Origin of the sequence: Shewanella sp. SW32 (assembly GCF_025653365.1) — a bacterium.
Classification (GTDB): Bacteria; Pseudomonadota; Gammaproteobacteria; order Enterobacterales; family Shewanellaceae; genus Shewanella; species Shewanella oncorhynchi.
Window position 1 is genome coordinate 57,672 of the sequence record NZ_JAKKSJ010000004.1, and the last position, 115,343, is coordinate 173,014.

Annotated in this window: 89 protein-coding genes, 2 pseudogenes and 1 riboswitch (2 of these 92 cut by a window edge); of the genes and pseudogenes, 63 read left to right on the plus strand and 28 right to left on the minus strand. The window is 45.0% G+C overall.

The features are described 5' to 3' along the window. The 3 genes and pseudogenes from L5M28_RS03220 to L5M28_RS03230 all read right to left on the minus strand — a co-directional run. A protein-coding gene (locus tag L5M28_RS03220) for a carboxymuconolactone decarboxylase family protein (RefSeq protein WP_263202447.1) crosses the window boundary here: on the minus strand, positions 1-344 show its 5' portion. Its footprint begins 106 nt before the window's first position; 344 of the gene's 450 nt are visible here — the first part of the coding sequence; it begins with the start codon at positions 342-344; its stop codon lies off the left edge, out of view. Positions 345-387: 43 nt separating this feature from the next. After that, positions 388-1,296 carry a helix-turn-helix domain-containing protein gene (locus L5M28_RS03225; protein WP_263202448.1) on the minus strand — a complete coding sequence of 303 codons (909 nt, stop codon included), beginning with the start codon at positions 1,294-1,296 and terminating at the stop codon, positions 388-390. A gap of 416 nt (positions 1,297-1,712) precedes the next feature. Further along, positions 1,713-3,845 (minus strand): annotated as a pseudogene (locus L5M28_RS03230) (glycoside hydrolase family 97 protein). Between the two features lie 267 nt (positions 3,846-4,112). Here L5M28_RS03230 and L5M28_RS03235 point away from each other — a divergent pair. The 3 genes from L5M28_RS03235 to L5M28_RS03245 all read left to right on the plus strand — a co-directional run bounded on the left by L5M28_RS03235 (position 4,113) and on the right by L5M28_RS03245 (position 6,472). Beyond that, entirely contained in the window at positions 4,113-4,916 is an 804-nt protein-coding gene (locus tag L5M28_RS03235) for a tRNA (adenine(22)-N(1))-methyltransferase TrmK (protein ID WP_263202450.1), read from the plus strand. A 271-nt stretch (positions 4,917-5,187) separates the two neighbouring features. After that, positions 5,188-5,718, plus strand: coding sequence for an NUDIX hydrolase (locus tag L5M28_RS03240; RefSeq protein WP_263202451.1), 531 nt, complete (start codon positions 5,188-5,190; stop codon positions 5,716-5,718). 190 nt (positions 5,719-5,908) lie between these two features. Then, the gene (locus tag L5M28_RS03245; RefSeq protein WP_411569166.1) at positions 5,909-6,472 is read left to right on the plus strand and encodes a tRNA-uridine aminocarboxypropyltransferase; all 564 of its coding nucleotides are present in this window, start codon (positions 5,909-5,911) and stop codon (positions 6,470-6,472) included. 162 nt (positions 6,473-6,634) lie between these two features. On the opposite strand, the gene trhA is transcribed toward L5M28_RS03245, so the two are convergent. Then, entirely contained in the window at positions 6,635-7,318 is a 684-nt protein-coding gene (gene trhA, locus L5M28_RS03250) for a PAQR family membrane homeostasis protein TrhA (protein ID WP_212600966.1), read from the minus strand. A gap of 494 nt (positions 7,319-7,812) precedes the next feature. Here trhA and L5M28_RS03255 point away from each other — a divergent pair, with 494 nt between their 5' ends. The 9 genes from L5M28_RS03255 (at position 7,813) to L5M28_RS03295 (ending at position 19,235) form a co-directional block, all read left to right on the plus strand. Beyond that, complete coding sequence (locus L5M28_RS03255) at positions 7,813-9,183, plus strand: hypothetical protein (RefSeq protein ID WP_263202455.1); 1,371 nt, start codon at positions 7,813-7,815, stop codon at positions 9,181-9,183. A gap of 167 nt (positions 9,184-9,350) precedes the next feature. Continuing rightward, a riboswitch (TPP riboswitch) is annotated at positions 9,351-9,449 on the plus strand. A 201-nt stretch (positions 9,450-9,650) separates the two neighbouring features. Beyond that, positions 9,651-11,774, plus strand: coding sequence for a phosphomethylpyrimidine synthase ThiC (gene thiC / locus L5M28_RS03260; protein ID WP_263202456.1), 2,124 nt, complete (start codon positions 9,651-9,653; stop codon positions 11,772-11,774). A gap of 2 nt (positions 11,775-11,776) precedes the next feature. Beyond that, complete coding sequence (locus tag L5M28_RS03265) at positions 11,777-13,687, plus strand: bifunctional hydroxymethylpyrimidine kinase/phosphomethylpyrimidine kinase (protein ID WP_263202458.1); 1,911 nt, start codon at positions 11,777-11,779, stop codon at positions 13,685-13,687. After that, a complete protein-coding gene (locus tag L5M28_RS03270) occupies positions 13,680-14,582 on the plus strand; it encodes a HesA/MoeB/ThiF family protein (protein WP_263197590.1) in 903 nt (300 codons plus the stop codon). Before L5M28_RS03265 ends, L5M28_RS03270 begins: the two co-directional genes overlap by 8 nt. Position 14,583: 1 nt before the next feature. Beyond that, positions 14,584-14,787 (plus strand): sulfur carrier protein ThiS, encoded by a 204-nt coding sequence (thiS, locus tag L5M28_RS03275; protein WP_014610604.1) that lies wholly within the window; start codon positions 14,584-14,586, stop codon positions 14,785-14,787. Position 14,788: 1 nt separating this feature from the next. Continuing rightward, entirely contained in the window at positions 14,789-15,553 is a 765-nt protein-coding gene (locus tag L5M28_RS03280; RefSeq protein ID WP_263197592.1) for a thiazole synthase, read from the plus strand. Next, positions 15,550-16,665, plus strand: a complete 1,116-nt coding sequence (gene thiH / locus L5M28_RS03285) for a 2-iminoacetate synthase ThiH (RefSeq protein WP_263197593.1) — start codon at positions 15,550-15,552, stop codon at positions 16,663-16,665. The genes L5M28_RS03280 and thiH overlap by 4 nt, the downstream gene beginning before the upstream one ends. A 102-nt stretch (positions 16,666-16,767) precedes the next feature. Continuing rightward, complete coding sequence (locus L5M28_RS03290; RefSeq protein WP_105252574.1) at positions 16,768-17,031, plus strand: chemotaxis protein; 264 nt, start codon at positions 16,768-16,770, stop codon at positions 17,029-17,031. A gap of 5 nt (positions 17,032-17,036) precedes the next feature. After that, positions 17,037-19,235 carry a putative metalloprotease CJM1_0395 family protein gene (locus tag L5M28_RS03295; protein ID WP_263202460.1) on the plus strand — a complete coding sequence of 733 codons (2,199 nt, stop codon included), beginning with the start codon at positions 17,037-17,039 and terminating at the stop codon, positions 19,233-19,235. A gap of 147 nt (positions 19,236-19,382) precedes the next feature. Here the strand turns inward: L5M28_RS03295 and L5M28_RS03300 are convergent, their stop codons facing one another. From L5M28_RS03300 to cmoA, 4 genes are all read right to left on the minus strand, one after another. Then, positions 19,383-20,291: a LysR family transcriptional regulator gene (locus L5M28_RS03300; protein WP_113940376.1), complete on the minus strand. Its 909-nt coding sequence runs from the start codon at positions 20,289-20,291 to the stop codon at positions 19,383-19,385. A 203-nt stretch (positions 20,292-20,494) separates the two neighbouring features. After that, positions 20,495-22,354 carry a M3 family metallopeptidase gene (locus tag L5M28_RS03305; protein ID WP_263202462.1) on the minus strand — a complete coding sequence of 620 codons (1,860 nt, stop codon included), beginning with the start codon at positions 22,352-22,354 and terminating at the stop codon, positions 20,495-20,497. Positions 22,355-22,685: 331 nt separating this feature from the next. Beyond that, positions 22,686-23,678 (minus strand): tRNA 5-methoxyuridine(34)/uridine 5-oxyacetic acid(34) synthase CmoB, encoded by a 993-nt coding sequence (cmoB, locus tag L5M28_RS03310; protein WP_263186399.1) that lies wholly within the window; start codon positions 23,676-23,678, stop codon positions 22,686-22,688. Beyond that, positions 23,675-24,406 carry a carboxy-S-adenosyl-L-methionine synthase CmoA gene (cmoA, locus tag L5M28_RS03315; RefSeq protein WP_263202463.1) on the minus strand — a complete coding sequence of 244 codons (732 nt, stop codon included), beginning with the start codon at positions 24,404-24,406 and terminating at the stop codon, positions 23,675-23,677. The genes cmoB and cmoA overlap by 4 nt, the downstream gene beginning before the upstream one ends. A gap of 150 nt (positions 24,407-24,556) precedes the next feature. On the opposite strand from cmoA, the gene L5M28_RS03320 reads away from it, so the two are divergent. From L5M28_RS03320 to L5M28_RS03370, 11 genes are all read left to right on the plus strand, one after another. Further along, positions 24,557-27,367: a transporter substrate-binding domain-containing protein gene (locus L5M28_RS03320; protein WP_263202465.1), complete on the plus strand. Its 2,811-nt coding sequence runs from the start codon at positions 24,557-24,559 to the stop codon at positions 27,365-27,367. A gap of 184 nt (positions 27,368-27,551) precedes the next feature. After that, the gene (aspS, locus tag L5M28_RS03325) at positions 27,552-29,330 is read left to right on the plus strand and encodes an aspartate--tRNA ligase (RefSeq protein ID WP_219250844.1); all 1,779 of its coding nucleotides are present in this window, start codon (positions 27,552-27,554) and stop codon (positions 29,328-29,330) included. A 312-nt stretch (positions 29,331-29,642) separates the two neighbouring features. Then, positions 29,643-30,389 carry a YebC/PmpR family DNA-binding transcriptional regulator gene (locus tag L5M28_RS03330; RefSeq protein WP_263199527.1) on the plus strand — a complete coding sequence of 249 codons (747 nt, stop codon included), beginning with the start codon at positions 29,643-29,645 and terminating at the stop codon, positions 30,387-30,389. Positions 30,390-30,492: 103 nt separating this feature from the next. Continuing rightward, positions 30,493-31,014: a crossover junction endodeoxyribonuclease RuvC gene (ruvC, locus tag L5M28_RS03335; RefSeq protein ID WP_006081743.1), complete on the plus strand. Its 522-nt coding sequence runs from the start codon at positions 30,493-30,495 to the stop codon at positions 31,012-31,014. Beyond that, positions 31,011-31,628 (plus strand): Holliday junction branch migration protein RuvA, encoded by a 618-nt coding sequence (gene ruvA, locus L5M28_RS03340; protein ID WP_006081742.1) that lies wholly within the window; start codon positions 31,011-31,013, stop codon positions 31,626-31,628. Before ruvC ends, ruvA begins: the two co-directional genes overlap by 4 nt. Positions 31,629-31,675: 47 nt before the next feature. Further along, positions 31,676-32,680, plus strand: coding sequence for a Holliday junction branch migration DNA helicase RuvB (ruvB, locus tag L5M28_RS03345; RefSeq protein ID WP_028759854.1), 1,005 nt, complete (start codon positions 31,676-31,678; stop codon positions 32,678-32,680). 1,000 nt (positions 32,681-33,680) lie between these two features. Next, entirely contained in the window at positions 33,681-36,245 is a 2,565-nt protein-coding gene (locus L5M28_RS03350; RefSeq protein ID WP_113940382.1) for a TonB-dependent receptor plug domain-containing protein, read from the plus strand. Between the two features lie 224 nt (positions 36,246-36,469). Beyond that, entirely contained in the window at positions 36,470-37,150 is a 681-nt protein-coding gene (locus L5M28_RS03355) for a response regulator transcription factor (RefSeq protein WP_219234122.1), read from the plus strand. A 226-nt stretch (positions 37,151-37,376) separates the two neighbouring features. Continuing rightward, positions 37,377-38,504, plus strand: a complete 1,128-nt coding sequence (locus tag L5M28_RS03360; RefSeq protein WP_263202466.1) for a M14-type cytosolic carboxypeptidase — start codon at positions 37,377-37,379, stop codon at positions 38,502-38,504. Between the two features lie 12 nt (positions 38,505-38,516). Beyond that, complete coding sequence (locus L5M28_RS03365; protein WP_028759858.1) at positions 38,517-38,834, plus strand: hypothetical protein; 318 nt, start codon at positions 38,517-38,519, stop codon at positions 38,832-38,834. Continuing rightward, positions 38,831-39,112: a YeaC family protein gene (locus L5M28_RS03370; protein WP_028759859.1), complete on the plus strand. Its 282-nt coding sequence runs from the start codon at positions 38,831-38,833 to the stop codon at positions 39,110-39,112. The genes L5M28_RS03365 and L5M28_RS03370 overlap by 4 nt, the downstream gene beginning before the upstream one ends. Before the next feature lie 304 nt (positions 39,113-39,416). Here the strand turns inward: L5M28_RS03370 and ansA are convergent, their stop codons facing one another. Then, complete coding sequence (gene ansA, locus L5M28_RS03375) at positions 39,417-40,430, minus strand: asparaginase (RefSeq protein WP_006086774.1); 1,014 nt, start codon at positions 40,428-40,430, stop codon at positions 39,417-39,419. A gap of 137 nt (positions 40,431-40,567) precedes the next feature. Further along, positions 40,568-42,415 (minus strand): signal peptide peptidase SppA, encoded by a 1,848-nt coding sequence (gene sppA / locus L5M28_RS03380; RefSeq protein WP_263197608.1) that lies wholly within the window; start codon positions 42,413-42,415, stop codon positions 40,568-40,570. Positions 42,416-42,580: 165 nt separating this feature from the next. Between sppA and L5M28_RS03385 the strand changes: the two genes are divergently transcribed. Further along, a complete protein-coding gene (locus L5M28_RS03385) occupies positions 42,581-44,599 on the plus strand; it encodes an NADPH-dependent 2,4-dienoyl-CoA reductase (RefSeq protein ID WP_263202467.1) in 2,019 nt (672 codons plus the stop codon). A 327-nt stretch (positions 44,600-44,926) separates the two neighbouring features. Here the strand turns inward: L5M28_RS03385 and yfaE are convergent, their stop codons facing one another. From yfaE to ubiG, 5 genes are all read right to left on the minus strand, one after another. Beyond that, positions 44,927-45,352 (minus strand): class I ribonucleotide reductase maintenance protein YfaE, encoded by a 426-nt coding sequence (yfaE, locus tag L5M28_RS03390; protein ID WP_219252440.1) that lies wholly within the window; start codon positions 45,350-45,352, stop codon positions 44,927-44,929. Between the two features lie 38 nt (positions 45,353-45,390). Continuing rightward, positions 45,391-46,521, minus strand: coding sequence for a class Ia ribonucleoside-diphosphate reductase subunit beta (gene nrdB, locus L5M28_RS03395; RefSeq protein WP_028759863.1), 1,131 nt, complete (start codon positions 46,519-46,521; stop codon positions 45,391-45,393). 84 nt (positions 46,522-46,605) lie between these two features. Then, positions 46,606-48,894, minus strand: coding sequence for a class 1a ribonucleoside-diphosphate reductase subunit alpha (nrdA, locus tag L5M28_RS03400; RefSeq protein ID WP_263197613.1), 2,289 nt, complete (start codon positions 48,892-48,894; stop codon positions 46,606-46,608). Positions 48,895-49,396: 502 nt separating this feature from the next. Next, positions 49,397-50,068, minus strand: coding sequence for an HAD family hydrolase (locus L5M28_RS03405; RefSeq protein WP_263197615.1), 672 nt, complete (start codon positions 50,066-50,068; stop codon positions 49,397-49,399). A 1-nt stretch (position 50,069) separates the two neighbouring features. Beyond that, positions 50,070-50,780, minus strand: a complete 711-nt coding sequence (ubiG, locus tag L5M28_RS03410) for a bifunctional 2-polyprenyl-6-hydroxyphenol methylase/3-demethylubiquinol 3-O-methyltransferase UbiG (protein WP_263197616.1) — start codon at positions 50,778-50,780, stop codon at positions 50,070-50,072. Positions 50,781-51,165: 385 nt separating this feature from the next. Between ubiG and gyrA the strand changes: the two genes are divergently transcribed. From gyrA to L5M28_RS03425, 3 genes are all read left to right on the plus strand, one after another. After that, entirely contained in the window at positions 51,166-53,916 is a 2,751-nt protein-coding gene (gyrA, locus tag L5M28_RS03415) for a DNA gyrase subunit A (protein WP_105253124.1), read from the plus strand. 135 nt (positions 53,917-54,051) lie between these two features. After that, positions 54,052-55,143 (plus strand): 3-phosphoserine/phosphohydroxythreonine transaminase, encoded by a 1,092-nt coding sequence (gene serC / locus L5M28_RS03420; RefSeq protein ID WP_131524063.1) that lies wholly within the window; start codon positions 54,052-54,054, stop codon positions 55,141-55,143. A 343-nt stretch (positions 55,144-55,486) separates the two neighbouring features. After that, positions 55,487-56,407, plus strand: a complete 921-nt coding sequence (locus L5M28_RS03425) for a LysR family transcriptional regulator (RefSeq protein WP_263202471.1) — start codon at positions 55,487-55,489, stop codon at positions 56,405-56,407. Here the strand turns inward: L5M28_RS03425 and L5M28_RS03430 are convergent. The 3 genes from L5M28_RS03430 to L5M28_RS03440 all read right to left on the minus strand — a co-directional run bounded on the left by L5M28_RS03430 (position 56,404) and on the right by L5M28_RS03440 (position 60,411). Further along, positions 56,404-57,264: a YjjW family glycine radical enzyme activase gene (locus L5M28_RS03430; RefSeq protein WP_263198608.1), complete on the minus strand. Its 861-nt coding sequence runs from the start codon at positions 57,262-57,264 to the stop codon at positions 56,404-56,406. The two genes, L5M28_RS03425 and L5M28_RS03430, sit on opposite strands and share 4 nt — an antisense overlap. A gap of 26 nt (positions 57,265-57,290) precedes the next feature. Then, positions 57,291-58,847 carry a YjjI family glycine radical enzyme gene (locus L5M28_RS03435; RefSeq protein WP_263198604.1) on the minus strand — a complete coding sequence of 519 codons (1,557 nt, stop codon included), beginning with the start codon at positions 58,845-58,847 and terminating at the stop codon, positions 57,291-57,293. Positions 58,848-59,220: 373 nt separating this feature from the next. Further along, on the minus strand, positions 59,221-60,411 hold the full coding sequence (locus tag L5M28_RS03440) for an amino acid aminotransferase (protein WP_198573177.1): 1,191 nt from the start codon (positions 60,409-60,411) through the stop codon (positions 59,221-59,223). Between the two features lie 435 nt (positions 60,412-60,846). Between L5M28_RS03440 and aroA the strand changes: the two genes are divergently transcribed. From aroA to L5M28_RS03490, 10 genes and pseudogenes are all read left to right on the plus strand, one after another. Further along, complete coding sequence (gene aroA / locus L5M28_RS03445) at positions 60,847-62,127, plus strand: 3-phosphoshikimate 1-carboxyvinyltransferase (RefSeq protein WP_263198605.1); 1,281 nt, start codon at positions 60,847-60,849, stop codon at positions 62,125-62,127. 186 nt (positions 62,128-62,313) lie between these two features. Beyond that, a complete protein-coding gene (cmk, locus tag L5M28_RS03450; protein ID WP_263198606.1) occupies positions 62,314-63,006 on the plus strand; it encodes a (d)CMP kinase in 693 nt (230 codons plus the stop codon). A gap of 99 nt (positions 63,007-63,105) precedes the next feature. After that, positions 63,106-64,776 (plus strand): annotated as a pseudogene (rpsA, locus tag L5M28_RS03455) (30S ribosomal protein S1); the annotation flags it as partial. 73 nt (positions 64,777-64,849) lie between these two features. Beyond that, positions 64,850-65,137, plus strand: a complete 288-nt coding sequence (gene ihfB, locus L5M28_RS03460) for an integration host factor subunit beta (protein ID WP_006081718.1) — start codon at positions 64,850-64,852, stop codon at positions 65,135-65,137. Positions 65,138-65,259: 122 nt separating this feature from the next. Further along, a complete protein-coding gene (locus L5M28_RS03465) occupies positions 65,260-65,535 on the plus strand; it encodes a LapA family protein (RefSeq protein ID WP_028759876.1) in 276 nt (91 codons plus the stop codon). Between the two features lies 1 nt (position 65,536). Then, positions 65,537-66,697: a lipopolysaccharide assembly protein LapB gene (gene lapB, locus L5M28_RS03470; RefSeq protein ID WP_105252550.1), complete on the plus strand. Its 1,161-nt coding sequence runs from the start codon at positions 65,537-65,539 to the stop codon at positions 66,695-66,697. A gap of 45 nt (positions 66,698-66,742) precedes the next feature. After that, positions 66,743-67,438 carry an orotidine-5'-phosphate decarboxylase gene (gene pyrF / locus L5M28_RS03475; protein WP_263202472.1) on the plus strand — a complete coding sequence of 232 codons (696 nt, stop codon included), beginning with the start codon at positions 66,743-66,745 and terminating at the stop codon, positions 67,436-67,438. Positions 67,439-67,624: 186 nt separating this feature from the next. After that, a complete protein-coding gene (locus L5M28_RS03480; RefSeq protein WP_028759878.1) occupies positions 67,625-68,446 on the plus strand; it encodes an SDR family oxidoreductase in 822 nt (273 codons plus the stop codon). A gap of 70 nt (positions 68,447-68,516) precedes the next feature. Continuing rightward, a complete protein-coding gene (locus L5M28_RS03485; protein WP_263202474.1) occupies positions 68,517-69,059 on the plus strand; it encodes a DUF2058 domain-containing protein in 543 nt (180 codons plus the stop codon). A gap of 229 nt (positions 69,060-69,288) precedes the next feature. After that, positions 69,289-71,046: an acyl-CoA dehydrogenase family protein gene (locus L5M28_RS03490; protein WP_263202476.1), complete on the plus strand. Its 1,758-nt coding sequence runs from the start codon at positions 69,289-69,291 to the stop codon at positions 71,044-71,046. Between the two features lie 101 nt (positions 71,047-71,147). Here L5M28_RS03490 and dacB read toward each other — a convergent pair whose 3' ends face one another. Both dacB and L5M28_RS03500 read right to left on the minus strand, forming a co-directional pair. After that, the gene (dacB, locus tag L5M28_RS03495) at positions 71,148-72,641 is read right to left on the minus strand and encodes a D-alanyl-D-alanine carboxypeptidase/D-alanyl-D-alanine-endopeptidase (protein ID WP_263202477.1); all 1,494 of its coding nucleotides are present in this window, start codon (positions 72,639-72,641) and stop codon (positions 71,148-71,150) included. A 59-nt stretch (positions 72,642-72,700) separates the two neighbouring features. Continuing rightward, positions 72,701-72,877, minus strand: a complete 177-nt coding sequence (locus tag L5M28_RS03500; RefSeq protein ID WP_006081710.1) for a hypothetical protein — start codon at positions 72,875-72,877, stop codon at positions 72,701-72,703. 429 nt (positions 72,878-73,306) lie between these two features. Here L5M28_RS03500 and L5M28_RS03505 point away from each other — a divergent pair, with 429 nt between their 5' ends. Together L5M28_RS03505 and pssA are read left to right on the plus strand one after the other, a co-directional pair. Beyond that, complete coding sequence (locus tag L5M28_RS03505; RefSeq protein ID WP_028759882.1) at positions 73,307-73,639, plus strand: DUF1904 domain-containing protein; 333 nt, start codon at positions 73,307-73,309, stop codon at positions 73,637-73,639. Positions 73,640-73,650: 11 nt separating this feature from the next. Continuing rightward, the gene (gene pssA / locus L5M28_RS03510; protein ID WP_028759883.1) at positions 73,651-74,964 is read left to right on the plus strand and encodes a CDP-diacylglycerol--serine O-phosphatidyltransferase; all 1,314 of its coding nucleotides are present in this window, start codon (positions 73,651-73,653) and stop codon (positions 74,962-74,964) included. Between the two features lie 153 nt (positions 74,965-75,117). Here the strand turns inward: pssA and emrD are convergent, their stop codons facing one another. Together emrD and ampC are read right to left on the minus strand one after the other, a co-directional pair. Next, positions 75,118-76,350 (minus strand): multidrug efflux MFS transporter EmrD, encoded by a 1,233-nt coding sequence (gene emrD / locus L5M28_RS03515; RefSeq protein WP_263202479.1) that lies wholly within the window; start codon positions 76,348-76,350, stop codon positions 75,118-75,120. A gap of 380 nt (positions 76,351-76,730) precedes the next feature. Then, the gene (gene ampC / locus L5M28_RS03520; RefSeq protein WP_263202481.1) at positions 76,731-77,915 is read right to left on the minus strand and encodes a class C beta-lactamase; all 1,185 of its coding nucleotides are present in this window, start codon (positions 77,913-77,915) and stop codon (positions 76,731-76,733) included. A 408-nt stretch (positions 77,916-78,323) separates the two neighbouring features. Between ampC and L5M28_RS03525 the strand changes: the two genes are divergently transcribed. Then, entirely contained in the window at positions 78,324-79,088 is a 765-nt protein-coding gene (locus tag L5M28_RS03525; RefSeq protein WP_028759886.1) for a tRNA-uridine aminocarboxypropyltransferase, read from the plus strand. A 148-nt stretch (positions 79,089-79,236) separates the two neighbouring features. On the opposite strand, the gene L5M28_RS03530 is transcribed toward L5M28_RS03525, so the two are convergent. Together L5M28_RS03530 and L5M28_RS03535 are read right to left on the minus strand one after the other, a co-directional pair. Then, positions 79,237-81,294, minus strand: coding sequence for a PhoX family protein (locus L5M28_RS03530; protein ID WP_263202482.1), 2,058 nt, complete (start codon positions 81,292-81,294; stop codon positions 79,237-79,239). 419 nt (positions 81,295-81,713) lie between these two features. After that, positions 81,714-82,829, minus strand: a complete 1,116-nt coding sequence (locus L5M28_RS03535) for a tyrosine-type recombinase/integrase (protein ID WP_263197427.1) — start codon at positions 82,827-82,829, stop codon at positions 81,714-81,716. A 590-nt stretch (positions 82,830-83,419) separates the two neighbouring features. Here L5M28_RS03535 and L5M28_RS03540 point away from each other — a divergent pair. The 4 genes from L5M28_RS03540 (at position 83,420) to L5M28_RS03555 (ending at position 87,059) form a co-directional block, all read left to right on the plus strand. Continuing rightward, positions 83,420-83,947, plus strand: a complete 528-nt coding sequence (locus L5M28_RS03540; protein WP_263197428.1) for a hypothetical protein — start codon at positions 83,420-83,422, stop codon at positions 83,945-83,947. 168 nt (positions 83,948-84,115) lie between these two features. Then, a complete protein-coding gene (locus tag L5M28_RS03545) occupies positions 84,116-84,454 on the plus strand; it encodes a hypothetical protein (RefSeq protein ID WP_105252539.1) in 339 nt (112 codons plus the stop codon). Between the two features lie 348 nt (positions 84,455-84,802). Beyond that, positions 84,803-86,791, plus strand: a complete 1,989-nt coding sequence (locus L5M28_RS03550; protein WP_263202483.1) for an ATP-dependent DNA helicase RecQ — start codon at positions 84,803-84,805, stop codon at positions 86,789-86,791. Then, positions 86,784-87,059, plus strand: a complete 276-nt coding sequence (locus L5M28_RS03555; RefSeq protein WP_028759892.1) for a hypothetical protein — start codon at positions 86,784-86,786, stop codon at positions 87,057-87,059. The genes L5M28_RS03550 and L5M28_RS03555 overlap by 8 nt, the downstream gene beginning before the upstream one ends. Before the next feature lie 86 nt (positions 87,060-87,145). Here L5M28_RS03555 and eco read toward each other — a convergent pair whose 3' ends face one another. Further along, the gene (eco, locus tag L5M28_RS03560) at positions 87,146-87,697 is read right to left on the minus strand and encodes a serine protease inhibitor ecotin (RefSeq protein WP_263202485.1); all 552 of its coding nucleotides are present in this window, start codon (positions 87,695-87,697) and stop codon (positions 87,146-87,148) included. Positions 87,698-88,338: 641 nt separating this feature from the next. On the opposite strand from eco, the gene L5M28_RS03565 reads away from it, so the two are divergent. The 5 genes from L5M28_RS03565 to L5M28_RS03585 all read left to right on the plus strand — a co-directional run bounded on the left by L5M28_RS03565 (position 88,339) and on the right by L5M28_RS03585 (position 95,455). Continuing rightward, complete coding sequence (locus L5M28_RS03565; RefSeq protein WP_263202487.1) at positions 88,339-89,559, plus strand: cation diffusion facilitator family transporter; 1,221 nt, start codon at positions 88,339-88,341, stop codon at positions 89,557-89,559. Then, positions 89,560-90,039 (plus strand): MarR family winged helix-turn-helix transcriptional regulator, encoded by a 480-nt coding sequence (locus tag L5M28_RS03570; protein WP_028759894.1) that lies wholly within the window; start codon positions 89,560-89,562, stop codon positions 90,037-90,039. It begins immediately after the preceding gene. Between the two features lie 211 nt (positions 90,040-90,250). Next, positions 90,251-92,344 (plus strand): prolyl oligopeptidase family serine peptidase, encoded by a 2,094-nt coding sequence (locus L5M28_RS03575; RefSeq protein WP_263202489.1) that lies wholly within the window; start codon positions 90,251-90,253, stop codon positions 92,342-92,344. A 268-nt stretch (positions 92,345-92,612) separates the two neighbouring features. Further along, positions 92,613-94,238, plus strand: coding sequence for a phosphoethanolamine transferase (locus L5M28_RS03580; RefSeq protein WP_173496895.1), 1,626 nt, complete (start codon positions 92,613-92,615; stop codon positions 94,236-94,238). A gap of 188 nt (positions 94,239-94,426) precedes the next feature. Next, positions 94,427-95,455 carry a GGDEF domain-containing protein gene (locus L5M28_RS03585; protein ID WP_028759897.1) on the plus strand — a complete coding sequence of 343 codons (1,029 nt, stop codon included), beginning with the start codon at positions 94,427-94,429 and terminating at the stop codon, positions 95,453-95,455. A gap of 132 nt (positions 95,456-95,587) precedes the next feature. Here L5M28_RS03585 and L5M28_RS03590 read toward each other — a convergent pair whose 3' ends face one another. Further along, entirely contained in the window at positions 95,588-98,293 is a 2,706-nt protein-coding gene (locus L5M28_RS03590) for an acetate--CoA ligase family protein (protein WP_263202491.1), read from the minus strand. Between the two features lie 276 nt (positions 98,294-98,569). Between L5M28_RS03590 and L5M28_RS03595 the strand changes: the two genes are divergently transcribed. From L5M28_RS03595 to L5M28_RS03640, 10 genes are read left to right on the plus strand one after another with little or no spacing between them, the layout of a single operon-like run. Beyond that, positions 98,570-99,712: a methyl-accepting chemotaxis protein gene (locus tag L5M28_RS03595; RefSeq protein WP_263202493.1), complete on the plus strand. Its 1,143-nt coding sequence runs from the start codon at positions 98,570-98,572 to the stop codon at positions 99,710-99,712. Between the two features lie 13 nt (positions 99,713-99,725). Further along, positions 99,726-100,010, plus strand: a complete 285-nt coding sequence (locus L5M28_RS03600; protein WP_028759900.1) for an STAS domain-containing protein — start codon at positions 99,726-99,728, stop codon at positions 100,008-100,010. Positions 100,011-100,018: 8 nt separating this feature from the next. Then, complete coding sequence (locus tag L5M28_RS03605) at positions 100,019-101,752, plus strand: SpoIIE family protein phosphatase (RefSeq protein ID WP_263202495.1); 1,734 nt, start codon at positions 100,019-100,021, stop codon at positions 101,750-101,752. Positions 101,753-101,755: 3 nt separating this feature from the next. Continuing rightward, a complete protein-coding gene (locus L5M28_RS03610) occupies positions 101,756-102,121 on the plus strand; it encodes a response regulator (RefSeq protein WP_028759902.1) in 366 nt (121 codons plus the stop codon). Positions 102,122-102,138: 17 nt separating this feature from the next. Then, a complete protein-coding gene (locus L5M28_RS03615; protein ID WP_263197439.1) occupies positions 102,139-104,292 on the plus strand; it encodes a chemotaxis protein CheA in 2,154 nt (717 codons plus the stop codon). Between the two features lie 10 nt (positions 104,293-104,302). Continuing rightward, positions 104,303-104,815 (plus strand): chemotaxis protein CheW, encoded by a 513-nt coding sequence (locus L5M28_RS03620; protein ID WP_049821692.1) that lies wholly within the window; start codon positions 104,303-104,305, stop codon positions 104,813-104,815. Positions 104,816-104,820: 5 nt separating this feature from the next. Further along, positions 104,821-106,818 carry a methyl-accepting chemotaxis protein gene (locus L5M28_RS03625; RefSeq protein WP_263197441.1) on the plus strand — a complete coding sequence of 666 codons (1,998 nt, stop codon included), beginning with the start codon at positions 104,821-104,823 and terminating at the stop codon, positions 106,816-106,818. Beyond that, positions 106,819-107,664, plus strand: a complete 846-nt coding sequence (locus L5M28_RS03630) for a CheR family methyltransferase (RefSeq protein WP_028759906.1) — start codon at positions 106,819-106,821, stop codon at positions 107,662-107,664. After that, positions 107,651-108,271: a chemoreceptor glutamine deamidase CheD gene (cheD, locus tag L5M28_RS03635; RefSeq protein ID WP_105252529.1), complete on the plus strand. Its 621-nt coding sequence runs from the start codon at positions 107,651-107,653 to the stop codon at positions 108,269-108,271. Before L5M28_RS03630 ends, cheD begins: the two co-directional genes overlap by 14 nt. A 3-nt stretch (positions 108,272-108,274) precedes the next feature. Further along, the gene (locus tag L5M28_RS03640) at positions 108,275-109,324 is read left to right on the plus strand and encodes a chemotaxis response regulator protein-glutamate methylesterase (RefSeq protein ID WP_263197443.1); all 1,050 of its coding nucleotides are present in this window, start codon (positions 108,275-108,277) and stop codon (positions 109,322-109,324) included. A gap of 114 nt (positions 109,325-109,438) precedes the next feature. Here L5M28_RS03640 and L5M28_RS03645 read toward each other — a convergent pair whose 3' ends face one another. Then, a complete protein-coding gene (locus tag L5M28_RS03645; RefSeq protein ID WP_263197444.1) occupies positions 109,439-111,073 on the minus strand; it encodes a diguanylate cyclase in 1,635 nt (544 codons plus the stop codon). Between the two features lie 391 nt (positions 111,074-111,464). On the opposite strand from L5M28_RS03645, the gene L5M28_RS03650 reads away from it, so the two are divergent. The 4 genes from L5M28_RS03650 (at position 111,465) to L5M28_RS03665 (ending at position 114,554) form a co-directional block, all read left to right on the plus strand. Further along, positions 111,465-112,145 (plus strand): class I SAM-dependent methyltransferase, encoded by a 681-nt coding sequence (locus tag L5M28_RS03650; protein WP_263197445.1) that lies wholly within the window; start codon positions 111,465-111,467, stop codon positions 112,143-112,145. Continuing rightward, positions 112,135-113,196: an HNH endonuclease gene (locus tag L5M28_RS03655; RefSeq protein WP_263197446.1), complete on the plus strand. Its 1,062-nt coding sequence runs from the start codon at positions 112,135-112,137 to the stop codon at positions 113,194-113,196. The genes L5M28_RS03650 and L5M28_RS03655 overlap by 11 nt, the downstream gene beginning before the upstream one ends. 326 nt (positions 113,197-113,522) lie before the next feature. After that, the gene (locus L5M28_RS03660) at positions 113,523-113,951 is read left to right on the plus strand and encodes a hypothetical protein (protein ID WP_113940419.1); all 429 of its coding nucleotides are present in this window, start codon (positions 113,523-113,525) and stop codon (positions 113,949-113,951) included. A gap of 21 nt (positions 113,952-113,972) precedes the next feature. Continuing rightward, positions 113,973-114,554 (plus strand): hypothetical protein, encoded by a 582-nt coding sequence (locus L5M28_RS03665; RefSeq protein ID WP_113940420.1) that lies wholly within the window; start codon positions 113,973-113,975, stop codon positions 114,552-114,554. Between the two features lie 97 nt (positions 114,555-114,651). Here the strand turns inward: L5M28_RS03665 and L5M28_RS03670 are convergent, their stop codons facing one another. Then, positions 114,652-115,343, minus strand: partial view of an ABC-F family ATPase gene (locus L5M28_RS03670; protein ID WP_113940421.1) — the 3' end only. It continues 919 nt past the right edge of the window; only the last 692 of its 1,611 coding nucleotides appear in the window; the start codon falls outside the window, past its right edge; it ends in the stop codon at positions 114,652-114,654.

Sequence of the window (115,343 nt, forward strand, 5' to 3'; positions counted from 1 at the left end):
AGCGCCGCATATTGACTGTCATGCACGGGCGCAGTAGCAACTTGGGTTAAGATTTCTGTCCAGAGCAGCGCTGCACGTTCCCGTTCATTAAAGATTCCATCGACCTCCTGCCAAGCGGCAAGTAAATCTAAACGCAGCTGTTCTTCACCGTCGCTTCTGGCTTCCTCGGCGTGCATTCGCTGACAAAACGCGCAGCCATTGAGTTGCGATGCTCTAAGCTTGACTAAATGCACCAGTAATGGCGAAAAGTGGGAGTCGCCGGCTGCTTCGTCTAAGCTGAGCAGTGCGTTAGCGAGTGTGGGTTGTAGCTGGTAAATTTGCTGGCGTGGTATACGTTCTGACATAAAAGCCTCCTATAAGCTGAGGCTTCAATCTAAGCGGTTAGCGCTATGTAGGATTGGAGATTTGCGACATTTTACGCTTTTTGTATTGTCCTGGAGTTTGCTGTGTCACCCGTACAAAGTGTTGATGTAGATGGGCTTGATCGTAAAATCCGCAATCGAATGCGACCTGCACTAGGCTGAGGTTAGGTGATTGGCTGAGTAAGTTTCGGGCGATTTTGACTCTGTTTAATTGCAGTAACTGCGCGGGTGATAATCCGGTTTCTTGTTTAAATCTTCGTTCAAACTGGCGGCGACTTAGGGGCAGTTGTCTATAGAAATCCTCTAAACTGGCTTGGGTTTGAATAAGCTTTGGTAAACTCGCCTGCACTAAGCTAATCATAGCGCTTTTATGTCGAGATAAGGCCACATCACATTGCCGCTGGTTGAGCTGCAATAACCAGTGCTCAAGTAGAGCGACGCGTTGGGCTGGCAGATTGGTTTCCGCCAGTTGTGATAGCAGTTGATCCAATCCTGTTAGCTGCAATTGCGTCGCATCAATAGTCGTCACTGATGAAGTAGACATAATATCTTGCAGTTCAATGCCGAGTAAATGAAACGCGCCGCCGGGGTGAAAACGAACGGTTATCAGCTCGATTCCTGGTAAAAAGGCGTGGGAATGTCGGCTCTGACCACAGTGAAATAACACTTGAGGTTCTTCGCCTCTTAGCGTTTGAGTAAGCGTTGGCGTTGGGAAATAGAAATGCAGGCTAGTGCCGCCGTCCGGATAAAATGTCTGTTCAATGCTCTGCGGTAAATTAGTCGCAACGCGCAAATGAAAGTAGCGCTGCACCCAAGGGCGAAGTGGCGCTAAGGGTTTAAAATGGCTAAAGCCTAAGTGCGCGAGTTCAGTTTCGAAACGTTTAAAGCTGCGCATTTCTAATAAATTTGCCCGATATCGCAAGCTGAGCACCATAAGCAAGTAAAGGAAGGTCAGATTAATCTAACTGAGCTGAGGCATTTTTGCACCTGTGTTGCTTGTACGCATTTGCCTTGTACTGGCATGGTCTGTCTACAATTATGGTGAGTTTGCGAGGGCATTTATAGCCTGTTTATTCGATTTATACCGATTTGTCGGTCAATGGGCACGAACTGAATTTACGCCAACATCAACTAAGACGCTTCAAGGGGAGATTAACTTTTACGTTTTGTATTGGGATAAACAGGTGCTATCTGGCAATAAAAAGTCACCAAGGACAAGGTACATCCTTGGTGACTTTCTGTTGTTTACTCTGTATTTTTACACTCGCTCAAACACTCAGTTAACGCGCTAACGTTAACATGCTGAATTTAAAGAGTTAAACCTAAAGTGCTGAATTTAAAGTACTAAACCTAAAGCACTTTGAACCTTATTGCCGTGCCGCCACTGCTGGCGAGTGCGAGGTTTAGGCTATCTTTAGCACTTACCTCTTTGGTTTCAATCACATAATCATAGGGATTGGTTTTCCAATCGGCTTTTGCGCCATCGCGCTAAATTTGTGCTTGATAACGTTTATTCGGGGAGAGGAAATCCAGTTTGACCGTGACCTTGCGTGCGGCTTCATCCGTGAGTGCGCCTAAGTACCAATCACCTTGATCCTTCGCTTGGCGAGCAAAGACCACATAGTCACCGACTTCACCGGCCAGCGCGACACTTTGATACCAATCTGTGGGCACATCGCGGATAAATTGGAAGGCATCTAAGTGCTTTTCATAATTGCGCGGCAGATCCGCTGCCATTTGGATTGGACTATAGAGCACAACGTACAAGGCGAGCTGTTTGGTCAACGTGGTCTGCACACGATTTTCTGCATCCAACCCTTTGGGCGCTAAGTCAAAAATCCCCGGAGTAAAGTCCATTGGACCCGCAAGCATGCGGGTAAAGGGTAACATGGCCGTGTGTTCAGGGTTGTTTGGTGGGCTACCCCAAGCATTGTATTCTTGGCCACGGGCACCTTCGCGGGAGATCCAGTTTGGATAGGTTCGGCGCAGGCCTGTGTCTTTAATCGGCTCGTGGGTATTGATACTGATATGGTGTTTCGCAGCCTCGGTGACATTGTGCAAATACTCACCGACCATAAACTGGCCGTCGTGCCACTCGTGACGGGTAATGCCTTTGTCATCTATGCGCTTGATTTGGCCACCATCGGCGACATAGCCCGTCTTGACTTGAGTAACACCATGCTGCTCATACAGGGCGAAGGCATCAGCCATTTGATCGCGATAATGCGTGACTGAACCTGCGGTTTCATGGTGGCCGATTAAACGTACACCTTGCTTTGCTCCGTAGGCTGTGATGGCGGGCAGATCGAAATCAGCATAGGCCTTGGTAAAGCTAAATTGATCGCCGTTGTGGAACCAGTCGCCATCCCAACCTTCATTCCAACCTTCTACCAGTACGCCATCAAACTGATATTGAGCGGCGAAATCCATATAACGTTTTGTTTCACTGGTGGTTGCGCCATGGGTTGGGCCCGAGCCCCAGGTATTTTCGTTTAAGTGCATTCCCCACCAAATACCGACGTATTTCCCTGGTTTTACCCAAGTAACATCGCCGAGTTTATTGGGTTCATTGAGGTTTAGGATAAGGTGCGAATTGAGCAGCCCAGTTGCTTTGTTGGCAATTTGAATGGTGCGCCATGGCGTATAAAAACCCACTTGGGTTTTGACGCGAATACCGTCGGACCAAGGCGTGAGATCCGCCTTAAGTTTGCCATCGCGCTGTTGATCTAAGGTCATGGCGGCAAAGTCCACCAAGGCGGCTTCGTGGATACTTAAGTGCGTACCGTCTGCGAGTTTAAAGGTGAAGGGGGTATGGGTTCTATCGACGTCTTTAAGCGCAGTGGTACGATATAAATATTCGTAGCGATTCCAGCCGCGGGCAGGGATCCACCATGCTGTAGCTTTATCGCTTTTGCCGACATTGAACTCGGTTAACTCGTCTGTGATTGAGAGCGGCGAATTGGCGGGCAGGGCAGCTTGTGGGGCTAAGTGATAGCGAAAGCCAATACCATAGTCAAAGGCTTTAAACTCGACTTCGAGCTGCACCTTGCCGTTGCTTAATACTGCGGTCAGTTGATTGTGCTGATCGCGGATCCATTCCTGCTCGCCCCAAGGTTGTTGCCACTTGTCATCGGCACTTTTTTTCTCGCTGCTGTTAATCTGCAATCCTTGACCGAGTTCACCAAGGGATTGAAAAACTAAGCCTAAGCGGCTCGGTTCTATGACTGTCTTGCCGTGAAAATCGATTTTATATTCGGGGCGGCCAGTATCGTCACTCAAGCTGATTTGAATTTGTTGGTTGGGTGAGCTGACGGTAACGGTTTTGGCAAATACGTTGGCACTAAAGAGGCTAGCCACCGCAAGAGCGATAAGTGTAGGCCACAATAGCGCTTGCGATTGCTTTTGGCGTGATGAGCTCTGGCGAGCGTGACTCTTTGTTAAGTGACGGCCAGTAAACTGAATAGGGTTGGTCTTGATGAACATTCCTTGATCCTTGTTTTTATAATGAATGTGACTCACAGCATACTAGTGGCGATGGCTTTTTAACCGCAACGGCCTGCATACGTATTCACCACATTAAGGCGTGACGTAACAGACGTGACGAGAAGCACTGCGAGGGCACGAACAAAAGATGTGGTTTGCTTTTGACTCGGGTAAACTGCGCGCTTTCTTTTTGCTTAAAAATGCAATTTAGCGTGGGATTTACAGTGGGATTTACAGTATTTGGAGCCGCAGTAGTAAGGTCAAACCGTGAAAATTAACCAACGTTTACAACAGATAAACAGCATGATCAGTGGTCATTACGATCATATTTGGGATTGCTGCTGCGATCATGGTTTACTCGGTATGCTGTTGCTAGAAAGGAGCGCTGCCCGCCATGTACACTTTGTCGATTGTGTGCCTTCGCTGATGCAGGCGCTTGAAGTGCGTTTGCAGCGTTTCTTCCCCGCTGACATATCAGGCCTTAATCCAAACTTAGATCCAGACTTAAACCCAGAAATAGACCCACACTTAAACCTAGACATGGATCCAAATTTAAGTCGTCATACTCAGTGGCAAGTGCATTGCCTTGATGTTGCGGCTTTACCGCTCGCGCAAACCAGTGACAAGGATAAACAGCTGATTATCATCGCTGGCGTGGGCGGTGAACTGCTGGTGGACTTAGTGAAGGCAATTCTAGCCCAATACCCACAGCGGCACCTCGAATTTATTTTGTGTCCCGTGCATCATAATTATTATGTCAGGCAATCACTCACTGCCTTAGGGCTAGGGCTTAAGTCGGAACACTTATTGGAAGAGAATCAACGTTTCTACGAAATCCTCCATGTCAGTACAATCGCGGCTCCAAATGGTCTGCTTATCAGTGCTACGGGTTCGTTAATGTGGCAGACGTTAGATGAAACAAGTTTGCCGCGAGCGCAGCGTTATCTGTCGCAGGTGATTGGTCATTACCTACGCATGCCCACGCATAAGCAAACACCAGAGATTATTGATGCCTATCAGCAGCAATTGGCCCAGCTCTTGAGTGAACATAGTGAGTTTGAATGCGCTTGAGCATTTTTCCGCTTGGGCATTACGCTGAGAACTAAGATGAGCAGCTAAGATGAGGATCAGGCGAAAGAGCTGATGCATCGCGATCTCGTTGTTAATATTATGGGTAAAATAATTTTGGCATAAATCATTAAAAATCAATCTTGTAATCGTTAAAATCTATTAATCACTCGGACTGGACTGAGTGTGATTATTGCCTCTGTGGCAGTTTTTGATCTGCATTTGGCGCATTTTCGTTTATGCTGCGACTCCTTTTCGGCAAATGGCTAAGACTATGCGTTTATTGAGAACCACCCAAGATCCTGCGGTTAACCTACAGACGGCACGCGTTTTTTACCGCAGAGCTGCCCGCGCGATAGTGTTATTGGGTGAAGACATTTTGCTACTTTATACCCAAAAATACCGCGACTACAGCTTACCCGGAGGCGGAATTGACGATGGCGAGAGTCTCGAAGATGGACTGATCCGCGAGCTTCAGGAAGAAACCGGTGCCTTAGACATTCAAGTGTTAGCGCCCTTTGGTCGCTATGAAGAGTTTCGACCTTGGTACCGTGAAGGAGCGAATGTAGTGCACATGGAGTCATTCTGTTATGTGTGCCGTATTGACATCACACTGGGCGAGCGTGGTTTAGGTGAGACTCGATTAGAAGCCCATGAGATAAAAAATGGCATGCGACCTGAATGGCTTAATATTCATCAAGCTATCGCCCATAACGAAGATATTCAGCGCAATCATCCCCATAAAGGCCAATCAATAGAGCGTGAAACTTTTCTGCTAAAACAGATAGTATTGGAATGTTTGTAAGTTTTACCATTTTTAAATCATAACTTTAATCTATGATTTTATTTCACGTCAAACTTAGTTAGCTTGGTTTGTTGGCGATTGAACGCCGTTATTTTAACCTGATCTTTTAAGTGGATATGCTTCGAGTCTGTGTCTGACTCAGTGGATGTTTAAGGCAATTTCTCACTCTTTTGCCGCAGCAAGGAAGATAATGCAGATTATTTTATTGACCCACGAGCGCGAGTTAACCCGCAAAACGAATACTGGCCAACTCGCGTTAGCCGCATTCCCTGAAGAGGTGAAAAGTATCGTCTGGTCGAGAACGGCACCTGATAACGATTTAGTGGCTATGTTGGCATCGCAGCAGGCTAAACTGTTGTTTCCAGCAAGTGATACTGAGCACACTGGGCCCATTGATCATAATGCCTTAGATACGGTTTTAGCTGAGCCAGCGCTCTCGAACGCACAAGCCTTGTTAGTGCCTGCGCAATCTACAGCCATAGCAGCACAACGGATGCCGAACCAAGTGGTGATTTTAGATGCGACTTGGCAGGAGGCGCGTAAGATGCTGCGCCAGAGTCCCTATCTCAAAACAGCCGCACGAGTCAGTTTGCCGCCACTTATGCCTGAATCCGCCTTTATATTGCGGCGTAATCAGCAAGAAGGGGGCTTGTGTACCGCAGAATGTATTATTGCGCTTTGGCGCCAGTGTGGCAGAGCAGAACAAGCGACGCTATTAGCGTCGCTGTTTACTGAATTGAATAACCGTACTTGATTGCAGTGTTTGAGAGAGTGTTCGAGGAAGTGCATGAATAGATAATTAACGACTTTTAGCTTTGACCCATAGATAAATCACTGTCAGCTGAATCACCATCTGTTAAGTCATAGTCATTTAAATCAGAGCCAGTTAAATCACCATCAGTTAAATCATAGTCATTTAAATAACAGTCAGATAAATACACAGAAAGTGGCTCATGGCACCGCCGAGCACAAACAAATGCCAAATGGCATGATTGAATGGAATGCGTTTACCGACGTAGAATACAACCCCTAAGGTGTAAAATAACCCGCCTAAGATCAATAGATTAAAGCCTACCTCTGACATCGCCGCCGTTAAATCGCCCATCACAGTGACACATAGCCAGCCCATAGCGAGATACAAGACTAAGCTTAACTTTTTGAATTTGTGAATAAACAGTGTCTTAAATAGGATCCCACCAATTGCAAGCGACCAAATAGCCGTTAAAATCACTATCGACTGCGTGCCTTGTAAGCTTATCAGCATCAAAGGTGTGTAAGTTCCTGCAATTAAACAGTAAATAGCGCAGTGATCGGCGATCTTCAGTTTATGTTTCCAGCCTGAATGGCTAACGCTGTGATATAACGTCGAGCATAGGAAAAGCACTATGATGCTCGCACCATAAATGGTTACGCCCGTAAGTTGAATTGGCGTTAGGTGATCTTGACCTTTAAGCAGCATGAGCACCAATGCCACAATCCCCGCAATGACACCTAGGCCATGGGATACACTGTTAGCGATCTCTTCTTTGATACTATATGGTCCAGATTTTACCGGGTTTTTAACTGTGTTTGGCTGTTCGGTAACACTTTGACTCGACATGGTAGATACACACTCGTAAACGATAATGACTGAGTCTATCAGTTAGAAAAATAAATCACCATATTTAAGCGTACACTTGTAAGCTTAAATTTATGGTTGGCTTCTATTTTTCATCTTTTAGATTTTTAACGCCGTCTTGCACTCCCATCAGTGCATCGCATTGATGATGCTACTCGCTTCAAGACGTGAGATTTAACATTCAATTTAGCGCGATTATGATCCCAATTCCCAGCCTTATTTGTCTTAACTGGCAAGTGACTTATCAAGCACTGGCGTAAAGTACTGTGCTTGTAGCAGGTTGCATTCGCATTGAACTTTGCTCTGTTTGCCTCCTCTAATCTGCGTTGAGCACTCGTAAGTAAATGCAATCAATAGATAATTCGCTTTCAATATTCACCAACCCGATATTGGATTGATATTGAATTAGAGTGTAATCGTTCCACGTTAAGCATCATTGAAATCAATGGATACTATACAAAACCTAAGGATGGATTTTGCCTTTTCAACATCAACCCAAGGCCGCGCCTTTATTGACAGCATCTCCTACAGCGATAGCGATTGGAGATGATGTCGATAGTGCTTTGCTGATTTCGGTCACATCGCCAGAAGGTGAGACTTTTATCGCCTTTGATCATCAGCTCGGTGAACTGGATGCTGCTCAAACGCCTGTTTTTACCACTAATGCGGAGCCATTAGCGTTCAATAGCGGTGCAGGCTTTTTAGTCACTGAGCATGACACCCAAGCTATAGACCAAGAGCAAGCCCAAGATTTGGTACTGCAAGAAATCCGTGCTGAACATCAAGATCAAGATAAATTGGTTTCTGAATCTGAATCCAAACCTGAACTGTCTAGGACGATACAAACTAGTGCTCAGGGATTGGGGACGGGATCCGTTTTGCGTGCTCGTCAGCCGTATTTCAAAGGATTCAGTTTGTTATTTTTTGTGCTCTTAGTGCATGCGTGTTTATTTTTACTTATCTGCATTTTGTGGCGCCCGCAGTTAAATCCCTTTGGATTGAAGGAAATAGAAAGCCGTGGCCCTAAAGTGACAGCGATCAAGGCTTACTTTATTTATGCTCCCGCGGTAGAGAAAGCCGAAACCTCGGAGTCCAAAACTGAGATCAAGACCGAGGATAAGACTGAAGCGACAAGTTCTGTTACGCCTACAATTGTTCCCACACCTCAAACTCAAGTGAAGCCTCTGCCAATACTTGAAAAGGTCATGCCTGAAACAATAGCACCCGAAAAGGCCGTCTCTGAAAAAGTAGAGTCGGAAAAAGTGAACCCAGATACGGTTAAACCGAACATCACTCAATCGAGCCAATCTCAATCAAAGAAAACTCAATCAATTGCCCCAAGTGATGAACAACCCACTGAAACGATGGCAACAAAACCAACGAATACGTTGGATACCTCAGAATTAAAGCCGCAGCTTGGCGCTAAGAGCTCGCCTGCAGCAGAAGGTGAGAGCACAATAGCGACAAGCTCAAGCATGAGTTTATTCACCCAGCAATATTTTGAACGTCAGCGCGAGCAAGCGCTCGATGCTCTCGTCATTGAACAGGCCGATAAGTTCACCCGGAAATCGAATATGAGTGAAATGAGCCCAGAGATGGAGGTGCTATTTGTCCCTAATGCTGATGATTTCGGTGGCACAACGAGTCTAGATTTACCCTTAGACCCAAATCGTATTGTGCGTAAAGGGGATACTTGTTATCGCGTGGTACAAGTCGGCACTCAAGTTAATCCTAACGCCGAAAATTTAGGTTTTCCCATTAACTGCAGTGGCAAAAAAATCAATCAAGCTATTAATGATGCCATTCAATCTCGATTAAACAAAATGATGCTCAAACCCCATAAATAGTGACTTTCTTTTATGATTTATTTTCATGCTAATTATGAATTTTTTAGTTTAATTTTATTTAATCAATTAAAAACAATGAATTATGAATCTTTATTTTGGATTGGTGGTTAAGGTTTTTAATTGCTTTTTTCCTTGTTTGTTGCTGCCGCTTCTGTCTATACTGCCCACTCATCTTGTCGGAGTGCCTCTTGGCTGAGACCGTTTATTCGGGATCCGTTGAACCTGATCAGGTTAAAACCTGCGAAGGAAACAAGCGTAATAACACACATTAAATCGCTAAAATAGACGGCTTGAACACCTGTTTACTCAGCAGTGTTTTAAGCCTTAATGTTTAGATTTAATCGTTATTGAGCAGGGTAACTCAATTTTTGAAGCCAGTGTTGGCCACAAAAGTTGATTGCCATGTCCAGCTATCAACAACGCAATTCTCCAGACAAGCAACTCCATTTTTTAACGTGAGATTGCTTATGTCCAGTTCAAACCCAAACCCAGCTGTAGCTGCCAATGCGATAGAAATCACAGCACCAGAATCGACAATCCCTAATAAATCGACAGTGCCTAATAAATCGGCTGAGTCTAGTCAATCAATCGTGCCTAAGGCGCCGAGTCGCCGCGAAACCCGTGCGCAGTCCCAAGCCTTTATCGATACGTTAGCGCCACTGCAACATCCTAATTCACAAAAGATTTATCTCGAAGGTTCCAGTGCCGATATTCGCGTTGGCATGCGGCAAATTCTGCAGACTGACACATTTGTCGGCGGTACTGATGATGCGCCTATCATGGAAAAAAATCCGCCAATCCGCGTGTATGATTGCGCCGGACCTTATTCCGATCCTGAGGCCGACATCAATGTGCGTCTAGGCCTTGGTAAATTAAGACAAAACTGGATCCTAGCCCGCAACGACACAGAGCAATTATCCTGCGCGACCTCAGACTTTACCCAACAAAGACTCGCCGACGACGGTTTAGATCATCTGCGTTTTGAGGCAGGCTCGAGTGCCATTGTCCGCCCACGCAGAGCGCTGCAGGGCAAACGAGTCAGTCAATTACACTATGCCCGTCAAGGGATTATCACGCCAGAAATGGAATATGTGGCGATCCGCGAGAACATGGCACTTGCGCAAGTACAGGATGAAATCCTCAATCGTAAAGCCAAGGGCGAAGCCTTTGGTGCCTTAGTCGGCGAACCGATTACCGCCGAATTTGTCCGCGCCGAAGTTGCCCGTGGCCGCGCGATTATTCCGCTGAATATTAACCATCCCGAAGCCGAACCTATGATTATCGGGCGTAACTTTCTGGTGAAAGTGAACGCCAATATCGGTAACTCGGCGGTGACGTCTTCCATCGAGGAAGAAGTGGAAAAGCTCGTCTGGTCTACCCGTTGGGGCGCAGATACGGTAATGGATTTATCCACGGGTCGTTATATTCACGAAACCCGCGAGTGGATCATCCGCAACTCACCAGTGCCCATCGGCACAGTGCCGATTTATCAAGCGCTGGAGAAAGTGAACGGCGTGGCAGAGGATTTAACGTGGGAAGTGTTCCGCGATACCTTGATTGAACAAGCTGAGCAAGGTGTTGATTACTTTACTATTCATGCTGGTGTGCTGCTGCGTTATGTGCCGATGACAGCTAAACGTGTTACTGGGATCGTTTCTCGCGGCGGTTCAATTATGGCCAAATGGTGCCTGAGTCATCACAAGGAAAACTTCCTCTACAGCCATTTTCGTGAGATCTGTGAGCTTTGCGTCGCCTACGATGTATCCCTGTCTTTAGGTGATGGTATGCGTCCAGGCTCAATTGCCGACGCTAATGATGCCGCCCAGTTTGCAGAGCTTGAAACCTTAGGTGAGCTAGTCAAAATCGCGTGGGAATACGACGTACAAACCATTATCGAAGGGCCGGGACATATCCCGATGCAGCTCATTAAAGAGAACATGGACAAGCAGTTAGTTCACTGCGACGAGGCGCCGTTTTACACCCTTGGCCCACAAATCACCGATATTGCACCTGGGTATGATCATTTCACCTCCGGCATAGGCGCGGCCATGATAGCTTGGTACGGCTGCGCCATGTTGTGTTATGTAACACCAAAAGAACACTTAGGATTACCGAATAAACAAGATGTTAAGCAAGGTTTGATTGCTTATAAGATTGCTGCCCACGCCGCCGATGTGGCCAAAGGTCATCCGAGTGCGCAAATTCGTGATAATGCGCTGGCAAAGGCGCGGTTCGAATTCCGCTGGGAAGATCAATATAATTTAGGACTCGATCCTGAAACCGCGCGCGCTTACCACGATGAATCTTTACCGCAGGAATCCGCTAAAGTCGCGCATTTTTGCTCTATGTGCGGCCCTAAATTTTGTTCGATGAAAATCACCCAAGATGTGCGCGCCTATGCCGCAGGTTTAGAGGCGGCACAAGCGAAGGCGGATCAAGTTGAAGCTGCTGACCAAGCCATGCAAGTCACAGTCAAGACGCCGCAGGAGTTGGAAGCGGCAATGGCGCTAAAATCGGCACAATTTGCTGCTTCGGGCGCCGAGATCTATCACGTGAAAGACAAGCTTGTCGCCGAAGCAGAGGAAGCCTAATTATGTCGGGTATTCATGGGGGTAATTCGCCCATGAATACCGCTCGCCCCGCATTTGTTTGGACCATAGCCGGTTCAGACAGCGGCGGCGGTGCCGGTATTCAGGCGGACTTGGCCACGATTCAAGATTTGGGTTGTCACGGTTGCAGCGTGATCACCACAGTGACGGCGCAAAGCTCAGTGGCGGTCACTTTAGTTGAGCCCGTATCAGCGGCGATGTTAATGGCTCAGCTGACGACTCTACTTTCCGACTTGCCACCCAAAGCAATTAAAATCGGCTTACTGGCAGATCAAACTCAAGTGGCATTGCTGGCAGATTGGATCGCGAGTTTTAAAATCCAGTATCCATCTGTGCCTGTGATTGTCGATCCAGTGATGGTCGCCAGTTGTGGCGATGCATTAGCAGTAGATAACTGTCAGGATGTAAAAAGTGCGGCCAAATCAGCCTTAGATTTTAGGCCTTTCAAAGGTTTAATCGAACTTATCACGCCCAATGTGCTTGAACTTAGGCGGTTAACTCACAGCGATGTTTCGACCAAATCGCAGTTCGTTGCTGCAGCACAGGCTTTATCCCAGAGTTTAGATTGCAGTGTGCTCGCTAAAGGGGGCGATGTGAGTGGTAGCACTGATATTCTTGATGATACTCATGCTAAAACTCACGATAACACTCATGCTCAAACTCAGGCTAACGTTAATGTTAGCACTCTCGATAGCAACGGCTGGGATCATGGGCTTGCTGAGGATTATCTGGTTTGCCATCAAGTACGCGCTAGCTCTGAGCTGCATCAAAATGGGCGTTTCTGGTTGGCAAGCCCGCGGGTTAATACTCGTCATAACCATGGTAGCGGCTGTACTTTGTCATCGGCCATTGCCGCCGTGTTAGCGCAGGGTTTTGTATTGCAAGATGCGGTGGTTGTTGCAAAAGCCTATGTGAGTCAAGGCTTAAGCTCGGCGATTGGTTTAGGGCAAGGTCCAGGGCCGTTGGCCCGCACGGGGTGGCCCAATGACTTGTCCCGCTATGCAAAGATAAGGCTGTGTGATGGTATTGACATTGACCAAGACAGCCATGCTGGTCATGACTTACCCGAAGCGGTTCTGGTGAATACAACCTCGACGCCAGCTCAAAATATTTTATCCCACGGTTTTAAAGTGCTCGATGCCGATCTTGGTGTTTATCCCGTGGTGAGTGATTTAACCATGTTGGAGAGTTTGTTAGTTGCCGGCGTTAAAACCGTGCAGTTACGGATAAAAACCGATTCAAGCGAGTCAACTGCTGCAGTGTTAGCCGAATCTGATTCAGGTAAGTCAGCGCTAGGTAGATGTGAGTCAGGCAAATCTAAGTCAGGCGAACCTGAGTTAATTGGCTCTGAATTAGAGGCAAAAATTCAAACGGCTATTGCCTTAGGCAAGCATTTTAATGCGCAGCTTTTTATCAATGATCACTGGCAGTTAGCGATAAAATACCATGCCTTTGGGGTACATTTAGGCCAAGAAGATCTCGCCGTTACCGACTTAGCGGCCATTCAAGCCGCTGGACTCGCGTTAGGTCTATCCAGCCACAGTTATTTCGAGTTGCTATTGGCGCATCAATACTCGCCATCCTACATAGCGCTTGGGCATATATTCCCAACCACGACGAAGCAAATGCCTTCGGCGCCCCAAGGGCTCGCAAAACTTAAGCACTATGTGGCGTTACTCCAAGACCATTATCCCTTGGTCGCCATTGGCGGCATCGACTTAGATAATCTGGCAAAGGTGAAAGCTACTGGGGTAGTCAATATTGCTGTGGTGCGCGCAATAACGAAAGCTAAGGATCCGTTAGCAGCGTTCGCAGAGCTGAGCCAAGCTTGGGAGCAATGTAGCTTGTCTGATGAACTGGCTGTAAAGCATGAGTTGGATGCAAAGCATGAGTGAAAAACCACCGCTTTCTCACGCAGAGGTTCTTTGCGACGGAACACAAAGCGCTCATACACTCAGTGATGCCAATTTCATCCGTTATTCTCGGCAAGTCTTATTGCCAGAGGTCGGTGAGGCAGGGCAATTGCAATTGGTCGACGCCAGCGTTGTTATTGTAGGGCTTGGCGGCTTAGGGCAATTGGCGGCGCAGTATCTGGCTTGTGCTGGCATTGGCAACTTGACCTTAATCGACATGGATAAGGTTGAAGTTTCGAATCTACCAAGACAATTGCTATTCAACGATGCTGATATTGGACTTAATAAGGCGCGAGTTGCCAAGAAAAAACTTAATCATTTAGCGCCGCAGTGCACTGTTACTGCCTATGAAACAGTATTTAGTGCTGAGACATCAGCTCATCACTTCGCTGAGGTTTTACAATTAAAACAACAGGGTAAAAGAGTACTTGTGCTTGACTGCACAGATAATTTTGCGACTCGCCAATCCATTAATCGCTGCTGTATCGAAGCTGCTTTACCTTTAGTCAGTGCATCAATAGCAGCATTTAGCGGTCAATTGTTTGCAGTCGACCAAATGCGGTTCCCCTCTGGTGGTTGTTATCACTGTATTTTCCCCGCACAGACGAGAGTGTCGCAGAGCTGTAGTACCCAAGGCGTACTCGGGCCGAGCGTGGGCGTGATGGCGTCAATGCAATCTTTGGTGGCCATGCAACTCTTGCTGAGTGTGAATAGCGGTGGTGATGAACCGAAAAATGCCTTGTTGGGGCGTTTTTGGCGCTTTGACGCTAAATCGCTTTCATGGACAGCGGCTGCATTAACGCGGGATCCCCATTGTGACGTGTGTTGTCCCAAAGGGGCTTATCTATCATCAAATAAAGATAGTCTTGAGGTTTGATATGATTTTAATTCACATAAACAATATCCCGCAGTCGTTATCTGAACCAACGTCACTCGAGGCTGTGATCCTCGCACAAAATATTGCCCTCGATTCGGTTGCTATCGTATTGAATGCTGAGGTCGTTCCGCGCAATCGCTGGCAATCTATTCTCTGCCAACATGAAGATAAATTAGAACTTTTTTCAGCAGTGGCGGGAGGCTAATATGTTAACGATTGCCGATGTGGAGTTTGAATCACGGTTATTTACCGGAACGGGAAAATTCAGCAATAGCCAAGTGATGCTTGAGGCGATAACGGCTTCAAAATCGCAGTTAGTGACAGTCGCGATGAAAAGAATTGATTTTAAAATGGGGCTTGATGATTTGCTCATGCCGTTACGTCAAGCGGGTGTACAGCTATTGCCTAACACTTCGGGGGCGAGAAACGCCAAGGAAGCGGTGTTTGCGGCTGAGCTTGCCCGTGAAATGCTGGGAACTCATTGGATTAAGCTCGAAATCCATCCAGACCCTAAGTACCTAATGCCCGATGCGATTGAAACCTTAGATGCGGCCAGAATCCTCTGTGAGAAAGGCTTTATCGTGATGCCCTATGTGCATGCCGATCCTGTGCTCTGTCGCCGCTTGGAAGAGGTGGGCTGCGCTGCGGTTATGCCACTGGCGAGTCCGATTGGCAGTAATCAAGGTTTAGTCACTGAAAGCTTTTTAAAAATCATCATAGAGCAGGCGCGGGTGCCAGTGGTGATCGATGCCGGCATTGGCGCACCTTCGCAGGCTGCGCGGGCAATGGAGCTGGGCGCCGATGCGGTGCTCGTCAACACGGCCATCGCCAGCAGCGCGTCGCCGAAAGTGATGGCCGAGTGCTTTAAGGAGGCGGTGCAATGCGGCAGACGGGCCTTTGAAGCAGGGCTTGGCCGAGTACAAACGGGCGCGGTACAGACCAGTCCTCTGACGGGATTTTTAAATCAATGAGTTTTGTAGCGGAATTTACCAACATCCCACGGGATAAACTGTTACTCGATTTGTATTCTTGCACAGCCCAAGATGTCGAGCGGGCGTTAGTGAGTCCAGCAGGGGATTTACGTTGCTTACTGGCCTTGTTATCACCTGCGGCTGAACCTTATATCGAAACCATGGCACAACATTCAGCGGCGCTTACGCGGCAGAGATTTGGCGCGAATCTGGGCATGTATTTACCGCTATACGTCTCAAATCTGTGCGCTAATGAATGTGATTACTGTGGTTTTAGCATGAGTAACAAACTCAAGCGCAAGACCTTGAATGAGCAGGAGTTGATGGCCGAGATGGTCATTATCAAAGATAGGGGGTTCGATTCTATTTTACTGGTGTCGGGTGAGCATGAAACTAAGGTCGGTATCGATTATTTTAAGCAAATGTTGCCATTGGTAAAGCAGCAATTTAGCCATGTGGCGATGGAGGTCCAACCCATGAGTGAGGACCATTATCGCCAGTTAGTCGCGCTAGGTTTAGATGCTGTGATGATTTATCAGGAGACCTATCAGCCCGAGACTTATGCTCGTCACCATTCCCGAGGTAAAAAAATGGATTTTGCCTATCGTTTAGCAACACCGGACAGAGTTGCGGCGGCGGGGGTCGATAAAATTGGTCTTGGGGTGTTACTGGGGCTGGATGATTGGCGTTTAGATGCGTTAATGATGGGATATCATATTGACTATTTAGAGCGTCGCTATTGGCGCACTCGCTTTAGTATTTCGCTGCCAAGGTTAAGGCCTTGTACTGGCGGGATCACCCCAAAAGTTATGCTATCGGATTTAGGTTTAGTACAAATGATTTGTGCATTTAGACTTTTTAATCATCAGCTTGATATCAGTATGTCGACAAGGGAAAGCCCTGAGCTGAGGGATAATCTTTTGCCACTTGGAATTACTCAAATCAGTGCGGGTAGTTCGACACAACCAGGGGGCTATCAAGCACCCGACAGTCAACTCGATCAATTTGAGATAAGCGATGATCGCAGCGTCGAGCAAGTCATCGAACAGATGCAAAGGCAGGGTTTTAATCCCGTATTTAAGGATTGGGAAGCCAATTGGATCACGGGATAAATAAGACCGTAAATAAATGGTGAGAATGCGGATAAAACCTGTACTTTTGCAGGTGATTGGTCAATAATTGACCCATTAATCACAGCGTGCAGGAATACCGTTATGCAAATCCAATCTGCTTATTCATCCGGTCTGCAAGGCTTGCAAAGTGCTCAATCTGGGCTCACTCAAGCAACAATAGATGTGGCTAAACCTACACCGACTCAAAGTGCGGCTCCGGCTGAATCTACAAGAGATGTTGCGCAGCCTGATAAAACCTCGGCGTTACTTACCGCTAATGAGTCATTAAGACAAGGGGAAGCGTCAACAGAAGTGATTGAAACTGATTCTGAAACGATAGGTTCGATCATTAATATTAAGGTGTAAATATCATGTCGGTTGTGGCGCTATCACCTAAGGTTGGAGCGCCATCCTCTTCATTTTCGGCACATGATAAGATGCTAAGCTCGAATCTAAGCCAGAGTCAAGCTAATAGCACTTATCAAGGAGCCAGCGCTCACACTGCAGGCTCCGCAAAAATTGAAGCGAGTGGTGTCCATGAACTACAGGTTACTGGAACTTCATTTGCTCCAGTTCAAGCCACGCCTATTACTTCATTAGCTGCTAACATTTCCCTATCTCTCCACTCACCACCAAATGTGTCTTTTGCTGCTTCTAGTGCTGTTTCATCAACTGCTGCATCTGTACTTCCTGTACTGAATGGTGCAAGCCAAATACTCGAGGTCGCTCCTTTTTCCGTACCAACGCCAAGGAGCAATCCTCAGGTAAATACGTTAAATGATCGAGCTAGCTTACATGCCGATGCGAGTTTTAGTTTGTTAACAGGACCAAGATCCATTTCTGGTGTACGCGGGGGACAGATTGCGGCACCTATTTCTACTCAGGTATTTTCGCCAGTCGCGGGTACGAGTAATAGCGGACTTGGGGTAAATTCCTTGGCTACAATAAGTCCAAATCTCAGTGTAACGAGCAATATTCCCGTTGATATTTTTACGCCTCTGAGTCCATCAATTGGTACGAGTGGTACTGATATTCCTGCTTTCAATCCATCAAGCACGGGTGATGTTTCTCCAATAATGCCTGATTTAGCTACTGTGTTTGGACCACAAACAGTCTTTACTGGAGCTGCGTTAGTTGATCCCACTACGACCGATTCTGCAATCAACAGTTCTGTAAATAAGAGTGCTGTAAATAAGAGTGTAGCAACGAGTGCAGGGCCTGTTGGCCAGTCAAACTCTACGCAAACCGTAGATCAATCCGCTAGCAATGATGTTGCTCAACCGACGGTCTTAGAACAATTTACTCAAGTTTTTGGTGAAGCTCAGGCTAGTCCTGTAGATGTTCCTGCGACAGCGTCTAACCCAGATGATAGTCAACAAGTCTTAGCTGCTGTCTTTGCTCCAAATGATAATCAGCTTGAAAAGCAAGTACAGGAAGAAGAATCGCGGAAACAGCAAATAGCAGCAGCGGAAGAGGCAAAACAGCAATCACTGGTTCAACAGGCTCAAAAACAAGAGATACAAGCCCAAGAAAAAGTGCAGGCTCAACAGCAACAGCAAGTCGATGAACTTAAAACTCGAGATTCAGAGGTTAAAGCCCATGAGCATGCCCACGCAACCGTCGGAGGACAATACGCTCAGAGCCCGAGTTTTAAGTATGAAAAGGGTGCTGATGGCCAACGTTACGCCACCGATGGCGAAGTGCAGATTGATGTCTCTCCAGTGGGAGGCGACCCGCTTGCAACGATAAACAAAATGAAGCAAGTTTATGCCGCAGCAATGGCTCCTGTTGACCCGTCATCAGCGGATATCCGTGTTGCCGCGGAAGCCTTGCAAAAAATGAATGAAGCTAAAGTGATGCTGGCAGAGGAGCGACAAAAACAAATTGTTGACTTGCAAACGGCTCAAACATTAATAGACGCAGATGCACAAATCAAAGAGTTGCCACCGTTAGAAAAACATACACCTGTCGTGACGGGAGACGTTGATGAGTCAGGTAATATTGCTCAGCCCCAAGAGGCGGTATCCACCCCTGCATCTACTGCGCTTGATAAGCTAAAACAAGCGATCGAGGCGCAAACGGCCAATACGAGAGTCATTGATACGGGGTCGAAAACCACTTCTGATATCAGTGACTCAGTCACTACATCGACCACAGTGGAAACGATTGAGCCACCGACCGCAACTTTAGCATTTGGAGATGCTTCAACTTCAGCGGATTTAGCGACGGGTTTTATCTCAAGATCCGATAGTGCTGCAAGCCGTTATTATACTGCGGTTGCACAAGCCAGTGCTGGGCCTTCAGCTCGTGTCGATATGACGTCGCAAGCCAATATTCAGCCTTCTTATCTAGCATCTTCAAATGAGCTGCCTAGCAATTTGCAATCTACGGATGTTTTGTCCGCAAACGATGTAAATGAGCAGTCTTCAAATATCAGTGCTAGCGCGAATACGAATGTGTCTTTGCAGAGCGAGTTATATGTGGGGGATGACCTCTTGCAGGAGACGGGATTTATTCAGCAGCAATATTTGGGTGATCAACAAGCGCGCTATGTCGACTTTAGTGTGTAAGATTAGGCTTTAACTATTCTCATGATTCGCTGTTCATCATCTTTTTCGAAACAACCTCTCAGTACCACTAAGAACTAACCATTTAATCAGCAGTTGGCATTTATCGTTTTGCTCACTCGAATTGATAACTCGTTTGGTATCTTGCTGTTAATGACTATTCGTCGTTTCAATTCCATGCTGTTTTAAAATCAAGGAAGCAAGCAGTTTTGATGCAGGCCCTTGTTGATCTCTATTAGGGATCACTAAGCTCAACATGATGCGACGTTTTTGGCTACCCTCAAGATGTAAACGTACTAGATTACCCGAAGCCAATTCTTCTTGGACTAAGAAAGAGGGGATCCAACAGAAACCAATACCTTGATTTAAAATGACTTTAGCTTCATGGAAGTTAGAGACTGTCCATCGCTGCTCTGCTTTGAGCCAGCCGATATCAATGTTGGATTGCACTCCAGTATCTTTAATCACTAACTGTAAATATTGTGCCAGTAGTTTATCGTCTTCAATTGTGCCTAAATCAGCGAGTGGATGATTTGGATGACAGACGAGGTAGAGTTCTTGTTCACATAAGGGTTCGGATAAATACCCTTTAGGCGGCACCCCTGCACAGATAGCAATATCGACTTTACTCTGCAGAATGAGCTCTTGAGTACCGGTGATCACTGAGTCCAGCATGATGATTCGAGTGCCACGACTGTGGGGCAGAAACGCATTGAGGGCACACACTAAGCTTTCCATCGGATAGATAATTTCACGGGCAATAGTGAGTGTCGGCTCCCACCCTTGTTCAAGATTACTCGCAAGTTGTTCTAACTCGTTGACGGCTTGGGTGACATGCCGTGAGCGGCGCAGCAGCACTTCGCCCTGCGGGGTGAGATAGGCTTTACGGCCTTTGACTTCGAGTAGCTCGATACCTAATTGATGCTGTAATTTGGCAACGGCATGGTTAAGTGACGATTGACTCTTGTTGAGTTTTTCGGCCGCTTGGGCATAGCCGCCAAAATCGACCACCGCTTGCAAAATACGCCATTGTTCTAAGGTAGATTTAGCTCGAGTCATTATAATCTCAAAAAAACGATAGATTGAGGCTTATAGTGGCCACTTCTTACGACTTTTTCAATTAAATATCATAGCGTCAGTCATTCCCACGACATATAGATAGTTATGTCGCGCTAAGTTATTGAGGGGATAGAGAGGTTAATCATGACGATTTTCAGTGTTTGCGCCCGAGCGAGTCACAAACACATCCTAAGCATTCACACTTAAAACGCACAAGAACCTATTGCGTCGAAAGCTTGATTGTTGGAATTGTCAGCATGTTCTGAAGCGGCGCTATTTGAGATCCTTTGGATCAGCGCAGCACTATCAACGGGGGCGCCAATGACCGCTTTTAATTGGTCACTTAAGCTTAAAGCGTCTTCATTGATGACTAATACATTGAATAATTTGAGTTTGTCTTGGCAGTTGAATGTGGATTGATCTATCAGCCTGGCTAGCGATGCTTGCCAGAGTGATTGGTAGTAGAGCGGTCCTTCGTTGGCGATAGCATTGAAGCTATAAGGATAATCTTGTGTTTGTGGCCAGTCTTGACCAAAGCTCGCATTAAACTCCGCACCGAGATCGGGGTAGACTTGTGCACTTGAGTTTTGGTAAAAGTTGACTGCAACCTTAGCGCGAAAGACTTTAAGCTGCTTCGAATAAGCTTTAGCCAGTGTTTCACGCTCCTGTAAATAGGTGTGCTCAAATTGCGGAAATAGTTGATGGCGCAGTACTTCTGCTAACCAGAGGCTCGCCACAAAATAGCTATCTTGACTCTGTCCCATGGCATTGTTGAGGTAGAAATGGCTCGCTTTAGCAAGGGAAGTGACAGCCTCTGCGATGGATTCGGTTAATTGCTCAATGTCTTTGTAGTTACTCAGCTGTGGTTTGAGATCCAACGCTTGTTGTCCAAATTGCTGGCCGAGTACACTTTGACGCAATGTTTGCTGTTGACTACCTTGCTGTGGATTTGGGTTGTACGCCACATAGATTTCACCTAACAATCTTTGCTGGTGGTAGACCCTGATGATATGCGGCCGATTAGTAACGGTTGGTGTTTTCTCGACCTTAGCGGTTTCTATGGTCTCAAAGTGTAAACCAAACACTTGCAGATAAGTAAAGCTGCGACTCAAGACGTCAGAAGTTTGCCATGTCGGCCCCTTGGCTGATGCTTGTTGTGACAGGGTTCGCCCAATATCCCAGGGAGCCACTTGCAGATCTTGGGTTTGGCTATCAAGAAAAGCTTTGACTAATTCAGGGGACGATAACTGCTGCGAACTAAGCACTAATGCGCTGTAATCGGTAAAGCCTGCAGCAGTGGCGGCTTGTTGGCGCTGCTCAGCAATTCGCTGTAATGCCGTTTGATTGGTTTCACTGGCTCTGACTTGGTAGGCCTGCCATACATTTTGGCGACATACGGCGTTTTCCTGCGTCAGTAAGTAACTGGCGATAGTGCCAGAAAAGTCGCTCTGCTTTGAATTGTCGGGCTTCGGCTCGTCACTTTTATCCTCTTTTTTATGCAGATGTTGCTGCTGAGTCACTTCAGGTTGGCATTGGCTGCCATTGAAGGCAAGACTAAATTGTTGACTGCCTAACCCTTGGCCTATGCTGGCTTGTGCAGTATGTAATTTCGCTTTCTCCTCGGCGCTCCAATGTTGTTGTAGCAATTGTTTAAGCTGTTGGCTCAGTAGTATTTGTTCTGCATTGCCTTGGGCTAAGGCGTAGGCTAGTTGGCTCAATTCAGTTTGGCTGAGAAGTTGCGACAGGGTGTCGGCGAGGTGTAACTGGCATTGCAGTAAACCTTCGCGCTCTTCACTCGGTAAGTTAAACCCACGGTAATAGTTGAGTCTGTCGTTGATATTATTAAGCCCTAACATCTGTTGCTCAAAAATAAGCGCGCGCTGGGCCAAGGTTAATTCAGATGCCGTTAAACGCGCATTGGCGAACACAGTCGCAAGATCAATACTTGGCAAACGCAGGCATTGTTCAACTAAAAGGGGAACAGGGCTTGGCGCCGCATAGGCGGCATTCGTAACATAAAGGCTCAAGCCAAACAGGCTAACCAGTAAAGTGGGTTTTAACATGGGTTATGTGTTCTGCATCTGTGATGGAATGAGTTAACTTTGACTTAGTATCCAATTGAGTTAGCTTCAAGTCATTGTTATGCATGAAACCCTGTTCTGTTCTGGATGTCAACGATAAGGGTGGGAGTCGTAAATGTATTGCTATTCAAGGAAGGAGTTACACTGAGCAGCTGAACACTTACATATTCCTGATGAACTAGATGAACTAGATGAACTAGATGAACTAGATGAACTAGATGAATGGTGATCTTTTGGCTTTTGATATCAGCCATTACCAACTCAAACCCTGAGGACGCAATGACTGATATTCGCTTACTTCAGACTGAAAAGGTTAGTTTAAATCCTGATTAGGTTGATTTTTCACTGCGATAATCGTGGCACGTTTGGGCGCAGGATAACCTTCAACCGTTTTGGTGATGTCGTTAGGATCTAGGTATTCAACCAGTGATTCGTTGGGCATCCAGTCGGTACGGCGTTGTTCGGCAAGGGCAGTGACATCGGTATCGACACAACGGATATCAGTGAAATCACACTTCTTTAACCAGAGTATGAGCGCAGCAACAGATGGAATGAACCATACATTATTCATTTTGCCATATCTATCTTGAGGCACGAGTACGGCATTTTCGTCGCCATCTATCACTAAGGTTTCTAGCACGAGCTCACCACCGGTGCGCAATTGATCACGCAGCTGTAACAAGTGATCGATAGGCGAACGTCTGTGATACAAAACACCCATGGAGAAAACCGTATCGAATGCATCGAGCGGTGGCAGCTCTTCAATACCCAATGGTAACAAGTGCACAGGATGATGTATGCCAGCTAAACGTTTGACTGCTTCAAACTGACATAAAAACAACGGCGAAGGGTCGATACCGACGACACGTTTGGCTCCTGAGCCCAACATGCGCCACATGTGATAACCACTGCCACAACCGACATCGAGTACAGTGCGGTTTTTAAGCGGCGAAATATGTTGCTTAACGCGGTCCCATTTCCAGTCACTGCGCCATTCGGTATCGATATGGATGCCATGAATGTGGAAGGGGCCTTTACGCCATGGCATAAAAAGGCGCAGCAGGTTTTCTAGCTTCTCTTTTTCACCAGGGCTGAGTTGCTCGCCGCTACCGACGGTCACGCTATCGATAAAATCTATTTGATCTGGTGCAGGATAGTGCAGCTTGTTGAGCACTTTTTCCCACTTTGGCAGGTTGCCGTGTTTATGATCTCGTTGCCACTTGCCTAAAATGCTCGGCAGGGTTTCGAGCCAGTGCTGTAGATTCGAATCGGCGATTTGTTGGTAAAACGAGCTAAAGCTGATCACTTGATGGCCACCATAGAAGCAAAGTTAAAGCATTGGAACCAGAGACTAAAGTGACTAAAGCCTTGGCTGGTGAGTCGTTGTTGATGCGTGGCTAAGGTGTCGGGCTTCATGACATTTTCCAGCGCACTGCGTTTTTGGCTGATCTCGAGTTCGCTGTAGCCATTAGCGCGTTTAAAGTCTAAATGTTGCTCTTCCAATAGGGTTTGGATCGGGGCATCTTCGAAGCGAATTTTTTCTGATAGTACTAACATCCCGCCGGGATTCAGACCTTGATAAATCTTCGCTATCAGGGTTTCTCTGTCTTCTGGCGGTAAAAATTGCAAGGTAAAGTTGAGTACCACCAATGACGCATTTTGAATATCGATATCGCGAATATCACCGCAAACCAGATCGACATCCGTATCGCTGACATAGGCATTCAGGTTCTCTTGGCAGCGTGCGACCATAGATTCACTGTTATCTATAGCAATAATGCGACATTGGCGGCCTTGGATTTGGCGACGAATACTTAAGGTCGCAGCCCCGAGTGAGCAACCCAAATCGTAAATTTGAGTATTTGGCATGACGAAACGATCTGCAAAATCGCCTATGGTATTGATAATTTGCGCATATCCAGGCACTGAGCGGCGGATCATGTCACTGAATACGCCTGCTACACGGTTATCAAACTGGAAATCGCTAATATGCTCGCTCGCTTGAGCGTAGATAGTGTCTTGAGAAACGTTCATCTGAGATTTTTCATGGGAATTCAACTGTGCATTTTAACGAATCAGAGCGATTAGCAGCAAGTCTCATGCTAGTAATTTGCGATAAATTTTTGTCTAATACTTAATAGATAACAAAATCGTTACATGTACATCAAGTACTAAGGGCTCAACTTGAAGTTTGTGATCCACTTAATTGTGATCTTGTGCAGCTGTTTTTTGGGTATAACGGGGCAGGCAAGTCCGTTGTCCTCTGAGCCATTAATCATCGTTATGGGTGAGGATAGTTTTCCCTATCAATATGTCGACAACGATGGCGAGCCGACTGGATTACTGGTTGATTTATGGAAAGAGTGGGCTAAACAAAGCCATACCCAAGTCGTTTTTGTGGCGCGCCACTGGCACGAGTCCCTTGAACAACTGCGGCAAGGTAAGGCGCAAGTGCATATCGGCATGGGGAAAACCCCAGAGCGAGAGCAAGAGTTCGACTTTGCTGTGCCCATCGCCGATGTCGGTACTTTTTTGTATTTGCATAAATCCCTGCAGGGCAAAAAATCCATCAAAGAACTGATCCCCTTTCAAATTGGTGTGGTAGCGGCTTCATCCCATGAAGCGGAATTACACCGTATCGAATCGCAGCTTGTGTTTAAACGCTACGAAAGTCGTGAGAAATTATTGGCAGGGGTCGCCGCGGGCGAGATCGTAGTCTTTGCGGGGTTAGAAGGCTATTTGAAAGATCCCGACTCATCCCAAGAGATTGCCGCAAACTTTCCTAATACTGCCCGCCTTCAAATTAAGGCGATGCAGTTTGTACCCGCAGTTCAAAAGGGCAATCTTGCATTAGTCGATAAGATCAATAAAGGTTTCACTGCGCTCGATGTGCACTTTATTCAGCAAACGGAGCGACGTTGGCTTGGCTATCAACGTCAACAAGCTGGACTCGTTATTTCGATGCAACTGGGCGTCGAGCCTTTTGTGGACTTAGGGGTCGATGGTTTACCCCATGGTTTGTATGTGGACATGTGGCAGCTTTGGTCTGAGAAAACGGGTATTGCCGTTGATTTTATTTCTGGTGATATGAACTCCAGCGTGGACGATGTTCGTCGCGGTCTCGCCGATGCCCACATAGGTTATCCTGAAAGTGATGATGTTAAAACGGGCCTTACTCAGGCTTGGCATTTATATACGGTGAAGAGTCGACTCTTTCTCTATCAGCAACAGTTAATCGATTTAGACAGCTTAAAAGGTAAACGTATTGGTGTGGTGCCGACAGCGCCTTATTTGGTGGATTTGCGTAAAGCATTACCCCAAGTGTCACTGCGTTATTACGACAGTATGGATGCCATGGTGGCGGGGGCGAGGTCTGGAGAAGTTGTCGGTTTTATCGCCGCGGGTGCATGGACATCCCATTATTTACTGCTCAATAAAGGCTGGTCTGACTTTAGCCAGTATCCTGATCTCGAATTTAGCACCAACATTTATGTGCTGACCCGTAGCGATGATGCTGGCCTTACACAGAGGATAGCCAATGGGTTTAACAGTATTAGTAATCAAGAATTTGCTGAGATTGAACATAAATGGATGCTCAATCCTAAAGATCATGTTTTTACCCAAGCTGAGCGCCATGTCAGCCTAAGCCCCGCAGAACAGGCATATGTGGAAAGTGTAGGCGAACTCAAAGTCGGTTATTTAAAGCAATGGCCACCGATGGAGTTTATGGATGAACAGGGTGAGTTTGCGGGGATCAATAGCGATATCGTCAAATTGCTCAAGGAACAACTCAAACTTAAGCTCACGCCCGTTGCCTTTGATGATTGGCATTCGTTAATCGAGGCGTTGAAAAAGGGCGAGGTGAGTTTAGCCGGCAGTGTCGCGCAAACGGCGGAGCGCCAGCAGCGTTTAGCGTTTAGTGAAGCCTATTGGCCATCGCCGTGGGCCTTAGTGTCGCAACTGGAACAAGTCTCGGTTTTTAATATTGCTCAGCTCGCAGGTCAAAGGGTGGCTGTGGTTGAGGGATATCATTTAGTGGCGCAATTGATGAGTCTGGAGCCTTCGCTCAAGTTAGTCATAGTGCCAAATACGCAGGCCGGATTAGCGGCCGTGACGAATGGCAATGCGGATGTGTTTATCGATAAAGTGGTGACTTTAGCTTCTGAGCTTAAAACCAGCCACTATCCGACACTGAAAATGTCGCTGCTCAGTGATCTCGCTGATCAACACAGTCATATTGGTGTTTATCCTCAATTTGCGCCGCTGGTGCCGCTGATTAATAAAGCTTTGGCTTTGGTTGATGCTCAACATCAGCAAAAAATATATACGCGCTGGGTGTCATTTTCTGTGGCGACAGAGAGTGCTAAATATCTGCAATGGCTGCGTTATATCGTGTTTGGCGTGATAATCTTGTGCTTAGTGATGGTGGCGGTGTTATTAGTGAATCGCCGCTTAAATCGTGAGATCACCCAGCGATTGGTGGCAGAAAAACGTTTGTTGCATGTGGCTAATCATGATGCTTTAACTCAGTTGCCCAATCGTGCCTTACTTGATGACAGACTAACCCAAGCTTTGCTATCTCATCGCAGAGAACAGGCACATTTCGCTTTGTTATTCATCGATCTCGATGGTTTTAAACAAATCAATGACCAACACGGTCATCCTATTGGCGATGAATTACTGGTACTGGTCGCCCAAAAGTTAACCAAGGTTATCCGTGGATCAGATACCGTTGCGCGATTTGGCGGCGATGAGTTTGTTATCCTGCTAAATCGTGTGCAAGATCTCGATGCTGCAACCCAAGTTGCTGATAATATTCTACAGGCACTGTCGAGCCCTTTGCTTATTCAAGGCGTCAGTGTCAGCATAGCCGTCAGTATTGGCGTGGTGATTTACCCCCGCGATGGTGACACAGCGATAGGTTTGTTGAAAAAAGCCGATCAGCTTATGTACCAAGCAAAAAGTAGCGGTGGGCGTTGTTATCGCTCAGCTTGATGTTTTTTTGAACGCTCATGCTCAGATAGTGCGTTCGCCTCTAGTCAAGGGCGTAAAACTGTTTGATACTTCACCGCCTAAGAGTGAAGTACTTTGGTAATCGGTATTATTTGACTATAATGCCGCTTTTATCTCGTTTTGATTATTTCCAAAGCACCGGTTTCCGGATAAAGGATAGAGTTAGATGCGCAGTCATTATTGTGGAGACGTCAATAAGTCTCACGTTGGACAAGAAGTTACCTTGGTAGGTTGGGTTAATCGTAGCCGTGATTTGGGTGGCGTTGTCTTTTTAGATTTAAGAGACAGAGAAGGTCTCATCCAAGTGGTCTATGATCCAGACTTACCTGAGGTGTTCAATGTCGCCAGCACGCTGCGCGCCGAATTTTGCGTTCAGGTCAAAGGCTTAGTTCGTGCCCGTCCTGATAGCCAAGTCAATGGTCAAATGAAGACGGGTGAGATTGAAGTCTTAGGTCAAGCCTTGACGATTATCAATGCTGCCGATCCACTGCCATTGAGCATGGATAACTACCAGAACAACAGCGAAGAGCAACGTCTTAAGTATCGTTACTTAGATTTACGTCGTCCAGAAATGGCGCAGCGATTAATTTTCCGCGCTAAAGTGACCAGTTCTGTGCGTCGTTTCCTCGATTCAAACGGTTTCTTAGACATAGAAACACCGATCCTGACCAAGGCAACCCCAGAAGGAGCCCGCGATTATTTAGTACCAAGCCGTACTTATAAAGGTCAGTTCTTTGCCTTGCCACAATCGCCACAGCTGTTTAAACAGTTACTGATGATGTCAGGCTTTGATCGTTACTACCAAATCGTAAAATGCTTCCGTGATGAAGACTTACGTGCCGACCGTCAGCCAGAATTCACCCAAATCGATATCGAAACGTCTTTCATGAGCTCTGAGCAAGTGATGGCGAAAACCGAAGAGATGATGCGTGGTCTGTTCCTTGAAATGCTGAACGTCGATCTCGGCGAGTTCCCGCGCATGACCTACAACGAAGCGATGCGTCGTTTTGGTTCAGATAAGCCAGATTTACGTAACCCATTAGAGCTGGTGGACATTGCCGATTTACTCAAAGAAGTGGAATTTGCGGTATTCTCTGGTCCTGCGAACGATGAAGAAGGTCGTGTTGCTGCACTGCGTATTCCGGGCGGCGCTGCACTGTCTCGTAAGCAAATCGATGATTACACTAAGTTTGTTGGCATCTATGGCGCCAAAGGCTTAGCGTGGATGAAGATTAATGACCTAAGCCTTGGCTTAGAAGGCATTCAATCACCTGTGCTGAAATTCTTAAACGAAAGCATAGTCAATGAAATCGTGAGCCGCACTGGCGTGCAAACTGGTGACATTATCCTGTTTGGTGCAGATCAGGCGACTGTGGTTGCCGAATCTATGGGCGCACTGCGTCTTAAAGCGGGCGAAGATTTCAGCTTATTGCAAGGTGAATGGCGTCCACTGTGGGTAGTTGACTTCCCAATGTTTGAGAAAATCAACGGCAACTTCCACGCGGTTCACCATCCGTTCACCGCACCGCGCGGCGTAACGGCAGCTGAACTTGAAGCTAACCCAGCAAATCGCGTTTCTGATGCTTACGATATGGTATTAAACGGCTGCGAATTAGGCGGTGGTTCAGTGCGTATCCACAACCAAGAAATGCAGTCTGCGGTATTCCGTATTCTGGGTATTACTGACGATGAAGCTAAAGAGAAATTCGGCTTCCTGTTAGAAGCGCTGCGTTACGGCACACCGCCACATGCAGGTTTAGCGTTTGGTTTAGACCGCATCATCATGCTGATGACGGGCGCAAGCTCAATCCGCGATGTGATGGCGTTCCCTAAAACCACCACTGCCGCTTGTCCGCTGACTAACGCGCCTGGTTTTGCCAATCCGCAGCAATTAGCTGAACTTGGTATTGCCGTGGTTGAGAAAGCTGTTAAAGCGGAAGACTGATCTTTTGTAAAAGGGCTTTGTAAGGCGACTTTTGTAAATCGACCTTATTCAAATCGACATTATATAAATTGTTTTAGTGTAACTCGTTTTTGTGTAAGTCGATTTGGGTTAACCCTTGTCAGTTATTTTGAGTCGTACCGAAAACCGAGGCATGAGCCTCGGTTTGTTTTAGTGAACCGTCATTCCACGCTTATCAATATCTGTTAGTTCAATCCTTTAAGTAAATAGCCGTTATTTAGTCTCATTCCACCTTCGGCTCTTGATAAGCTTTGCGATGGCACCTAGATGATACCTAAGTAGAGGAGACTTCCCATGGCAGGTCACAGTAAATGGGCCAACATTAAGCATCGTAAAGCGGCCCAAGATGCTAAACGCGGTAAACTCTTTACTAAATTCATTCGCGAGTTAACCGTTGCAGCCCGTGAAGGTGGCTCAGATCCCGACTCCAATCCACGATTACGTGTCGCCATCGATAAAGCCCTCGGTGGTAATATGACCCGAGACACGGTTGAGCGTGCGATTAAACGCGGCGCCGGTGAATTAGAAGGCCAGCAACTCGAAACCATTCTCTATGAAGGTTATGGCCCAGGCGGCACCGCTGTGATGGTTGAAACCATGACGGACAATCGTAATCGTACTGTGAGTGGTGTACGTAATGCGTTTAGTAAATCGGGCGGTAACTTAGGCACGGATGGTTCTGTGTCTTATCTGTTCACTAAGCGTGGAGTGTTATCCTATGCGCCGGGAACCGATGAAGATGCATTAATGGAAGCGGCGCTTGAAGCGGGCGCGGAAGATATTGTCAGCTATGATGATGGTGCTGTGGATGTGTTTACCGATCCCGTTGATTTCTATATGGTGAAAGAGGCGCTCGATAAAGCCCATTTTGTGGCGGATAATGCCGAAATCGCGATGATAGCCTCGACGAAAGCTGAGCTTGATCTAGAAACCGCCGAAAAATTTATGCGCCTTATCGACACCCTTGAAGATCACGATGATGTGCAAGAGGTGTATCATAATGCGGAAATCTCCGATGATGTGATGGCAAGCCTAGGCTAGATTGACTGTGAGCTGAATTAGGGCGTCAATTGATGCCAATTTTAGCTCGCAAACGCTAACGTAGGAACAGGGACGCAAATGTAGATCCCCTATAAGGTATTTAATGGCAATTATTTTAGGTGTTGACCCAGGTTCACGGATCACAGGCTACGGCGTGATCCAATGTCAGGGACGGCATCAGATTTACCTCGGCAGTGGTTGTATTCGCACTTCGTCTGAAGAACTGCCTGGCAGGCTCAAGCAAATATTTGATGGGATCACTGAGATTATTCGTCAGTATCAACCGGACGAATTTGCGATTGAGCGCGTATTTATGGCAAAAAATGCCGATTCTGCGCTCAAGTTAGGCCAAGCACGCGGCGCGGCCATTGTTGCTGCCACAGTCGCCAATTTACCTGTGGCCGAATACAGTGCTACTCAAATTAAGAGTGCCGTCGTGGGTACGGGGCGAGCGCAGAAAGCCCAAGTACAACACATGATCCAACAACTACTTAAATTACCCGCAGCCCCACAAGCTGACGCCGCAGATGCACTCGGTGTTGCTGTGTGTCATTATCACACCAGCCAGAGTTTAATTGCATTGAGTGGCCGGGCAACGGCAAGAACATACGGACGGTACAGATGATAGGTCGTTTACGGGGCGTGCTCGTTGAGAAACAAGCACCAGAAATTTTGATCGATGTTAACGGTGTGGGTTACGAGTTGCAGATGCCGCTTACTAGCTTTTATGAGCTGCCTGAAGTTAATCATGAAACTATGGTCTACACCCACTTTGTGGTGCGTGAAGATGCACAGCTTCTCTATGGTTTTATCACTAAGCAGGAAAGGGCGTTATTTCGCTTACTGATCAAGACCAATGGTGTTGGCCCCAAGCTCGCACTGACCATTTTATCAGGCATGACAGCCGGAGAATTTGTGGGCTGCGTTGAGCGCGATGACATAGTGACCTTAGTGAAATTACCTGGTGTTGGTAAGAAGACCGCCGAGCGGTTACTGGTAGAAATGCGCGATAAGCTCAAGAGCTTGATGGAAGCCTCAGCAGGCTCAGAGCGTGAGTTCGTGCTGCAATCCAATTACTCACCCGCACCGACAGTCAATAGCGCCGAAGAAGATGCTATTTCAGCTTTAATTTCGCTGGGTTATAAACCACCGCAGGCGAGCAAATCGGTTTCTGCAGCCTACAAAGAGGGCATGGATTCAGAAACTCTGATCAAAGCCGCCCTTAAATCGATGCTTTAATTGAACAATGATGATAATTAAGATGAAAGCTGCGATAAGGAATAATAATGATTGAGGCAGACAGACTCATCCAGCCGCAGATCCAAGCTCAAGATGAATCCATCGACAGGGCGATGCGCCCTAAAATGCTCGATGAATACACGGGTCAAGATGACACTCGGGCACAGCTTAAGGTGTTTATTCAAGCGGCAAAGAATCGTAATGAAGCCTTAGATCATATGTTGATTTACGGTCCGCCGGGATTGGGTAAAACCACCTTAGCCATGATTGTTGCGAACGAGATGGGGGTGAACATTAAATCCACCTCTGGGCCTGTGCTGGAAAAAGCGGGCGATCTCGCCGCACTTTTGACCAATCTCGAATCCGGTGATGTGTTATTCATCGATGAAATCCACCGATTAAGCCCTGTGGTGGAGGAGATTTTGTATCCAGCGATGGAAGATTACCAGCTGGATATCATGATAGGTGAAGGGCCGGCAGCGCGCTCTATCAAGCTTGATTTACCGCCGTTTACTCTAGTGGGTGCGACAACACGGGCAGGGGCTTTGACTTCACCACTTCGGGCGCGTTTTGGGATCCCGCTACGGCTTGAATTCTATAATATCAAAGATTTAAGCACCATAGTCACGCGTTCGGCGCAGGTGATGGAACTGGATATTGATGCTGAAGGTGCATTTGAAATCGCACGCCGTTCACGTGGTACACCGCGGATAGCTAACCGACTGCTTCGCCGCGTGCGGGATTACGCGCAGGTGAAGCATGATGGCGCTGTCACTAAGTTTGTTGCCGATCATGCACTAGACTTGCTGGATGTCGATAATGAAGGTTTTGATTACATGGACCGCAAGTTACTACTCGCCATTATCGATAAGTTTATGGGTGGCCCAGTTGGACTCGATAACTTAGCCGCAGCCATAGGCGAAGAACGCGAAACCATTGAAGATGTGCTAGAGCCCTTTTTGATCCAGCAAGGTTTTATCCAACGCACGCCCCGCGGCCGTATTGCAACCGCACGAGCATATCAACATTTTGAGTTGATCAAACCCGAGTAATCATCAGCTTGATGATTTATATGATTAAGAGGCGACCTGAGAGTCGCCTTTTTTATGGGAAAAATTTACCTGTGCATACAATTTGGGCGAAGTAAAAGCGATATTTAAACAAATTAAGGGGCGGTAATTGGAGGGAATAATGAGCTTTTATGAGTTGATAGGTATTAATTTCTCATTATTAAATTGTATCAAAACTCCAAAGTATTATGGCAGTTTTCAGCTCGTTATTTAGACATTAATAATAACTTTCATATAGAAATCTATATATTTACAGTTATCTACTAATGCCCTGTATTAATTGAAAAGTGTATCAGCGTGGTGTGTTTATTGAGCTAAGATCTGAGTTCTTCACTATTAAGGTTGATTTTTCTCTGAGATTAATTTAATTCAACAAATTGGATTTAGGCCATTAAATTCTCAAAACAAATAGTCGCTACAGTTACCCTTTCTTAGGTTTTCATACGGAATAACTTGTAATGATATTGTTTTGTTTTTATCGATGGCTTTGTTTTTATGCATAAATAACACAATTGATGCTGATTGTATCTTTTGTTATGTGCTGATTTAGCGAGATTATCTTAATAATTATGGCTATTTCAAATTGCTCACGCCTATAGATATGCAGTTTAAGTGGTAGTTAATCAATACTTCATTCCAATTCAAGGCTCTCGCTGTATCGAATAAGTGTGATACATATCACACTTTTTGGTATTGAATATGTTTCGCAAAAGTAATTTGTTAACAGTGTTAATTACTGGCAAATCATCATAATCAAGGCTTAACCTCTGTATGATTATATATATTAAGTCTTATCGAAAATAAAAATCATAAAATTAAACAAATTAACTCAAATTTGTTAACATAAATTTTTGATTGGTTAAAATTTTGAGCATTGACGGAGTTAAAGTGAATCCTCAGTATCAGGTGCAACACTAGTACAGCAATAACTGTACAAGCTGTAAGCATAAAAATAATAGTAAGATCTAGGGAGGATTCATACATGATCAAAAGAACAAAAGTAGCGTCAGCTATTAACTTAGCTATCGTTGCATCTATCACTACAGGTGCATTTGTTACGTCAAGCGCATTTGCTGCTGAAGAAAAAGCAAAAGTTGAACGTATTGAAGTCACAGGTTCACGCATTCAACGCCAAGACATGGAAACTGCATCTCCAGTGACCGTTATTGATGCTGCTGCGATTAAAGCGGAAGGTTTTACTTCTGTTGACCAAATGTTACAAGTGCAGACTTCCATGGCGGGTGCGGCAGTGGGTTCAAGCACAAACAACGGTGCTGACGGTGTTGCCCAAGTTGACTTACGTGGCATGGGTTCACAACGTACGCTTGTATTACTGAACGGCCGTCGTATGGTGAACTCAGGTTCTGGTGCCAATAGTTCTGTGGATTTGAACTCGATTCCAGTGGCTATGATTGCGCGTGTTGAAATTCTGAAAGACGGTGCCTCAGCGGTTTACGGTTCAGATGCCATTGCTGGTGTAGTGAACATTATCACGAAGAAAGATTTCGAAGGTTTCCAATTAGATTTCAACGGCAGTGGCACTGATAAAGGCGATGGTGAAAGTGGCGATGTCAGTGCTCTATACGGTTTCAATACCGATGGTGGTAACTACACCTTTGGTGCTGCTTTTTCTGACCGTCGTGGTGTTATCCAAGGCGATCGTGATTGGTATGATCCAGCAGAAAACTCAAGTTCAATCATTCCAACTGGTGCTTTGAATGGAAAAGTAGTAGATGCAAATGGTAATTGGGTAAAACAAAGTACATCTTATAATTTCTCACCAGATGTATATTTCCAAACACCAAATGAGCGTCGTAGTTTATTTGCCAATATGACTCAAGAGTTAGGCAATGATGTGGTATTAACTGCAGATGCGATTTACACCAATCGTCGCTCAAACCAGCAATTAGCTGCGCAGCCAGCACAGATTAAGTTGAATGTGTGTGGAGCTCCAGGTCTTAAAGACCCTGCTGCTAACTGTTTAACTCTTGACGATGAAATGATTGCAGCAGGTATTAATCCTGATAAGCGTGGTCAAGTACTTTATAAGAGACGTATGAAAGATGTTGGACCACGTATTTATTCTCAAGATACAGATACATGGAGATTATCTACTGGTTTAGCTGGTTCTTTGGATGTTCATACTGGTATGAATTGGAACATTGATTACACTTTTGGTAAGAATAAAGCAGAAACAGCTGTAGAAAACTCCATCAATGCCAATATTATGGCTGAAGCAATTTATGCAGATCCGAATGCTTGGTTTGCAGGTAATCCTCTAACGTCAGAAATGAAAGATCCTGTTGGCTATACAGAAGCTGCAAATGGTGGTAATGAGCAGCAAACACTTTCGGCAGGGCTAAATGGCGAGTTGTTTGACTTAAGCGCAGGTGCCGTTGGTTTTGCACTCGGTGCTGAATATCGCCGTGAAAGTGGTTTTTATAATCCTGATCCAATTGTAGTTGCGGGTGAAAGTACCGCTGCTCAACAGGACCCTACTGATGGTAACTATAACGTTATTTCTATTTTCCAAGAAGTAAGTGTACCTTTCACTGAGAAATTAACAGGTGAATTTGCGCTACGTTTAGATGATTACTCAACATTTGGTAAAGCGACCACTTGGAAGATTGGTTTAACTTATGCTGCAACGGATGAGTTGATGGTTCGCGGTGTAGCGGCTACTGGCTTCCGTGCTCCAAGTGTTGCTGAATTGTATGGTGGTAACTCAGGTTCTTTTGATTATTTGACTAACCCATGGCTATCAGCGGCTGAACAGCCTGGGCAGATTCTAGTTAACCGTACATCTGATCCAGATTTGAAGCCTGAAGAATCTGAATCATATACAGCAGGCTTAGTATACTCGCCAAGCTACCTTGAAGGTATGTCAGTGACATTAGATTACTGGCGCTTTAAAGTGGCTGATGCAATTGCTCGTTTAGATACGCAAACAGGGTTAGATGCATGTAAGAAGGGTGATGCAAGTGCTTGTAAAACCTTTAATATTACATCTGATGGTGATTTGACAGATTTAACTAATGCACTTACTAACGTAGGTTCGCAAGATACTAGTGGTATTGATTTTAACTTAGCCTATAACTTTGCTGCTTTAGGTTTAGATTGGAAAATCAATAATGATATGACCTATTTACTGAATTTTGAACAAGATAACGAGGATTATACTGGTACGATTGACGGTAACTTCGGAGCTTACTCTAAAATACGTAATAATTTCAGTATTTCAGCGGGTTTAGATGATTGGAGTATAATGTACTTCAACCGTTATATCGCCTCAATGGACGATACTTATACTGTTTACGATGACAATGATGTTCCATCAGGAGCGGTACGCACAGCAGATTCAGTCCTATATCACAACATATCGGGTACATATCATGTTAATGATATGACAACTGTCAGTTTAGGTATTAAAAACTTCACTGATGAAAAACCTTCTTATGTTACTAACGGTAGTGATGCTGGTACAGTTCCTGAAGTTTATGACACTATCGGCCGTACCATTTACGGTGGTGTAACTGTTAAATTCTAAGCTAAGTTCAGACTCTTAGTTTCTAAAAAGCGCCTTAGGGCGCTTTTTTATTGGGAGTTTACGAGATGAGTTTTTGAATCGCTAATCATCAGTTGATTGGTTGTTAATATCGTATTTTGTTCACAGTTTTCAACATCACACTTCTTAACTAATGTAATAGCGCTAGAGTCGTCTCGATTCGCATGGTAATATAAATGATATAGATTCTCGTTTGGGCTTTAAGGATGAGTAAAATACTCTTGATCGATGATGATCCATTGTTTAGCGTGTGGTTAGCTGATGCCTTATGTACGCAAGGGCATGAGGTTAAGTGTGCGGTTAATGGCATCGAGGGTCTGGCATGCATTGAAAGTTTTGCTCCAGACATCATAGTGCTTGATTTAGTGATGCCACAGATGAATGGATTTGAGTTGCTAAAAGCGCGTGAATGTTCAACGCCAGTATTGATGATTTCAGCACGTGACAATGAAGATGATCGCATCACTGGTTATGAATTGGGGGCAGATGATTTTCTGAGTAAGCCGTTTAGCATAAAAGAGATTTTTGTCCGCTTACGAGCCTTAGAGCGGCGTCTCTGTGCCGGTCACTCTCACTCGCCGCAAATGGCGACTGTGGCGGCTAAAGTGATTAACTTCGATGAAATGAGTTATAGGATCACTATTGGTACCCGCTATGTCGATTTGACCCAAACCGAGTTTAAATTATTTAAATATCTTTTTGAAAGAAAAGGCCAAGTCATCACTAAGCAAGAGTTGCAGCGCTCAGTGCTACAGAAAGATTTGGGCCGATTTGACCGCAATCTGGATATGCACATTAGTAACACTCGCCGCAAGTTAGCTAACATCAGCTTGCCGCGTAACTTGATTAATACAGTACGAGGCCAAGGTTATAGTTTTATGGTTTAATATCTTCATTAACTTATAGTGAAAGGCTCTTTTTTTTGTGGATTTTAGGCGTGTTAACTGGTTAATTAAAGGCCGATTGCAAGTGTCTTGACTGAATTTAATGGCTTTCGTTTTCCCCTTGGGATGTTTTGGTTTATTCTATCGGCCATATAATAAAATGTGCCGTGTGATATCTGTCGCACGCCATTAAATTGCCCTTAGTTTTAACAACCTATTAGGAATCATTATGCGGATCAGTGCCAACTTTGATGGCGGAAATATCCAAGTCGTCAATCTTGATAATAAAGACGATATTCAACTTGCTATCCGCCCTGATGCGGGTGGTGAGTTTTATCAATGGTTCAATTTTCGATTTGAAGGTGAAGTGGGTAACCATTACACCTTGAATATTATCAATGCGGGAACCGCTTCTTATACCAAGGGATGGGAAGATTATCAGGCGGTGGCCAGTTATGATCGCCAGCATTGGTTCCGTATTCCGACTCAATATCAAGACGGTAAACTGAGCATTAGCATAGAGTTAGATTGCGATGCCATTCAAATCGCTTACTTTGCACCCTACAGCTATGAGCGTCATTTAGATTTACTCAGCGGCGCCCAGTTACACCCAGATGTCAATTTAGAGCATTTAGGCCTGACCTTAGATGGCCGCGATATTACTCTGATGAAAGTGGGGAATGGCGATCCTTCTAAACGCAATATTTGGATCACCGCCAGACAACATCCGGGTGAAACGATGGCTGAATGGTTAGTTGAAGGCCTAGTGAATCGTTTACTCGATAATGACTGTCCCACGGCAAAGGCGCTGCTTGATAAGGCTAATTTCTATATAGTCTCCAACATGAATCCCGATGGCAGTGTCAGAGGCCACCTGCGTACTAACGCGATTGGGATTAATCTTAACCGCGAGTGGCAAACTCCGAGTTTAGAAAAAAGCCCTGAGGTATATCACGTCGTCAACAAGATGCAGCAAACGGGTGTTGACCTGTTTTATGATGTGCATGGTGATGAAGGCTTACCTTATGTGTTTCTAGCGGGTTGTGAAGGCGTCCCCGCTTATAATGATAAACTCGCGCAGCTGCAAGCGGACTTTAGTCAAGCATTGACCTTAGCCAGTGCCGATTTTCAAACTCAGTTTGGCTATGATAAAGATGAGCCAGGCCAAGCGAATTTGACCGTAGCGTCTAATTGGGTTGCCCAGACCTTCAAGTGTTTATCAAATACCCTTGAGATGCCGTTTAAAGACAATAACAATCTGGCCGATCCTTTTGTGGGTTGGTCACCAGAACGCAGTATTTATTTAGGTGAAGCATCGCTAATTGCCATGCTCGCCGTTGTTGATAAGTTACGTTAGGGCGAGGCTGATATGGCATTAATTGAATGTCCGGTGTGTCGTAAACGTATGTCGAGCAAAGCGCCTTCATGCCCCCATTGCCAAGCAAAAACCGATGGCGACAATGAGTCCTTATCGCGTATTAGCCATATTCAAAAGTCCAGCAGCTTAATGAATCAGAGTTTCGTTGCTATGACCTTGTTTATTGCTGGTGTGGTGATTTGGTTTTGGGGTGGGGAACCCGCCGAAGGTATGCGTGCAAATATCGCCGGAATATGCTTTGTGTTTGGTTTTGTAGGTTATCTCATTACACGAGTCAGAATCGTGTTACATAAGCGGAAAAGTGTATGACTGATATCAATCAAGTGATCGATCAAATGCCCATTGAAGTTTATGAAAGGCTTCGTAGTGCAGCTGAGCTGGGTAAGTGGGAGGATGGCACTGTCTTGAGTGAGACTCAGCGTGAATCGACTCTGCAGGTGGTGATGTTGTATCAAGCGCGTAAGCTTGAGCAAACAGAGCATTTCACTATTGCATCTGACGGTAAAATTAATGAGCTGTCTAAGGCCGAGCTGAAAAAGCAATTCCGCGGTGAGCCGATTGCTGGCTTTAAAGCGCAGGATTTATAATTTCTGACTGGCCGCGCAGATCGGCTTGCAAGGTGTGCTTTATTAGGAATTAGGTGTAAGTCTGAGGTTGGCAAGGGGAGCTAGCATTTTATCTTTTGTTAGTGATATCAAGACTAACATTGATTTGATATTAAATAACTTCAATGCAAATCTTGGTCCGCAAAAGTCTTAAAATAAACACTCATTTAGTGCTGTTAAGTCTGAACTAAAATCTAGTCTGAGTTTAAATCAAAAAAGCCCATCAAATATGGGCTTTTTTGTTGCTAGCGTTTGAGGGCAACAAACAGATTAGAAGACACTATCTTTAATCTATGCTCAATTCACCGACTAAGTTTTGCAACATGGCCGCTTTTATCTCAGCTGGTTGCAAATTTTTAGATAGCAAATAATGCAGTTTTGCTAAGGCTGCTTCTATAGTCATATCGGCGCCACTGATCACGCCTGCTTTGGCTAATGCATTGCCTGTGGCGTAGCCGCCCATATTCACCTTACCTTGGAAACATTGGGTTAGATTCACCAGCACTATGCCACGTTCATCTGCTTGCCTTAAGGTTTTGAGTAAGGCGGCATCCTGCGGCGCGTTACCCACACCAAATGTCAGCAGTATGAGGGCTTTAACTGGCTGTTGCAGAATGTTCTCAAAAATCTGTGTCGATATCCCAGGATACAAGGTCACCACACCGACAGGTTGTGGGCTGATATGAGCGACTTCTAATGGGGTATCGTTGGCGACCGTGATTTTGCCTGCGCGCAGATTGATTTTGATCCCCGCCTCAAGCAGTAGTGGGAAGTTGGGTGAGGCGAAAGCATCGAAACCGTCGGCATGGGCCTTAGTCGAGCGATTGCCCCTAAAGAGTTTGTTATTGAAGAATAAACACACTTCCGCAACTGGATAATTCGCCGCTATGTAGAGTGAATTCAATAAATTGGTTTGGCCGTCTGAGCGTAGCTGGGCGAGGGGAATTTGCGAGCCCGTCACTATCACAGGTTTTGACAAGCCTTGCAGCATAAACGACAGTGCCGAAGCCGTGTACGCCATGGTATCTGTGCCGTGAAGGATCACAAAGCCATCGTACTTATCGTAATTGGCTTGTATATCGTCGGCGATCATCTGCCAATCGGTTGGTGCCATATTGGAAGAGTCGATAAGCGGGCAGTATTCGTGGATGACGAATGTCGGCATTTCTTCATGGTAAAACTCAGGCATAGATTGCACGCACTGAGTCAGGAATCCCGCGACGGGGACAAAGCCGTTATCGGTCTTTTGCATACCGATGGTGCCGCCAGTATAGGCAACATAAATGGAGCGTTTAGTCATTCTTGTCGTTTTCTTAGCTTCAAGTGGCCGAATTATACGATTTTACTGACATAAACCCAATAAAAAAGCCCGGAGATCCGGGCTTTGTCTTTGTCATCATCTTGAAGTTGCGAGCTGCAACCTAGACGCTAGCAGATTTAGTTCATCATATTGCAAGTATCACAGTAGATATAGACGTTATTTGGATCATCAAAAGAGGTTAACGTTTTCAAACTGCTAGTCCACTGTTGTAGCATTTGCTCTAACATCGATGACTGACTTAGTGAGGCGGGCAGGTAGCTCGATACTGAGGCAAACATCTGCTGCATGAATTTTTGTTCGGGTGTCAGCTCTTGTTCGATGACGCGGGTGTCAAATAGCGTCATATCCGCGAGTTTAGCGGCTTTAGCTATGGCTTCATCTACATCACCCAGTTCATCGACTAAGCCAAGCTCAAGAGCTTTTTTACCGCTCCACACACGGCCCTGAGCAATCTTATCGACTTGTTCTATGGTCATCTTACGTTCTTTAGCGACCAGGGAGATAAAGTCCGAATAGCCGCGTTCAATATGACGTTGGATAATCGCTTCAATCTGGGGGGAAAGTGTGCGGGTAACAGATAATCCTGCCCATTCTGAGGTCGATACGCCATCGGTATGCACGCCTATACTGGCCAATGAATCTTCAAAGGTAGTGATCATACCAAAGATCCCAATCGAACCCGTGAGTGTTGTTGGCGTTGCGAAGATATAGTCGGCACTGGCTGAAATCCAGTAACCACCGGATGCGGCTAAACTGCCCATGCTCACAACCACGGGTTTACCCGCTGCTTTAAGTGCCAGTAATTCTTGACGAATCTGCTCAGAGGCAAAGGCGCTACCGCCAGGGCTATCAACACGTAATACTAAGGCTTTAATGTGCTTATCAAAACGTGCCTTACGTAGCAGTTCGGCAGTACTTTCGCCGCCAATTTGGCCCGCAGGTTGAGTGCCGTTCAAAATTGTGCCACTTGCCACAATAATACCAACACTGTCTTGCTCTACAAAGCTGGGTAATGGCGTCACTAAGGTTAAGTAATCATAAAAACTGACTTGCTTGAAACTGTCACCACTGCTGGCTTTTCCTACGGTTTCTAGCATGGTTTTACGAAAATCTTCTGTGGTCGCTAGGTTATCAACCCATTTCATGTTGATTGCCATTGTGGCTGAATCGCCATTGGCTTTATCGAGCTCTGCCAAATAAGTGGTTGCGTCGGGCACCAGAGAATTCGGTTCGATATTACGATTGCCTGCGACAGTTTGTGTGTAGCTTTGCCATACATCGGCTAACAGTGCACTACTGGCTTCCCGCGCAGCATCTGACATATTGTCACGTATGTAGGGTTCAACTGCAGATTTAAAGGTCCCCACGCGGAAAATATGCGCTTTGACTTTGAGTTTTTCTAAGGCCGATTTGAAATATTGGTTGTACATACTCAGGCCATCAAGCGAGACACCGCCTTGGGGATTGAGGTAAATGGTGTCGGCAAAACTGGCGAGGAAATATTGATTTTGCTCGTAGTAGTTGCCGATGGCGATGACTTTTTTACCGCTCTCTTTAAAGCGATTGAGTGCATTTCCGATAGATTGTAGTTTGCTGATCCCAGCACGTTTAAGATCGACCAGATCGAGCACTAGTACGCTAATACGTTGATCTTGCGCTGCACTGTCAATGACATAAAGCACATCGGCGAGTAGGATTTCACCATCGGCGTTGGCATTTTGGCCTTGTTTGAATGCGGCTTCTAAGGGATCGACTTGTTGTTTCTGATCGACAATAGAGCCTGCTAAATTAAGCACCAGTGCCGAATTATCTTCAACTTGGATATCTTCGCTACTGCCAATGGAGATAATGATCGCGGCTAAGAGTCCAAAAAAGATTAGATTGAGGATGAGTTTACGCGTCCCGTTCAGGGTGTGCCAAATAAACAAACATATTCTCTTGAAAAACGATGGGTTAGCGGACATCTGCCACTCCTTTATAAGTCCAATCTGCCAATGCTAACTGAAAATGGCGCTACAGGCTAAACACAATTGTAAAGGATTTTGACTGATGGCCTCGATCCAACGGTTGAGCTTAGATTTGACACAAGGTATGCTGATTTAAATCACTTGTTTTAAAAGGATGTTTGAATGTCGTTTCCCCATTTATTAGAACCCTTAGATCTGGGATTTACCCAGCTCAAAAACCGTGTGCTTATGGGCTCAATGCACACAGGTTTGGAAGAAGAAAAGGGCGGATTTGAGAAACTGGCAGCGTTCTACAAAGAACGCGCTCTGGGCGGTGTAGGTTTGATTGTGACGGGTGGTATTTCCCCCAATCTTCGTGGTCGCCTTACGCCCCATGCCTGTCAGCTGAGTTTTCCTTGGCAAGTGGGTAAGCATCGCGTGGTCACTCAGGCGGTGCATGAGGCTGGCGGTAAGATCTGTATGCAAATTTTGCATGCGGGACGTTATGGTTATCATCCTTTTTCCCAAGCACCAAGCAAGATTAAATCCCCCATTACACCTTTTACGCCGTCTGCTATGTCTAGTCGTCAAGTGCGCTCGACCATTAAAGATTACGCCAGCTCCGCCGCTCTTGCCAAGAAAGCGGGTTACGATGGTGTTGAGGTGATGGGCTCTGAAGGATATTTGATTAATCAGTTTGTCAGTGCGCGCACCAACACTCGCACCGATGAATGGGGCGGTGCGTTTGAAAAACGGGCGCAATTCCCAATTGAGATTGTTAACGCGATACGGGCAAAAGTCGGTAAAGATTTCATCATTATCTTCCGTTTATCTATGCTCGATCTGGTGGATAACGGTTCAACTTGGGATGAAGTGGTGCAGCTCGCTCAGTGGTTAGAGCAAGCTGGCGTGTCCATTCTAAATACGGGCATTGGCTGGCATGAAGCGCGTGTACCGACCATTGCGACAAGCGTGCCCCGTGGCGCCTTTGCGTGGGTGACGGAAAAGCTCAAACAATCTGTTTCCGTTCCCTTAATTGCGACTAACCGCATTAACACCCCTGAGATTGGTGAGCAGATTATCGCCTCAGGTCAAGCTGACATGGTGTCGATGGCGCGGCCTTTCCTTGCTGATCCTGAGTTTGTGAATAAGGCTGCGGCGAACACGCCGGAGCTTATCAACACCTGCATTGGCTGTAACCAAGCTTGTCTTGATCATACTTTTTCCCTCAAGCGCGCAACTTGCTTAGTGAATCCTCGCGCCTGTTATGAGACTGAAATCAACTTCTTACCCACAGCCAATAAAAAGCGTATTGCGGTGATGGGGGCAGGCCCTGCGGGCATGGCGTTTTCTGTCTATGCCGCTATGCGAGGCCATCACGTTGTCTTGTTTGAAGCGAAATCTGAGGTGGGTGGTCAGTTTAATCTCGCCCGTAAAATCCCAGGGAAAGAAGAGTTTAACGAGACTATTCGTTACTTCATAAACCAAATTAAGTTGCATAAGGTGGAGCTGAGATTAAACACTCGCCTCGATGCCAGTGTGTTGGCGACCGAAAAGTTTGATGAAGTGGTAATCGCCTCAGGCGTTGTGCCGCGTGATTTAGTCTTACCCGGTTTTGATGACCCACGGGTGGTCGATTATCAAAAAGTGCTCTTGGGTGAAGTGACTGTCGGTAATACGGTGGCCTTGATTGGCGCCGGCGGTATAGGATTCGATATGGCGCACTTTTTGTGTGAGCGCCAGTCGAGCACCTTGAACCCCGATAAATGGCTACAACAGTGGGGCATAGATAAGACTTACCAGCATGCGGGCGGCCTGACTGAACCTCATTCCGACAATACTGATCATCGTAAGGTGTTTTTACTGCAACGTAAAACGTCGAAGATGGGCAAGGGCTTAGGTAAAACTACCGGCTGGATCCACCGTCTTGTGCTTAAGCAACATGATGTGAAGATGAAAACGGGCGTGAGTTACGATAAGTTTGATGAGGCAGGACTGCATATTCGCGTGGGTGAAACCGCTGAAGTGCTGGCCGTCGATAACGTCGTCTTGTGTGCTGGGCAAGAATCGAATCGCACGTTAGTGGATGAGATGAAAGCGACGGGCCTGCCTGTGCATCTGATTGGTGGCGTAGATGTCGCGGCAGAGCTTGATGCTAAGCGTGCAATCCGCCAAGGCGCTGAACTGGCAATGCGTTTATAGAAAGTCGATAAGCCTTACGTTTTAAACCTTAAGTATTCAATTTTAGATCCTGAAAGCCTGAACCTATGTTCAGGCTTTTTTGTTTTAGTTTGTTTTAGTTTGTTTTAGGTTTTTTAGTGTGAATGCATTGAAAATAGAGAGAAGGGAAAATAGTGGAGTTTAAAACGTTTGGTATCTAATGGCGCGGATTGATTTAGGCTGTATTGAAAGGGGCTGTTTGTCTTAAAGCTACTTTTTGTTTAAAAGCTCATTTTTGTTTTAAAGCGATTTTGGGTTTTAACGCCACATCTTGTTTAAAGCAGCTTATTGAACAATCGAGTCTTGCCGTTATGAGTCTTCAAACACTGCCTGTTTCTGCGTGCGTGTGTCACTTGCTACATTTTGTGTTTGCTTTGACTTTGCCAAACTGGCTTTATTCTGATTCGATTGACACGCATAGGTGACCACAGCTGCACCTTCAGGTGATAGATCTAGCTCTAAATCTTCGGTAGGCACACAGCAGCAGGGCAAACATTCATCATGTTTGAGTTCGGCTAAGGGTTCGTTTAAGTAGCTGACTTTTCCGCTGATGACGCGTGTTTTGCAGGCACCGCAGAAACCGTTGCGACATTCTGAGAAGATTTTGACTTTTTTGGCTTCGAGCGCTTGCAGCAAAGTGCCTTGTTGCTCGGTAAAGAGCAACACAGGTTGACCTTGAAGGCGCACGATTGGCGCCTTCGCAAACAGGTTTTGTGGCCGTTTTTTTGATGTCACTGTTTTAATGCCATTTTGTAACGTCACTTTTAAGTGTCTTATAGATCGAAGTCGAGGAACTCATCACCATCAACCGCGGAGTCGATTTGGCCGACAAGGTATGAAGATACTTCAACTTCCTGTGGTGCAACTTGCACTGCATCGCTTTCTAACCAGTTTTTCATCCAAGGTAATGGATTGGTTATTTCTGGGTATGGTTGCGGTAGATTCACCGACTTCATGCGTTGATTAGTAATAAACTCAACGTATTGGCACAGGATCTGTTCATTCAAACCTATCATAGAGCCGTCTTTGAACAGGTATTTGGCCCATTCTTTTTCTTGCTCTGCGGCTTTGAAGAATAAATCGAAAGCTTCCTGTTGGCATTCTGCAGCAATTTCACCCATTTCTGGATCGTCTTTACCGCCTTGCATGATGCTTAAAATATGCTGAGTGCTGTTTAAGTGTAAGGCTTCATCACGGGCGATTAAGCGAATAATTTTCGCGTTACCTTCCATGAGCTTACGTTCAGCAAAGGCAAATGAGCAGGCAAAGCTAACATAGAAACGAATGGCTTCTAGGGCGTTGACTGACATCATGCACAGGTACAAGGCTTTTTTCAGGGTACGGGTATTGACTATGACTTCTTTGCCATCGATAACATGGGTTCCTGCACCGAGTAAATGGAATATCTGAGTCAATTGGATCAAATGATCGTAATAAGCGGCGATATCGGTCGCACGGCTTAAGATTTCTTTGTTCACAACGATATCGTCGAAGATCACTGAAGGATCGTTAACGATATTACGAATGATGTGGGTGTATGAGCGCGAGTGAATCGTCTCAGAGAAAGACCAAGTCTCAATCCAGGTTTCTAATTCAGGCAGTGACACCAGCGGCAAAAAGGCCACATTGGGCGAGCGGCCTTGAATCGAGTCGAGTAGGGTTTGGTATTTCAGATTCGAAATAAAGATGTGTTTTTCATGATCAGGCAATGCACCGTAGTCAATCTTATCGCGACTGACGTCTACTTCTTCCGGGCGCCAAAAGAAAGATAACTGCTTTTCTATCAGTTTTTCGAACACTTCATATTTTTGTTGATCGTAGCGCGCCACGTTGACCGATTGACCTAAAAACATAGGTTCACGGGTGGCATCGTTGGGTGTTTGACAGAAGGTAGAGTAGGCCATGGTGCTATTTTTCCAATGGATAGGGATCCACTAAATAGGGATCCCTATACTTTTTATTTGTAAGAGCCGCGTTAACGTTAAAGACTAGATTTTACATGCGCCGCCGGCGCAACCGTCATCTTCTTTCTCTAAATTGGTGATGTCATCGTGTGAATCCGACGCACCATCGCGAGTGTTATGGTAGTAAAGCGTTTTAACACCTAACTTGTAAGCATTGAGCAAATCTTTCAGTAGGGTTTGCATTGGCACTTTACGGCCTTCAAAACGTGAAGGATCGTAGTTAGTGTTAGCCGAAATCGCTTGGTCAACGAATTTCTGCATAATACCCACTAGCTGTAAGTAACCGTCGTTGCTTGGCATTTTCCACAGCAATTCATAGCTATCTTTCAGTGTATCGAAATCTGGTACCACTTGTTTTAGCTGACCGTCTTTGCTCGATTTCACGCTGATAAGGCCACGTGGTGGCTCAATACCATTGGTCGCATTGGAGATTTGCGACGAGGTTTCTGATGGCATTAATGCCGACAGCGTTGAGTTACGCAGGCCATATTGCTTGATATCGCTACGCAGTGATTCCCAGTCTAAGTGCAATGGTTCGGCACAAATTTTATCCAAGTCACGTTTGTAGGTATCAATTGGCAAAATACCTTGAGAGTAAGTGGTCTCGTGGAATAACGGACACGCACCTTGCTCTTTGGCTAAGTTCATTGAGGCTTTCAGTAAATAGTACTGAATCGCTTCGAAGGTTCTGTGGGTTAAAGCGTTCGCGCTACCATCAGAATACTTCATGCCGTTTTTCGCTAAATAGTTAGCGAAGTTGATCACGCCTATGCCTAAAGTACGGCGATTCATCGAGGCGATTTGCGCGGCCTTGATAGGGTAATCTTGATAATCCAATAAATTATCCAGTGCGCGTACGGCGAGGTCGGCTAATGGCTCAATATCAGATAACTCTTTGATAGAACCTAAGTTAAGTGCTGACAGCGTACAAAGCGCGATTTCACCTTCTGGATCATCGATGTTGTTCAATGGTTTAGTCGGCAGGGCGATTTCAAGACACAGGTTAGACTGTCTGATCGGCGCGACTTTTGAATCGAACGGGCTGTGAGTGTTGCAGTGATCCACGTTCTGAATGTAGATACGGCCCGTTGAGGCGCGCTCTTGCATCATCAGTGAAAACAGCTCAACTGCTTTTATCGTTTTCTTACGAATGCTGCTGTCTTGCTCATATTGCACATATAAACGTTCGAATTCGTTTTGATCTTCAAAGAAAGCATCGTACAAGCCAGGCACGTCAGATGGGCTAAATAAACTGATGTTTTCGCCTTTGATCAGACGTTGATACATGACTTTGTTCAACTGCACACCGTAGTCTAAATGACGGATACGGTTGTCTTCGACGCCGCGGTTATTTTTCAATACCAGCAGAGATTCGACTTCTAAGTGCCAAATAGGGTAGAACAGGGTCGCAGCACCGCCACGCACGCCGCCTTGAGAACACGACTTCACTGCGGTTTGGAAATACTTATAGAAAGGTAAACAACCTGTGTGGAAGGCTTCACCACCACGGATTGGGCTACCTAAGGCACGAATACGACCGGCGTTAATACCGATACCCGCACGTTGGCTGACGTATTTCACGATAGACGAAGCGGTCGCGTTGATAGAATCTAAGCTGTCACCACATTCGATCAGTACGCAAGAGCTAAACTGACGCGTTGGGGTGCGCACACCGGCCATAATTGGCGTTGGCAGCGACAGTTTAAAAGTTGATACCGCGTCATAGAAATCTTTAACGTATTTCAGGCGCGTCTCTTTTGGATAACGGGCAAACAAGCAAGCTGCGACCAAAATGTAAAGGAACTGCGCGCTCTCATAGATTTCGTGGGTCACACGGTTTTGAACTAAATATTTGCCTTCAAGCTGTTTTACCGCAGCGTAGGAAAAATCCATATCGCGCCAATGGTCGATATAGGTATCCATCACATCCAGCTCTTCGCGGGTGTAATCACTTAAAATGTGTTGATCGTATTTACCCAGCTCAACCAATTTAGTCACGTGAGCATACAATGCGGGCGGCTCGAACTGACCGAAGGCCTTCTTACGCAAATGAAACACCGCTAAACGGGCAGCAAGGAACTGATAGTCCGGTGATTCTGGAGAAATTAAATCCGCCGCAGCCTTGATAATGGTTTCATGGATAGCTTCGGTTGGGATGCCATCGAAAAACTGTAGGTGCGAGCGAAGTTCAACTTCCGAAACAGAAACGTTTTTTAATCCCTTGGCTGCCCAAGTAATTACGCGGTGTATTTTTTCGAGATCGATATTCTCACGATCGCCACAGCGTTTTGTGACTGTCATAGTGCTATTCATTTGGAGATAGGCCTTGGTTCTTATATGTATTTAGGTGAGCAAAATCACCGTACGTATCCTTGTAAAACAATCAATAATCGTCCCTTAAATACAGCTGACTGGTTACAAACGAGTCAATTAAGCGGCGAGCTTCTAGTGTGTCTGATTGTTACCTATACACAAGATATGGTGTTTTAAATTATATGGGATACAAGATAGTGAGGTTTGCCCCTATTTGCAAGTCTGAATTCAGGGGACATCTTGTGGATAACGTGAGGATAAAATTTTGCGTTAGTAACGACTAACCTTGAAGCTCAATTTCAGGTTAGCGTGTCACACTCATGGGGGATTTTTAGGCGATCTTTTCTTTAGATCGCGATCGCTCACGAGTGCCGATCTTTTATCCGCCTGACTTTTTCCGTGGGTCATAAATAGTATGCTGACACACTGATGTTCGTCAGTGAAGTTACGTATTGGATGCCTTAGTCTTGAGCATTGTAGGCGCTGTTTTTGGTTGATGTTGTTAAGCCAATGCTTCGATTAGTGCTTGATGTAGCTCAGTTGGGCTCGCAAAATACGCGTGCGCTGGCCATTGCAACGGCTTGTCGTTCACGCCCAGATAACCCCATAGGGCCACGCCGCCTAACATGCCAGCAGCCTTGGCCGCGAGCAGATCTCGCTCGGCATCCCCAAGATACAAAATGTGCTCAGGTGCGCAGTTTAGTTGCTGTGCACCTAACAACATAGGTGCTGTGTGGGGTTTTGGGTGTTTGGTCGAATCGCCACTGATGATAACGGGCATACGCAAGTGTAAATTCAGTTTTCGCAATAAGGGACGGGTAAACCGGGCTGGCTTGTTGGTGATCACCCCAAACGGCATCTGCGTTAACTCAAGCCAATCGAGTAATGCCGCTATGCCTGTGAATAGCGCACAGTGATCGCCATTTATACGCTGATAGTGGGCGAGTAGCCCTTGCTGAACTTGAGACCGAAGATCTTCTGCCGCATCAGGGATCGCGGCATCGACTAAGGCAAAACTGCCGTGGGATGCGGCGTAGCGCATGGCCGCTAACGGCTGCGCGGCGATGCCGACATCTTGAAGACTTAAATTGAGGGCTTGCACCAGATCCGGCGCGGTATCGGCTAAGGTGCCGTCGAGATCGAACAGTACGCCTTTGATCTGTGCCAGACTCATATTAATCAACCTTACGCGTCGCTATCATGTAATTCACATCAACCTTAGGCGTGTACTTAAAAATGCTCGTCAATGGGTTGTAGCTTACCCCTAAGGCATCGGTACAGATAAGATCGGTATTATCTACTAGCTCAATCAGCTCCGAAGGCTTAATGAATTTTTTATGCTCGTGGGTGCCAACTGGCAGCATTTTTAGCAAATATTCCGCACCTAAAATGGTGTGCACGTAGGATTTAATGTTGCGGTTGATGGTGGAGAAAAACACATGACCACCGGGTTTGACCATGTCACAGCATGCTTTAATCACAGATTGTGGATCGGGTACATGTTCGAGCATTTCCATGCAGGTCACCACATCGTAATAGGCTTGATGATCTTGGCTGTGGGCCTCGGCAGTATTTTTTACATAATTAATGCTCACGCCCGTTTCGAGGGCATGTAGGCGGGCGACTTCTAAGGGCTCATCACCCATATCTAAACCATCAACCTCGGCGCCGATGCGGGCCATGCTTTCAGACAAAATGCCGCCACCACAGCCGACATCGAGCACTTTCTTGCCGAAAATACCGCCAGCGGTTTGATCGATATAGTTTAAGCGCAGCGGGTTTAATAGATGCAGCGGCTTAAATTCGCCGTTGAGATCCCACCAAGTTTCGGCCATACGTTCAAACTTTGCGATTTCCTGTGGGTCTACATTGGTATTCTGATGCATGCTATTACCTGAAGAAGCTGTATTGTGCGGCTATTATAACGACTATGTTTGATAAACAAAGTGCTCGACCGAGCTAAGCCCTTGTGGTTGAGTGAATTTTCAGCAGTTATCTGCTTTTATGTTAATTGTTGTGCTCCGTATCGACCTTTTACTTTATCCCTTTGGCGATTTTTCCTCATCGTAAGCCGTGAATTTCAACGCTTGTTTATCGCACAAACGACCAAATTGACAGTGTTTTCATCTATTAAGCCACCAGACTCTCAATTCGATAATGATAGGTCTGGCGACATTAAATAACTGTGTTAGAATGCCAAATCACGTTTTTGGGCTTGGCAATGATACGGATTATACGTTGTCGGCTATTTTTCAGGGGAACGAGCAGTTTATGACTGATCTGGCATCATCTATTTCGCCAATTAATATCGAAGACGAACTAAAGAATTCGTACCTTGATTACGCCATGAGCGTTATCGTGGGACGTGCATTACCAGACGTGCGCGACGGCTTAAAGCCGGTTCATCGCCGCGTTCTGTTTGCCATGAGTGAATTGAAGAACGATTGGAACAAGCCTTACAAAAAATCTGCCCGTGTGGTCGGTGACGTCATCGGTAAATATCACCCGCATGGTGATTCTGCTGTTTATGACACTATCGTCCGTATGGCCCAGCCATTCTCACTGCGTTACACCTTAGTAGACGGCCAAGGTAACTTCGGTTCGGTCGACGGTGACTCAGCGGCGGCAATGCGTTATACCGAAATCCGTATGGATAAGTTAGCGCACCAATTACTGGCCGATCTTGAAAAAGAGACAGTGGATTTCGTCCCTAACTACGACGGCACAGAACAGATCCCAGCTGTACTACCTACACGCGTACCTAACCTGTTAATTAACGGTTCATCGGGTATTGCCGTGGGTATGGCAACCAACATCCCACCCCACAACTTAACAGAAGTGGTGAAGGGCTGTTTGGCATTGATTGAAGAGCCTTCACTGTCGATTGAACAGTTGATGGAATACATTCCAGGTCCGGATTTCCCCACTGCAGCGATTATCAATGGCCGTAAAGGCATTATTGATGCCTATAAAACTGGCCGGGGCCGCGCGATCATGCGTGCTCTGGCAGATGTGGAAACCGAAGATAATGGCCGTGAGCGCATTATCGTCACTGAAATCCCGTATCAAGTGAACAAAGCCCGTTTAATCGAGAAGATTGCCGAGCTGGTTAAAGATAAAAAGCTTGAAGGGATCAGCGGTCTACGCGACGAGTCTGATAAAGACGGTATGCGTATCGTTATTGAAATTAAGCGCGGTGAAGTGGGCGAGGTTGTACTCAATAACCTTTATGCTCAAACACAAATGCAGTGTTCTTTCGGGATTAACATGGTGGCCCTGACCAATGGTCAGCCTAAACTGTTTAACCTTAAAGAAATGCTCGAATGCTTTATTCTGCATCGCCGTGAAGTGGTGACGCGTCGTACCGTATTTGAACTGCGTAAAGCCCGTGAGCGTGCCCATATTTTGGAAGCGCTGGCGGTTGCACTGGCTAACATTGACCCGATTATTGCACTGATCAAAGCCTCACCCACGCCTGCGGATGCCAAAGTGAAATTGGTTGAGCAAGGTTGGGAATTAGGCCACGTTCAAGGCATGCTGGAAAAAGCGGGCGATGACGCCGCGCGTCCAGAGTGGTTAGAGCCACAATACGGTATTCGTGACGGTCAATACTTCCTGACTGAGCAACAAGCTCAGGCCATTCTGGAACTGCGTTTACACCGTTTGACCGGTCTTGAGCACGATAAGATCATCGCCGAATACGAAGAACTGCTCGAATTTATCGCGGGTCTGCTGTTTATTTTGCGCAGTCCTGAGCGTTTGATGGAAGTGATCAAGGAAGAATTAGTTCAAATCCTTGAAGAATATGGTGATGCGCGCCGTACAGTGATCAATGCCAACGAAGTTGATATGAGTCTTGAAGACTTGATCAACGAAGAAGACGTTGTGGTAACACTGTCGCACTTAGGTTATGCCAAGTATCAACCATTGACCGATTACCAAGCCCAGCGCCGTGGTGGTAAAGGTAAAGCCGCGACGAAAGTGAAAGACGAAGATTTCGTCGAGAAGCTGTTAGTTGCCAATACCCATGACACCATTTTGTGCTTCTCTGATTTTGGTAAGATGTACTGGCTCAAAGTGTATCAACTGCCATTAGCGAGCCGTACGGCCCGTGGTCGTCCAATTGTTAACTTGTTGCCGTTATCCGATGGCGAGCGCATTACTGCGATTCTGCCAGTACGTGAATACGCGGCGGACAAGTACATCATCATGGCGACCTCACACGGTACTGTGAAGAAAACCGCACTAACTGCTTATAGCAATCCACGTGCAAACGGTATTATCGCCGTTAACCTCAAAGACGGTGACCAACTGATCGGTGTCGATATCACTAACGGTGATGACGAAATCATGTTGTTCTCGAACGAAGGTAAAGTGGTTCGCTTTGGTGAGAAAGTTCGTGATTCTGAAACAGGCGAAGTGAAAACCGATCCTGAAACTGGTGAAGAAGTCTTGTCCTTACGTCCTATGGGCCGTACTGCAACAGGCGTTCGTGGTATCCGTTTAGAAGAAGGTCAGAAAGTCGTGTCGCTTATCGTACCCAAAGGCGATGGCGCGATTCTGACTGTGACTGAAAACGGCTACGGTAAACGGACGCAACTGTCTGAATATCCTGCGAAGAGCCGTGCGACTAAAGGTGTGGTTTCAATCAAGGTGAGTGAACGTAACGGCGCTGTTGTTGGGGCTGTTCAAGTCGGTCTTAACGACGAACTGATGCTCATCAGTGATAAAGGTACCTTAGTGCGTACACCTGCGAGCGGCGTGTCTATCATTGGCCGTAACACTCAAGGTGTAACGATTATCCGTACTGCGGGCGACGAGAAAGTGGTCGGCCTACAACGTATCGACGAAATCCAAACTGAAGAAGATGAAGTCGAGCTGGATGAAAACGGTTTACCGATTGTTCCTGTCATTGTCGAAGGCGAATTAGCCGACGAGGCGCTTGAAGAAGCGCTGGATGACGAAGAAGAGTTGGACGAAGATGAAGACGAGCTTGCTGATGATGAGCAAGACGAAGAGTAATTAAGTGTCATATTAACGAGCGTCCAATTGGACGCTCGTTTTTTTAATGGCATTGATGTTGATAGCATTGTTCGTTTTAGAATGGTTTCGTATTTATCAATACCTACATCATGGTTGGGATTAAGGAGAGTGTCAGTGAGCGCGATTTATAATTTCTGTGCTGGACCTGCAATGTTACCCGCAGCGGTAATGAAAAAAGCACAACAGGAATTACTTGATTGGAATGGCCAAGGCGTTTCCGTGATGGAAATCAGCCACCGAAGTAAAGAGTTCATCGCGCTTACACAACAAGCCGAGTCCGATTTACGTGAACTGATGCAGATCCCCACAAATTACCATGTGCTATTTATGCACGGCGGTGGTCGTGGACAGTTCTCCGCTGTTGTGAATAATTTTTTAGGTAATCATGGCCGAGCCCTGTATTTAGTCAGTGGTCAATGGTCATCTGCCGCGTTAGCCGAAGCACAAAAGCTCGTGGGTGAAGCGCAGATTGATAGCTTGAATATTGTTGAAAAACACAATGGACTCAATGCGGTTGTCTTACCTGATTTACATAAAATCGATGCCGATTATCGCTATGTTCACTATTGCCCTAATGAGACAGTAGATGGTATCGAAATTTTTGATGAATTAGACTCACCTTGGCCAATTGTTGCCGATTTATCGTCAACCATTATGTCACGTGAAATCGACGTCAGCCGCTACGGTTTGATTTACGCTGGCGCACAAAAGAACATAGGTCCATCGGGTCTGTCGATAGTGATAGTGCGCGATGACATGTTAAAACTGCCGAGTTTACCGCAGTCGTCCATCATGGACTATCGTTTAGCCGTTGAGCATGATTCTATGTTCAATACACCGCCAACCTTTGCTTGGTATCTCGCCGCTGAAGTCTTTGCTTGGCTTAAGTCCATTGGCGGCATTGCGAGTATTGCAAAAATTAATCAACAAAAAGCGCAGATGTTATATCAATGCATTGATGGTAATGCTTTCTACCGTAATGGGGTTGTTGCAGCGAACCGCTCACAAATGAACGTGACTTTCCAATTAGTCAACGAAGCGCTCGATAGTGAGTTCCTAAAGCAAGCCCAAATAGCTGGGCTCGTTGCCTTAAAGGGTCATCGTATCGTAGGGGGTATGCGTGCTAGCCTCTATAATGCAATGCCACTCGATGGTGTAGTTGCTTTGGTCAAGTTTATGAATGAGTTTGCAAACAAACATAGCTAGGCTTAGCTGTATTGAGTTACTCATTAGCTTGCGACGCTTAGCGTCTAGGCTTTTCTGCCTGAATATCAACGTTATGCTTATTGAATGTTGATCATCAGTTAGCCATCCCAAAAGCGAATGCTCAAATGCATTCGCTTTTTTGTTAGCTTTAATTTATCGACAATGGCGTTAAGCAAGATGACGTTGAGACCAGATGCCTTCAAGAACACTCGCTGTGAGAAAGCCTGTGAGCTGACGCGCATTACTGAGTAAGATGCTGGGTTAGTTGTATGTTATTGTTTATCATAATTAAAAGAACGTATCTTTAGATGCGTATACACGATAAATCAATAGGATGTCACCGATGGATTTGGCCAAGCTTTCGCGGATTAGTATGAAGCATTTGATCACTTTGCATGTGATGCTCGATACCTTGAGCGTAACCGCCAGTGCCGAACGTTTATGTTTAAGTCCCTCATCCGTCAGTAAAACCTTAAGCCAGCTCAGGGACAGTTTAAACGATGAACTGTTCTATCGTAACGGCAACTCACTGGTAGCAACCCCATTGGCAAGACGATTAGGGCCAAGCGTGCAGCAGATGATCAATGATATGAATCAGATCATGAGTCAGGATGCGTTTAACCCTGCACATTTTGAGGGGCGTTTTTCGCTTGCGATGCGCGAAAGCACCTTTGAACTGCTGGCCGCCAAGCTCAGCGCCCATATTCTGAGCTTGGCTCCTAATATCCGCCTCGATATTTACAGCAAAGACAATATTGGTTTTGATGGATTGCTTAAAGGTACATTAGACTTTGTGCTGTTACCCCATGATCTGAGTCAACCTAATCCTCTTCAAGACGATCTGGTGTGGGAAACCTTGTTTAGCGATGAAATGATCTGCCTGATGAATTCGTCCCATCCCTTGGCAAAGCAGCGAAACATCAGCTTTGATGATTACCTAAGTTACCGCCATATTGGCATTACCGATACGGATCTCAGTACGCCTTTTTTTGATATTTTGCTCGCCCAACAATCTAAAAAACGGGCCGTCCCCATTTCGGTCCCAGACTTTGGCAGTGCGGCGTTAATGTGCCATCACAGTGAGTTGCTTTTTACCTGCTCGCGCCGCTGGGCATCCATCGCTAGCCAAGCCAAAGGCTTAACGATTAAATCTTTACCCATAGAATATGGCAAAGTGGCTTACAGCCTAGTTTGGCATAGTCAAAGCATGAAAGATCCCGCACTGCGCTGGCTTTATGAGCAAATTTTGCTTTGCAGTCGTTAAAGGTATATGGAAGGTAACACGAGATTGGTTACGCCTCGCTTTGCAAGCGTTGCGGCTAAGCGTTCAATATCGGCTTGTTTACAGCTTGGCCAATTTAGTGCTTCATCGACAACACCATGATGGTGAAAGGCATTTAACTTAACTCGCGTATCTGGGCCTAGCAGAAGTAAATAGGTCGCTAGCGCTTCTATTTCGTCCTCGTAATCCGTGATGCTCGGAATGTGCAGCAATCTCACCTCATACAGTTTTTGCTGTTTAGCCAATAACTGGATTGATTTAAACACGGCATGGTTATCACGACCAGTAATGTATCTATGGGTATCTTGCTGCCACGCTTTGAGATCCACCATAGCGCCATCTAAAAACGGCAGCAGTTTATGCCATCCCGTTAGACTTAAACTGCCATTGGTGTCGAGCATGCAAGTTAAGTGTGATAACGACTCTGTCGCTTTAATTCCTTTAAACAACGCAAGAATAAATGGCAGTTGCAGACTCGCTTCGCCGCCGCTCACGGTAATACCATTAATAAAGTGACGCTGACTATGGAGAATCGTCAGTATCTCCTCGACTGTGTAACGACTGACCTTAGGGCTCGCTTGTTTCGGGCATACGGCAATACAAGTATCGCATTGGCTACAACGCTCACTATCCCAGTGAATGCGAGGCTTATCATTGAGGTTTATTAATGTCAGCGCATTGTCAGGGCAGGTGGCGACACAATCGCCACAGGCATCGCATAAACCTATGGTATGTGGGTTATGGCAGTTTTTGCATTGATAGTTGCAGCCCTGTAAGAATAACACGAGCCTGCTGCCAGGCCCGTCGACACAGGAAAAGGGCAATAGCTGACTGACTATTGCCTGTTTATTTATGGCCTGTTCATTTAACAACACAGGGGGGAGTGCTCATGGGCGATAACGCGTGCTTGTCGTTGCAATATTCCCGTATTAACCGCAGCTTCTGCGGCTAAGCCTGTGGTATTGAGACGCGAGCCGCACTGTTTAAACGCTTCAATATCTGAGCGTTTTACCATATAGCCAGTCACGCGCATTAAATCGTTAGAGGCGACATTGGCGGTAAACTCCCTAAAACCTAACTCAAGCGCGGCTTTACACAATTGGAACATAGCTTGAGGATTGGATTTCACGGTTTCATCTATGGTCAAAATATCGCTAATCCCCGCCGTATAATACTGATGATGTTGCGCTAGGGCTTGAATATGGGCGATGGGATTCGGTTCAGTGCCATAGGGGATGCGAACGCCAGGAGTCACATCATTGTCGATACTAATACCGCCCTGTGAATGCAGTAGTGCCCGCCCATGGTAACCATGTGTGACGGGTGTGGATTTCACTATGGCATCGAGCGCAGCAGAAATACGATAGCCCAGCTGATTTGCATCTGTCTGATGACCATAGCCAGTGTGTTGATCTCGTTGAGATAACTTCGTTGCATCAGTAGCCGTGAATGTCCGCAGAATATTCACGGCTTCTGCCATGCCGTAAATACCAAACATGGGTGCAAAGCGCGATTCATCAATCAATTGCTCTTTAACTAAAAAACTGTCAAAGAAGTGTGATTCTTGATGCAAAAATGCCGAGCGCGCGTCAATGAGCTCGAAGGTGAGTGAGCAGTAATTTGGCAATACAGTATCAAAAAAATCGTTTATAGAATTGGCCTTTAACGCAACTTCTTTAAGATTAAGTCGAACTAAGGTATTGGCGCCGCCCGCTAACGGCAACGCGTTGTAGCAACTGACAATACCAAAACCGCGCTCATCAAACGCACTGGCATGCAGTGGGTAATTCGCGATATGCGGCTTACTGCACTGAGAAATATTGGTGGTCGCAAGCAACAACAATTCATCTGGCGTGACGGCGGGGTCGTACATAAAAGTCAAATTGGGGGCAACTTGTTTTAACTCGGCATCAATGCGCAGTAGGGTGCGGCAAACGATGTTATCTGTAGGGCCAATATTCACATGCATAAAGGCATCGGGCAGGGTTCTGTCGAGCATGATCCAAAATAGTTTTAATTTACGATAAAGAACTTCTGAATCCATTCCTTCAACGAAAGGCATCAAAATGTCATCCAGCTGACCTAAATACACGGGGATATTGGTCACCGATGGCACGTGATGATACAGAATCGTTAAGGCATTGATGGCTTCATCCAAGTTTTTTGCCGCTGATAACTCTAAGTATTCAGAGCCTTGTTGAAGGTAGCGGGCATAATCTGGCAACACATAGCGTGGTTTAAACGGCGCATGGCCTTCAAACATGTCGCAAATAATACCGTCATTCATCGCGGCTTTTACCTCGGGCGATATCGACATATAGGGCAAACTGGCTTCCGCTTCTAATGCTAAATAGTTGGATTTTTGCTTGGGTGAAAGCTGCGGGTTGGTGACGATTTGCACTAATTTATCTTGTAATAACATGGCTGAACATCCACAAGTTCTATGATGACCACTAATCTACTCAGTGGCGTTGGCTTTAAAAAGTGAAAATAGCCGCAGTCCTGATTAATGAAATGGAAATCCGCCGACCTAGGTCACAATTTGTGGCTTATTGCGATAACGTCGCGATGTCAAAATCGCTAGAATGTGGTTTTACGATTAAAAATAAATGCTTGAACAGTGAGACGTGGCCTTGCTTGTCATATTGGGGATATGAAACAGAGGATAATGAACTGCCAAAACTTATCGGGTGGGATGATTAAAAAATTTAACACTTGAGGCGGTAAATGAACTCTGCTGTATCCCTTTATTGCGGGAATACAGCAGAGTGAGCGGTGCAGATAAACTCAGCGGCTTAAAGCACTTTAGCAATCGATTGAGCTAAGTAATCAACGTTATCTTCACTGATCCCAGCAATACTGATGCGGCTTGAACCTACCATATAGATGCTGAATTCTTTTTGTAGGCGCGCCACTTGCTCTGGAGCCACCCCAAGGAAAGAGAACATACCTTTTTGGCGGGCGATAAAGCTAAAGTCACGGTTTACGCCGTTGGCTTTAAGTTTATTCACTAAAATGGCGCGGTTGCCGTTGATGCGATCGCGCATCACTTTCAGCTCATCAAGCCATTCTTGGGTTAATTCTGCCGATCCTAAAATCGTCTCAACAATCGCGGCACCGTGGGCAGGTGGCATAGAGTAGAGGCAGCGAACCACATAAAGCAGCACAGATTGCGCGATATTGGCGGTATTGGCATCTTTGGCAATCACAGAGCAGGAACCAATACGCTCACGGTACAAACCGAAGTTTTTCGAGCATGAGCTGCACAGGATCATATTATCGACCGCTGCCGCCATATGACGCACGCCGTAGGCATCAATATCCACGCCATCACCAAAGCCTTGGTAGGCCATGTCAATCAGTGGTGTAAAGCCTTGCTCTTTTGTCAGGGCAACCACTTTATCCCATTGCTCTGTGGTTAAATCCATTCCGCTTGGGTTATGGCAACAGGCGTGGAATAACACCACATCATCAGGACTTACTTGCGATAATGCGGCAAGCATCTCATCAAATTTCAATGATTTGCTATCGTAGTCATAGTAAGGATAGGTTTTAACAGTAATGCCAGCCGCTTCGAATAAACCGATATGGTTTGCCCAAGTTGGATCGCTTACCCATAACACAGCATTCGGGTTGCAGCGTTTGATAAAGTCACCCGCCACGCGCAGCGCGCCTGTACCACCGGGTGTCGATACAGTGCGGATACGGTTAGCGATAATGGCACAGTGGCCAGTACCAAAGGCTAATTCCGTCATCAAGGTGTTGAATTGTGGTGAGCCTGTTGGGCCAATATACACTTTAGTGGTTTCGGTATCGAGACGGAATTTCTCGGCTTTTTTCACGCAGCTCAGGATCGGGGTCACGCCTGTAGGGTCTTTATAAACGCCCACACCTAAATCAACTTTTTGCGGGTGGGTGTCTTCGCGGTACTGAGTCAACAAGCCAAGGATGGGATCTGCTGGCATTGCGATGAGTGAGTTAAACATAGCTCCATCTACCTTTCTGGTTATAGTGCAAACGTGATTGTTCGTATCAGATATGCGTTATTTATCGTTTGGAGGCTAGAATAGCGCGGAAAGGTAAAGTAATTAAAGTGAAAACTGTGATTACACGCTAGTTATCTTGGCAAAAAAGCCTGCCAAAAATACGGTTAAATCATAAATTAACCGCTTAAATTTTGCGTTTTTGTTATTTTTACACTGTTCTCAGCAAATAATCTGACCAAAATGTCATTTTTCTCGAAAAAACGGTTGAATCCTTAGCGACAATCGGTAATTTTATAACGACGAAGCACCAACAAGGCCCCAATCTCCTTTTATTTGTAATCTTAACTTGACGCGCTGTAGCGTGAAGTTGCCATTTTGCGTATTCAGTCCGCGTGATCGTGATGATGACGCCCTATAGAGAAAGAAGATTTATTCATGAAGCAATTACGTCTTGAACCTGTTGTGCAAGTCCGCGGTGAAATCAATATTCCGGGCTCAAAAAGTATTTCAAATCGAGCCTTATTATTGGCCACCTTAGCCCAAGGTACGACCACGCTCACCAATCTGCTCGACTCAGATGATATCCGCCACATGTTGGCCTCCCTCAAGCAGTTAGGGATGAACTACCGTTTATCGCAAAACAATACTGTGTGTGAACTCGATGGTTTAGGTGGTGTGATTTCCTCAGCATCCGCGCAGGAATTGTTTTTAGGCAATGCGGGTACCGCAATGCGCCCCTTATGCGCCGCCTTAACCTTAGGCCAAGGTGAATTTACTCTCACGGGCGAACCACGTATGGAAGAGCGTCCGATTGGCGATTTAGTCGATGCCTTAAGGCAACTCGGTGCCAATATTGTTTATCTTAAAAATGACGGTTTCCCGCCACTGACGATTAATGCCACTGGCCTTAATGGCGGTGATGTTGAAATTGCAGGCGATTTATCGAGCCAGTTTTTAACGGCGTTGTTGATGGTTGCGCCGCTTGCTAAGGGCAGCGTCAATATCCATGTCAAAGGCGAGTTAGTCTCTAAGCCTTATATCGATATTACTATCGCCTTGATGGCGCAGTTCGGCGTTAACGTCATTAACCATGACTACGCGCGTTTTGAGATTGTTGCAGGCCAGCGTTATATATCACCGGGTAAAGTACTGGTAGAAGGCGATGCGTCATCGGCATCGTATTTCCTCGCGGCAGGGGCGATTAAGGGCGGCGAAGTCAAAGTCACGGGTGTGGGTCGTTTGAGTATTCAAGGCGATGTAAAATTTGCCGATGTGCTCGAAAAAATGGGCGCAGATATCGAGTGGGGCGATGACTATATTATTGCACGCGGCTCCCAATTAACGGCCGTCGACTTAGACATGAACCACATTCCCGATGCGGCCATGACCATTGCAACCGCAGCCTTATTTGCTAAAGGCACGACGGTTATTCGCAATATCTATAACTGGCGTATTAAAGAAACCGACCGGTTAGCGGCTATGGCAACTGAACTGCGAAAAGTGGGCGCCGAGGTTGAAGAGGGGAATGACTACATTAAAATCACCCCGCCTGCCGTGATTAACACCGCTGAAATTGATACCTACAATGATCACCGCATGGCCATGTGCTTTTCTATGCTGGCATTTGCCGATTGCGGTATCACCATCAATGATCCAGATTGTACTTCTAAAACATTCCCTGACTACTTTAAGCAGTTTGCGAGCCTGCAAGGCTAAGTCTGTTTGTTTCGTTATTGTTACAACCATCAATGTCAAGAATAGCAAGCCGTATTTGTGCGGCTTCTAATCTTCATAAAAAATCCACGGATTTTGTTTGTCTTTTATTGTACAATGCGGCGCGCTCATTTTCGGGGGCTCACTTGATGAACTCACGGATGATGGTTATTTTTTGCGGAGGAATGTATGTCTGAACGGGCTCCTGTAGTCACAATCGACGGCCCAAGTGGTGCTGGCAAAGGTACAATTAGTCAATTATTGGCTCAGCATCTAGGTTGGCAACTACTTGATAGTGGTGCCATTTACCGAGTTCTTGCGCTTGCAGCAATTCATCATAACGTTGAACTGGAAAATGAAGAGTCTATCACGTTGTTAGCGGCACATCTGGATGTGAAGTTTTTAACAGGCAATGATACCGATCCGGTTCAAGTGATATTGGAAGGTGAAGACGTCACCACCGACATTCGCACTCAAGAGTGCTCGAATGCCGCTTCAAAAGTCGCTGCCTTTCCACGGGTGAGAGAAGCCTTATTACGTCGCCAACGGGCCTTTAAAACGGCGCCAGGATTAATTGCCGATGGTCGTGACATGGGAACAGTCGTTTTCCCAAGTGCGCCGGCAAAATTATATTTAACCGCCTCAGCTGAAGAGCGTGCCCAAAGACGCTATAATCAGTTGCAGGACAAGGGCTTCGATGTTAATATCGAGCGCCTTTTAAGTGAAATTATCGAACGTGATGACCGCGATATGAATCGTCCGGTGGCTCCTTTAGTCCCCGCCGAGGACGCGCTCATTATCGATACTAGCGGTAAGGGTATTGATGAAGTGCTAGCGCTTGCGCTTAACTTTATCAACCAAAAATTATCCGGCACTAACTAAGTTAGCCCACCGGATAGGTATTCGTATTAAGGATGATACGGATAATTTGACTGACTCCACGTCTAGGACGGACAGTGGTTTAATAAAGAAAGTAACCTAAACATGACTGAATCTTTTGCTGATCTATTTGAACAATCCCTTCAAACTCTGGAATTCCGTCCAGGCTCTATCGTTCGTGGTACTGTTGTATCAATCAAAAACGGTATGGTACTGGTTGACGCGGGTCTGAAGTCTGAAAGCCCAATCCCAGCTGAACAATTCAAAAACGCTCAAGGCGTTTTAGAAATTCAAGTTGGCGATGAAGTTGACGTAGCTCTTGACTCTGTTGAAGACGGCTTCGGTGAGACTCAACTGTCTCGCGAAAAAGCGAAACGTCATGAAGCTTGGATCGTTCTGGAAAAAGCTTATGAAGATGCTGAAACTGTAATCGGTATCATCAATGGTAAAGTTAAAGGCGGTTTCACTGTTGAATTAAACGGTATCCGTGCCTTCTTACCAGGTTCTCTAGTTGACGTGCGCCCAGTTCGCGACACCGCTCACTTAGAGTACAAAGAATTAGAATTCAAAGTTATCAAGCTAGACCAGAAGCGTAACAACGTTGTTGTTTCTCGTCGTGCAGTTATCGAATCAGAAAGCAGCGCTGAGCGTGATGCACTGTTAGAAAACCTGCAAGAAGGTCAAGCAGTTAAGGGTATCGTTAAGAACCTGACTGACTACGGTGCATTCGTAGATTTAGGTGGTGTTGACGGTCTGCTACATATCACAGATATGGCGTGGAAACGTGTTAAACATCCATCAGAAATCGTCAATGTTGGCGATGAAATCAACGTTAAAGTACTGAAGTACGATCGTGAGCGCACTCGTGTGTCTCTAGGTCTGAAACAACTTGGCGAAGATCCATGGTTAGAAATCAGCAAACGCTACCCAGAAAACACACGTTTAACTGGTCGCGTTACTAACCTAACTGACTACGGTTGCTTCGTAGAAATCGAAGAAGGCGTTGAAGGTCTGGTTCACGTTTCTGAAATGGATTGGACTAACAAGAACATTCACCCATCTAAAGTGGTTAACTTAGGTGATGAAGTTGAAGTTCTGGTTCTGGACATCGATGAAGAGCGTCGTCGTATTTCTCTAGGTCTGAAACAATGTAAGACTAATCCATGGGATGACTTCGCAACTCGTTACAACAAAGGCGACAAGGTTTCTGGTAAGATCAAGTCAATCACTGACTTCGGTATCTTTATCGGTCTTGACGGTGGTATCGATGGTCTAGTTCACCTGTCTGACATTTCTTGGAACGGTACTGGCGAAGACGCAGTTTCTGAATACAAGAAAGGCGATGAAATCCATGCAGTGGTTCTGTCTGTAGATCCAGAGCGTGAGCGCATCAGCTTAGGTGTTAAGCAAACTGAAGATGATCCATTCAACGCATACTTGGCTGACAAGAAGAAAGGTACTATCGTAAACGGTACTGTTTCTGCTGTTGATGCTAAAGGTGTGACTGTTGAACTGGCTGACACTGTTGAAGGTTACATCCGTGTAGCTGACATTTCACGTGAGCGTATCGAAGATGCATCTACTGTCTATAATGTAGGTGATGCAATCGAAGCTAAGTTCATGGGTGTTGACCGTAAGAACCGCTCTATCAGCCTGTCAATCAAAGCGAAAGACGAAGCTGAAGAGAAAGAAGTAATGGCGACTCTGAACAAACAAGATGACGCTGTTATTAGTAATGCAATGGCTGAAGCGTTTAAAGCAGCTCGTAAATAATCGCCTGTTGTTTGGGGAGACATCTCTCCCCATTAGGCGACTGTGTTTGGCTTGATAATAGGGGATAGCTAGGATGACGAAATCTGAACTTATCGAAAAACTCGCCACCAGGCAGTCGCAGCTGTCGGCGAAAGAGGTTGAAGGCGCAATCAAAGAAATGTTGGAGCAAATGGCAACAACATTAGAAAGCGGTGATCGTATTGAGATCCGTGGCTTTGGTAGTTTCTCGCTTCACTATCGTGCACCGCGGACTGGCCGTAATCCAAAGACTGGTTCATCAGTCGATTTGGAAGGTAAATACGTCCCGCACTTTAAGCCAGGCAAAGAACTGCGCGAGCGTGTTGACGCCGTTAATGTGTGATTGACCGCATAGTAAAAAGCCTCCGTTAGGAGGCTTTTTTGTATCTATTGCAAGGCAATGCTGGTCAGCTTAGTAAATTTCTTGGATAATCATTAAATTGAAACGCGTTTAGGGAGTGCAGCGTGAAATCATTTGTAGCAACTGTGCTTGTGGCACTGTTATTTATTCTGGCGTTGATTTTTGGCGCGCGCAACGAACAAGTGGTGACCATCAGCTATTTTGTCGCACAGGGTGAATATCGTTTACCTGTTGTCTTAGCGATTGTCTTTTTTGCTGGTTTTATTTTGAGTTGGTTATTTGCTAGCTACTATATTGTTCGCTTGAAATTAAGTTTAGCGGCAACTAAAAAGAAACTAAATCAAGTGATCGCTAAAATCCCTCAGGATGTAGACGCCTAATATGCTTGAGATCCTCTTTCTGTTGCTTCCCATTGCTGCCGCCTATGGTTGGTATATGGGGCGACGGAGCATAAGGCAGAATCAAAGTAATCAACGTAAACAATTGAGCCGGGATTATTTTACTGGCCTCAATTTCTTACTGTCGAACGAATCGGATAAAGCCGTCGATTTGTTTATCAGTATGCTAGATGTTGACGATGAAACCATCGATACCCATCTGTCACTCGGTTCGCTGTTCCGTAAGCGAGGCGAGGTCGACCGCTCTATTCGTATCCATCAAAATTTAATCGCGCGGCCTACATTAACCAATGAGCAGCGTGACATCGCTATGATGGAGCTGGGTAAAGATTATCTAGCAGCAGGTTTTTACGACAGAGCTGAAGAAATCTTTATTAACTTGGTCAGCCAAGACGATCACAGTGAAGAATCTGAAACACAGCTTATTGCTATTTATCAGGTGATTAAAGAGTGGCAGAAAGCCATTGATATCACTAAGCGTTTGAGTCGTAAGCGTCAGCAAGTTTTAAAGCCGTTAACGGCACATTTCTATTGCCAATTAGCCGATGAAGCCAGTGATGATGCGCAGAAAATTAAACTGCTACAGCAAGCGCTGAAGCAAGATCCTCAATGCGGTCGTGCATTATTGACCCTAGCGAAAAAATTCCTCGATATTCAAGATTATGCCCAGTGTAAGCAAATGCTGCTGCAACTAAAAAAAGCCGATATCGAGCTTTTTGCCGATGCAATCCCCACAGCTAAACAAGTTTATCGCGACACGCAAGATAAAGAAGGCTTCCAAGAGTTACTCGCAGGGGCCATGGCCGATGGTGCGGGTGCATCAGTGGTTGTCGCCTTAGCGCAGCACATGATAAGTCTTGATGAGATTAAAGCGGCAGAGACCATTGTGCTCGATGCGTTATATCGCCATCCGACCATGAAAGGTTTTCAGCACTTGATGCAGATGCATTTGCGCCAAGCCGAAGAAGGGCAAGCTAAGCAAAGTTTAACTATGCTGGAGCAGCTCGTTGAACAACAAATTAAATTCCGTCCGAGTTACCGTTGTAAGGAGTGTGGTTTTCCTTCCCATGCGCTTTACTGGCATTGTCCTTCCTGTAAAAACTGGGGCAGCATTAAACGGATCCGAGGCCTAGACGGCGAATAATCTATTAGAAGAATACACAGTTTGTGTAACCCAGTTGGAGAGATGATGACGATTAAACCTATCCTCGTAGCGCTTGATTACGATAATAAAAACCATGCTTTACAACTGATAGAAAAACTCGATCCCAACATGTGCCGCCTTAAAGTCGGCAAAGAAATGTTTACCTTGTTTGGCCCGCAACTGGTGAAAGATATCCATGATCGTGGTTTTGATTTATTCCTTGATTTGAAATTTCACGATATTCCCAATACTGTCGCCAAAGCCGTGGCCGCAGCCGCAGAGCTGGGCGTATGGATGACGAACGTACATGCCAGTGGTGGCTTAGCCATGATGGAAGCGGCTAAAAAAGCATTACTGCCATACGGCGATAAAGCGCCTATGCTGATCGCGGTCACGGTATTAACCTCGATGAGTGATGACGATCTTAAATTACTCGGCATCAATGTTCCTGCGTTTGAGCATGTGCAACGTTTGGCGAAGCTCACGCAGCAAGCGGGACTCGATGGCGTGGTGTGTTCCGCCCAAGAAGCGACAGCCTTGAAATCACTGTTAGGTCATGATTTCAAGCTCGTGACGCCGGGGATCCGCCCAGTTGGCAGTGATGCTGGCGATCAACACCGCGTGATGACTCCACCTCAAGCGATAGCAGCGGGTTCTGATTACTTAGTGATTGGCCGCCCAATCACCAAAGCTGCCGATCCGTTAGCGGCATTGCAAGCGATTCACCAATCATTGGCATAGACGCCACACTAGCCGTCTAAAGCGCGGTTTGAAAGTCGTTTGACCGTCGTTTAAATAAAAAAGGCTTGGAATCGCTTGTTGGTATCCTTGATATGATTGATAAAAATTGAAATAGTATGTTGAATTACAAAGTAAAATACTTAATCACACCCTGAGTGCATATCTCACTGTTCACGGAGAACGCCCATGTTTAATGCTACGATGTTTAACTATCAAGGTAAAAATGTTGTCGTTGTCGGAGGAACCAGTGGGATAAATCTCGCGATTGCCATTGCGTTCGCACAGGCTGGCGCAAATGTGGCCGTTGCGAGCCGCAGTCAAGATAAAATCGATGCCGCGGTATTGCAGTTGCAACAGGCCAATCCTGACGGTATTCATTTGGGTGTGAGTTTTGATGTGCGCGATCTTAGCGCCCTTGAAGTCGGTTTTGATAAAATCGCTTCTGAGTTTGGTTTTATCGATGTGCTGGTAAGCGGCGCGGCGGGGAATTTCCCTGCCAGCGCCGCAAAGCTTTCGGCCAATGGTTTTAAGTCGGTGATGGACATTGATTTGCTCGGCAGTTTTCAAGTGCTAAAGCAGGCTTATCCTTTGCTGCGTCGCCCCAATGGCAATATTATCCAGATTTCGGCGCCGCAGGCTTCGATCGCTATGCCAATGCAAGTGCATGTGTGTGCGGCTAAAGCGGGTGTTGATATGCTGACGCGAACTTTAGCGTTAGAGTGGGGCTGTGAGGGGCTGAGAATTAATTCGATTATGCCTGGCCCAATCGCCAATACTGAAGGTTTTAATCGCCTTGCACCCAGCGCCGCATTACAGCAAAAGGTTGCCCAATCCGTTCCGCTAAAACGCAACGGCGCAGGTCAGGATATCGCCAATGCCGCGCTATTCTTAGGCTCTGAATTAGCTTCCTATATTACGGGAGTTGTGCTGCCGGTTGATGGCGGTTGGTCACTTGGCGGCGCCAGTATAGCGATGACAGAGCTTGGCGAACTGGCCGCAAAAATGTAGTTTGGTTTTAGATTATTGATATTCAAAATCGAGAACTTTGATTTTATAGAAATTAAGTAGGTAATGATCCATGGCTAATGCATTACAAGAGCAGCTACTCAAAGCAGGGCTTGCCAGTAAACAAAAGGTTCGCGACGTTAAGACTCAAAAACGCCGTGACAAAAAATCACGAGTTGATGATGGCTCAAGTGCTTTTAAGCAAGAAGTGGCAGAGCAAAAACGGTTGCAGGCGCAAAAAGATAAAGCGCTAAATGAGCAACGTTTTGCAGAGGCATCTGAGCGTGGACAGGTGCGCGGTTTAATCACAGAGTTCACTAAGTCTGCGATTAAGATCCCAGCTTATGCTGAAGTGAAATTTAACTATACTCTTGATAATAAAATTTATTCTTTATACATAGATGAAAAACTGCAGGCAGAATTGCTTAAAGGGCAGTTAGGCATAGTGCGTTACGAAGATAAGAGTTACTTAGTACCACATAAGTTAGCCGAGCGAGTTAAACTGCTGGTGCCGCAGTGGTGTGGTTATCTGTGGCAACAGGATGAATCTAAAGCTGTAGTCGTTGGAGATGATCCCTATGCAGATTACGCAATTCCTGATGATTTAATGTGGTAATTGCCACAAGCCTGTGACCTAACGCTAAGACAATCCTGTTGTAAAGCTTATAAAATAGAGACCCTTAAGTTCAAGCTTAAGGGTTTTTTTATGGGTTAAATTTATATTTAGCTCGCACACTCGCATACTTTTATATTATTCACAGCTGTATTTGTAATGAGATTGTTTTCTACAGTGAACTGGTATAAATTAAAACAACTGTTTTAATCCTACGTTTAAGAGTCTACCAATGAATCCTTACCAAGCCCCGTTGACGGATATGCGTTTCCTACTGGAACAGGTATTTGATGCCCCAAACACTTGGGCACAATTGCCTGAGATTGCTGAAATGGTCGATATCGACACGGCCAATGCTATTTTGGAAGAAGCAGCCAAGATCAGCTGTGAGTTGATCCATCCGCTGAACCGGACGGGCGATGAGCAGGGCGTGTTGCATCAAGACAATCAAGTGATTACCCCTGATGGCTATAAAGCCGTTTATGAGCAGTATTCCCAGGGCGGTTGGATTGGTTTGTGTGGCGATCCTGAATTTGGTGGCATGGGGATGCCGAAGATGCTGGGGATCTTAGTCGACGAAATGGCTTACAGTGCTTGTAATGCATTTACACTTTATGGCTCGTTAACCGCGGGGGCGGCTTTATGTATCAATGCCCACGGCAGCGAAGAATTGAAACAAGCTTATTTGCCTAAGTTATATTCCGGCGAATGGGCGGGTGCTATGGATATGACGGAGCCGCAAGCGGGTTCTGATCTACGTAATATCCGTACCCGTGCTTTGCCGCAGGATGATGGCAGTTATGCCATCACGGGCAGCAAGATTTTTATTACAGGTGGCGATCACGATTTAACGGAAAACGTCATCCACTTAGTGCTTGCTAAGCTACCGGATAGTAAAGGGATTTCACTCTTTCTGGTACCTAAGATATCGGTTAATGCCGATGGCAGCTTAGCCAATGCCAATGGTGTATCAGTGGGGTCTATCGAGCATAAGATGGGCCTTAAAGGTTCTGCGACCTGTGTGATGAATTTTGATAATGCCCAAGGTTTCTTGATTGGTGAGCCTAATCGTGGCCTAGTGTGCATGTTCACTATGATGAACTACGAGCGTTTAGCAATTGGTATTCAAGGGCTTGGCAGTGCGCAGGCGGCGTACCAGATGGCGGCCGATTATGCTAAAGAGCGTAATCAAGGCATCGCCGCTGGCGGCTCATCGACGGGCAGTGATTCTGATCCCATTATTGTCCATGGCGATGTGCGCCGTATGTTGTTGACCATTCGTGCGATGACAGAAGCGGGCCGTGCTTTGTCTGTGTTTACAGGACAACAGCTGGATTTAGCAAAATATGCCCAAGATGAGGTTAAGGCTAAAGCGGCGCGTTATGTGGGTTTATTAACGCCAGTGGCGAAAGCATTTTTAACCGATCGGGGTCTAGATGCGACTATCATGGCGCAACAAGTCTTTGGTGGACATGGTTATATTCGTGAAACAGGTATTGAGCAATTAGTTCGTGATACCCGTATCGCTCAGATTTATGAAGGCACCAATGGCATTCAAGCCATCGATTTCCTCGGTCGTAAAGTCACTGGCGATAACTTAGCCGCATTAAATGAATTTGTGGCTGACTTGAAGGCACAAATGCGCGCATTTACTCACGTTGATGCGGTGAAAGTGGCGGCAGTATGTGCACGTTTAGATGCCTTGGTCATCGTTGCCGAGTCAGTTAATGATCGCAAAGTGGCTCAGCCTGCACTTATTAATGCGTGTGCGGTCGACTTTTTAGATGCCTTTGGTTACACCCTGTATGGTTTCTACTGGTTGGCTATGGTCGATAAGGTCGCGGATCATGAAGATAAAGCTTTTGCCGAGCAGAAAGTCTATTTGGCTAAGTTCTATTTTGATAAGTTATTGCCAAAAGCGGATTACCATATCGCTCAAGTCAGAGCTGGTGATGCGACGACTATGGCGATGCCTGCGGAGTTGTTTTAACAAGGCTTCGGTATATTCGTTTAGATAAAAACTGAAAAAGCACTGATGACTCAGTGCTTTTTTGTGCAATTTTTTTACTCTGTAGCAGTTAATTAATGACTCTAGTGAGCCGCAGTATTTACAGTTGCAGTGGTTGATGACGGTTGCAGCACTGAAATCAATTGTTTAAGAAACTCGGCATTGAATGAGGGGTTATGCTGATTTTTCAATTCAGGACTCATGCCATTCTCAAGGATTACAAACAGGGTATCGTTATGCTGGGGCAAACGGATAAAGCCCGCTAAATTAGACACGCCTTGCATCGAGCCTGTTTTTGCAAAAATTTGCTGTTTAAGCGGAGGCTTGTTGTAGCCCATACGATATCTTAAGGTGCCGCTGATCCCCGCCTGTGGCAGACTCGTGATTAACGGACTAAAGCGGCTATCTTGGTGGATTAGCGCCAACACTGCTGCTAACTGCTTGGCATTGAGTAAGTTATAGCGTGACAATCCTGAACCATCCACAATATTGGCGTTACTCAAATCTATGCCTAAATTCGTTAAAATTCGCTGCATGGCAGCGGCACCATTGGTAAAGCTGCCTTGGGTCTTAAAATAACTTTTACCAAGTTGCTTAAAAAGGCTATCGGCAATCAAATTATCTGACTTGAGCAGCATAGTCTCGAGCAGCTCAGGTAAGGGCGCCGAGCTATGGCTGGCAATTAGTTTTGCCTTTTGGGGTAAGTTAGTGCCGAGTTGTACTTTACCCGCAAGAGACATCTCGCCTTTAAGTAGGGAGGTGAGGTTATCTTGGGCAAATTTGAACGGATCGCTGACCGCAATCGCCAGTGGTATCGCCTCACCGCCAGGGTAACAGCCGCGTAAATGGTAGTTATTTTGACCTAATCTGACCATATCAAGTTGGCAAAATTCGCGGCTCGCCTTTTGATCAAACACCGCATCGCTGCTGATTTTAACTCCATAACTCCCCGCGCGCAGACTTACCTGTGAAGGTTTGCTGGTAGAGCTTGGGCTAAACTGACCATAGACGCAGTTCTGATTGATAATATAACTCGACACTGGCGCGGCAAAACAAATGCCCAAATCATCCCAAACCCAACCCGGAGCTTGCATTTGCTCTTGTTTATCGCCGAGCAAATACAGATGTCCATCAATGCGATTAATGCCTTGTTTTACGAGATTGGCAAAAATGGCCTTGAGATCGGCTTGAGTTAGCGTGGGATCGCCACTAAAACGCAGATAAGCACTGCCTGCGATATGGCCCTTGCGTATCGGTGCATCTGTCCATAATTCCGTGACATAACGAAAATCAGGCCCAAGCTGAGCCACAGCACTGACTGCCGTGAGCAGCTTTTGGGTACTGGCTGGAATAAACAAGGTCTCAGCTTGTTGGCTATAGATCACTTGATTGTTCGACATATCCATTGCCAGTAAGGCGATTTGTGAATGTCGAGGGCTGATCTTGCTGATTGCTTGGCTAAGCGAAGTGGTTTGAGCACTTATCGGCCTAGAATCATGTTGCTCTGCATAGGCCATATTATGACTTGCGGCTAGGAGCAGGCCGGCATATAGAGTGGTTTTCAGTAACGTTTCCATGTTAGCTATTGGCCATTTTTATCAAAACATCATTAAGATTAGGTTGGTATTGTGTGCGGTTAATCCTCACTGCTGCCGTCATCCTTTTCCATCAAGCGATATAAACGTAGGGTAACAAACAATACCAGCCCAATAAACAACGGCAGGATGAGTAACCCTAACTGGGTTTTAAAATGGAAAATACCCCAAGCAAACAGCAATGTCAGTGCTAACGTCAGCAGAATTTTTTTGTTCATAGTCTTAATCTTGTATCGTGTGGTCTAATCGCAAATAGGCGGTTTAGTTTACGCTAAATCACTGGATTCGGGGTGAATGAAATGGGTTTGAAGATTATTTTGTGATTTGGCAGACATTTTGGGTGCAGTTTAGTGAAATTTGGACTGATTTGTAGCGTTAAGAATCACCCTATTTAGGGGCAACATATTGTGTGGACGGGCAAATAATGCCGAGAATACTCGCCGTAAAATGCGATTTCAAGCAAGGATAAATGAAGAAGATTTTTAGGTAAATCGGTGCACTGAAGTGGAATAAAATCGCGTGAGGTCAAATTACCAGCAAAACCGTTAGGTTTAACAAGACTTTTGGGAGAAAAGTCTTGCCGAGACGAGGTGAAGTCGGTAATTTCTACCCCTTACGATTTTAGGTTCTTAGGTAACAACTAAACCATGCCACATATTAGTATGCGCGGCTTACCACAAGCGGTCGTTGCAGCGTTCAGCCAAACATTACTGCAGTCATTGGCGGATATATGTAAAGGTAATGCAGAGAGTTTCACATTAGATTGGATCCCAAGCATCAGTTTTCGAAATGGAAAAATTGATCAACGCTTTGTCCAAGTTGAGTTACTCTGGTTCCCTAAGGACCCTGATATCCATCTTAAAGTAGAACAAACGATCAGGTTGGCAGTGACAGAGGCCTATCCAGAGTTAACACATATTGCTGTGATGTTTTTATCACTGAACCCCAGTGCTTCCTATCGGGGTGGTCAGCATGTTTAAAGGAGGATGCCTTGCTAGATAAGCTTGGTGGAATAGCCGTTCAACCCGAGGCTTTAACGTGGTTGCTCACGCCATGCCGTTTCAAGGCAGAATTACTCGCTCGTATTGCGAGCGCCAAGCACAGTATTTATATTGCGGCGCTGTATTTAGAAGATGACGAAGCGGGTCGTGAGATATTACAAGCCCTCATGGATGCCAAAGCAGCAAATCCAACGCTTGATATCAAAGTGTTAGTCGATTTTCACCGTGCGAGACGTGGCTTGATTGGCCATAAAGGTGATAGCGGTAACTATTTGATGTACCGCAGAGTTATGGCTGAAGCCGAACATCCCATCGATATCTTAGGTGTACCCGTCAAATCCCGTGAATTTATGGGTGTGTTGCATCTTAAGGGATTTATTATCGATGATGCCGTGATTTATAGCGGTGCCAGTCTCAATAATATCTATTTGCAACAACACGATAAGTACCGTTTCGATCGTTATCACTTGATTGAGTCTGCCGAATTAGCGCGCAGTATGCGCGCGATGATCCAGAAAAATATCATTTCTGATCCAGCTGTGTGTTCATTAACGCAAGATGCTGAGCAAGAAGTGCTACCACCAAAGACGGATATGCGTAGCTTTAAGCTGAGACTGTCTGACGCTGAGTATCAGTTTAAGGAAACCCGTGATGGCAATCGCATCACGCCGTTACTTGGGCTAGGACGCAAGAAAAACTTGCTCAATAAAGTGGTTGTCGCCTTGGTGGAAGAGTCAAAAGACTCGCTGTTTATTTGCACGCCCTATTTTAATCCGCCGTACATTTTAGTGCGCGCTTTAGCGAAGCATTTACGCAATGGCAAACGCATCGATATCGTTGTGGGCGACAAGACGGCTAACGATTTTTATATTCCGCCTGAGCAGGATTTCTCGACCATAGGTGCCTTGCCCTATATGTATGAGCAATCATTGCGTAAGTTCGCTAAACGCCAACAGTGGGCGATTGATAATGGTCAGTTGAATATCCATCTGTGGAAACACGGCATCAACAGTTATCACCTCAAAGGCATCAGTGCCGACGGTAATAAGCATTTGATCACAGGTTCTAATCTGAATCCAAGAGCTTGGGCGCTGGATCTTGAGAATGGTTTGTTGATCCAAGATGAAATTGGCTGCTGGAAAGCCCAGTTTGAAGCCGAGCAGGCACATATTCTGGAACACACACAGCGGTTATATCACTACAGCCAAGTCGACACCTTACAGAGCTATCCTGCGCCAGTGAAGAAGATCATGACTAGAATTCGTCGCCTTAAAGCTGACTTTTTACTGCGTCGCATTCTGTAACGATTAAAGCTATAGAAGCAATAAATTAATCGATATTTTTGATTTATTACAGTGTCTTATCGGTTTAAAAAGCCCACAACAATGTGGGCTTTTTATTGACTGATGGTAATAGATTTAGCTTAAACCAAGAATTGTCGCTTCAAATCATATGCATTAAATCTGTGGCATTAAATTCTGGTGAGTATCATTTTGATCTTTGGCGTAATACAGAGACAGAATCACTAAAACTACCATTACAGCACTTAATAAACCTATGCTCAACTGGCCGCCCATAGGCACTAAAGACATAGTTAATGCGGCAAGTCCGGCACCAAAATTTTGTAATCCCCCCAGTAATGCGCCCGCAATCCCCGCCTGACGTGGAAATGGCTCTAATGCAGCAGATGTTAGGGTAGGGAACAGCATGCCTGCGCCACTGAAGAATAAAATCGATCCAATAAGTAAACTCCAGCCAACCACTAAATTAAAAAGACCTGGGATCAACATAAATAATGCGCCAGCACCGAGTAACGCAACACCTTGGTAAACAACCCTTTGTGGCTTATTCTGTCGGCCCGCGATGAGAGCCCCCAGTAAGTAGCCAGGAATTGGCGCAACAAAATAGCAACTGACCATAAAAGGCGTCAGTCCGAGATATTGGCCATAGAGTACGCCAGCAATGGCTTCAAACGCCGCAATACCGGCAAAGGTGGCAATCAATGAAAATAAATAAGCGCGAAACGCTCTATGGCGCAGGACATGCTTATAGGATTTGAAAACGGCTTGATGTTCCCGTTGAGCCTTAGGTAAAGACTCTTTAAAGAGGAATATTAACAACAGCCAGACCGCGACACCGAATCCCGCTAATACCCAGTATACGGCTTGCCAGCCAAAATAGGCCGCAGTGGCGCTGCCGATAAATGGTGCAAGCAAAGGCAAAAACACTACAGCCATAGAGACATAGCTATTAAATTTTACCAGTCGGTCACCAAAGTAGTGATCGCGGGGAATGCTACGGCATAAAGCGCCCGCGCTGGCTGTGCCTAATCCTTGGATAAGGCTCGCCATAATTAGTTGGTTAAAGCTTATGGCCTGAGCCGCAAATACAGCGCCTAGAACGAAAATTGCGATACCCACGACGAGTGGCATTTTGCGGCCAACGCGATCAGACACTGGGCCATACACAAATTGAAAGATCCCGTAGGAAAGTAAGTAACAGGCCATCACGGCTTGTAGTTGGCTGGCGTCCACATGGAGCCCGAGTGCGATTTGTGGAAGGGCAGGTACAAAAATCGTCTGCGCCATTTGGCCACAGGCGACCATAAAGACAATCATTAACAGTAGGCTAGACTGACTCGCCGCTGGAGCGACATCGTGATGAATAGGAGAATGTGGCGTGCCTGACATGATATTTCCGAAAAAGGTCACTTAAGGTATTTGCGCGCATCTTACTCCCTAAAAGCGTAACTTCAAGTGTCAATCATATTGATTTAACGAAATAATTTTTAATGCGATGCATAAGTTTTTATCCTGATTTTAAGCTGTAAAGCTAAACTTACGATAGGTTATTTGTCTGTTAACTAGGTCGATGAGTTGCAAATGAATTAACGCAAGGATTAACTCTGTGGTGCATATTTTCTTACAAGCCGCCGATGAGGAAAGGGAGATTGCAAGGAAGCTGTGAGTCAGTAGCAAGGCGTCAGCCATAAATCAGTAGCGACAAGAAAATATCGTTAAGGAAAAGGAGATAGTACCAATATACTTATCTCCTCTATCCTAGTGCATGGTTATTTTTGCAACTTTTCGATCCCAGTTAAAATCTGGTAGCCCACAGTGACCCGTGGCGGAACGGGGATGTTTTTATTACTCAGCAGTACAATGCCGAGTTTTTTGGCCGGAATAAAGGCTGCATAAGCGGCAAAACCACCCGTTGATCCTGTTTTATTAATCCACACATTTTGCTGCGGCGCGAGGGGCGGCACTATGGGTTTAACTGGCGTACTGCCAAATACGACTTCCTGAGTGTGACCCTTAAGTATTTTATCAAGATCAATAGGATATGAGTAATGCTCCCAAATCATATCTTGGGTCATCATGCCCACATCAAAGTATCCCGTGTGGGTCTCATCGAGTGCCGTTTGCAGTGGTTTGGCAATCGGGTGCATTTGCATATTGGCCTCAACAAATTGCAGTAAATCCTTTGCAGAGGTTTTAACGCCATAAGCTTCATCGGCTAATACCCCAGGATTGACCCGCACTGGCATGTCTTGCTTATCATAGCCTTGGGCATAATCGGCCATTTTGTTGCTAGGAACCTTGAGATAGCTGTTTGTCATACCCAATTGTGGAAATAGTGTTTGCTCAAGTACTTGTGTAAACGTTTGCCCTAAACTCTGCGCGGCAATCATGCCAAGCAGCCCAATACTCGGATTGGCGTAATTCCTATGGGTCCCCGCGGCAAATGATGGTTGCCAATGCTTAAGGTAATCCATTAACTCTGCGTTATTAGTGACCTTATCAGGAACTTGCATCGGCAAATCACCCGCTGTGTGGGTGGCTAAATTGATGAGACTAATCTTATCAAAATGGCTGCCTTTTAATGCTGGAACATAATCACTGGCCATATCCGTGAGTGTTAATTTACCTTCGCCCTGTGCATAGTTAGCCAGTGTTGCGGTAAAGGTTTTACTGATAGAGCCAATCTCGAACAGGGTATCTTCAGTCACACTTTGCCCAGAGGTTTTAGAACTGACGCCATATTGGTAAAAATACTGTTTACCTTCTATGGTGATGCCAATTACTGCACCGGGAATAGCATACTCGGCCATCAGTGGTTTAACTGCGGAATCTACAATTGACTGGATGTCTTTGGTATTAAGCGTTTGGGCCGTAGTGACATTAGAAAATAGCGTAGCAGAGAGCAGTACGCCGCTTAATAACGGTATAGAAGCGATCGGGGCTTTTGGGTGCATAATTGACCTTTCATTGAGACTGTATTTGTAGAGTAGATTTTCGCATGATATTAGGGCAATTCCACACGAAGTTAAGTCATTACTGATATTTAGCTTAAATACTCCCCCAATAAGTAAGTTAAACGTTAATTTAGTCGGTTTAGTGTTGCACGCTATTGCATACTAAGTGGTAACACAGATTAATACATTACAGTTGTTTTAAGAGATAATTGCTCTGTGCTCTTAAATTATCTCACTGGCGTTAGGCTGCATATGAAACCATCAACCACTGACACCGGCCTTTTATCACGATAATGTATTACGCGATTGCACCATTGATGGCCAAGGGATAAACTGCGCCACCGCGATAAAAAAGTGCTAAATGATGTGGTCGCGATCCTTAATAAGTTTGATAGAGAATTGGTTTTTATGGCTTTAGCCCCCCATGCAGTGCACCATTTATATCAGTACCGTAAGTCTATTTCGACTAAACCCTTTGGTGCCCGCGGTAAAAAACTGATCCGCTGTCCATTATGCCTCTTAGGTGAGCAGTTCTGTACCTGTGCGCTACGCCGTCAGTTAGATACTCACGCCAGTTTTCTGCTGATTATGTATAACGATGAGGTGTTAAAGCCGACTAATAGCGGACGACTCATCGCGGATCTTATTCCTGATACCCACGCCTATATTTGGTCACGTACAGAACCTGAAGCTGAGTTGCTTGCTTTGCTGAATTCGCCGCAATATCAACCCTATTTAGTGTTTCCTGCCCAGTATGCAGAGCAAGGGCAAACCGTACTGAACCAAGTGCCGATGTCGACATTGGCCGAAGGCAAACGGCCGCTACTTGTTCTGCTTGATGGCAGTTGGCGTGAAGCGATTAAAATGTTCCGTAAGAGTCCTTACTTACACTCGCTGCCGTTACTTTCCTTCGATCCCGACACGCTCGCGACCTATGCATTGCGTAAAGGTAGTCATGATTTTCAACTTGGCACCGCCGAGGTGGCATCATTGGCTTTAGGAGCGATTGGCGAAGCGGCTAATGGCAAAGCCTTAAGTACTTGGTTTGATTTGTTTGTTGAATCTTCCTTACTTGGCCGCAATCGCCGTTGCCGTGAGGACCTTCTGCCAATTACAGATTTTACCGATGCTTTTGAACTGGCCTTTGAACAAGCAAGTCGTAGTAAGAGTTAATCGATGTTGGATTTAATCTATTTTGAAAAAGGCTAGTTAACTATCTTCTTAAATAAAAAATCCCCTACAGTGAGGGGATTTGTTATGTGTAGCAATTAACTTATAGGAACTTCATATTTAAGAAGATACCTCGCACAAGCATAATTGTTTATACCGCGACTTCTTTACCATCTAACTTACGGATAACGACCGTAGCGGCGCGAGGGCGTAATGTCGTGCCCGCAGGCGTTTTTTCAGCGGCATCGGACGAATAAGGCCAATTACCGGGATGCTGAATGTTAGCAAAAACAGAAGTGTAATCAGGGCTAATAGCAAAACCCGTAACCTCACAGTCGTTTGGTCCAACGAAGAAACGCTTTAATTCCATTTGGTTATCAGCCGTTACGCCGAGCTGTTTCTCTTGGCCATCAACAAGCGTTGAAGGCACTATTGCTAGCATCTGATCGTTGGTTTCTTCTGCGACCTCCTTGGCTCCATTGTCGGTTTGAACCCACAAAATACCGCGTTGATCGAAGGCCAAACCGTCTGGGCTGGCAAATTGGTTAAGATCTGTTAAGCCTGATAAGTTTGTCTCTGCGTTACCATCACTTGGTGATCCGAATACGAAGATATCCCATGTAAATTCAGTATCTTTGTCACTTTCATCCCAACGAATAATATGGCCAAAGTGGTTTTTCAATCTTGGGTTCGCTGGATTGGTTTCAGTTCGTTTTGAATTGTTGGTCAAGGTCAAATAAATTGAACCTGTGAAAGGATCGACAGCACACCATTCAGGGCGATCCATAGGTGTTGCACCAACAAGATCCGCTGCGCCTGCGGTGTTCAAAATAATCTCGGCTAAGCTAGCGAAAGTATTGCCTAGGGTTTTTCCGTCCGTAGTCTGGCTATCTAAGGTTAAAGGCAACCAAACACCACCACCATTTGCATTAAACTTAGCTGCATATAAAGTACCTTCATTCATATACTTATCGCCAGTTTGTATGCGATTGCTGCTGTCAGCATCTTTTGCATCCCACGCCGCGGCCGAGACAAATTTATAGAGGTATTCGAATTGTGAATCGTGGCCAGAATAGAACACTACTGGCTTACCTTCAGTTAATTTGCCAAAGGTACAGCCTTCATGGCGGAAACGACCAAGCGCGGTACGTTTTACTGCGCGCGATGTTGGATTGAAAGGGTCAATTTCAACAATATAACCGTGACCATTCGCTTCATTACGATAGTCATCTTGAGCACTTGCACCTTTTGGGGTGACATCAAAACGCGCGAATTCATCGAGACGTTCTTCATCATGACCTGCAAGATCATCCCAGCCATAACGTGTGCTGGTTTTGCTGATCCCAATGCGATTTTGCTCGGCAGTTAACGTACCACGGTTAGCGAAGTAGCCTGGCCAGTTTTCTTCACAGGTCAAATAAGTGCCCCAAGGCGTGTAACCATTGCCGCAGTTATTTAATGTACCGCGAGCCTGACTCCCGTCGGGAGAGTAGCGGGTTTCGAGTAAAGAAGAGTAGGCGAGAGGACCGCTAATATCCATTACAGTCGCACCGGTGAATCGGCGGTTATGGTTATCATTACTAACCACTTCCCATTGATTACTAACCAGTTTTATACGTACAACAGATACGCCATGGGCGTTGATTTCTTTACGTACCTCATCGATAATCGTGCGCAAACCTGAAGTAGGATCAAAAGTTTGTCCTGCAGGATGTAATGCAACTTCATCAATGTATTCATGGTTAATGCAAAGTAAACCGTCATTACCCGAATCATTTAATGGAAAGAAATGCATGCCATCATGGTGCATACCGACTGAGTTCGCTTGGTCATCGGCAGTGTTACTACCATCGCTTTTCCATGGTGCTGCTTTTGCATTTAATGGCGTGCCCCATGGTGCAAGTACCTGCGCTGTATAGCCTTCTGGCACAACGACGGCATCTAAACGAGAACCCGCAACTGACGTAAAGTTTAGCTTGGCGGTACTTTTTGTCGGTGGCAAAGGTGTCACTGGATCAACAGGTTTTGTAACGGGTGTGTCATCTGATCCGCAAGCAGTTAAGCCTACACTGGCAAAAGCTGTCATAGCACTGAGGCCTAAACCACTTTTGACGAAGTTACGGCGAGATAAATGTTTATCCAACACTTGGTTAAATGGCTCGTTATTACTTTTATTATAAAGTGTAGGATCAAAGGTGGCCTTACTCATATATTACTCCGGCTAGTACGATGGATTAAATTTCGTGACTAAGGCTAAAGTATCAATATGACAATAAAGATGATTTTATATTACAATAATACTGCAGTGAGCAATAAACCCGATATGCTATAAAAATGTTAACCAGCAGTTTGCTATGGTCTAAGCTGCTGAGGTCAAAGTACCTCAATTAGGATTTTTATTCTGCTATGATGTCAAATGTTGTGTCACAGATAAAAATATATAATGTGAAGTTATTGCTTTAATTATTTTTAAAATTAAAAATTGGAAATAATTTTAATATAATTACTGAATATCATTTTTATTCATAAACATGATAGATTTATATTTAACGTTAAAATTGCTATTTTATTTTAGGTAAAAGACTAACTGATCCTTATCGAGTCATGATCTAGTTTAGTCTTTGTGTTTTAGTCTCTTGGTTTTAAATAATGGCGAAGTGAGCGCGGATCGGTATGGCCAGTTCTGGCCATAATGTATAAATGATCTTTATCATTTTCATGGAGTTGAGTGACACAACCACTACGCAGACTGTGGGCACCATAAAATTTTGCAGGTAGGCCCGCTTTTGTGCAATATTTTTTAATGATGCGATAAATATCGTCTCCCGTGAGAAAACCACTATTTTTATGTAAACTTGAATTAGCTTCAGAGTGATGTTCTACTATTTGATAAGGGCGTAAATATTTCCCATCACGGGAAAGCGATCTAAATAAATGTCCATCCTCTATATTGGCTAGTGATAACCAATTTTTTACCGCGTTGAGTGCTGCAAAAGGTTCATGATCCGGTAGGTCTTTCCATTCCCGTTGACCTTGCTGATTACTCTTCGAATAAGGTAGGCGAACTTTTAGCTTATTGCGTAAAAAACTGACATATTGAACTTTTATATCTGCAAGTTCAGAACGGCGAAATCCACCTTGTAATCCTAACTGAATAATGGCTTTGTCTCTTGCTCGGGTTAATGGCTGCACTTGTTCATCGATAGCTTGAATGAGCATTTCCACTTCATCATACATAATCGGTTGTTGATCATAATCACTCACATGGCGAGATTGATTTCTGCTCAAGCCACGCATCACTCTGATCACCAGAGGGTGCTCGGTAGGCGAGTGGAATCCTGCTTGAATATGATGGTAGCGAATCGCCGCGAGTCGAGTCGTTAATGTCTGTTTAGAAAGTTGTACTCCAGTACTCTCTTGGATCAATTCTTTTTGATGACCAATAAATGAAATTACGCTTCTTGGATCTGCGGGCAGGGCCTGCAGTTGGTGTTCGGCACAATAACGGCTAAATAGACTAAAGCTCGTATTATAAACACGGCGGGTATTGGCTGAAATTTCATATTCAGTTTCTTCGGCAGCACTTAAATAATCACTTCGAACAGATTGTGGCAGGAAAGTCTCTTCAAAAAAACGTGGCTGTTCAGTACGGTTATTATTGTGATGATCTGATCTAGTCACTCTTTCATTCGATATATTGGTGTTATTTTGAGCATTACTATTTGTCCGGATTATTTTAGACATGCCGTTGAAGTCACCTAATATCGAATTAAGAAGGCGTAATTATACGCAAATCACGCCTACATCTACCAGTGATAATCGTCATTATCACTGGTAGAGTGCTTATTTGTTCAAATAAACTTCTGTTATCGGAATAGGGCGCATTAAATAGCATTTAGTTGTTTTTTTTAGTTTAAAAAATAGCCAAGATAAAGCCGTTTGGACAATAGCGATTAATTATGCGGATATAGAATTAAAAGCAAAAATAGTATGAAATTCGTACTTTCTATATGCGATAGTTTCGAACTTGGTTAGCCACATAATCACAATTTTAAAGAATGGTTTAACCATTTTATTGACTTTGTTGAATGGAATGCCGCTAAACTAGGCTTGTCTATTGGATGAAATTTAAGCTAATAAGTACAACAGCTTGCTAGGTATTTGACCTGATACGAGTTGAGTTATTCTTCCTAAAGTAAAAGGAAAGCACAAGGAATCGATATCAAACACAAAAAATGGTTGAACCATATATTAATACTTGTCGATTTGTACTAGCATGAGGACCGATTTATTTCATCTGCATTAGACACATGCTTAGCTAAAGAAACGTATTTATGGAACCGCAAGCCTGGATATATCAACAAGACAAACCAACAGCAGGGAGAAAATTATTATTGCTTGAGGAAGCAGAATTAATTTTTGCCTTACCCTTAATTTATCGCCTTATCAATCCTGAAGCTGTGGCATCTAAACCGGATTGGTTTTGTGACGCTGAGTTACAAACGGTTTCCTATACTAAGTTGGTAACACAACTAAATGAATTGGTCCGATTACGCAAAAAGGCACAGCGGATCGACAACGAGCTTATTAATGTAAACAAAATGCTCAATCAGTATTTTACTGATTTTGGCTGGCGTATGGTTCGCAAAGAATTATCTCAAATAAAAAAACGGCAAAAAAAGTCTCATATTGAGCTGAGCAGGGATATTATTTTGAGGTTAAAACGTTATATGGAAACTCAAAAGTTAGACAGTTTTGACCAAGCCATTGATACCCTATTGTCAGAGCATAATGAAAATATTTCGCTTAATGTTTTACAACATACTGATGAGGATGTTGTAGACGACATTGTTGATGAATAGAACAAAATAACCGCGGATCTATGTTTTGAAGAATATGATTTTAAAGTTGTTCTATTGCCTAAAATGGATTATCTAATAAGGGTAAGTTAGCCGTGACTTATCTGTGCAGACACGTAAAATTACTGTTAAGATCTTATGTTTACGACTAGATAACGCGGGGCATTAGAGATGAGTTTAAGTATTGCAAACGATAGGAAAATTGCGGTTTTATGCCGAATTGAACCTGGCTGTCTCGGACCTGATGGCGTAGATCATATTGAGGCTTTTTGTGCTTTAGCCCAGAAAGCGATGCAACATTTTGACGTCGATGTCGGCACTTGGGTGTTGATCCCAAGATATGATAAAACCTTAGAAGAGATGCAATATAGTCTTGCAAATAAGCTGCTTTCGCGTGAGCAGGCAACTAAATATTTAGTTTCTATAGGGCGTGACATTGATGGTTTTGAAGAAAGATTTCAGGACAAACTGACGTCGCTGATCAACCTATATCTTGCTAGAAAACCTTAAATGCTCTATTTATCGGAGATGTATTTTTTGCTGAGATTCATCTGACTTCTTGTTTTTTCATAGGAGATATCGGATTTGTATTTTTACAAATCGGTTTTATTTTTATATTTAATTTCTGACTAAAAAATAAAATTAATCCTATATTAATCATTGTCTTGTAACAAAATTCGAACCTATAATTACGCTCCTGATGAGCAGTTAAGTTGGCTTGAAAACTCAGTTGTTGCTAATTAACTCCGTAAAGTACGTCAAAATTTGCTAGACTAGTCGACTCACTTAATGCTGAATCTTTTTCTTGCGGTATGCCTGAATTTTGTGGGTGGTAAGGATAAGTGTAAAGGACGGTTGATGTTCAATCCCATTCCGGAAACCAATCCATACGTTAGTTTGTTGCAGCAGGATTTCGGTTTTTCTGAATTTCGTCCTGGTCAAGCGCAAACGATAACACAACTGTTAGCAGGGAAGTCGAGTTTAGCGATTTTCCCGACAGGTTCTGGTAAATCCCTTTGTTATCAATTTACAGCATTGCAGTTACCCCATTTGAGTTTAGTGATTTCGCCTTTACTCGCCTTGATGAAAGATCAGCTGGAATTTTTGCAATCTAAGGGAATTCATGCGGCCAGCATAGATTCAACCTTAAGCGCTGAGCAGAGTCAGCAAGTGATGACAGATGCGCGCTCTGGCAAACTGAAAGTTTTAATGGTGTCGGTGGAGCGTTTCAAAAATGAACGCTTTAGGCAGTTTATTCAATCGGTTCCGCTGTCTATGTTGGTCGTAGATGAGGCGCATTGTATTTCAGAATGGGGCCACAATTTTCGGCCTGATTATCTTAAATTACCCGATTATCGGCGCGAGCTTGAAATCCCGCTGGTACTGTTACTGACGGCCACCGCGACACGTAAAGTGAAACTGGATATGGCCAAGCGCTTCGATATCGCGCCCGAACACATAGTACAAACGGGATTTTATCGACCCAATTTAGATTTGACTGTTCTGCCCGTGTCGACGCAAGAGAAAAATGCCTTACTGGTTAACCAGATAACATCATTCTCAGGTGCTGGTATTGTGTATGTGACGTTACAGCAAACCGCCGAAACAGTCGCACGACTCTTGAGCCAACAAGGCATAGTCGCCAGTGCCTATCATGCTGGATTTGAAGATGAAAAACGTCAACAAATTCAAAATGATTTTATGCAGGATAAGCTGCAAGTGGTTGTTGCTACCATCGCCTTTGGTATGGGAATAGATAAGAGCAATATCCGTTTTGTGATCCACTATGATTTGCCTAAATCCATTGAAAACTACAGTCAAGAAATCGGCAGAGCAGGGCGTGATGGTGCGTTATCCCATTGTGTGACTTTAGCCAATCTTGACGGACTCAATACCGTTGAAAATTTTGTGTATGGCGATACGCCTGAGCGAGAAGGTATAGCGCAAGTCATTGAAGCTATTCGTCTTGAACAAGATTCTGGTCAGTGGGAATGTCAGCTTAATGGCGTGTCGACGGCGAGTAATATTCGCCAGTTGCCATTAAAAACGTTACTTGTACAGCTAGAAATTCTAGGTGTGGTTAAGCCGTTATTTGCTTACTACGCCGATGTTAATTACAAATTTTTAGTGGATAAACACGCCATTCTGAGCCGATTTAATTCCGAACGGCAGGCGTTTTTGACGCAGATTTTTAATCATACGCAGATGAAGAAAATATGGGGCGCGTTAGATTTTGATGCCTTGTACAATGCGACGGGCCATGAACGCAGTCGCGTGTTGGCCGCGCTGGAATATTTAGCTGAACATCAGTTGATTGAATTAGAAACCAAACGAATTACCGATGTGTATCGGGTGGATGTTGCCGCATTAGCGCGTCCGGAACTCATCGATGAGCTGTACCATTATTTTATTGATAAAGAGCAGAAAGAAATTGCGCGAATAGCGCAGTTAGTCCGCTTTTTTGAACTTGAGACGTGCTTAAGCCACAATTTATCCCGTTATTTTGATGATAATGAGACGCCGGCTATCTGCGGTCATTGCAGTGTCTGCCGCGGTCATTTCGCTAAGTTGAGTTATTCGACGGAACCGACTTGGCCGACAGATCTGCAGATGTTGGCTGATTTACATGAGTTGAAGCATCATTTAACGGCCAAAGGTATTGATGCTTTATCACTTGATACCTATTGTCGTTGCCTAGCTGGTATGTCAGTTCCTTTGGTTAGTCGTTTTCAAGTGCGTAAGTTGAGTGGTTTCGGCCGCTGTGAAAAATTGAGATATGCTGAAATTAAACAGAAAGTTGAGTCACTGTTGTCGCAACTAGATGATAAAAGAGTTGAACATGAATAAGGCCGTAAAAAAGATGTTAGCCACCCATGAACATTTGGTTCACTCTGAAGGTGTGACTGTGGTTTCGCATATGCAAAGGGAAAAGGCGGAGTGGATACAACATACTGTTATGATTGAAGATTGTGACGTGCCGTTTAAGTTTAGACGGGTCAAAAAGTATCGTAATCTGCAAGGGCAAAAGATCAATGTCATCTATTACCCAGAGACAGAAACTGTAGCAGGTTTTGAAATAGAAATTATGCAAGTCGTTAGAATTAAACGATTCTAGTTAATGCGCTTCGAGTCTTTGCTTTTATCAATCAGCAAAGACTCGAAGCGCATTTGATTGATGACGGAAGAATTAAATTCGGCTATTTACTTGGAATATTGATAGGTTGAATCTACTTTCCAAGTTCTGAAACGCAGTTCAGCGCCTTCTGGTAGATAAAACACCTTAGGTAAGCGACTGTCATAGCGCATTTTTAGTTCACCCGGAATACGTACAAAAGCTTCTTTCTTCGCCAATTCGAAACAGGCCATCATAGTGCTCGGGCCTTCAGCGATTTCATCCACTTGATAGTAGTTATAACCCCAACCTTGCACTGTCAGTTCCTTCAATTCCCCGCTTAATCCATGCTTATTGCAATCAACCATTTGAGTCTGACCAATTTGGATTTCGACCATGTAGTCATCTTCGTTTTCTAATTTAGGTAAGCTTAAAATGTGCTGCACCATACCTGCTGCCGGAGCAGGGAACATCTTAGTGGCTTCCTGTGCGCTGTAATCTTTTGGATCGAAACGTTGAATACTGATCATAGGCGCATCTAATCCTGTTGGGTGTGGTGGGCTCACCGCCGCGGCATTGAATGACAATAGTGCAAATGCAAGGGGAACAGTGCTAACGCTAAATAAGGTCTTCAATTTCATTTTATTTCTCCTAATCGAACTGAATTGATGTCGATAAATTTGTCTGTGTTCTGCTCCCTATAAACGCAGCAGAGGTAAAAAAGGGTTAAATTATTCAATAAAAAATCGATTTTTTACCCAAATAATTTTTATCAATCTGAATAATAAGGGTTAATTACACTTTTCAATGACTTATTTTGTTAAGTTCTCTGCTATTTCAATTCTTTGCTGTGGCTGTTTTATGACTCATATCATGCGAAAAATATACGAAATAGCCTAGATAAAAACCTTAAAACTTGGATTTCAACTTGCACTGAAAAGCCACCGCTGTGTCTGTCTATAACTGCGTAAGGCTGTAATAAAGCCAATCTAACTCAGCTATGTGAGCTGTTTTTACTCATAAATCAAGCGCTAATCCATTAAACCTTGCCTGATATTCTTTGCCTAGTCTAGCTGCCTATCTTAATTCACATATCAGTGTCTCGACTGATGGCAGGTGCGCAGATGCATTATGGGGATTCAAATACACGTTTAAAAGTTTGAAAACAGTATATCTTGATAAATAGTTAATTTGATCTTCATATATTTTGATTTTCAAACTATAATTCAAGCGACAAGTTTTTTACCATTAATAGCGATAGAAATGGAGCAGGGGCCATACAATGAAATCAATGACAGCCGAGCAAGCGACAGGGCATCAAGCTACTACGGGAAGAAGCCAAGGGCACTCACTCGCCCAGTGGCAGCACGCCCATGAGTTTTCGAGTCAGAACCGCGATGGCGAGAAGAACACTCGCTATGTACTGTATTTAACCGTGATCACTATGGTGGCTGAAATTGTTGCCGGAACCATTTACGGTTCTATGGCACTGCTCGCCGACGGTTGGCACATGGGAACCCATGCCGCGGCCTTTATGATCACGTTATTCGCCTATTCCTATGCCCGTAAACATGCTAACGATCCTGCATTTGCTTTCGGTACTGGCAAAGTGAGTGTACTTGGCGGTTATACCAGCGCAATAGCGCTAGGACTTGTGGCACTGGTGATGTTAATTGAATCGGGAATGCGACTGATTAACCCTGAGCAAATCCATTTTAACGAAGCCATATTTGTGGCTGTTATAGGTTTGAGCGTGAATGTGCTGAGTGTATTTTTACTCAAGGATCACCATACCCACGACCATGGGCACGCTCATGGTCATAGTCACGATCATGGACATCAAGATGATCATGAAGACGAGCATGCTCATCACAGCTGCGAAGCACACTCCTCTCATGACGATCACGTCCATACGGCTCATTCATATGGTGCGGGTCCACATACACATGATGACTCACATGTACACGATGAAAGTCATCAAGATCATAGCCATTGCCATCATAAACAGGAGCACCATGCTGCTGAGCATGAGAGTCAGAAGGCACACGGTGGTCATGATCACAACCTACGCGCCGCCTATTTTCACGTATTAGCCGATGCGTTAACGTCAGTGCTCGCCATTGCGGCCTTGTTGTTTGGTAAATACATGGGACTGACTTGGCTCGATCCGGTTATGGGTATAGTGGGTGCTGTGATTATTAGCCGTTGGTCATGGGGACTCATTCAGCAAACGAGTCCTATCTTACTTGACGGTGGTGTTAAAGCGTCATTGCAGCGTAAGATCGTGGAAACTCTTGAGGCCGTACCGGATCATCAAGTGGCCGATTTACATCTTTGGCGAGTGAGTGCCGATCACCATGCTATTATGGTGTCTATCGTGTCCCATTCACCGAAAGATGTCAGTTATTTTAATCAGTTACTGTCACAATTTCCTGAATTGGCCCATATCACTATTGAACTCCATACTTGTCGTCAGCGCGAGTGTATGGCTAAGGAAGCCTAAATGACTGTTGAACATCATCATTCATCAAACCTGAATTCAACGACTGCTCATTCAACGGCCGCACATTCAACAGATCATGCATTAAATCATGTGATTATTGAATTTTACGAAAAGCTGTCGTCTTGGGAACACGCCATTGTACGTGACAAAGGTTTTAGCCTATCGCAGGTGCACACCATTGAGTTACTCGGCGTGCACGGCGCTATGAGGATGAAAGAACTGGCGGATAAAATTGGTGTCACAACAGGCACACTAACGGTTCAAATCGACAAAATGGTTGAAGCTGAGTGGGTTGTACGTCGTCCCCATGAAACCGATCGTCGTTCGATTCTGGTGGAGTTAACCGAAAAGGGCCAAACTTTGTTCCTCGAACATGATGCATTACATCTACAACTCACCACAGATCTCACCGCTAAAATGAGCAGTGAGGAACGAATCGTACTGCTCAATTTGTTGTCTCGTATGAATAACGAGTTTTAATTTACCCTATTTCATCCACTAAAAAGCGTCCCTCGTGGACGCTTTTTTATAGCATGACATTTTTAAAAACACGATTCATTCAAGATTAATCATCAGCTATTACAGTACCTTACCTTTTGTTACATTCTTGTTGGATTAATAGTTGAACTGGATATTAATTAAGGTAATGTAAGGGCAGATCTCAAGATGGACTTTGTTTAAAAGGAATAGAATGAATAATAAATTACTGCCTTTGTGCATTGCAGGAGTGCTCGGTATGAGCGGTCAACTTCACGCAGAAGAAGATAAATACATTTGGTTAGAAGATGTTGAAGGCGCAAAGCCGATGGAATGGGTGAAAACCCAAAATGCTGCATCTGCCGCCGAAATTAAAGCGTTTAAAGGTTTTGATACCTTAGTGGCGAACAGTCTCGCCATCCTGAACGATAAAGAACGCATTCCCTACGCGACCCACATTAGCGACAAGTTATACAACTTTTGGAAGGATGACACCCATGTGCGCGGTATTTACCGCCGTACTACCATGGAAGAATATGCTAAACCCGATCCCAAATGGGAGACTGTGCTTGATATCGATGCCTTAGGTAAAGCTGAATCAGTCAATTGGGTATTTAAGGATATTAGCTGTCAGTATCCCGAGAATGAGCGCTGTTTTGTCTCACTTTCCCGCGGCGGTGCCGATGCGGTGGAAGTGCGAGAATTTAATTTAAATACTAAATCCTTTGTTACCACCAAAGATAAGCCATTCTTTTTGAAAGAAGCCAAATCAAGTCTGAGCTGGATAGATAAAGACCACGCCTTTGTTGGCACTGATTTTGGTGATGGTCAAAGCATGACTGACTCAGGTTATCCACGGGAGGTGAAACTCTGGCAACGTGGTACAGCACTCGAGCAAGCGAAACCGATTTTCACTGGTGACAAAACCTCAGTCGCAGTATCAGGCTGGGTTTTATTCGATGATAAAACGCCGCTGAGTTTAGTCACCGAGGCACATACTTTTTATACCGCCAGCCAATATGTCTATCAAGATGGCAAACTCATTGGGTTGCCATTACCTCAAGATGCTGAGATTAAAGGTTATTTTAAAGGTAAGTTATTTATTGAGTTAAAGAGCGATTTAACCAACAAAGACGGTAACTTTAAGCAAGGCGCGGTCGTGTATGCCGATGTGGCGGATCTTATCGCCCAAAAAGCCAAATTCAGTTTATTTGTGAGCCCGACTCAGACCGCATCGATAGCGCAGCTGAGTTTTAGTAAAAGTGCGATTTTCGTGAATTGGCTCGATAACGTGAAAAGCAAATTAGTACGGTATGAGCAAGACGAAAAGGGCGCTTGGCAAAGCACCCAAGTCCCATTCGAAGCGAATGGCGCCTTGACGGTAATGGACGTTGAGCAAGACAGTGATGATTTTTTTGTGAATTACACCAGTTTTCTTGAGCCTTCAAGCCTCTATACGGTTAATGCAAAAACCTTAAATCCGAAGAAAATTAAAGGTATGCCGCAACAGTTTGCTGCGGATAAGTTTAAAACTGAGCAATACTTTGCGACGTCTAAAGATGGCACTAAAGTACCGTACTTTGTGGTGATGGCTAAGGATCTTAAGTTAGATGGCACTAATCCTACGCTACTTTATGGCTATGGTGGGTTTGAAGTCTCACTGCGTCCATCCTATTCGGCCACCATTGGTAAGAACTGGTTAGAGCAAGGCGGCGTATATGTGTTATCTAACATTCGTGGCGGTGGCGAATATGGCCCAGCTTGGCATCAAGCTGCGTTAAAGCAAAATCGACATAAAGCCTATGAGGATTTCGAGGCAATAGCGGAAGATTTGATTGCCCGTAAAATCACGTCAAGTAAACATTTAGGCATCCAAGGTGGCAGCAACGGTGGCCTGTTAATGGGGGCGGCATTTACCCGCAGACCGGATCTGTACAACGCTGTTGTGTGCCAAGTACCTCTGCTTGATATGTTTAGATTCAATAAGTTACTCGCCGGTGCCAGCTGGATGGGCGAATATGGCAATCCGGATATTCCTGAGGAATGGGCTTACATTAAAACGTACTCTCCGTACCATAATCTGCATAAAGACGTGCATTATCCAAAGGTCTTTTTCACCACATCGACCCGTGATGATAGGGTTCACCCAGGTCACGCCCGTAAGATGGTTGCTAAGATGAAAGACATGGGAATTGATGTCTTGTACTACGAAAATATTGAAGGTGGCCACGCCGGCGCTGCAGATAATAATCAAGCCGCGGAACTTAATTCAATGGCGTTTGCCTACTTATTACAGCAATTAAGATAATTACCGCTGGGTTAGCATGAATTGTTAACTCTTCACTGGTAAAACCGAGCAAGACCCTAATAGGTTGGGGAGCAGAAAACGGTCGAACTTATTGAGGTTCGGCCGTTTTTTTAAGTTTATTATTTAATGTTAACAATACCCACAGATAATTTGAGCCATTGCCAAGAGCTTGCTACTATTGCGAAAAAATTTCACTGTCAAAGGCTAAGACTACCTTAAGAATACTAAGTTATTCTCGACAAACAACTAATTTGAGTGAGAGCTATCAGTGTTAGCAAGATTTAAGACTCTATCGGTGAATCGATTCACTTTTATCACAGCGTTATTTTACGTCTGTATTTTCAATATCCCATTGTTTGGCATCATTAAGAAAGGCATTGAAAAACAACCTGATGTCGATCCTATCTTCATCGCTACTGTGCCGTTGTTTTTAACCTTTGCACTCAGTTTTGTATTTTCCTTATTTACGGTGAAGTATCTCGTTAAACCGTTTTTCATCTTACTCACCTTGTTATCATCGAGTGTGTTCTTCGCTGCCTACCAATACAATGTCGTCTTCGATTACGGCATGATAGAAAACACTTTTCAAACCAATCATGCCGAAGCGTTCATGTATGTGAATTTCGCTTCGATAATGAATATGTTACTGACTGGGATTTTACCCGCGTACCTTATCTATAAAGCGGATATTCAGTACAAACCTTTCCTAAAAGAACTACTGCATAAAGTGCTTTTTATGCTAGCGATGTTGGCAGGACTGGGCATTATTGCTTTCTTCTATTTTCAAGATTACGCGGCCTTTGGCCGTAACAACGACGAGCTAAAACGTTATATTGTGCCGACGTATTTTATCGGTGCTGTGTCTAAGTACATCAATGTGCAGTACTTGCAAACGCCAATGGAATATCAGCAACTTGGCCTCGATGCAAAAAATGTCAGTGCCAACTCAAATGGTAAACCGAATTTATTAGTTCTAGTCGTGGGGGAAACCGCGCGTTCAATGAGTTATCAGTATTATGGCTACGACAAGCCAACCAACGCCCATACCCAAGACCAAGGATTAATAGTCTTTAAAGATACCCATTCATGTGGCACGGCAACGGCGGTATCTTTGCCTTGCATGTTTTCTCGCATGGGACGGGAAGATTACGATTCACGCCGTGCCTATGCTCAAGACACCGCCGTTGATGTGTTGGATCATGGCGGTATTAAAGTGCAGTGGTTTGACAATGATTCTGGCTGTAAAGGGGTGTGTGACCAAGTTGAAAACATAACCATTGATTTGAACAGTGATCCTAAGTTGTGCACTGGCCAATATTGTTTCGACCAAGTATTACTGAACAAATTAGATGAAGCCTTAGCCAACGCAGAACGCAAAGATACTGTGATTGTATTGCATGTCATTGGTAGTCATGGCCCGACTTATTTCTTACGTTATCCAGCAGAACACCGTAAGTTCACACCGGATTGTCAGCGCAGTGATATACAAAACTGCAGTGAAGATGAGCTGATGAATACCTATGACAATAGTATTTTGTACACTGACTATATTATTAGCGAAGTGGTTAAAAAGTTAGAAAACCAACAAGATAAATTTGATCCAGCCATGTTGTATCTGAGCGATCATGGTGAGTCATTAGGCGAAAAAGGCATGTATTTACATGGCGCGCCTTACAGTATCGCACCGATTGAGCAGACGAGCATTCCTATGCTTGCTTGGGTGTCAAAAGATTTTAGCCAAGATAATCAATTGGATATGGATTGTTTGGCTGAGCATGCGGCGAAAGGTGGTTTCTCCCATGACAATTTATTCGATAGTCTATTGGGACTAATGAATATCAAAACTGAGGTATATCAGCCTGAATTAGATATCTTTGCTCGCTGCCGCGGTTAATTGTGGACTTAATTGTCGCGAGGTTTAGTTCGTTCTAGTTGGTTCGACACCATGATGAGGAAGAGGATGGCAACATCCTCTTTTCTTTTGCTCCCTGTCATAATAATTGATTTCTCCCATATCCAAATCGAATTAGTTGAGTTAACTTAATGTATACAAAAACATAACAAATCTATGGTTCGCGATTTATGTCTTCTACTGCAGAAAATAAAGAACTTGATTCTGCCGCGCAAATTTTGCGTTTGGCTGTGCCGCAAATGTCTGCCCTCGATATTCCTGTTACTCCTGAAAATTACACTGTTTGGTATGAATATTTTGCAGGTACAAATCTCGATTTAAATCGCGCGATTGATGGTTTTTTGGCGAATTCTGTCTCTTTTACCAAGGAAGTTAATACCAGTCTTTATAAAACCTTTATCCAAGAACAGTCACCAGAAGTAATTGAAAATGTTCAGATTGAAACACAAATCTTGATCAATAGCCTGCTGAATAAAATCAGCCAGTTGAGTCAAGGAACCGCGGCATTTTCTGGCTCATTAGCCGAGTTTGGTTTGCGATTACAGACTAATCCCGATATCAATACCTTGAACGAGCTGGTTGATGGTGTGGTCGATGAGATGCAGATGCTACTTATCAACAACCGTGAGATGGAGCAAAGTCTGTGTACCATGGGTCAAGAAGTACAAAATCTTAAGTCGGAAATGGAAAATCTTAGCCTCGCGGCGATGACAGACCAATTAACGTCTCTGCATAATCGCCGCGCCTATGAATTGAGTATTCAGGATCAAATCTACCGTTCTCAAGATCACCAGACCCGCTGTAGTCTCTTACTGATTGATATCGATAATTTTAAAGCCTTTAACGACACCTATGGTCATTTAACGGGTGATAAAGTATTGGCCTATGTCGCATTAGCCTTAAAGCAATGTGTGCGTGGGGATGACTTTGTTGCGCGTTATGGCGGCGAAGAATTTGTGGTGGTGCTACCTAACACCCATTTTCACGACGCATTGCAAGTGGCTGAAAATCTGCGTGAACGTATTTCTGAGCGGCGCTTAACTGTAGGGAAAGACAAAAAACTTTCCCTTGGCGCGATTACTGTCTCGATTGGGATGGCCTCATTGCAACAGGGGGATGATGCTGAAACGCTGTTTAGTCGCGCCGATAAAGCACTGTACCAAGCTAAGTCTGAAGGCCGTAACTGTGTTAGAGGCTGAGAATGTGGGGGCGAGTGTCGATTTTTCAAGGCGTTAAGTATTAGCTCGGTCGCTATTTCGTTAAATAATCATTTACTTAGGATAACAAAACGCCGCAATGATTTGCGGCGTTTTTGTTCGTCTGGGTAGGTGCTATTGATCACTGGGCGGTTTTAAATCCATGTGCATTTTGATCAAATGCTCCTCCATATCGAAGGTCACTTTAAAACCGAGACTCTTGGCAAGACTGGCCATATTGCGATTCTCAAACATGGTAAAGCCGGTGAGCACGGGCGTGTCGTTGGCCTGATAATATTTGATTAATTTTTCGAGTAACAACTTGCCTAACCCTATACCTTGATGATCGCCACGCACCGCCATGGCAAACTCGGCCTCGGTATTATCAGGGTCGATGGACGCACGCACGGCACCTAAGGTGATGTCATCGCCATCGGGTCCCTTAGCCGTGGCGATAAAGGCCATCTCACGGGCGTAATCGATTTGAGTTAATACCGCCATTTCTTCATGGGTCATTTTCGATCGCACTCCAAAATAACGTTTGTATCTGTCTTCATCGGATAACGAATTATCGAAGGCCAAATGTTTAGGCTCATCTTCGGGTAAAATCGGCCTTAGCATTACCTTAAGGCCATTTTTAAGCTCGGCGAATTCTTCTAATTCCTTCGGATAGGGCATGATGGCCATCCGCGATGAACTGTCGGCATTGGCATCATGCAAACGGATATTCACATCAAGCAGAGTGATATTTTCACCCGCGGCCAGTACTGGGTTTAAATCTAACGAGGCGATTTCAGGGCAATCGATAATAATATGGGATATTTGCGTTAACATCACGCACAGGGCATTCATGTCTAGGCCCAGTGGTAAATGTCTGTCTTTTAACTTATGGGTCTTTAACGCTTGGATCACCATATAACGCGCCAGTGCCATATTCAGGGGTGGCAGGGCAACGGCAGCATCATTGGTGGGGTCCCATTCTGAGCCACCTTCGCCAAGGCAAATCGCCGGACCAAAGACGGGGTCGCTTATCACGGCCACGCGGATTTCCTGCGCGCCAGCGGTCAACGCCATTTTCTGCACTATCATGCCTTCAATAATGGCTTCGGGATTGGCTTGATGCACCCTCTGGGTAATCGCATTCGCGGCGTGGCGGATATCTTCAGCCGAGGTTAAATTGAGCATCACTCCGTGCACATCGGACTTATGCAAGATGTTAGGGGATTGCACTTTTAACGCTAAGGGATAGCCCGCTTCATTCGCAATGGCCACCGCTTCATCGGCATCTTTCACAAACCAAGTGTCTATGGTGTTAAGCCCATAAGCCCGCAAAATAGGGCTGGCCTCATGGGTTTCCAGTACCGATTTTCCTTTAGCTTGAGCCGCTTGTAGTAATTTGCGCGCCGTGAGGCTATCTGTCGGAATATTGTCGGGGATCGATTGCGGCACTTCTTGCAGCAGTTTTTGGTTACGACGGTATTCAACCATGTGCATAAAGGCACCCACAGCACCTTCGGGTGTACGGTAGGTGGATATACCGCCCTTAGTGAAGCGTTTTCGTGCCTGATAAGCCGAGTCTTCACCGCTCCAGTTCGTCAAAATATTGAGGCGATTCTTTTTGGGATGCGCGTGGATCACACTCACCAAAGCATCAGCTATCTCAACACTTTCACCGAGTGCTGAAGGGGAGTGCAAGACCAAAATAGCGTCAAGTTCATTGGAATCCATCAAGATAGTCAAAGCGTTAGCATATCGTGATGCGTTCGCATCACCAATGATATCGATGGGGTTTTGCCTTGACCAAGTATTCGGTAACACAGCTTCTAATTTGGCTATTGTGTCTTCTGATAACTCCGCCAGTTTACCGCCGCGCATAATGAGTTCATCCACAGCTAACACCGCGGGGCCGCCACCATTACTTATAATCCCTAAGCGCTCACCTTGCAGCGGATTGGAATGCGCTAAACTTTCAACCGCGGCAAACAGTTCAATTAAATCGTTAACCCGCAACATACCTGCACGGCGAAACGCCGCTTCATACACTGCATCGTTACCGCCAACACCGCCCGTATGCAATTTTGCGGCGCGGGCACCTTCGGCGCTACGGCCCGATTTAATCACTAGAATTGGTTTATTGCGTGAAGCGGCTCGAGCGGCCGAGAGGAAATGGCGCTTCTCATTCACCGAGTCGATATAAAGCATGATGGCGCTGGTGCGGCTATCGCGGCCGAGGTAATCGAGCAGTTCGTCAAAGTTAATGTCGGTGGCATCACCGAGGGAGATAAAGGAGGAAAAGCCAATACCTTTGTTATTGGCCCAATCGAGTACCGTTGTACAAATAGCTGCCGATTGAGACACAAAGGCTATTTTGCCCGGTAGGGCGCTGGCGTGGGCTAAGCTGGCGTTTAATCCCAATGGGGGTAATAGCATTCCTAAGCTATTTGGCCCCAGAATGCGCATCCCGTAACGCTTAGCATTTTGCATGGCAAGGTCGAGCAGGCTCACGCCATCTTCGTTAAATTCCTGCGCCATCCCTGCTGCCATAATAATGGCCACCTTACAGCCAAATTGCGCAAGGGTTTCAACGATGGCGGGCACACGGCAAGCGCGGGTACAAATAACCGCTAAATCCGGTTTGATGGGTAAGGCTTCAATATTGGGATAGGCGAGCACACCCATCACTGCCCGATACTTAGGGGTGACTGGCATGATAGGCCCAGAAAAACCACTCGATAGTAGGTTTTTCATCAGCACATTACCCGCGCGTTTTTCGGTATTCGAAGCGCCGATAATGGCAACGGAAGTCGGTTTAAATAAGGAGTTTAATGTACGTTGACTCATAAGCGATTCCATCCCAATCCATGACGCTTCCAGTGTAACCTAGGGTATGAGGACTGCACAGTTAAGTTTCGGGTTCCATTAAGACAAGTTTATTAGCAAATCATGAATTTACGGCGATTTACTGAGAATTAGCGCTCAATGCTGAGGATTTATATCGCGATAACTGCATTTTCCGCATTGCGACACGTAACAATGTGAATAATTTCACTTTCGTGTTTGAAAATCACCCAATATGAAACTACTTTTTAATCACTGTACAATTATTGTGAAGTCCATATGACATACAAGGATGGGGTCGTTGCGGTGCTCGCGGCAGGCGTTGGATATTCGCTAAGTTTGATGACACTGTGGGCTATTGGTCCGATTATTTCTGTATTGATGATGTTGCTGTGGCAATTTTATCAGCATAAGCAAATGCAGTCAGTTCAACAGCATGATGATAAGTCCTTCAACAACCAACTTGCCGCGGATTGGCAAGCACATGTCAGTCTGTATCAAGAGTCAATCACGACGCTTAACGGCTGCGAGGCTAACATTGACAGTGTGCTAGCGGTGCAAGGTGACGCAGTCAATTTGCTCGGTGAGTCATTCGATGGTTTAGGGCGGTTAATGACGGAGCAGACAGGATTTATTTCAGCGCTTGTCCAAAGTACGGATGATGCTGAGTTATTCCATTCAGATCAAATGAAGCAATTTGCCAATAATACCTCAATGACGTTAGAGCGTTTTATTCAATCCACCATAGAAATGTCGGCATCAACTATGGAGTTGTTGGAAAAAGTGAATCTCATCTACGAGTCTATGCCTCAAGCAATGAAAGCCTTGCAAGACATAGATCAAATCTCGTCCCAGACTAATTTGCTGGCTTTAAATGCGGCAATTGAAGCGGCGCGGGCGGGTGATGCGGGTAGGGGCTTTGCCGTTGTGGCAGATGAAGTGCGCGCTTTATCCACTCGTAGCGCAGGTTTTAGTGAAAGCATACAAAAACAGCTTAAATCAATTCAAATTCAGATTGAACAATTAACCGTACACGTAAGTAAAGTCGCCGCTCAAGATATGACTTATATTATTGATGCCAAAAAGGATATAGATACTGCACTAAGGCAGATTATCGTTAAAGCAGAGAAGGATTCTCAAGTGATTGAACGTATCGATTCATCGGCACATGAACTAGAACAAGCCATCTCGGATACTATTCGGGGATTGCAGTTCAGTGATATTACTTCCCAAAGCCTGATTTACACAAATCAGTCCCTAAACCATTTAAAAGAATCGCTCAATCGCGTCACCACTATGTCACAACAGGAGTTTGGCATTAAGGGGGATGACATCACAATACAAATGAGTCGCCGACGTCAGGAGACTCATAATCCCGTTTCAAGGGATCAAATTACCTGTGGTGAAATTGAACTCTTTTAATTAGGGATACACAATGTCAAATATTAAAGTTATTTCATTGCCAGAGCGCTTTGACTTTTATTACCACAAGAAATTCACCAGTGATTATCAAGATATTTTAACGCTTCCAGAGGTTAACCATATTATTTTAGATTTTAGTCGAGTGCTTTACCTCGATAGTTCTGCTTTAGGCATGATGGTACTGCTGCATCGTAAGGCGCAGGAGTTACATATTTCTACGTCGGTAAAAGGTGCACATGGTCAGGCGAATGAAATCCTTAGTATTGCCAATATGCAGAAAATCTACATCATAGAGTAACACTCATTATGGTATCGCTTACTCAGCCGGAACATTTTATTTTAGTGATCGATGATGACGCTATTGCGAGTCAAAGGATCAGTGACTTTATTCATAGCAAAGGTTACAACGTTATTGTTTGTAGTGATCTAGAAGAAGGTTTATTTGAAATAACGCAAAATACGGTTGATTTAATTCTGATTAACTATTGGTTAAAGGATGGTACCGCACTGGCGTTACTGGATAAGTTGAATAAGGATAAAAAAGAAACACCTGTTATAGTCATGAGCGAGACAAAAGAAAATCAATCCGTATTAGCCTGTTTTAGAATGGGGGTTTTGGATTTTGTTGTTAAACCGATAAATGTTGAAATATTTTGGTACAAGGTTGAATGTTTACTTACCCGGGTGCAACTTCAGCATAAAGTAGAGCATCAAAGAATTGAACTTGAAAAAATGCTTTATGAAAAGGCCCGAGAAGAACACATGGCCCGGCATTTATTTGAGCACTTAGTCAATATTGATAATACTGACTTTGATTTTGTACATACTTACTGCCAAGCCAGTGCCAATTTTAGCGGTGATATTATCCTCAATGGCATAGCACCTAATGGCAATTTCTTCTTAATTCTCGCCGATTCAACGGGTCATGGCCTGAGTGCAGCCATGCCCATCATGCGTGTTGCCAGTACATTTAGGGCCATGGTTTCAAAGGGATTTTCTTTAGTTACGTTTATTTATGAACTGAATGCTAAGCTCCACCGAGAAAACCCTGAAGACAGATTTGTTGCCTGTATTATTTTAGAAGCCGATTTTAATCGTAATAAATTACACATTTGGAATGGTGGTATGCCCCCCGTGTATATTCAAACGGGGGGAATTGACAGTTTAACAAACCACAATATTAAAGAAACTGACCATTCTCGTTCAGTCAGTAATCAATCCATAGATAAATTTAAATCGACAAATATGGCCCTTGGTATTTTACCTCCGCATAATTTTATAGCGGATATTGTTACGGTTGATTTACCATCCCATGGGCATGCTTGCCTTTTTAGTGATGGTTTAATAGAGCAATATACCCATGACGGCAATCCATTTGGCATTGATAAATTAAAAGATCTATTTATTCATTTGTCCGGTGGTCTAGTCAAATATTTAGAGAACAATATGCATGAGTACTGTTCTGCTGAAAATATTGCCGATGACATCACTATTTGTACGTTAGATTTTGAACGATTAAACACTTGGCATCAAGATCGTGATGTTAGTCGTATTAAAGCCATTATGGATGGTGAGTTCTGCTGGGATGTCAGTATTGCAGGGCCTATGTTACTCAGCGCTGATTATTTAAGTTCATTGAATCAGTTTCTCAGCATATTGGGATTTGCGACTAATTTCTGTCAACGGGTTTTTACTGTTGTCGCAGAGTTATTTAGCAACGCCATTGATCATGGTGTACTAAAATTAGATTCTCGACTAAAAAATGATCCAGAAGGCTTCGAACTGTACCATAGTATTAGGGACAGTTTTGCAGATAGGCTCACGGAAAATGATTGGGTAAAAGTTAGCATCATCTGGCGTTCATCGCAGGATGAATTACATATTAGCGTGGCTGACAGTGGCAAAGGCTTTGAGGGTGATGAAAATTTGATGGCGGACATTCCTCAGTTGTCTGGGCGCGGTCTATCGCTGGTGAAAACATTATCTAAGACATACGAATTAGTACCGCCAGGGAATATAACTAAAGTCATAATGGAATAGCGCATGAGTAAAAGAATATTAATTGTTGATGATTCCGCAGCGATTCGACAAATGGTCGAAGCGACCCTTAAATCGGCTAATTATCAAGTGGTACTGGCCAAAGATGGTCGAGAAGCCCTCGATATCTGTAATGGGCAGAGATTTGATTTCATTCTGACTGACCAAAACATGCCTCGAATGGATGGGCTGACCTTAATTAAATCCTTACGTGCTATGTCGGCATTTATGCGTACGCCGATCATTATGCTCACCACGGAAGCGGGCGATGACATGAAAGCCCAAGGGAAAGCCGCGGGTGCGACGGGATGGATGGTAAAACCCTTTGATCCTCAAAAGTTGTTGGCTATTACGGCTAAAGTGCTGGGTTAACTGCAACGGGGTGCGCTATGTCCATCAATATGGCCGAGTTCCATCAGGTCTTTTTTGAAGAAAGTCATGAACATCTTGAAAATATGGAACAATTGCTATTGGCATTGGACCTTGCTTCTCCCGATCCTGAAGAACTGAACACCATTTTCCGTGCTGCACATTCTATAAAAGGCGGCAGTGGTATTTTTGGTTTTACCGCATTAACCAGTGTCACCCATGTGATGGAAAACCTGCTGGATAAAACGCGTAAGGGTAACTTCCAATTAACGTCATCTATTATCGATTTACTGCTGAGTACTGTGGACACGTTATCCCATATCTTGAGCTTGTACCGCGAAGAAGAGCAGATTGATTGGCAGGAGGTCGAATACAGTAAAAGCCAGTTGGTTGCAGCGTTAAATGGTGAGCCTTTTAGTTCATCAGTTGCGATACGTAACGGCACAGACGTCGCTAGCACTCCCACCATAAATGCAACACTCACCGCAGCAGTGGCGGCAGAAGATCTGGGTTTTGGATTTTTTGAAGATGAAATGGCACGTGATATTGCCATCGAAGGTGAAGACTTTGGATTTTTTGATGAGGCTTATCAAGCGGAAGACATCAGCGCTGACAGTGTGGCAAATAATAAAGAGTGTAATGCTGAGCTGTGTGATGTGACAATTGACGATGATGAGTTAGGCTTTGGTTTTTTTGAAGCATTAACGCCAGAATCCTTCGCCAATGAAATCGAGTTATTAAGTTCAAAACCGCTAGTGCAGAAGGTTTATAAGCCAGCGACCACTCGAGCACATCAAGCCAAGGAAACTGGAAGTAGCCAATCTAAAAACACCCTATTTAAAGCCAACGCGACTGACCCCACCACACCTGATTCAACCGTGCCCACGAGCCCTTCTGTGAAAGCAAGCTCGTCTGCAATACTGAGTTCAAACGCAACATCAAACTCATCCGTTGCCCCAAAGCCCAATACCACAGAGGTGAAAACAGCGACAAAAAAAACAGCCGCGTCGGCTCAGGATGCCACCTTAAGGGTCGAAACCTCCAAAATAGATACTTTGGTTAATCTCGCGGGCGAGCTGGTGATCACTCAGTCCATGTTGACTCTCATTGGTAACGAGATGATGGGCGATTTAGGTGAGCGACTCAAGACCGCACTCAATGAATTGGAACGTAATACCCGTGAGATGCAAGAGGCAGTGATGTCGGTGCGTATGCTGCCGGTATCCTTTGTGTTTAACCGTTTCAACCGTTTAGTAAGGGACCTTTCTGAGCAACTTGGTAAAAACGTCAATCTCGTGATTGAAGGTGGCAACACAGAAATAGACAAGGGCATGATTGAAAAGCTCGTCGATCCGCTGACTCACTTAGTGCGCAATAGTTTAGATCACGGTATCGAAAAACCTGAAAAACGGCTCGCAGCGGGTAAATCTGAAGTGGGTGTGTTATCCCTTAAAGCCAGTCAAAGGGGCGGCAATATCGTTATCGCTGTGCACGATAACGGCGCAGGCTTAAATCGTGAACGCATTATTCAAAAGGCGCGGGAAAACGGTTTGCAAGTGGCTGATAACAGTAGCGACAAGCAAATTTGGCAATTGATTTTTGCCGCAGGATTTTCAACCGCGGAGGAAGTCACTGATGTGTCAGGCCGTGGTGTTGGTATGGATGTGGTGCGCCGTAATATTGAAGCCTTAGGCGGACGCATTGATATTGAGTCCACTGAGGGCCAAGGCTCAACCTTTGAAATCCAGTTGCCACTCACGCTCGCCATTGTCGATGGTATGACGGTTTCTGTGGGAAATCAGATCTACATTTTGCCCTTAGTGCACATCATAGAATCTATTCAGCCGCAAACGGAACAACTTAAATTTCTCGCCAAAGAAAGACTCTTAAAAGTACGTGAAGAGTACTTACCTCTGCTCAATCTTTATCAGCTGATGGAAATTGAGCCCAATGCCCGCTGCCCAGAAGAGGGCATAGTCGTATTGCTCGAAAGCAACCACAAGCGCTTTGGCCTGTGCGTTGATGCCTTAGTTGGCCAGCAGCAAGTGGTGATTAAAAGTCTTGAAAAACATTATCGCAGGATCCCCGGTGTTTCCGGCGCCACCATCATGGGCGATGGCAGCGTCGCGTTGATCCTCGATGTCGAATCACTCGCTCTGCACATTAAAAATTAAGGAAATAGCCATGGAGAGTCGATCAACTATGACCGCCAAAGTGGAATACAACGCCCATGATGAGGTGGAGTTTTTAAGCTTTATGTTAGGCGAAGAGCACTATGCCCTCGATATTATGTCCGTCAAAGAAATCCGCGGCTATGAGTCGGTCACTAAAATCGCCAACGCCCCTAGCTTTATAAAAGGCGTGATTAATCTACGCGGTGACATAGTGCCCATAGTGGATTTGCGGATGAAATTTGCTGTTGGAACCGCCACTTATAACGAGTTCACTATCGTTATTATGCTCAATGTGTTTGAACGTATAGTCGGCATAGTGGTCGATGCCGTCTCCGATGTGATTAAGCTGTCGGCGGAGGAAATCTTACCTGCCCCAGAATTTGGGGTGGCGTTCGATAGCCGCTACCTCAAAGGCTTAGCCACAGTCGAGGATAAGATGATCATTTTAGTAAATATTCAGGCTCTGATCAGCAGTGATGAGCTGGGTCTAATTGATGCAAATAGTCTGACTGATCAGGAGTAACAATAATGAGTATTTTCAATTTTTTTGGCAATGATGAGGCGCGTGAGCAAAGAGATGAAGAGCGTCAGCGCTATTTTCAGTTACTTGATAACAGTGGCAACAGCTTTATGATCGCTGACAGTCAGCGTAATATTATTTATGCGAATAAAGCCGTCGTCCGTTTACTGCAAGAGGCAGAGGACGATATTCGTAAAGAGTTACCTCAGTTCTCAGTTGCCAAACTGATCGGCAGTAATATCGATATTTTCCATAAAAATCCTCCACATCAGCGCAATTTATTAGAACGCCTAACTCAATCCCATACTGCGCAAATCACCATAGGCAAACGTACTTTTAGGTTGATTCTGACGCCGATTATCACGGCTGAAAATAAACATTTAGGTACAGGTGTTGAGTGGATAGATCGCACCGAAAGTATCGAAGCCGAGCGAGCAACCCAGCGCATCCTCGAAGCGCTCAATAATACCAGTACCAACGTCATGATAGCCGATGCTAACCGTACGATCATTTATATGAATCGCTCGGTCGAAACTATGTTGCGCCATTCTGAAAGTGAGATCAGACAAGCCTTACCGCATTTTTCCGTGGATAAAATCCTCGGCAGCTCGATGGATATCTTCCACCGCAATCCTGCCCACCAAGCAAGTTTACTCGATAAATTAGACCGTAAATATGAATCGCTTATTAAGGTCGCGAGTTGCCATTTTCGCTTAACCGCCAGCCCCATTGTGTCTAAAGAAGGTGAGCGCTTAGGCACTGTGGTTGAATGGCTCGACCGCACCATTGAAGTACAAACCGAGCAGGAAATTTCCCGCATAGTCACAGCCGCAGCGGCGGGTGATTTCTCCCAAAGGGCGGAAACAGATGGCAAGCAAGGTTTCTTTTTAATGCTGGCGAACAATTTAAATTCGTTAATTGAAACCTCGGAACGTGGATTGCAAGATGTGGCGCGGGTGCTGATGGCGCTAGCGGATGGCGATTTGACCACTCGCATTTATAACGATTATGAAGGCACCTTTGATGATTTGAAAAATTACTCAAATCAAACTGCTGAAAAGTTATCCTTCATGATCCAAGATATTCAACGAGCCGCGGATACCATCAATACCGCTTCGGCAGAAATAGCTCAAGGTAACGCTGATTTATCCAGCCGCACCGAAGAACAAGCTTCGAGCCTAGAGCAAACCTCGGCCAGCATGGAGGAACTCACAGGTACAGTGAAACTCAATGCAGATAACGCTAGTCAAGCAAATGCCTTAGCCTCTAAAGCGGCTGAAGTCGCGGTGGACGGTGGTGAGCTTATCCAACAAGTCGTACAGACCATGGCATCGATTAATGAATCGGCGCGTAAGATTGCCGACATCATTGGTGTTATCGATGGTATTGCATTCCAAACCAATATCTTAGCGCTTAATGCCGCGGTAGAAGCCGCGCGGGCAGGAGAACAAGGGCGCGGCTTTGCTGTGGTCGCATCAGAAGTGCGCAGCTTAGCCCAACGTTCGGCCAATGCCGCTAAAGATATCAAGGCACTGATCTCGGATTCGGTGTCTAAAATCGAGAGTGGCAACAGCCTTGTCGGTAAGTCCGGCGATACCATGAAGGAAATCGTCATCGCCATTAAACGGGTGAACGACATCATGGCGGAAATCGCCTCAGCCTCTAATGAGCAGGCCATCGGTATCGATGAGATCAGCAAAGCCGTAGTGCAAATGGATGAAATGACGCAACAAAATGCGGCATTGGTTGAAGAAGCGGCCGCCGCAGCGGAAAGCATGCAATCCCAAGCGCAGCAACTCTCAGACAGTGTTGCCAGTTTTCGCGTGGATGACGAAGATGAAGCCCCAAGACGCAGCAACGCGAGATTAGCGGCGCCCAAAGCGAAGGCGATGAAACCCATCAAACAGCAGCTTCAACCTATGGCAAGAGCCAGAGTGACAGAGAAACCTAAAACCAATGCGATGAAGCCCATTAAGCAAGATCAAGATGAATGGGAAGAATTTTAATTGAGTGAAAACAAACCATTGGAACGAGAGTTTGCCTATACCTCGGTGCACTTTAATACCGCGAGGACGACGCTGTACCGCTTAGCGGGGATCAAACTCGCCGATAGCAAGGATGCTATGGTGTATAGCCGTTTAGTGCGGCGGATCAGAACATTGAAATTAGCCGGATTTTCGGCTTATTTTGAGTATCTGCTAAGCCATGAAAACGAACACCAAGAATTTATCAATGCGTTAACCACGAATCAAACGGCATTTTTCAGGGAACCGCATCACTTTGAGGTGTTAAAACAGTATTTAATCGATAACCCTGATACTCGCAGGATCTGGTGTGCGGCCAGTAGCACAGGGGAAGAACCTTACTCGATTGCGATTGTCGTCGCTGAACATTTCAACAGTTTTAAAACGCCTATCGAGATCATTGCTTCCGATATTGACAGCGGCGTGCTTAAAAAGGCTGAAATGGGTATTTATCCCTTAGACAGGATCGATACTGTTAGCGATATCCGCAAGAAACGTTTTTTTCACCGCGGACGCGGTTCACAGTTGGGCAATGTGCGCGTGGTGCCCGAATTAAAGCAGATGCTCAAGTTTACCCGCATTAATTTGCTCGATTCTTTTTGGCCGCTAAAAACGCCAATCGATGTGATTTTTTGCCGTAATGTAATGATTTATTTCGATAAAGAAACGCAGGAAGTCATATTAAAACACATGATGAACTCCCTTAGCGAGGATGGGCTTTATATTGCGGGACATTCGGAAAATTTTAATATGTTCCCGCAAATCATCACTGCCGTTGGTCAAACAACCTATCGGCCAGTGAAGGGGCTTATGAGTGCTAAAACCTAATATCGAATATGCCATTGCGGAGCCGAATCGCTATCACGATCATCATTTTGGTTGCGATGCGGTAAAAATATTACCCGGTGAGTATTTTGCAACCCGTGAAGATACCATGATAGTAACAGTGTTAGGCTCCTGCGTCTCAGTGTGCTTGTATGATCCTAAGCTCAAAATTGGTGGAATGAATCACTTTTTATTGCCAAGTGACAATAGCAATTGTACTGGGGTGCTCGCCGATTCTGCCCGTTACGGCGTGTATGCCATGGAGTTGTTAATCAACGACTTGCTCAAGCTTGGCGCACAGCGTAATTCACTCGAAGCTAAGGTGTTTGGGGGCGGCAATATGTTACGCAGTTTTACTGTGCACAACATTGGTGAGCGTAATGCTGAGTTTGTGATTGAATACCTCAATCTTGAAAATATCCCTATCGTTGCTGCCGATTTACTCGATGTGTATCCGCGCAAAGTGTATTTTTTCCCCCATTCGGGCAAAGTGAAAGTCCGCAAAATTAAATCCATGCATAACAGCACAATTCTTGACAGGGAAAGTGAGTACCGTTTACGGGTTCGTAATTTACCTTCGGGCGGCGACGTTGAACTATTTGGTGATTAAGTTATGACGATCAAAGTGTTAGTTGTTGACGATTCTGCGCTAATGCGCAGCTTGCTCGGTAAAATGATTGAGGCTGACTCTGAACTGTCTCTGGTTGGGCTTGCTGCCGATGCCTACGAGGCCAAGGAGCTGGTGAACCAATTTCGCCCCGATGTGATTACCTTAGACATCGAAATGCCCAAAGTAGATGGTTTAACATTTTTGGACCGCTTGATGAAAGCCAGACCCACTGCAGTAGTGATGATTTCATCGTTAACCGAGCAGGGCGCTGATGCGACATTTAACGCCTTGGCCTTAGGCGCGGTGGATTTTATCCCTAAACCGAAATTAGACTCGCCCCAAGGTATCTATGATTATCAGGATTTGATTTTAGATAAGATCAAATCTGCCGCGAAAGCCAAAATCATCAAGCCGCAGAAATTTGTTGAGCCAGTACGCCCTGTTTCAAGTAAGCGGCCAGTATTGGCCAATACAACCCTGACTCAGCATTTAGTCGCGATAGGCGCATCTACTGGCGGTACTGAAGCCATTCTTTATGTATTACAACATTTACCCGCGGCTATGCCGCCGATAGTGATCACCCAACATATGCCCGCGGGGTTTACCCGCACTTTTGCTGAACGTTTAAACCGACAGTCACGGATCACTGTCAAAGAAGCCGAGCATGGGGAACGACTCTTACCCAGTTATGCCTATGTTGCACCAGGGGATCATCACCTTGAGATCATCAAAGTGGGTGGCAGTTATAAAGTCAAATTAACCCAAGATGAAAAGGTCAGTGGCCACAGACCTTCGGTCGATGTGATGTTTACGGCCTTGGCCCAATGTGCCGCGCCTAATATCAGCGCGATGATTTTAACCGGTATGGGCAAAGATGGCGCCGAAGGCATGGTGGCGCTACACCAAAAAGGCGTCACTACGTTTGCCCAAGATGAACAAAGTTGTGTGGTATTTGGCATGCCACGAGAAGCAATAAAGTGCCGTGCGGTAGATTATGTGGTGGAGTTATCGCAGATGCCGAGCAAGCTCATTAACCATTTAAGCTCACTGTGACCGCCTACGCTGAGTGGGAGTGGGATTAAAAAGTAACGGATAGAGCGTGAGTCTCGCAGGAAGAGCATTACGCCGAACTGATTTGTGCGCTGCAGTGGCTCATTCTGTTTAGGGTTAGTCAGTCGGAGAAACCACGAGCTGATTTCTACCTAAACGCTTAGCTTCGTAAAGGTTTTTATCTGCCAGTAACAGGCAATCTTGAAATTCCTCACATTGATCCGAAAAGGCTAAACCGCCGCTGAGCGTCACCTTAAATTCGACGCCATCTTCAACAAATACGATATGGCTAAAGCTTTCACGGATCGCATTCAACTTGGCAATCGCCAGTGGTTTTTGCATATCTGGCAGCACTAACATAAATTCTTCACCACCGTAGCGGCCGGTAAAGTCAGTTTGACGTAAGGATTGTTGTAACAGATGGGCAAATGCCAACAACACCTTATCACCACCGGAATGACCATAAGTATCGTTGACCTTTTTGAAGTGATCTAAATCGAACATAGCGATACAAACTTGAGAGTTAATCCGTTTCGCTACGTTAAAACAGCGTCTCGCAGCCACCAGAATTTGGGTATGATTTAGCAGCCCAGTTAAGCTGTCGCGACTAGCCGAACTGCGAATATCATGACCCCGTTGCGCACGGGAAATCACCTGCGCGACGAATAAACTCGGCGCGGTTTGCTTTGAAATTAAGTCATCTGATCCCGCTTGTATGATGCTGACTTTATTCTGCATCGTATCATCAGAGCTCAACACGAGAATTGGGCTCGAGGTGTATTTGTCCAATTGACGGATCATCTTTGCCAGCTCAAGCCCGTTCACTTCGGGCATGTACAAATCGAAGATAAACAAATCAGGCTCAAATTGCTCAAGGGCAGGCAAGACTTGCTCGGCACTCGATAACCCTTTTACCATCAAACCGTGACTGCGTAACAGACTTGAAAAGTAATCCACCATAGATTGTTGATCATCCACCAGTAACACCTTAAGCGGCTGTTTCTCTGACATCTTGAGAGATTGATGGATTTTGCGCACTAATGAGGTGGTCTCAGCGGGTTTGACAAAATATTCGCTGACATTGGCACGAATGGCCAATAGCCGCATGTCAAAATCCCCCCGCGAGGATAAAACAAACACTCGGGTATTATTCTTCTCAAACTCAGTGGCGGCTTCGAACAAGGCCTCTTCAGTCCAATCGGGTAGAATTAAATCCAATAGAATCAGATCAAAGGGTGTTTTATTTTGCACTACCAGAAAGCTCGTGAAATTCAAAAAATGCTGCACACTAAAACCGAACTCTCGCAGCTGCTTTGTGATCATCGCGCCTACATTACCATCGTCTTCTATGATGGCAATATGGTGCTCATGGCGCGCCTTTGATGGTTTATAGGGGCTTTGCTGCATTTGCGCCTCCACTACTGGCGCCGACGGTTGGCCGCGCATATTGTTTTGTAACAACTGGTGGAAGAGAGTATCTAAGCCTTTGATCGTAGGCAGTTCGGGGGCTGGCGCATTGAGCAGCCCCTTAAGCAGCACCTCCAGTTTATCGACTATGTGTTTGGTATCTGACAACCCAAAGGTCTCGCTCGACCCTTTTAAGTTATGCACCTCTCGGTACACGGCAGACAGCATGTGTGCGTCCCAATTTTTACGCAATGAAATCCACAAGGTAATGATTTGTTTCTTTTTATCCGGCAGTGCATGTAAAAACTGTCGTTTAAGTTGCTCTAACGAATCTTCAAAACTCATAGGCAATAGATATCCTAAATAATTGAGCCCTAGGTCTTAATCTCTATGTAGACGCTACGCCAAGACGTTAAAACCCGTTCACTCCAACACTGAAATGGAAACTGCTCTGGAGAAGCATGTAACAGATTCAATCAATTGCACTTATCTTTACACTCACTCATAGAGTGTAAACCACTGCGAAAAAAACGACGGGGAAATGCTGAGATTGCATAGGCATTGATAAGAATATTGGGTCGAATAGCCGAAATCAGCACAGTGATCGCGAACAGTATAATGCTAAATATTTTATGCAAAACAGCATGATAATGATGACATGTATTTTTTATCAAATACGACTGTGATAAGTTAGCGTCAGTAAAAACAATCACTTGTTGCAAAAGGATCGTTGTCAGTGAGCACAGTGTTTTATAATGACCACGCCGAAATACTCGCGGCACAGTATTTGTCTAAAACCTTTGAAGAAGTGCATTCGAGTTGGTTGCATCATCTTTTGCCTCTACTTACCAAAAATACATTGTCGATATTGGATGTGGGAGCTGGTTCTGGCCGGGATGTGTATTATTTAGCCGAAAAAGCACAGGGCAAAGAGACACAAATTATTGCAGTCGAACCTGCGGTTGTTTTAGCGAAAATGGGGCAGGTGTTAACTCGGGATCTACCCGTGCGTTGGATTGAAGATGGTTTACCTCAGTTGCAAAAAGTGGTTGGCCTAGCGCAACAGTTTGATCTGATTTTACTCAGCGCTGTGTGGATGCATTTATCTTCCTCAGAGCGCCCACTTGCACTAGTAACACTCTCACGCTTACTCAATTCGACTGGACTTTTAGTCATCAGTTTGCGCCATGGCCCAAGCCCCGATGCGCGCGTTATGCACCCAGTCAGTGTCGATGAGCTGCTCACACTGGCTGCAGATTGTCAGCTACAACTTTTAGATTTGAGCCAAGATGAAACCGATAAACTCGGTCGCTCACAAGTGCATTGGCAGACGCTAGTTTTTACACCCAAACTGATGCCAAACGTAAATACACCTGAAGCAAGCGTTATTATTCAGGAGCGACTGAATGCCGATTGATGCGAGAAGACAAGTTGAATTTATTAGCTATTTACAACGTCTGTTAGTTGAAGGGGATTTCGTTGCAACTTACAAATTTGCCTTACTACATGCGATCGCCGATATCTGTATCGAACGGCCATTAATACTCAATGCCGATCCTGCGCTGAAAACCGCGATCAGTATTGATGATTTGGTAGAGAAGTTTATTGAACTTTACTGGCAACACTCTTTGCCTTTTGGTGCCAATGATGGGTATTTTGTTCTGATCCAAAATAGTGGAAAGCAATCAGCCTTGATCAACAGTTTGATTGAACTACGCCATCAAGGTGTTAACAGTCTATCCCAGTTAAAAGCGCATCTTAGTTATCCAGCTTTATTGCGTAAAACGCGCGGTACGTTTAAAGATGGCCCCTTATGGCGCTTACAAAACTTGTCTCGTAATGAAGAATGTTTCCTTTATCCCCATGATAAAACGAAAAATTACATTGAGTTGAATCCGGGTATCGCATTTTGCTTCAAGCGATTTCACGATTTAGTGGTGTCATTGGCTCGTACTCAATGGGTACAAAAAATCGCCGAGTTTCCAGCAAATCAGGTCATTATAGGCAGTAAAGGCAATTTAAGTGAGTTTCTGTTTGGTAGCGACAGACAGACGATCACCTATGCTAGACCTGTACTGCTTGATATCCAAAAAGGCCAATGCTTCTATTGCCAAAAATCATTAAAAGAAACAGGCGAAGTGGATCATTTTATCCCTTGGGCACGATATCCTAATGATTTAGGCCATAATTTTGTCCTCGCACATAGCAGTTGTAATAATCAAAAACGCGATCATCTTGCCGCTCAGCACCATAAAGATAACTGGTATGAGCAAAATATTATCCAGCATGGCCAAACGTTACACTCTGAACTCAATCGATATTTCGTCTGTGAGAGTGATCGCTCTGAAGCCATTACTACTTGGGCTTATCAGCTTGCAGGACAAAATCGCTCGCCTCTCTGGCTTGATAAAAAGACCTTTGTGCCTTTTAACGCATTAGATAATGACTTATCAAGTACAGCAATTTAGAGCATGCTCACAGTTTTATGGCACTTATTTTTAGCACTCGTCAAGGTCGAGTGACCTTAAGGCAACTGTGCTGCAATTGAATGAGCAACGCTGCCAAGCTAAAGTAATCGATGAACTATTTACATGTTATCTTGGTGGCATTACATTTTATCTTCATTGATTTTGTTACCTGTTGATAGTAAAGGTTTACTTCCTGCAAAGGTAATTGATTTCAAAGAGAATAAGGAGTATTTGGTGGATATATATGGCGCACTCGTTTAGTGACAACAAGCAGATGAATGCACCATGGAATTTATTGATAATACATGTCTAGTTTTGGAGGTTAGATGATGAAATCGATTTTCTTACTGCCCATATCTGTGCTTGTGCTGATAGGTTGTACAACGCCTAAATCGCCGAGCGAAGTCTATGATGAGTACAATGCTAAGGTACAGCAGGGGATGAGTTATCAAGAGGACAAGGCTTACTATACCCAACGTAAGCAAGCGGATGTGGAGTCTAAGTTCCCGCAGTATATGCAGCAGATGAAGCTGTCCCGCGATGAAGTGATCGCATCTTATCTTTCATTTTCAAAAGCGGCTGCCAAGTGCAAAGCACTCACCTTAGTGTCGCAGGTGATAGATGGGGATACGGCCGTCCTTGAATATGCACAAAAAGATCTCTGTGGTAATGCATCGGAGGCGAATGAAAAACAAAGAATTAGCATGATAAATGAAGGTGGTTGGAAAATTGATGAGCTCCAAATTAGTCTCTAAATCATTTGGAATGTCGTATCAATGACAGGATTTTATGAGTTTTTTAGCCTGCCAAACGGAGTTGAGGTTCCTTGCCCCCATTGTGCTGGCTGCGCCACTTTTACCTTTGCCCATGTTTTTCGTTTAGAGAAAAAAGATGCGCATTTATTTGAGAGTAGGCAGTTTGAGATCAAGCAGTTTAATCAAAGATTTGCTCATAAATGGACTGGTGTGCTGTTTTTCCCTCCGCTATTGGATGCTTCTTGGCGGGAAAAATTGCCAGAAAAATACCAAGGTACTTCGACTTGGGAACATAGGGCGAACAGTGCTTTTACAGATGGTACAGATCTTGGTCTTATTTGTTGTTATCAGTGTATGGCAAAACAGAAACATCGACTTGAATGGCCCAATGACGCATTTTATTCCCTTGAGTTTAAAGGTCATTCACTTTGGGCATTTAATAAACAGATGATGCTTCAGATCCGTGATTATATTCAAGCCAAAGATCGCGATGCGGTATTCGAGTCTGAGCCGATAGTCATTCGACATTTGCCGACAATTTTTAAACTGGCTAAAAATCGCGAGATATTGGTTAAAAAAATTAATAAGCTAATGAGTAACTAGTCAGATTTAGCCCAACAAAAAGTCGTCACAGGATAACCAATGACGACTTTTTAATGCGATAACGCTGGGTTAATCGGCGTAAGTTAGCCGAATAACATTACGCGCTCTTTCTCGCTTCCATTTCAGCTTGGCTTGAAAGGTACTCATCGAAAGTGCCTTGGAAGTTAATCACTTTTTTATCTTTAATATCAATGATACGTGTTGCGAGTGACGATACAAACTCACGGTCATGACTGACGAATATCAAAGTGCCTTCAAAATCTTTCAACGCATTATTGAGTGCTTCGATGGCTTCCATGTCCATGTGGTTAGTCGGTTCGTCCATGATCAGCACATTGATGTCTTGCATCATTAACTTACCGAATAACAAGCGGTTTTTCTCTCCGCCTGAACAGTTACGGGCTTTCTTGTTCGCGTCATCTTCAGTGAACAGCAGACGGCCTAACATGGCGCGTACCATAAGATCGTTGTGCTTAGGTTGGCGCCACTGTGACATCCAATCCATTAATGTGTAGTCATTATCAAATTCGTCACTGCTGTCTTGTGGACAGTAGCCGATTGATGCGTTTTCTGACCACTTGATCACGCCTTTATTATGTTCTAAATCATTGACTAAGCAGCGTAGGAAAGTGGTTTTACCCACGCCGTTTTCGCCGATAATCGCTAATTTTGCACCGGCTTCGAGGATTAAGTCGCCGCCTTCGAATAGCAGCTCACCATCAAACCCGTGGGTCAAATCTTCGAGGATCAGTGCTTGGCGATGCATTTTCTTGCCAGCATCGAAACGAA

What these genes read in the sequence shown, in the direction of transcription:
- ihfB (WP_006081718.1), top strand. Translation starts at nt 64,850, where the DNA reads ATGACGAAATCTGAACTTATCGAAAAACTCGCCACCAGGCAGTCGCAG.
- emrD (WP_263202479.1), bottom strand. Translation starts at nt 76,350, where the DNA reads ATGTCAGGCACGCCACATTCTCCTATTCATCACGATGTCGCTCCAGCG.
- L5M28_RS03270 (WP_263197590.1), top strand. Translation starts at nt 13,680, where the DNA reads ATGAGTGAAAAACCACCGCTTTCTCACGCAGAGGTTCTTTGCGACGGA.
- L5M28_RS03305 (WP_263202462.1), bottom strand. Translation starts at nt 22,354, where the DNA reads ATGTTAAAACCCACTTTACTGGTTAGCCTGTTTGGCTTGAGCCTTTAT.
- ubiG (WP_263197616.1), bottom strand. Translation starts at nt 50,780, where the DNA reads ATGCATCAGAATACCAATGTAGACCCACAGGAAATCGCAAAGTTTGAA.
- L5M28_RS03540 (WP_263197428.1), top strand. Translation starts at nt 83,420, where the DNA reads ATGGAACCGCAAGCCTGGATATATCAACAAGACAAACCAACAGCAGGG.
- nrdA (WP_263197613.1), bottom strand. Translation starts at nt 48,894, where the DNA reads ATGAATAGCACTATGACAGTCACAAAACGCTGTGGCGATCGTGAGAAT.
- L5M28_RS03545 (WP_105252539.1), top strand. Translation starts at nt 84,116, where the DNA reads ATGAGTTTAAGTATTGCAAACGATAGGAAAATTGCGGTTTTATGCCGA.
- L5M28_RS03550 (WP_263202483.1), top strand. Translation starts at nt 84,803, where the DNA reads ATGTTCAATCCCATTCCGGAAACCAATCCATACGTTAGTTTGTTGCAG.
- trhA (WP_212600966.1), bottom strand. Translation starts at nt 7,318, where the DNA reads ATGTCGAGTCAAAGTGTTACCGAACAGCCAAACACAGTTAAAAACCCG.
- L5M28_RS03505 (WP_028759882.1), top strand. Translation starts at nt 73,307, where the DNA reads ATGCCACATATTAGTATGCGCGGCTTACCACAAGCGGTCGTTGCAGCG.
- ruvC (WP_006081743.1), top strand. Translation starts at nt 30,493, where the DNA reads ATGGCAATTATTTTAGGTGTTGACCCAGGTTCACGGATCACAGGCTAC.
- L5M28_RS03640 (WP_263197443.1), top strand. Translation starts at nt 108,275, where the DNA reads ATGACGATCAAAGTGTTAGTTGTTGACGATTCTGCGCTAATGCGCAGC.
- L5M28_RS03645 (WP_263197444.1), bottom strand. Translation starts at nt 111,073, where the DNA reads ATGAGTTTTGAAGATTCGTTAGAGCAACTTAAACGACAGTTTTTACAT.
- L5M28_RS03425 (WP_263202471.1), top strand. Translation starts at nt 55,487, where the DNA reads ATGGATTTGGCCAAGCTTTCGCGGATTAGTATGAAGCATTTGATCACT.
- L5M28_RS03615 (WP_263197439.1), top strand. Translation starts at nt 102,139, where the DNA reads ATGTCCATCAATATGGCCGAGTTCCATCAGGTCTTTTTTGAAGAAAGT.
- ruvB (WP_028759854.1), top strand. Translation starts at nt 31,676, where the DNA reads ATGATTGAGGCAGACAGACTCATCCAGCCGCAGATCCAAGCTCAAGAT.
- L5M28_RS03355 (WP_219234122.1), top strand. Translation starts at nt 36,470, where the DNA reads ATGAGTAAAATACTCTTGATCGATGATGATCCATTGTTTAGCGTGTGG.
- sppA (WP_263197608.1), bottom strand. Translation starts at nt 42,415, where the DNA reads ATGTCCGCTAACCCATCGTTTTTCAAGAGAATATGTTTGTTTATTTGG.
- L5M28_RS03405 (WP_263197615.1), bottom strand. Translation starts at nt 50,068, where the DNA reads ATGAGTCTGGCACAGATCAAAGGCGTACTGTTCGATCTCGACGGCACC.
- L5M28_RS03480 (WP_028759878.1), top strand. Translation starts at nt 67,625, where the DNA reads ATGTTTAATGCTACGATGTTTAACTATCAAGGTAAAAATGTTGTCGTT.
- L5M28_RS03655 (WP_263197446.1), top strand. Translation starts at nt 112,135, where the DNA reads ATGCCGATTGATGCGAGAAGACAAGTTGAATTTATTAGCTATTTACAA.
- ampC (WP_263202481.1), bottom strand. Translation starts at nt 77,915, where the DNA reads ATGCACCCAAAAGCCCCGATCGCTTCTATACCGTTATTAAGCGGCGTA.
- lapB (WP_105252550.1), top strand. Translation starts at nt 65,537, where the DNA reads ATGCTTGAGATCCTCTTTCTGTTGCTTCCCATTGCTGCCGCCTATGGT.
- L5M28_RS03290 (WP_105252574.1), top strand. Translation starts at nt 16,768, where the DNA reads ATGCAAATCCAATCTGCTTATTCATCCGGTCTGCAAGGCTTGCAAAGT.
- L5M28_RS03225 (WP_263202448.1), bottom strand. Translation starts at nt 1,296, where the DNA reads ATGGTGCTCAGCTTGCGATATCGGGCAAATTTATTAGAAATGCGCAGC.
- L5M28_RS03555 (WP_028759892.1), top strand. Translation starts at nt 86,784, where the DNA reads ATGAATAAGGCCGTAAAAAAGATGTTAGCCACCCATGAACATTTGGTT.
- L5M28_RS03595 (WP_263202493.1), top strand. Translation starts at nt 98,570, where the DNA reads ATGACATACAAGGATGGGGTCGTTGCGGTGCTCGCGGCAGGCGTTGGA.
- L5M28_RS03330 (WP_263199527.1), top strand. Translation starts at nt 29,643, where the DNA reads ATGGCAGGTCACAGTAAATGGGCCAACATTAAGCATCGTAAAGCGGCC.
- cmk (WP_263198606.1), top strand. Translation starts at nt 62,314, where the DNA reads ATGTCTGAACGGGCTCCTGTAGTCACAATCGACGGCCCAAGTGGTGCT.
- gyrA (WP_105253124.1), top strand. Translation starts at nt 51,166, where the DNA reads ATGACTGATCTGGCATCATCTATTTCGCCAATTAATATCGAAGACGAA.
- L5M28_RS03280 (WP_263197592.1), top strand. Translation starts at nt 14,789, where the DNA reads ATGTTAACGATTGCCGATGTGGAGTTTGAATCACGGTTATTTACCGGA.
- L5M28_RS03265 (WP_263202458.1), top strand. Translation starts at nt 11,777, where the DNA reads ATGTCGGGTATTCATGGGGGTAATTCGCCCATGAATACCGCTCGCCCC.
- L5M28_RS03535 (WP_263197427.1), bottom strand. Translation starts at nt 82,829, where the DNA reads ATGTCTAAAATAATCCGGACAAATAGTAATGCTCAAAATAACACCAAT.
- L5M28_RS03600 (WP_028759900.1), top strand. Translation starts at nt 99,726, where the DNA reads ATGTCAAATATTAAAGTTATTTCATTGCCAGAGCGCTTTGACTTTTAT.
- cmoA (WP_263202463.1), bottom strand. Translation starts at nt 24,406, where the DNA reads ATGAACGTTTCTCAAGACACTATCTACGCTCAAGCGAGCGAGCATATT.
- aspS (WP_219250844.1), top strand. Translation starts at nt 27,552, where the DNA reads ATGCGCAGTCATTATTGTGGAGACGTCAATAAGTCTCACGTTGGACAA.
- L5M28_RS03590 (WP_263202491.1), bottom strand. Translation starts at nt 98,293, where the DNA reads ATGAGTCAACGTACATTAAACTCCTTATTTAAACCGACTTCCGTTGCC.
- L5M28_RS03440 (WP_198573177.1), bottom strand. Translation starts at nt 60,411, where the DNA reads ATGTTTAACTCACTCATCGCAATGCCAGCAGATCCCATCCTTGGCTTG.
- aroA (WP_263198605.1), top strand. Translation starts at nt 60,847, where the DNA reads ATGAAGCAATTACGTCTTGAACCTGTTGTGCAAGTCCGCGGTGAAATC.
- L5M28_RS03435 (WP_263198604.1), bottom strand. Translation starts at nt 58,847, where the DNA reads ATGTTATTACAAGATAAATTAGTGCAAATCGTCACCAACCCGCAGCTT.
- L5M28_RS03565 (WP_263202487.1), top strand. Translation starts at nt 88,339, where the DNA reads ATGAAATCAATGACAGCCGAGCAAGCGACAGGGCATCAAGCTACTACG.
- L5M28_RS03490 (WP_263202476.1), top strand. Translation starts at nt 69,289, where the DNA reads ATGAATCCTTACCAAGCCCCGTTGACGGATATGCGTTTCCTACTGGAA.
- L5M28_RS03485 (WP_263202474.1), top strand. Translation starts at nt 68,517, where the DNA reads ATGGCTAATGCATTACAAGAGCAGCTACTCAAAGCAGGGCTTGCCAGT.
- L5M28_RS03585 (WP_028759897.1), top strand. Translation starts at nt 94,427, where the DNA reads ATGTCTTCTACTGCAGAAAATAAAGAACTTGATTCTGCCGCGCAAATT.
- thiS (WP_014610604.1), top strand. Translation starts at nt 14,584, where the DNA reads ATGATTTTAATTCACATAAACAATATCCCGCAGTCGTTATCTGAACCA.
- L5M28_RS03605 (WP_263202495.1), top strand. Translation starts at nt 100,019, where the DNA reads ATGGTATCGCTTACTCAGCCGGAACATTTTATTTTAGTGATCGATGAT.
- L5M28_RS03350 (WP_113940382.1), top strand. Translation starts at nt 33,681, where the DNA reads ATGATCAAAAGAACAAAAGTAGCGTCAGCTATTAACTTAGCTATCGTT.
- L5M28_RS03370 (WP_028759859.1), top strand. Translation starts at nt 38,831, where the DNA reads ATGACTGATATCAATCAAGTGATCGATCAAATGCCCATTGAAGTTTAT.
- L5M28_RS03500 (WP_006081710.1), bottom strand. Translation starts at nt 72,877, where the DNA reads ATGAACAAAAAAATTCTGCTGACGTTAGCACTGACATTGCTGTTTGCT.
- L5M28_RS03300 (WP_113940376.1), bottom strand. Translation starts at nt 20,291, where the DNA reads ATGACTCGAGCTAAATCTACCTTAGAACAATGGCGTATTTTGCAAGCG.
- L5M28_RS03665 (WP_113940420.1), top strand. Translation starts at nt 113,973, where the DNA reads ATGACAGGATTTTATGAGTTTTTTAGCCTGCCAAACGGAGTTGAGGTT.
- L5M28_RS03245 (WP_411569166.1), top strand. Translation starts at nt 5,909, where the DNA reads ATGCAGATTATTTTATTGACCCACGAGCGCGAGTTAACCCGCAAAACG.
- L5M28_RS03385 (WP_263202467.1), top strand. Translation starts at nt 42,581, where the DNA reads ATGTCGTTTCCCCATTTATTAGAACCCTTAGATCTGGGATTTACCCAG.
- L5M28_RS03575 (WP_263202489.1), top strand. Translation starts at nt 90,251, where the DNA reads ATGAATAATAAATTACTGCCTTTGTGCATTGCAGGAGTGCTCGGTATG.
- L5M28_RS03620 (WP_049821692.1), top strand. Translation starts at nt 104,303, where the DNA reads ATGGAGAGTCGATCAACTATGACCGCCAAAGTGGAATACAACGCCCAT.
- L5M28_RS03625 (WP_263197441.1), top strand. Translation starts at nt 104,821, where the DNA reads ATGAGTATTTTCAATTTTTTTGGCAATGATGAGGCGCGTGAGCAAAGA.
- L5M28_RS03570 (WP_028759894.1), top strand. Translation starts at nt 89,560, where the DNA reads ATGACTGTTGAACATCATCATTCATCAAACCTGAATTCAACGACTGCT.
- eco (WP_263202485.1), bottom strand. Translation starts at nt 87,697, where the DNA reads ATGAAATTGAAGACCTTATTTAGCGTTAGCACTGTTCCCCTTGCATTT.
- pyrF (WP_263202472.1), top strand. Translation starts at nt 66,743, where the DNA reads ATGACGATTAAACCTATCCTCGTAGCGCTTGATTACGATAATAAAAAC.
- L5M28_RS03660 (WP_113940419.1), top strand. Translation starts at nt 113,523, where the DNA reads ATGATGAAATCGATTTTCTTACTGCCCATATCTGTGCTTGTGCTGATA.
- dacB (WP_263202477.1), bottom strand. Translation starts at nt 72,641, where the DNA reads ATGGAAACGTTACTGAAAACCACTCTATATGCCGGCCTGCTCCTAGCC.
- L5M28_RS03610 (WP_028759902.1), top strand. Translation starts at nt 101,756, where the DNA reads ATGAGTAAAAGAATATTAATTGTTGATGATTCCGCAGCGATTCGACAA.
- L5M28_RS03365 (WP_028759858.1), top strand. Translation starts at nt 38,517, where the DNA reads ATGGCATTAATTGAATGTCCGGTGTGTCGTAAACGTATGTCGAGCAAA.
- ansA (WP_006086774.1), bottom strand. Translation starts at nt 40,430, where the DNA reads ATGACTAAACGCTCCATTTATGTTGCCTATACTGGCGGCACCATCGGT.
- thiH (WP_263197593.1), top strand. Translation starts at nt 15,550, where the DNA reads ATGAGTTTTGTAGCGGAATTTACCAACATCCCACGGGATAAACTGTTA.
- ruvA (WP_006081742.1), top strand. Translation starts at nt 31,011, where the DNA reads ATGATAGGTCGTTTACGGGGCGTGCTCGTTGAGAAACAAGCACCAGAA.
- L5M28_RS03295 (WP_263202460.1), top strand. Translation starts at nt 17,037, where the DNA reads ATGTCGGTTGTGGCGCTATCACCTAAGGTTGGAGCGCCATCCTCTTCA.
- L5M28_RS03530 (WP_263202482.1), bottom strand. Translation starts at nt 81,294, where the DNA reads ATGAGTAAGGCCACCTTTGATCCTACACTTTATAATAAAAGTAATAAC.
- L5M28_RS03360 (WP_263202466.1), top strand. Translation starts at nt 37,377, where the DNA reads ATGCGGATCAGTGCCAACTTTGATGGCGGAAATATCCAAGTCGTCAAT.
- L5M28_RS03240 (WP_263202451.1), top strand. Translation starts at nt 5,188, where the DNA reads ATGCGTTTATTGAGAACCACCCAAGATCCTGCGGTTAACCTACAGACG.
- nrdB (WP_028759863.1), bottom strand. Translation starts at nt 46,521, where the DNA reads ATGGCCTACTCTACCTTCTGTCAAACACCCAACGATGCCACCCGTGAA.
- thiC (WP_263202456.1), top strand. Translation starts at nt 9,651, where the DNA reads ATGTCCAGTTCAAACCCAAACCCAGCTGTAGCTGCCAATGCGATAGAA.
- L5M28_RS03525 (WP_028759886.1), top strand. Translation starts at nt 78,324, where the DNA reads ATGGCTTTAGCCCCCCATGCAGTGCACCATTTATATCAGTACCGTAAG.